118 protein-coding genes and 4 pseudogenes (2 of these 122 cut by a window edge) are annotated in these 109,054 nt (G+C 68.3%); 59 read left to right on the top strand and 63 right to left on the bottom strand.

The window, feature by feature from the left end; genetic code table 11:
- Positions 1–652 carry the 5' portion of an SIR2 family NAD-dependent protein deacylase gene (locus C2R22_RS17200; protein ID WP_103427727.1) on the bottom strand. It extends 41 nt beyond the left edge of the window, so the window shows 652 of its 693 coding nt (coding positions 1–652); the start codon lies at positions 650–652; its stop codon lies beyond the left edge, outside the window.
- Positions 653–805: 153 nt separating this feature from the next.
- Here C2R22_RS17200 and C2R22_RS17195 point away from each other — a divergent pair, with 153 nt between their 5' ends.
- The 3 genes from C2R22_RS17195 to C2R22_RS17185 all read left to right on the top strand — a co-directional run bounded on the left by C2R22_RS17195 (position 806) and on the right by C2R22_RS17185 (position 3,371).
- Positions 806–1,555, top strand: a complete 750-nt coding sequence (locus C2R22_RS17195; protein ID WP_103426856.1) for a hypothetical protein — start codon at positions 806–808, stop codon at positions 1,553–1,555.
- Between the two features lie 34 nt (positions 1,556–1,589).
- A complete protein-coding gene (locus tag C2R22_RS17190) occupies positions 1,590–2,627 on the top strand; it encodes a phosphoribosylaminoimidazolesuccinocarboxamide synthase (protein ID WP_103426855.1) in 1,038 nt (345 codons plus the stop codon).
- A gap of 495 nt (positions 2,628–3,122) precedes the next feature.
- Positions 3,123–3,371 carry a hypothetical protein gene (locus C2R22_RS17185; RefSeq protein WP_103426854.1) on the top strand — a complete coding sequence of 83 codons (249 nt, stop codon included), beginning with the start codon at positions 3,123–3,125 and terminating at the stop codon, positions 3,369–3,371.
- Here the strand turns inward: C2R22_RS17185 and C2R22_RS17180 are convergent.
- Positions 3,340–4,311 (bottom strand): 5,10-methylenetetrahydromethanopterin reductase, encoded by a 972-nt coding sequence (locus C2R22_RS17180; protein ID WP_103426853.1) that lies wholly within the window; start codon positions 4,309–4,311, stop codon positions 3,340–3,342. The genes C2R22_RS17185 and C2R22_RS17180 overlap by 32 nt on opposite strands.
- 261 nt (positions 4,312–4,572) lie before the next feature.
- Between C2R22_RS17180 and C2R22_RS17175 the strand changes: the two genes are divergently transcribed.
- Positions 4,573–5,268: a hypothetical protein gene (locus tag C2R22_RS17175; RefSeq protein WP_103426852.1), complete on the top strand. Its 696-nt coding sequence runs from the start codon at positions 4,573–4,575 to the stop codon at positions 5,266–5,268.
- Positions 5,269–5,374: 106 nt separating this feature from the next.
- Here C2R22_RS17175 and C2R22_RS17170 read toward each other — a convergent pair whose 3' ends face one another.
- Positions 5,375–6,130, bottom strand: a complete 756-nt coding sequence (locus C2R22_RS17170; protein WP_103426851.1) for a coenzyme F420-0:L-glutamate ligase — start codon at positions 6,128–6,130, stop codon at positions 5,375–5,377.
- 50 nt (positions 6,131–6,180) lie between these two features.
- Complete coding sequence (locus C2R22_RS17165; RefSeq protein ID WP_103426850.1) at positions 6,181–6,693, bottom strand: metallophosphoesterase family protein; 513 nt, start codon at positions 6,691–6,693, stop codon at positions 6,181–6,183.
- A gap of 244 nt (positions 6,694–6,937) precedes the next feature.
- Between C2R22_RS17165 and C2R22_RS17160 the strand changes: the two genes are divergently transcribed.
- From C2R22_RS17160 to ddh, 3 genes are read left to right on the top strand one after another with little or no spacing between them, the layout of a single operon-like run.
- Positions 6,938–7,825 (top strand): DUF3179 domain-containing (seleno)protein, encoded by an 888-nt coding sequence (locus C2R22_RS17160; protein ID WP_245902801.1) that lies wholly within the window; start codon positions 6,938–6,940, stop codon positions 7,823–7,825.
- Positions 7,826–7,883: 58 nt separating this feature from the next.
- Positions 7,884–8,723, top strand: a complete 840-nt coding sequence (locus C2R22_RS17155) for a bacteriorhodopsin (RefSeq protein ID WP_103426848.1) — start codon at positions 7,884–7,886, stop codon at positions 8,721–8,723.
- Positions 8,724–8,769: 46 nt separating this feature from the next.
- On the top strand, positions 8,770–9,693 hold the full coding sequence (ddh, locus tag C2R22_RS17150) for a D-2-hydroxyacid dehydrogenase (RefSeq protein WP_103426847.1): 924 nt from the start codon (positions 8,770–8,772) through the stop codon (positions 9,691–9,693).
- Positions 9,694–9,707: 14 nt separating this feature from the next.
- On the opposite strand, the gene engB is transcribed toward ddh, so the two are convergent.
- Complete coding sequence (gene engB / locus C2R22_RS17145; RefSeq protein WP_103426846.1) at positions 9,708–10,328, bottom strand: GTP-binding protein EngB; 621 nt, start codon at positions 10,326–10,328, stop codon at positions 9,708–9,710.
- A 134-nt stretch (positions 10,329–10,462) separates the two neighbouring features.
- Between engB and C2R22_RS17140 the strand changes: the two genes are divergently transcribed.
- Positions 10,463–11,248 (top strand): hypothetical protein, encoded by a 786-nt coding sequence (locus tag C2R22_RS17140; protein ID WP_103426845.1) that lies wholly within the window; start codon positions 10,463–10,465, stop codon positions 11,246–11,248.
- On the opposite strand, the gene C2R22_RS17135 is transcribed toward C2R22_RS17140, so the two are convergent.
- Complete coding sequence (locus C2R22_RS17135) at positions 11,231–11,707, bottom strand: Rieske (2Fe-2S) protein (RefSeq protein WP_103426844.1); 477 nt, start codon at positions 11,705–11,707, stop codon at positions 11,231–11,233. The genes C2R22_RS17140 and C2R22_RS17135 overlap by 18 nt on opposite strands.
- Positions 11,708–11,794: 87 nt before the next feature.
- Here C2R22_RS17135 and C2R22_RS17130 point away from each other — a divergent pair, with 87 nt between their 5' ends.
- The 4 genes and pseudogenes from C2R22_RS17130 (at position 11,795) to C2R22_RS17115 (ending at position 15,982) form a co-directional block, all read left to right on the top strand.
- Positions 11,795–12,685, top strand: coding sequence for a universal stress protein (locus C2R22_RS17130; RefSeq protein ID WP_103426843.1), 891 nt, complete (start codon positions 11,795–11,797; stop codon positions 12,683–12,685).
- Between the two features lie 82 nt (positions 12,686–12,767).
- Complete coding sequence (locus C2R22_RS17125; protein ID WP_103426842.1) at positions 12,768–13,478, top strand: 5-formyltetrahydrofolate cyclo-ligase; 711 nt, start codon at positions 12,768–12,770, stop codon at positions 13,476–13,478.
- Between the two features lie 324 nt (positions 13,479–13,802).
- Positions 13,803–15,220 (top strand): annotated as a pseudogene (locus tag C2R22_RS17120) (TIGR00341 family protein).
- A gap of 30 nt (positions 15,221–15,250) precedes the next feature.
- On the top strand, positions 15,251–15,982 hold the full coding sequence (locus C2R22_RS17115; RefSeq protein WP_103426841.1) for an SIMPL domain-containing protein: 732 nt from the start codon (positions 15,251–15,253) through the stop codon (positions 15,980–15,982).
- Positions 15,983–16,258: 276 nt separating this feature from the next.
- On the opposite strand, the gene C2R22_RS17110 is transcribed toward C2R22_RS17115, so the two are convergent.
- Complete coding sequence (locus C2R22_RS17110; RefSeq protein ID WP_103426840.1) at positions 16,259–17,299, bottom strand: NOG1 family protein; 1,041 nt, start codon at positions 17,297–17,299, stop codon at positions 16,259–16,261.
- 76 nt (positions 17,300–17,375) lie between these two features.
- Entirely contained in the window at positions 17,376–18,353 is a 978-nt protein-coding gene (locus C2R22_RS17105; RefSeq protein ID WP_103426839.1) for an NADPH:quinone reductase, read from the bottom strand.
- A 115-nt stretch (positions 18,354–18,468) separates the two neighbouring features.
- On the opposite strand from C2R22_RS17105, the gene C2R22_RS25265 reads away from it, so the two are divergent.
- A complete protein-coding gene (locus tag C2R22_RS25265; protein ID WP_162562551.1) occupies positions 18,469–18,744 on the top strand; it encodes a YgaP family membrane protein in 276 nt (91 codons plus the stop codon).
- Positions 18,745–18,793: 49 nt separating this feature from the next.
- Positions 18,794–19,801 carry a succinylglutamate desuccinylase/aspartoacylase family protein gene (locus C2R22_RS17095; RefSeq protein WP_103426837.1) on the top strand — a complete coding sequence of 336 codons (1,008 nt, stop codon included), beginning with the start codon at positions 18,794–18,796 and terminating at the stop codon, positions 19,799–19,801.
- 75 nt (positions 19,802–19,876) lie between these two features.
- On the opposite strand, the gene C2R22_RS17090 is transcribed toward C2R22_RS17095, so the two are convergent.
- From C2R22_RS17090 to C2R22_RS17075, 4 genes are all read right to left on the bottom strand, one after another.
- Complete coding sequence (locus tag C2R22_RS17090; RefSeq protein ID WP_103426836.1) at positions 19,877–20,806, bottom strand: DUF5995 family protein; 930 nt, start codon at positions 20,804–20,806, stop codon at positions 19,877–19,879.
- A 16-nt stretch (positions 20,807–20,822) separates the two neighbouring features.
- Positions 20,823–21,899, bottom strand: a complete 1,077-nt coding sequence (locus C2R22_RS17085) for an anthranilate phosphoribosyltransferase (RefSeq protein ID WP_103426835.1) — start codon at positions 21,897–21,899, stop codon at positions 20,823–20,825.
- Positions 21,900–22,004: 105 nt separating this feature from the next.
- Complete coding sequence (locus C2R22_RS17080; RefSeq protein ID WP_103426834.1) at positions 22,005–23,165, bottom strand: DUF4350 domain-containing protein; 1,161 nt, start codon at positions 23,163–23,165, stop codon at positions 22,005–22,007.
- Positions 23,162–24,199 carry a S49 family peptidase gene (locus C2R22_RS17075; protein ID WP_162562550.1) on the bottom strand — a complete coding sequence of 346 codons (1,038 nt, stop codon included), beginning with the start codon at positions 24,197–24,199 and terminating at the stop codon, positions 23,162–23,164. The genes C2R22_RS17080 and C2R22_RS17075 overlap by 4 nt, the downstream gene beginning before the upstream one ends.
- Positions 24,200–24,361: 162 nt before the next feature.
- Between C2R22_RS17075 and ahbB (C2R22_RS17070) the strand changes: the two genes are divergently transcribed.
- Positions 24,362–25,471, top strand: a complete 1,110-nt coding sequence (gene ahbB / locus C2R22_RS17070) for a siroheme decarboxylase subunit beta (protein ID WP_103426832.1) — start codon at positions 24,362–24,364, stop codon at positions 25,469–25,471.
- Positions 25,472–25,682: 211 nt separating this feature from the next.
- Here ahbB (C2R22_RS17070) and C2R22_RS17065 read toward each other — a convergent pair whose 3' ends face one another.
- Positions 25,683–26,456, bottom strand: a complete 774-nt coding sequence (locus tag C2R22_RS17065) for a CehA/McbA family metallohydrolase (RefSeq protein WP_103426831.1) — start codon at positions 26,454–26,456, stop codon at positions 25,683–25,685.
- Between the two features lie 110 nt (positions 26,457–26,566).
- Here C2R22_RS17065 and C2R22_RS17060 point away from each other — a divergent pair, with 110 nt between their 5' ends.
- Positions 26,567–28,309: a Rieske (2Fe-2S) protein gene (locus tag C2R22_RS17060; protein WP_103426830.1), complete on the top strand. Its 1,743-nt coding sequence runs from the start codon at positions 26,567–26,569 to the stop codon at positions 28,307–28,309.
- A gap of 27 nt (positions 28,310–28,336) precedes the next feature.
- Here C2R22_RS17060 and C2R22_RS17055 read toward each other — a convergent pair whose 3' ends face one another.
- The gene (locus C2R22_RS17055; RefSeq protein ID WP_103426829.1) at positions 28,337–29,377 is read right to left on the bottom strand and encodes an NAD(P)/FAD-dependent oxidoreductase; all 1,041 of its coding nucleotides are present in this window, start codon (positions 29,375–29,377) and stop codon (positions 28,337–28,339) included.
- A gap of 404 nt (positions 29,378–29,781) precedes the next feature.
- Between C2R22_RS17055 and C2R22_RS17050 the strand changes: the two genes are divergently transcribed.
- From C2R22_RS17050 to C2R22_RS17015, 7 genes are all read left to right on the top strand, one after another.
- The gene (locus tag C2R22_RS17050) at positions 29,782–30,477 is read left to right on the top strand and encodes an HAD family hydrolase (RefSeq protein ID WP_103426828.1); all 696 of its coding nucleotides are present in this window, start codon (positions 29,782–29,784) and stop codon (positions 30,475–30,477) included.
- Positions 30,474–31,268 (top strand): aldo/keto reductase, encoded by a 795-nt coding sequence (locus tag C2R22_RS17045; protein WP_281259246.1) that lies wholly within the window; start codon positions 30,474–30,476, stop codon positions 31,266–31,268. Before C2R22_RS17050 ends, C2R22_RS17045 begins: the two co-directional genes overlap by 4 nt.
- Positions 31,269–31,401: 133 nt before the next feature.
- Positions 31,402–32,106, top strand: coding sequence for an RAD55 family ATPase (locus tag C2R22_RS17040; RefSeq protein ID WP_103426827.1), 705 nt, complete (start codon positions 31,402–31,404; stop codon positions 32,104–32,106).
- Between the two features lie 5 nt (positions 32,107–32,111).
- Positions 32,112–32,528 carry a hypothetical protein gene (locus tag C2R22_RS17035; protein ID WP_103427725.1) on the top strand — a complete coding sequence of 139 codons (417 nt, stop codon included), beginning with the start codon at positions 32,112–32,114 and terminating at the stop codon, positions 32,526–32,528.
- Positions 32,529–33,080: 552 nt separating this feature from the next.
- Positions 33,081–33,497 (top strand): peptide-methionine (R)-S-oxide reductase MsrB, encoded by a 417-nt coding sequence (gene msrB, locus C2R22_RS17025; RefSeq protein ID WP_103426825.1) that lies wholly within the window; start codon positions 33,081–33,083, stop codon positions 33,495–33,497.
- A 160-nt stretch (positions 33,498–33,657) separates the two neighbouring features.
- Positions 33,658–33,918 (top strand): hypothetical protein, encoded by a 261-nt coding sequence (locus C2R22_RS17020; RefSeq protein ID WP_103426824.1) that lies wholly within the window; start codon positions 33,658–33,660, stop codon positions 33,916–33,918.
- A gap of 108 nt (positions 33,919–34,026) precedes the next feature.
- Positions 34,027–34,419 (top strand): pyridoxamine 5'-phosphate oxidase family protein, encoded by a 393-nt coding sequence (locus tag C2R22_RS17015; RefSeq protein WP_103426823.1) that lies wholly within the window; start codon positions 34,027–34,029, stop codon positions 34,417–34,419.
- A 19-nt stretch (positions 34,420–34,438) separates the two neighbouring features.
- Here C2R22_RS17015 and C2R22_RS17010 read toward each other — a convergent pair whose 3' ends face one another.
- Positions 34,439–35,353, bottom strand: a complete 915-nt coding sequence (locus C2R22_RS17010; protein WP_216824750.1) for a fructosamine kinase family protein — start codon at positions 35,351–35,353, stop codon at positions 34,439–34,441.
- A 318-nt stretch (positions 35,354–35,671) separates the two neighbouring features.
- Between C2R22_RS17010 and C2R22_RS17005 the strand changes: the two genes are divergently transcribed.
- Together C2R22_RS17005 and C2R22_RS17000 are read left to right on the top strand one after the other, a co-directional pair.
- The gene (locus C2R22_RS17005; RefSeq protein ID WP_103426821.1) at positions 35,672–36,112 is read left to right on the top strand and encodes an acyl-CoA thioesterase; all 441 of its coding nucleotides are present in this window, start codon (positions 35,672–35,674) and stop codon (positions 36,110–36,112) included.
- A gap of 97 nt (positions 36,113–36,209) precedes the next feature.
- The gene (locus C2R22_RS17000) at positions 36,210–37,127 is read left to right on the top strand and encodes a proline iminopeptidase-family hydrolase (RefSeq protein WP_103427724.1); all 918 of its coding nucleotides are present in this window, start codon (positions 36,210–36,212) and stop codon (positions 37,125–37,127) included.
- Positions 37,128–37,140: 13 nt separating this feature from the next.
- Here C2R22_RS17000 and C2R22_RS16995 read toward each other — a convergent pair whose 3' ends face one another.
- The 3 genes from C2R22_RS16995 to C2R22_RS16985 form a co-directional block, all read right to left on the bottom strand.
- Complete coding sequence (locus C2R22_RS16995) at positions 37,141–38,112, bottom strand: aldo/keto reductase (protein WP_103426820.1); 972 nt, start codon at positions 38,110–38,112, stop codon at positions 37,141–37,143.
- 38 nt (positions 38,113–38,150) lie between these two features.
- Positions 38,151–38,516 (bottom strand): hypothetical protein, encoded by a 366-nt coding sequence (locus C2R22_RS16990; RefSeq protein ID WP_103426819.1) that lies wholly within the window; start codon positions 38,514–38,516, stop codon positions 38,151–38,153.
- Positions 38,517–39,004: 488 nt separating this feature from the next.
- The gene (locus C2R22_RS16985) at positions 39,005–39,619 is read right to left on the bottom strand and encodes a translation initiation factor IF-2 subunit beta (protein ID WP_103426818.1); all 615 of its coding nucleotides are present in this window, start codon (positions 39,617–39,619) and stop codon (positions 39,005–39,007) included.
- A 155-nt stretch (positions 39,620–39,774) separates the two neighbouring features.
- Between C2R22_RS16985 and C2R22_RS16980 the strand changes: the two genes are divergently transcribed.
- Positions 39,775–40,008: a hypothetical protein gene (locus C2R22_RS16980; protein ID WP_103426817.1), complete on the top strand. Its 234-nt coding sequence runs from the start codon at positions 39,775–39,777 to the stop codon at positions 40,006–40,008.
- Between the two features lie 8 nt (positions 40,009–40,016).
- Here the strand turns inward: C2R22_RS16980 and C2R22_RS16975 are convergent, their stop codons facing one another.
- Positions 40,017–40,862, bottom strand: coding sequence for a potassium channel family protein (locus tag C2R22_RS16975; protein ID WP_103426816.1), 846 nt, complete (start codon positions 40,860–40,862; stop codon positions 40,017–40,019).
- A 113-nt stretch (positions 40,863–40,975) separates the two neighbouring features.
- On the opposite strand from C2R22_RS16975, the gene eif1A reads away from it, so the two are divergent.
- Complete coding sequence (eif1A, locus tag C2R22_RS16970; RefSeq protein ID WP_103426815.1) at positions 40,976–41,260, top strand: translation initiation factor eIF-1A; 285 nt, start codon at positions 40,976–40,978, stop codon at positions 41,258–41,260.
- A 133-nt stretch (positions 41,261–41,393) separates the two neighbouring features.
- Here eif1A and C2R22_RS26500 read toward each other — a convergent pair whose 3' ends face one another.
- Positions 41,394–42,026, bottom strand: a complete 633-nt coding sequence (locus C2R22_RS26500; protein WP_245902800.1) for a hypothetical protein — start codon at positions 42,024–42,026, stop codon at positions 41,394–41,396.
- 216 nt (positions 42,027–42,242) lie between these two features.
- Here C2R22_RS26500 and C2R22_RS16960 point away from each other — a divergent pair, with 216 nt between their 5' ends.
- On the top strand, positions 42,243–42,479 hold the full coding sequence (locus C2R22_RS16960) for a hypothetical protein (protein ID WP_103426814.1): 237 nt from the start codon (positions 42,243–42,245) through the stop codon (positions 42,477–42,479).
- 105 nt (positions 42,480–42,584) lie between these two features.
- Here C2R22_RS16960 and C2R22_RS27545 read toward each other — a convergent pair.
- The 7 genes and pseudogenes from C2R22_RS27545 to C2R22_RS16925 form a co-directional block, all read right to left on the bottom strand.
- Positions 42,585–43,363 (bottom strand): annotated as a pseudogene (locus C2R22_RS27545) (PHP-associated domain-containing protein).
- A gap of 97 nt (positions 43,364–43,460) precedes the next feature.
- The gene (locus tag C2R22_RS16950) at positions 43,461–43,943 is read right to left on the bottom strand and encodes a universal stress protein (protein WP_103426813.1); all 483 of its coding nucleotides are present in this window, start codon (positions 43,941–43,943) and stop codon (positions 43,461–43,463) included.
- Between the two features lie 163 nt (positions 43,944–44,106).
- Complete coding sequence (locus C2R22_RS16945; protein ID WP_103426812.1) at positions 44,107–45,336, bottom strand: Gfo/Idh/MocA family protein; 1,230 nt, start codon at positions 45,334–45,336, stop codon at positions 44,107–44,109.
- A 151-nt stretch (positions 45,337–45,487) separates the two neighbouring features.
- Positions 45,488–46,063, bottom strand: coding sequence for a hypothetical protein (locus tag C2R22_RS16940; RefSeq protein ID WP_103426811.1), 576 nt, complete (start codon positions 46,061–46,063; stop codon positions 45,488–45,490).
- Positions 46,063–46,569, bottom strand: coding sequence for a metal-dependent hydrolase (locus C2R22_RS16935; RefSeq protein WP_162562549.1), 507 nt, complete (start codon positions 46,567–46,569; stop codon positions 46,063–46,065). The genes C2R22_RS16940 and C2R22_RS16935 overlap by 1 nt, the downstream gene beginning before the upstream one ends.
- A 140-nt stretch (positions 46,570–46,709) precedes the next feature.
- Positions 46,710–47,198, bottom strand: a complete 489-nt coding sequence (locus tag C2R22_RS16930; RefSeq protein WP_103426809.1) for a YciE/YciF ferroxidase family protein — start codon at positions 47,196–47,198, stop codon at positions 46,710–46,712.
- Between the two features lie 198 nt (positions 47,199–47,396).
- The gene (locus C2R22_RS16925) at positions 47,397–47,708 is read right to left on the bottom strand and encodes a hypothetical protein (RefSeq protein ID WP_103426808.1); all 312 of its coding nucleotides are present in this window, start codon (positions 47,706–47,708) and stop codon (positions 47,397–47,399) included.
- A 234-nt stretch (positions 47,709–47,942) separates the two neighbouring features.
- On the opposite strand from C2R22_RS16925, the gene C2R22_RS16915 reads away from it, so the two are divergent.
- On the top strand, positions 47,943–49,898 hold the full coding sequence (locus C2R22_RS16915) for a glycoside hydrolase family 15 protein (RefSeq protein WP_103426806.1): 1,956 nt from the start codon (positions 47,943–47,945) through the stop codon (positions 49,896–49,898).
- 57 nt (positions 49,899–49,955) lie between these two features.
- On the opposite strand, the gene C2R22_RS16910 is transcribed toward C2R22_RS16915, so the two are convergent.
- From C2R22_RS16910 to C2R22_RS16900, 3 genes are read right to left on the bottom strand one after another with little or no spacing between them, the layout of a single operon-like run.
- On the bottom strand, positions 49,956–50,357 hold the full coding sequence (locus C2R22_RS16910; RefSeq protein ID WP_103426805.1) for an SPW repeat domain-containing protein: 402 nt from the start codon (positions 50,355–50,357) through the stop codon (positions 49,956–49,958).
- 2 nt (positions 50,358–50,359) lie between these two features.
- The gene (locus C2R22_RS16905) at positions 50,360–50,929 is read right to left on the bottom strand and encodes a vitamin K epoxide reductase family protein (RefSeq protein WP_103427722.1); all 570 of its coding nucleotides are present in this window, start codon (positions 50,927–50,929) and stop codon (positions 50,360–50,362) included.
- Positions 50,926–51,933: an SDR family oxidoreductase gene (locus C2R22_RS16900; RefSeq protein ID WP_103426804.1), complete on the bottom strand. Its 1,008-nt coding sequence runs from the start codon at positions 51,931–51,933 to the stop codon at positions 50,926–50,928. Before C2R22_RS16900 ends, C2R22_RS16905 begins: the two co-directional genes overlap by 4 nt.
- A gap of 387 nt (positions 51,934–52,320) precedes the next feature.
- Between C2R22_RS16900 and C2R22_RS16895 the strand changes: the two genes are divergently transcribed.
- Both C2R22_RS16895 and C2R22_RS16890 read left to right on the top strand, forming a co-directional pair.
- A complete protein-coding gene (locus C2R22_RS16895) occupies positions 52,321–53,322 on the top strand; it encodes a hypothetical protein (RefSeq protein WP_103426803.1) in 1,002 nt (333 codons plus the stop codon).
- Positions 53,323–53,746: 424 nt separating this feature from the next.
- Positions 53,747–54,475 carry a hypothetical protein gene (locus C2R22_RS16890; RefSeq protein ID WP_103426802.1) on the top strand — a complete coding sequence of 243 codons (729 nt, stop codon included), beginning with the start codon at positions 53,747–53,749 and terminating at the stop codon, positions 54,473–54,475.
- A 207-nt stretch (positions 54,476–54,682) separates the two neighbouring features.
- On the opposite strand, the gene C2R22_RS16885 is transcribed toward C2R22_RS16890, so the two are convergent.
- The 3 genes from C2R22_RS16885 to C2R22_RS16875 all read right to left on the bottom strand — a co-directional run bounded on the left by C2R22_RS16885 (position 54,683) and on the right by C2R22_RS16875 (position 56,293).
- Positions 54,683–54,898 carry a hypothetical protein gene (locus C2R22_RS16885; protein WP_103426801.1) on the bottom strand — a complete coding sequence of 72 codons (216 nt, stop codon included), beginning with the start codon at positions 54,896–54,898 and terminating at the stop codon, positions 54,683–54,685.
- A 63-nt stretch (positions 54,899–54,961) separates the two neighbouring features.
- Positions 54,962–55,714 carry a cupin domain-containing protein gene (locus C2R22_RS24690; RefSeq protein WP_109745701.1) on the bottom strand — a complete coding sequence of 251 codons (753 nt, stop codon included), beginning with the start codon at positions 55,712–55,714 and terminating at the stop codon, positions 54,962–54,964.
- A 135-nt stretch (positions 55,715–55,849) separates the two neighbouring features.
- Positions 55,850–56,293 (bottom strand): universal stress protein, encoded by a 444-nt coding sequence (locus C2R22_RS16875; RefSeq protein WP_103426800.1) that lies wholly within the window; start codon positions 56,291–56,293, stop codon positions 55,850–55,852.
- 124 nt (positions 56,294–56,417) lie between these two features.
- Between C2R22_RS16875 and C2R22_RS16870 the strand changes: the two genes are divergently transcribed.
- Positions 56,418–56,834: a hypothetical protein gene (locus C2R22_RS16870; protein ID WP_103426799.1), complete on the top strand. Its 417-nt coding sequence runs from the start codon at positions 56,418–56,420 to the stop codon at positions 56,832–56,834.
- An 84-nt stretch (positions 56,835–56,918) separates the two neighbouring features.
- Positions 56,919–57,869, top strand: a complete 951-nt coding sequence (locus tag C2R22_RS16865; RefSeq protein WP_103426798.1) for an ArsA family ATPase — start codon at positions 56,919–56,921, stop codon at positions 57,867–57,869.
- Here C2R22_RS16865 and C2R22_RS16860 read toward each other — a convergent pair whose 3' ends face one another.
- From C2R22_RS16860 to C2R22_RS16845, 5 genes are all read right to left on the bottom strand, one after another.
- The gene (locus C2R22_RS16860) at positions 57,870–58,949 is read right to left on the bottom strand and encodes a deoxyhypusine synthase (protein ID WP_103426797.1); all 1,080 of its coding nucleotides are present in this window, start codon (positions 58,947–58,949) and stop codon (positions 57,870–57,872) included.
- Positions 58,950–59,019: 70 nt separating this feature from the next.
- On the bottom strand, positions 59,020–59,784 hold the full coding sequence (locus C2R22_RS16855; RefSeq protein ID WP_103426796.1) for a Nif3-like dinuclear metal center hexameric protein: 765 nt from the start codon (positions 59,782–59,784) through the stop codon (positions 59,020–59,022).
- Between the two features lie 59 nt (positions 59,785–59,843).
- On the bottom strand, positions 59,844–59,969 hold the full coding sequence (locus C2R22_RS27035; RefSeq protein ID WP_281259245.1) for a hypothetical protein: 126 nt from the start codon (positions 59,967–59,969) through the stop codon (positions 59,844–59,846).
- A gap of 125 nt (positions 59,970–60,094) precedes the next feature.
- Positions 60,095–60,946 carry an agmatinase gene (gene speB / locus C2R22_RS16850; RefSeq protein ID WP_103426795.1) on the bottom strand — a complete coding sequence of 284 codons (852 nt, stop codon included), beginning with the start codon at positions 60,944–60,946 and terminating at the stop codon, positions 60,095–60,097.
- A gap of 12 nt (positions 60,947–60,958) precedes the next feature.
- Complete coding sequence (locus C2R22_RS16845) at positions 60,959–61,339, bottom strand: translation initiation factor IF-5A (protein WP_103426794.1); 381 nt, start codon at positions 61,337–61,339, stop codon at positions 60,959–60,961.
- Between the two features lie 311 nt (positions 61,340–61,650).
- On the opposite strand from C2R22_RS16845, the gene C2R22_RS16840 reads away from it, so the two are divergent.
- Together C2R22_RS16840 and C2R22_RS16835 are read left to right on the top strand one after the other, a co-directional pair.
- A complete protein-coding gene (locus C2R22_RS16840; protein WP_103426793.1) occupies positions 61,651–61,902 on the top strand; it encodes a hypothetical protein in 252 nt (83 codons plus the stop codon).
- A 2-nt stretch (positions 61,903–61,904) separates the two neighbouring features.
- The gene (locus C2R22_RS16835; RefSeq protein WP_103426792.1) at positions 61,905–62,768 is read left to right on the top strand and encodes a hypothetical protein; all 864 of its coding nucleotides are present in this window, start codon (positions 61,905–61,907) and stop codon (positions 62,766–62,768) included.
- Between the two features lie 271 nt (positions 62,769–63,039).
- On the opposite strand, the gene C2R22_RS16830 is transcribed toward C2R22_RS16835, so the two are convergent.
- The 5 genes from C2R22_RS16830 to C2R22_RS16810 form a co-directional block, all read right to left on the bottom strand.
- The gene (locus tag C2R22_RS16830) at positions 63,040–64,110 is read right to left on the bottom strand and encodes an aminotransferase class I/II-fold pyridoxal phosphate-dependent enzyme (protein ID WP_103426791.1); all 1,071 of its coding nucleotides are present in this window, start codon (positions 64,108–64,110) and stop codon (positions 63,040–63,042) included.
- 529 nt (positions 64,111–64,639) lie between these two features.
- Positions 64,640–65,047, bottom strand: a complete 408-nt coding sequence (locus C2R22_RS16825; RefSeq protein WP_103426790.1) for a DUF5518 domain-containing protein — start codon at positions 65,045–65,047, stop codon at positions 64,640–64,642.
- A 70-nt stretch (positions 65,048–65,117) separates the two neighbouring features.
- Positions 65,118–65,525: a methylated-DNA--[protein]-cysteine S-methyltransferase gene (locus C2R22_RS16820; RefSeq protein ID WP_103426789.1), complete on the bottom strand. Its 408-nt coding sequence runs from the start codon at positions 65,523–65,525 to the stop codon at positions 65,118–65,120.
- A gap of 52 nt (positions 65,526–65,577) precedes the next feature.
- Positions 65,578–67,248, bottom strand: coding sequence for an ABC1 kinase family protein (locus tag C2R22_RS16815; protein ID WP_103426788.1), 1,671 nt, complete (start codon positions 67,246–67,248; stop codon positions 65,578–65,580).
- Between the two features lie 9 nt (positions 67,249–67,257).
- Positions 67,258–67,620, bottom strand: coding sequence for an Hsp20/alpha crystallin family protein (locus C2R22_RS16810; protein WP_103426787.1), 363 nt, complete (start codon positions 67,618–67,620; stop codon positions 67,258–67,260).
- A gap of 133 nt (positions 67,621–67,753) precedes the next feature.
- Here C2R22_RS16810 and C2R22_RS16805 point away from each other — a divergent pair, with 133 nt between their 5' ends.
- The 4 genes from C2R22_RS16805 (at position 67,754) to C2R22_RS16790 (ending at position 72,557) form a co-directional block, all read left to right on the top strand.
- Positions 67,754–68,983 (top strand): molybdopterin molybdotransferase MoeA, encoded by a 1,230-nt coding sequence (locus C2R22_RS16805; RefSeq protein ID WP_103426786.1) that lies wholly within the window; start codon positions 67,754–67,756, stop codon positions 68,981–68,983.
- On the top strand, positions 68,980–70,881 hold the full coding sequence (locus C2R22_RS16800) for a molybdopterin biosynthesis protein (protein ID WP_103427721.1): 1,902 nt from the start codon (positions 68,980–68,982) through the stop codon (positions 70,879–70,881). Before C2R22_RS16805 ends, C2R22_RS16800 begins: the two co-directional genes overlap by 4 nt.
- A gap of 102 nt (positions 70,882–70,983) precedes the next feature.
- Entirely contained in the window at positions 70,984–71,646 is a 663-nt protein-coding gene (locus C2R22_RS16795) for a HalOD1 output domain-containing protein (protein WP_103426785.1), read from the top strand.
- Positions 71,647–71,828: 182 nt separating this feature from the next.
- Complete coding sequence (locus C2R22_RS16790) at positions 71,829–72,557, top strand: response regulator (protein WP_103426784.1); 729 nt, start codon at positions 71,829–71,831, stop codon at positions 72,555–72,557.
- Positions 72,558–72,582: 25 nt separating this feature from the next.
- Here C2R22_RS16790 and C2R22_RS16785 read toward each other — a convergent pair whose 3' ends face one another.
- The 7 genes from C2R22_RS16785 to C2R22_RS16755 all read right to left on the bottom strand — a co-directional run bounded on the left by C2R22_RS16785 (position 72,583) and on the right by C2R22_RS16755 (position 77,748).
- Positions 72,583–73,230 (bottom strand): HAD family hydrolase, encoded by a 648-nt coding sequence (locus C2R22_RS16785; protein ID WP_103426783.1) that lies wholly within the window; start codon positions 73,228–73,230, stop codon positions 72,583–72,585.
- A 63-nt stretch (positions 73,231–73,293) separates the two neighbouring features.
- Complete coding sequence (gene lwrS, locus C2R22_RS16780) at positions 73,294–73,719, bottom strand: LWR-salt protein (RefSeq protein ID WP_162562548.1); 426 nt, start codon at positions 73,717–73,719, stop codon at positions 73,294–73,296.
- Positions 73,720–73,735: 16 nt separating this feature from the next.
- Positions 73,736–74,011: a 4a-hydroxytetrahydrobiopterin dehydratase gene (locus C2R22_RS16775; protein WP_103426782.1), complete on the bottom strand. Its 276-nt coding sequence runs from the start codon at positions 74,009–74,011 to the stop codon at positions 73,736–73,738.
- A gap of 47 nt (positions 74,012–74,058) precedes the next feature.
- On the bottom strand, positions 74,059–75,402 hold the full coding sequence (gene hemA, locus C2R22_RS16770) for a glutamyl-tRNA reductase (protein WP_103426781.1): 1,344 nt from the start codon (positions 75,400–75,402) through the stop codon (positions 74,059–74,061).
- On the bottom strand, positions 75,399–76,124 hold the full coding sequence (locus tag C2R22_RS16765) for a precorrin-2 dehydrogenase/sirohydrochlorin ferrochelatase family protein (protein ID WP_103426780.1): 726 nt from the start codon (positions 76,122–76,124) through the stop codon (positions 75,399–75,401). The genes hemA and C2R22_RS16765 overlap by 4 nt, the downstream gene beginning before the upstream one ends.
- Before the next feature lie 32 nt (positions 76,125–76,156).
- Complete coding sequence (ahbB, locus tag C2R22_RS16760) at positions 76,157–77,266, bottom strand: siroheme decarboxylase subunit beta (RefSeq protein WP_103426779.1); 1,110 nt, start codon at positions 77,264–77,266, stop codon at positions 76,157–76,159.
- Between the two features lie 74 nt (positions 77,267–77,340).
- The gene (locus C2R22_RS16755; protein WP_103426778.1) at positions 77,341–77,748 is read right to left on the bottom strand and encodes a DUF5778 family protein; all 408 of its coding nucleotides are present in this window, start codon (positions 77,746–77,748) and stop codon (positions 77,341–77,343) included.
- Between the two features lie 105 nt (positions 77,749–77,853).
- Here C2R22_RS16755 and uppS point away from each other — a divergent pair, with 105 nt between their 5' ends.
- On the top strand, positions 77,854–78,789 hold the full coding sequence (gene uppS, locus C2R22_RS16750) for a polyprenyl diphosphate synthase (RefSeq protein ID WP_103426777.1): 936 nt from the start codon (positions 77,854–77,856) through the stop codon (positions 78,787–78,789).
- Between the two features lie 55 nt (positions 78,790–78,844).
- On the opposite strand, the gene C2R22_RS16745 is transcribed toward uppS, so the two are convergent.
- Both C2R22_RS16745 and C2R22_RS16740 read right to left on the bottom strand, forming a co-directional pair.
- On the bottom strand, positions 78,845–79,951 hold the full coding sequence (locus C2R22_RS16745; RefSeq protein WP_103426776.1) for a hypothetical protein: 1,107 nt from the start codon (positions 79,949–79,951) through the stop codon (positions 78,845–78,847).
- Positions 79,952–80,152: 201 nt separating this feature from the next.
- Positions 80,153–80,770: an undecaprenyl diphosphate synthase family protein gene (locus C2R22_RS16740; RefSeq protein ID WP_103426775.1), complete on the bottom strand. Its 618-nt coding sequence runs from the start codon at positions 80,768–80,770 to the stop codon at positions 80,153–80,155.
- Between the two features lie 266 nt (positions 80,771–81,036).
- Here C2R22_RS16740 and C2R22_RS16735 point away from each other — a divergent pair, with 266 nt between their 5' ends.
- Both C2R22_RS16735 and C2R22_RS16730 read left to right on the top strand, forming a co-directional pair.
- On the top strand, positions 81,037–82,383 hold the full coding sequence (locus C2R22_RS16735; RefSeq protein WP_103426774.1) for a DUF92 domain-containing protein: 1,347 nt from the start codon (positions 81,037–81,039) through the stop codon (positions 82,381–82,383).
- Entirely contained in the window at positions 82,355–82,930 is a 576-nt protein-coding gene (locus tag C2R22_RS16730; protein ID WP_245902797.1) for a GNAT family N-acetyltransferase, read from the top strand. Before C2R22_RS16735 ends, C2R22_RS16730 begins: the two co-directional genes overlap by 29 nt.
- Here C2R22_RS16730 and dnaG read toward each other — a convergent pair.
- Both dnaG and C2R22_RS16720 read right to left on the bottom strand, forming a co-directional pair.
- Positions 82,901–84,385, bottom strand: coding sequence for a DNA primase DnaG (gene dnaG / locus C2R22_RS16725; RefSeq protein WP_103426773.1), 1,485 nt, complete (start codon positions 84,383–84,385; stop codon positions 82,901–82,903). The genes C2R22_RS16730 and dnaG overlap by 30 nt on opposite strands.
- A 141-nt stretch (positions 84,386–84,526) precedes the next feature.
- Positions 84,527–85,228 (bottom strand): sugar phosphate isomerase/epimerase family protein, encoded by a 702-nt coding sequence (locus C2R22_RS16720; protein ID WP_103426772.1) that lies wholly within the window; start codon positions 85,226–85,228, stop codon positions 84,527–84,529.
- 203 nt (positions 85,229–85,431) lie between these two features.
- Here C2R22_RS16720 and C2R22_RS16715 point away from each other — a divergent pair, with 203 nt between their 5' ends.
- The 5 genes from C2R22_RS16715 (at position 85,432) to C2R22_RS16695 (ending at position 89,120) form a co-directional block, all read left to right on the top strand.
- On the top strand, positions 85,432–85,647 hold the full coding sequence (locus C2R22_RS16715) for a DUF3311 domain-containing protein (protein ID WP_103426771.1): 216 nt from the start codon (positions 85,432–85,434) through the stop codon (positions 85,645–85,647).
- Positions 85,640–87,136, top strand: a complete 1,497-nt coding sequence (locus tag C2R22_RS16710; RefSeq protein WP_103426770.1) for a sodium:solute symporter family protein — start codon at positions 85,640–85,642, stop codon at positions 87,134–87,136. The genes C2R22_RS16715 and C2R22_RS16710 overlap by 8 nt, the downstream gene beginning before the upstream one ends.
- A gap of 70 nt (positions 87,137–87,206) precedes the next feature.
- Complete coding sequence (locus C2R22_RS16705; protein WP_103426769.1) at positions 87,207–87,605, top strand: pyridoxamine 5'-phosphate oxidase family protein; 399 nt, start codon at positions 87,207–87,209, stop codon at positions 87,603–87,605.
- A 126-nt stretch (positions 87,606–87,731) separates the two neighbouring features.
- Positions 87,732–88,547, top strand: a complete 816-nt coding sequence (locus C2R22_RS16700; RefSeq protein WP_103426768.1) for a YqcI/YcgG family protein — start codon at positions 87,732–87,734, stop codon at positions 88,545–88,547.
- A 3-nt stretch (positions 88,548–88,550) separates the two neighbouring features.
- Positions 88,551–89,120 carry a cysteine hydrolase family protein gene (locus C2R22_RS16695; RefSeq protein WP_103426767.1) on the top strand — a complete coding sequence of 190 codons (570 nt, stop codon included), beginning with the start codon at positions 88,551–88,553 and terminating at the stop codon, positions 89,118–89,120.
- Between the two features lie 289 nt (positions 89,121–89,409).
- Here C2R22_RS16695 and C2R22_RS27540 read toward each other — a convergent pair.
- From C2R22_RS27540 to C2R22_RS16680, 3 genes and pseudogenes are all read right to left on the bottom strand, one after another.
- A pseudogene (locus tag C2R22_RS27540) lies at positions 89,410–91,469 on the bottom strand (amino acid permease).
- Between the two features lie 106 nt (positions 91,470–91,575).
- The gene (locus tag C2R22_RS16685; RefSeq protein ID WP_103426766.1) at positions 91,576–92,283 is read right to left on the bottom strand and encodes a universal stress protein; all 708 of its coding nucleotides are present in this window, start codon (positions 92,281–92,283) and stop codon (positions 91,576–91,578) included.
- A gap of 319 nt (positions 92,284–92,602) precedes the next feature.
- Positions 92,603–93,793 (bottom strand): trypsin-like serine peptidase, encoded by a 1,191-nt coding sequence (locus C2R22_RS16680; protein WP_103426765.1) that lies wholly within the window; start codon positions 93,791–93,793, stop codon positions 92,603–92,605.
- A 214-nt stretch (positions 93,794–94,007) separates the two neighbouring features.
- On the opposite strand from C2R22_RS16680, the gene C2R22_RS16675 reads away from it, so the two are divergent.
- Positions 94,008–94,958 carry an HFX_2341 family transcriptional regulator gene (locus C2R22_RS16675; RefSeq protein ID WP_103426764.1) on the top strand — a complete coding sequence of 317 codons (951 nt, stop codon included), beginning with the start codon at positions 94,008–94,010 and terminating at the stop codon, positions 94,956–94,958.
- 39 nt (positions 94,959–94,997) lie between these two features.
- Here C2R22_RS16675 and C2R22_RS16670 read toward each other — a convergent pair whose 3' ends face one another.
- Together C2R22_RS16670 and C2R22_RS16665 are read right to left on the bottom strand one after the other, a co-directional pair.
- On the bottom strand, positions 94,998–96,047 hold the full coding sequence (locus C2R22_RS16670) for a hypothetical protein (protein WP_103426763.1): 1,050 nt from the start codon (positions 96,045–96,047) through the stop codon (positions 94,998–95,000).
- Positions 96,048–96,160: 113 nt separating this feature from the next.
- Complete coding sequence (locus tag C2R22_RS16665; RefSeq protein WP_103426762.1) at positions 96,161–96,877, bottom strand: DUF1405 domain-containing protein; 717 nt, start codon at positions 96,875–96,877, stop codon at positions 96,161–96,163.
- 205 nt (positions 96,878–97,082) lie between these two features.
- On the opposite strand from C2R22_RS16665, the gene pdxS reads away from it, so the two are divergent.
- Positions 97,083–97,991, top strand: coding sequence for a pyridoxal 5'-phosphate synthase lyase subunit PdxS (pdxS, locus tag C2R22_RS16660; RefSeq protein WP_103426761.1), 909 nt, complete (start codon positions 97,083–97,085; stop codon positions 97,989–97,991).
- A gap of 39 nt (positions 97,992–98,030) precedes the next feature.
- Positions 98,031–98,519, top strand: a complete 489-nt coding sequence (locus C2R22_RS16655) for a hypothetical protein (RefSeq protein ID WP_162562547.1) — start codon at positions 98,031–98,033, stop codon at positions 98,517–98,519.
- Between the two features lie 355 nt (positions 98,520–98,874).
- On the opposite strand, the gene C2R22_RS25260 is transcribed toward C2R22_RS16655, so the two are convergent.
- Positions 98,875–99,051, bottom strand: a complete 177-nt coding sequence (locus tag C2R22_RS25260; RefSeq protein ID WP_162562546.1) for a hypothetical protein — start codon at positions 99,049–99,051, stop codon at positions 98,875–98,877.
- Positions 99,052–99,381: 330 nt separating this feature from the next.
- Positions 99,382–100,259, bottom strand: a pseudogene (locus C2R22_RS16650) (homoserine kinase).
- A 246-nt stretch (positions 100,260–100,505) separates the two neighbouring features.
- On the opposite strand from C2R22_RS16650, the gene C2R22_RS16645 reads away from it, so the two are divergent.
- On the top strand, positions 100,506–101,897 hold the full coding sequence (locus C2R22_RS16645; RefSeq protein WP_103426759.1) for an NAD(P)/FAD-dependent oxidoreductase: 1,392 nt from the start codon (positions 100,506–100,508) through the stop codon (positions 101,895–101,897).
- A 108-nt stretch (positions 101,898–102,005) separates the two neighbouring features.
- Complete coding sequence (locus C2R22_RS16640) at positions 102,006–102,482, top strand: hypothetical protein (RefSeq protein ID WP_103426758.1); 477 nt, start codon at positions 102,006–102,008, stop codon at positions 102,480–102,482.
- Positions 102,483–102,550: 68 nt separating this feature from the next.
- Here C2R22_RS16640 and C2R22_RS16635 read toward each other — a convergent pair whose 3' ends face one another.
- On the bottom strand, positions 102,551–103,168 hold the full coding sequence (locus C2R22_RS16635) for a DUF6149 family protein (protein ID WP_103426757.1): 618 nt from the start codon (positions 103,166–103,168) through the stop codon (positions 102,551–102,553).
- Positions 103,169–103,784: 616 nt separating this feature from the next.
- Between C2R22_RS16635 and C2R22_RS16630 the strand changes: the two genes are divergently transcribed.
- From C2R22_RS16630 to C2R22_RS16620, 3 genes are all read left to right on the top strand, one after another.
- Positions 103,785–105,020, top strand: coding sequence for an NAD(P)/FAD-dependent oxidoreductase (locus C2R22_RS16630; protein WP_103426756.1), 1,236 nt, complete (start codon positions 103,785–103,787; stop codon positions 105,018–105,020).
- Positions 105,021–105,174: 154 nt separating this feature from the next.
- Positions 105,175–105,393, top strand: coding sequence for a hypothetical protein (locus C2R22_RS16625; protein ID WP_103426755.1), 219 nt, complete (start codon positions 105,175–105,177; stop codon positions 105,391–105,393).
- 78 nt (positions 105,394–105,471) lie between these two features.
- Positions 105,472–105,864, top strand: coding sequence for a DUF7124 domain-containing protein (locus C2R22_RS16620; RefSeq protein WP_173862834.1), 393 nt, complete (start codon positions 105,472–105,474; stop codon positions 105,862–105,864).
- 37 nt (positions 105,865–105,901) lie between these two features.
- Here the strand turns inward: C2R22_RS16620 and C2R22_RS16615 are convergent, their stop codons facing one another.
- Positions 105,902–106,699 carry a hypothetical protein gene (locus C2R22_RS16615; RefSeq protein WP_103426753.1) on the bottom strand — a complete coding sequence of 266 codons (798 nt, stop codon included), beginning with the start codon at positions 106,697–106,699 and terminating at the stop codon, positions 105,902–105,904.
- 119 nt (positions 106,700–106,818) lie between these two features.
- Between C2R22_RS16615 and mptA the strand changes: the two genes are divergently transcribed.
- The 4 genes from mptA to C2R22_RS16600 form a co-directional block, all read left to right on the top strand.
- Entirely contained in the window at positions 106,819–107,745 is a 927-nt protein-coding gene (gene mptA, locus C2R22_RS16610) for a GTP cyclohydrolase MptA (protein WP_103426752.1), read from the top strand.
- Between the two features lie 100 nt (positions 107,746–107,845).
- A complete protein-coding gene (locus tag C2R22_RS25255; RefSeq protein ID WP_162562545.1) occupies positions 107,846–107,992 on the top strand; it encodes a hypothetical protein in 147 nt (48 codons plus the stop codon).
- A gap of 182 nt (positions 107,993–108,174) precedes the next feature.
- Entirely contained in the window at positions 108,175–108,561 is a 387-nt protein-coding gene (locus tag C2R22_RS16605) for a methylated-DNA--[protein]-cysteine S-methyltransferase (RefSeq protein ID WP_103427718.1), read from the top strand.
- Between the two features lie 24 nt (positions 108,562–108,585).
- Positions 108,586–109,054 carry the 5' portion of a helix-turn-helix domain-containing protein gene (locus tag C2R22_RS16600; RefSeq protein ID WP_103426751.1) on the top strand. The gene runs 248 nt beyond the window's last position, so 469 of the gene's 717 nt are visible here — the first part of the coding sequence; its start codon is at positions 108,586–108,588; the stop codon falls past the right edge of the window.

Genomic DNA, 109,054 nt, shown 5'->3' with positions numbered 1-109,054 from the left:
CGTCGGTGACGTCCGCGCGGAGGTCGTAGTCGGCGCGAGCGGAGTACTCGGTCTCGTCGAAGTTGACGACGACGAGGCGGTCGCTCAGGCCGGCGAGCGACGCCGCGGGGTTCACCTGCAGGGAGGTACCGACGGCGAGAATCGTCTCGGAACCCATCGCGAGGTCCTCCGCGCGGCCGAGCGTTTCGGGTGCGAGGTTCTCGCCGAAGAGGACGACGTCGGGCTTGTAGACGCCGCCACAGTCACACCGCGGCGGCGTGTCGCCGTCGCGGACGCGGTCGAAGACGGGGTTCGCCTCTCCCGTAGCTCCGCACGACTGGCACTCGACGCGCGCGGCGTTCCCGTGGAGTTCGGCGAGGGTCGGCTGACCCGCTGCGCGGTGGAGGCCGTCGGTGTTCTGCGTCGCGACGCCGTCGAGGACGCCTCGTTCTTCGAGGTCGACCAGCGCGTGGTGGGCGGCGTTCGGTTCGATTTCGCTCGGGAACATCGCTTCCTGTAAGCGGAGGCGCTCCTCCCAGAAGCCCGCGGGGTCGCGGAGGAAGCGCGAGTAGTGGAAGTCGTTCGGGTCGAACTCGGTCTCCCAGATGCCGTTCTCCCCTCGAAAGCTCGGGACGCCCGAGGCAGTCGAGACGCCCGCGCCGGTGAGCGCCATCGCGCCGCGCCCCTCGACGAGCGCGTCGGCGATGTCGGCGAGTACGGGGTCGTGGTCGGTGGACACGGTGTGGGAGAGACGCGCTGCCGACAAAAACCGTGCGTCGGTCGGGTCCACAGAAGACATATGCCGGACGGATTGTCACCGTGTGGCATGGCCCGTCGCCCTCTTCTCGCCCTCCTCCTCGTGTTCGTGGTCGCGGGGTGTCTCGGGGCCCCCAGTGGTACTCAGCCCGCTCCCACGACTGCGACCGGAACGCCCGAACAGCCGTCGACGCCGACGGCGACTCCCACGTCGACCACGACTGCGACGCCACCACCCACTCCACCCGCGACGACCACGCCGACGACGCCCGGTTCTCCGACCGCGAACAACACCGTCGACTACGCCGCGTTGTCGGCGACCCAACAGCGCGCGTTCGACCGGGCAGTCGACGGGGGCGTACAGTTCGTCGACGACTCGGCCCTCGACTCACCGTACGTCGGCGACGACTACTTCGCCCGGGACGCGGCGGACCCCTTCCAGAGCTACGACTACGTCCGGAAGAACGGCACGCACTACCGCGTCTCGTACGAGGAGAGCGGCGGACAGGGGTTGGCGACGTACGGCATCCGGGCGACCGAACGCGGGCCGCCGGACGACGCGAGCGTCGTGGTCCTCGACAACCTCTCGACGGAGGTCAGAGAGCCGGTCCGGTGGGCTATCGAGAACGGGTCGTACGGCGTCCCCGCCGGGAAGTGGTACTCGCTTCCCCAGGTGTTCGACCGATTCGAGTACGTGCGGGTCTCGGACGACACCTACCGGATTTCGGTCGTCTACGGCGACCTGATCGCCGACGCCCTCCACGTCGCGCGAACCGAGGGGACGACGACCCCCGCGAGCGACCGAGACACACGAAATTGAAAGATACTTCCCGGCGGCCCGCGCGCACACGGGTATGACCAGCGTCAAGGAGATTCACGCTGACCGCGACCCCCGGGAGGGGAAACTCGGTCGCGGGCGCTTTTACTTCACCGACGACTACTCGGTGTTCGACTGGGGCCGGATGCCCGACGAGATTCCCGAGAAGGGCGCGGCGCTCTGTACGATGGGCGCGGCCAACTTCGAGTTGCTCGACGTGAACCACGTCCCGACCCACTACCGGGGCGTCTACGAGGCGAACGACGACCCGACCGAGACGGACCCGAAGGAACTCGGCGAGTGCGAGACGCCGCCGCGGACGATGGCCATCGAACTCGCCCGGGTGCCCGACCTGCCCCGCGACGGCGAGGCGTACGACTACGAGGCGTACCATTCAGCGGCGGCGGACGGCTACGTCGTCCCGCTCGAAATCGTCTTCCGCAACACCGTCCCCGAGGGGTCGTCGCTGCGGCGGCGTCGTTCCCCGTCCGAGTTCGACCTCGACTTCGCGGAGTGGCCCGACGAGGTGGTCGACCTCCCCGAACCCATCGTCGAATTCTCGACGAAGTTCGAAGAGCAGGACCGCTATCTGTCGAGAGACGAGGCCGAGGCCATCGCGGGACGGGCGAGCCTCGACCGCCTCGAAGAACTCGCGCTGGGCGTCAACACCGTCGTGACGATGCGCGCCGAGCAGACCGGCTTCACCCACGAGGACGGTAAGATCGAGGTGGTGTACGACGACGGCACGCTGAAGGTCGCCGACGTGGTCGGCACGTTCGACGAGAACCGGTTCTCCTATCGGGGACAGGAACTCTCGAAGGAGGTCGTCCGGCAGTACTACAGGCGGACGGACCCCGACTGGGTCGAGGCGGTGAGCGCGGCCAAGTCGGAGGCGAAGGCGCAGGGCGTCGCGGACTGGCGGGGCCTGTGCGAGGAGTCGCCGGACCCGCTCCCAGTCGAGGTGGTCGAGACCGTCTCGGAGATGTACGCCGCGGGGACGAACGGTTACACCGATTTCGAGTGGTTCGACGCGCCCTCGCTGGACGAGGTAGTCGAGACTGTGCGAGGGCTCTGAGTTCTGGTTGTTCTGCTGTCCGGTCGAGTTCCTGTGACCGAGCCGTTCCCGTGTCCCTGTGTCGAGGGCGAACGGCGTTCCCGTGTCTTTGCGTAGACGGAGAGACGACAGTGCCGCGCGGCCGCCAGGGCGCTGAGGCCACAGTCCTCCCCAGCCGACTCGCACGATGCTGGCGCGACAGGGAGTCGCGCCAGCGCGCGCCACCGTCCAGCACTGTCGCGGTCGGCGCGTGGAACGAACGACGCGAGCGACCGGTTGGGGAGGGACGAGGCCTCACCGCGCCCGTGTGTCGTGCGGTCGTCCTGTTTACCGTCTCACTGCCCGCGACCGTCTCGCCGCTCGCCTCCCCTCACCGCCCGCGACCGTCTCATCGCCCGCCTCCCCTCACCGCTCGTGACGACCGCCTGCTCGACGTCACACTGCCCCCGATCACGACTCCACCCCACGGCGTGCGGTACCTGAACACCCAAGTACCCCCCGTGCCAACGCCCGAACATGGTCACACTCGTGGACTTCATCGCCCGACTCATCGGGAGCGTCTTCGAACTCGTCGTCATCTTCGTCACCCAGGTCGCGCTGTCGGACCCGCTGTCGTTCGTCTCCTTTCTCATCGGCGGGGCGCTGACGACGTTCGCAATCGTCGCCCTCGGCTACCTCGCGCTCGGGGCGCTCGTCGACGCCGTGGGCGGCGGACTCGGTGACGGCGACGGAGCTATCGGTCGTGCGCCGCCGCGGCAAGAGTAATCGCTTCTTCTACCTCCGGCCCGAGCGGCGACCCGACCACGAGACTGTCCGCGTGCTCTTCGACCCGAGCCATCCGTTCTCCCACCTCGTCGACCGTTCCGGCCATGCAGAACGCGTCGATCATCGCCGGCGTCACGCGCTCGAACGCCTCGGAGAAGTCGCCGGCGCTGATCTTCTCGCCGATGTCCTCCGCTCGCTCGTGGTCGATGCCGTGTCTGTCGAGTACGGGCGGTGCCGCACCGGCGGTGATGAACGCCACCGGGGGACGCGCGGCCTCCCGTGCGGCCTCGCGGTCCGCCGCGACCGAGACGCTGGCGTACGCCGCGAGGTCGAACTCCCCGTGTTCGTCGGGGCGGTCTTGCATCCCTTCTTCGACCCGTTCGCGCGCCCAGGCTAGGTCGTCGGGGTGGGAGCCGTTGAACAGCAGGCCGTCGGCGTGTTTCCCCGCCATCCGGCACATGTGTGGCCCCTCGCCGCCGACGTACACCGGAATCTCGCCCGACACGTCGAAGTTCAGCCCCGCGTCCTCGCACGTGAACGTCCCGTCGTGGGAGACGCGCTCGCCGCGCCAGAGCCGTCGAGCCACCGTGAACGCCTCCAGAACCGAGCGGAGCCCTCGCTCGCCTTCGAGACCGAGGTTCTTCAGCGTCGAGGGGTCGCCCGGCCCGATGCCGAAGACGGCCCGCCCCTCCGACGCCTCTGCGACCGTCGCCGTCTGGGAGGCGAGCGTCACCGGGTGTCGCTCGTAGGGGTTGACGACGCCCGGGCCCAGGCGCACGGATTCGGTCTCGCTCGCGAGGCGCGCCAGGACGGCGAACGGGTCGCGGTTGTTGTAGTGCGAGGAGACGAAGACGGTGTCGTAGCCCTCCGATTCGGCCAGCACCCCGAGGTCGACCACCTCGCCGACGGGGTGTTCCGGCGTGAGTTCGATGCCGAACATTACCGCTCGTCCCCGTCGGCGGTCGCTGGTCGCGTGTCTCGTTGCATACCCGACCTCGGGACTCGCCGGGTTTGAACGCTCGACATACCGGCAAGGGTGCCCGCTCTCGAAACCGCTCCCGTCGGTGCCGTCGAACCGCTCGGCACGTGGTCTGGTTCGGTGGAGATGCCGACGATCGGTCGCGTAGCCAGTCGGTACGACTCTCCAGAAGCGGGAATCACTGGCGTTCTATATCACGCTACACGGCGTCTCTCGACCGTGATGGAACGCACCACTTCGCGGCCAACAACGGTCAGTACGATCGGATTCTGGGCAGCGGTCTTCGCTACCCTGTTCAGCGTGACGTACATCGTCGCGCAAATCGGCGAATGGGCTGGCCTCCTGGGGTCGGCCGGTGGCCCGGAGAGTTCCAGCACTCCGTTCGGCCTCGTCGTACTGCTCACCCCCTCGTTGTTCCTTGGGACGGCGTTCGTTATCCTGATGGTCAGCGTCCACTACTACGCGCCCGAGGAGCGGAAGATTTGGAGCCACATCGGTCTGGTGTTCGCGACCATCTACGCCGTGTTGATCAGCATCAACTACTACGTCCAACTCACGTTCGTCGTGCCTCGCCTGCTTCAGGGGAACGTGGACAGCGTCTCGCTTCAGCCGTTCCTGTTCGTCCCCTTCGACTCCTTCCTGTACTCCGTGGACATCCTCGGCTACAGTTTCATGAGCCTCGCTACGCTCTTTGCAGCGTTTGCGTTCACCGGCAGCGGTGTCGAACGGACGGTTCGACGGTTCATGATCGCGAACGGCCTCATCCTCCCGTTTTTGGCCCTCCAGATCTACTACCACCCGTTGATATGGGTCGCCGCCCTGTGGGCTATCACGTTCCCCGGAGCGACGGTTTCTCTCGCCGTCTTGTTCCGACGGGACCCACCCGCGACGGCGGAACCGGCCGTCACCTCCGCGTAAGCGTGGTCACCTCGCAGTGCGCGATTTTTCGTGCTGTTGAACTCACTCTCTCCGACACGAGCAACCGTTCTGTAGCTGAAACCCCGACAGGTTCTCTCGGTCCCGTCTACCCCTCGTACCGCCACCCGCGGAGCGCCTGTCGTACGAAGTCGCTCTCCACATCTCGAAACAGTTCGTCGCTGCCGGCGTGGTCGCCGAAGTCGAAGTCGCGGACGACGGTCACGGGAGTCCCGCCCGCGCCCTCGCCGGCGACGAGATTCGACGCGGCGGCGAGTTCGTCGACGACGCTCTCGACCGTCGCGGTGAGTTCGCGGCCGTCGCGGTCGCGCTCGCCGCGCCAGTCGCGCGAGGCCGGGAGTCCGGCCCACCCGATGGCCACGCCGCGTTGCCCGTGCCGGAACGGCCGCCCGCAGGTGTCGGTGACGACGACGCGGTCGGCGTCGAGACCGCCACGGAGCCGTTCGGCCGATTCCGAGGGCCGTTTCGGCAGGAGCAGGAGGTCGCCGCCGGGGACGTTCGAGCGGTCGATGCCGGCGTTGACGCTCACGTGGCCGAACCGCGTCTCGGTGAGGAGGAAGGGTGCCTCCATGAGGAGTTCCGTCGACTCCTCCAGCACCGCCTGGGCGAACCGCGGGTCCTTCTCCTCGCCCGCGAGTGCTTCGAGTCGGGCGGCGATCTCTCTCGCCCGCGGCCCGGCCGGGAAGTCGTCGAGCGTTTTGACCCTGCCTTCGGCCTTCGAGACGACCGTCGAGGCGACGCAGACCACGTCGTCGGGTGCGAGGTCGACGCGCGCTCCGACGAGCGCGGCGAGGTCGTCGCCGGGCTTCACCTCGGGGAGGTCGGGGACGGCGAACAGTTCCATGCTCACTCGATTCGGGGCGGAGATAAAAAGCGGCGCGTGACGAGTCGAGGCTATTCGTCGTGGAGTTCGACGTCGAGGGCGTCGCCGTCGACCCCGACGGTGAGCATCGTCGTCCGACTCGCCGGCCGCGCACCCGTCGCGCTCCCGGGGTTGAGCAGTCGAATACCGTCGACGACGGTGTCGGTCGGCGTGTGGGTGTGGCCGGCGACGCCGACGACAGTGCCGCTCCCCCCACCGATGTCGACCGTCTCGCGGACCGCTTCGGCGACGCGTTCGGGCCAGGAGTCGTGCGGACCGGTGCCGTGGACGACGACGAACGTCACGTCCTCGAGCGTGACTGTGGCGACGTCGGGGAGGTCGACCGACGGCGGGTCGATGTTGCCTGCGACGGCCGTGAGGCCCTGCGCGAGGTCCTCGACGAACGCGAGCGTCTCCGGCGCGTCGAAGTCCCCGGCGTGGATGGTGTGGTCGGCGGCCTCGACTCGACGACGGACCCACGGGGGCATCTCGGTCTCCCGACCCGGGATGTGGGTGTCGCTGACGACGGCGAGGTCGACTGGCATGACGGATGAGTGGGTCGCCACGGGCAAAGTCGTTACCCGGTCTCGTCGCCGGAGCGTGCGAGTTTTGACGGCGGGCCCAGAAGGAGAGGACGGTGGCAGTGACGACAGTTACCCCCTCCGAGCCCCGTGTGACGAGGCCTTCTCCCGAGCCACCGTTCTGAGACGGCCGAGACCTCCCCGAGCCGTGTGTGTCGCGCTCGCACAGCCGCGCGTCGCTTACTCCGGACGCCGACGACTCCCGGGTGTGAGACGTTCGTCCGCGCGTTCGACTGCGACTGCGACCACCCGACGGCGGTTACTCGCGGCGTTCGGGACTGGCGTGGTCGGCGCACTCGCCGGCTGTTCGGCGAACCAGCCACTCTCGTCGGACGTGGAGTCCACCTCGACCCCGGGCTCGACCGAGACGCCGGTTCCCTCTCCCGACCGCGGTGCGTTCGCGACGAACGGCACGCCCGTCCCCGTCGAGGAGCGCGACCAACTCGGCGAGTGGGGTCTCCCCTCTACGATCTGCGAGGCGGAGATCATCGAAGACATCGGCATTCGCGCCATCGTCGACCCCGCGTACGCCGAGAGTTGGGCGGGCGTCGATATCGACCGGAAGTACCGAATGGGGTTCGAGGTCGGTGACGGTCTCACCGACGACAGCCACGTCATCGGCGTGACGAGCGCGGACGGGGCGCGAGCGCGGGCGTACCCCCTCTCGGTGGTGTGGTGGCACGAGGTCGTCAACGACCGCTTCGACGGCCCGTTGCTCGTCACCTACTGTCCCATCTGTCAGTCGGGGATGGTCGCCGAGCGCCGCGTCGCGGGCGTCGAGACGACGTTCGGCGTCTCGGGTCAGCTCTGGCAGCCTCCTCGTATCTACACCGAGACGGCGAAGGTCGACGGGCGCGTCTTCGGGGCGAGTGCGACCGAGGGCGAGGCTGAGGCGCGCAACTCGGGGAACCTCGTTCTCTACGACGAGGCGACGAGAAGCTACTGGAGTCAGCTTCTCGCCCGCGCCATCTGCGGCGAGCGGGAGGGGGACCGACTGGAAATCGTCCCCTCGACGGTGGCGACCTGGGGCGCGTGGTGCGAGGAGCATCCGGCGACGGACGTCCTCCTCCCGCCGCCGCACTCGAACGAACTGTGATTCTATAGGATTTTCTACGACCGAACAGGTTATCTATCCCCGGTCCTGAGCGGCTTCGATGACACTTACCAGTCAGCTGACGTCAGTACCGACCGTCCCGCTGCAGGCGACGCAGACGGAGGTGCTCCGGATGATACAGGAGAACGCCTCGCTCAACGCGTCGCTGTGGGTCAACATCGCGCTCGCGGGGGTCTCCGTGCTCCTGTTCGTCGCGATGGGTCGTGGGGTGGAGTCGGCACGGGCACGGCTCATCTGGGTGGCGACGCTGCTCGTCCCGCTCGTCTCCATTTCGAGCTACGCCGGCCTCGCCTCGGGTCTCACCGTCGGTCTGCTGGCGATGCCCGCCGGACACGCGCTCGCCGGCCAGGAGGTGCTCTCGCCGTGGGGTCGGTACCTCACGTGGACGTTCTCGACGCCGATGATCCTTCTCGCGCTCGGCCTCCTCGCCGGGACCGACCGGACGAAACTGTTCACGGCCATCACCATGGACATCGGGATGTGCGTGACCGGACTCGCGGCGGCGCTCATCACCTCGTCGTACCTGCTGCGGTGGGTGTTCTACCTCATCAGCTGTGCGTTCTTCGTCGCCGTGCTGTACGTCATTCTGGTCGAGTGGCCGCGCGACGCGGCGGCCGCCGGGACGAGCGACATCTTCGAGACGCTGAAACTGCTGACCGTGGTGCTGTGGCTCGGTTACCCCATCCTGTGGGCGCTCGGGAGCGAGGGGTTCGCCCTGCTGAGCGTCGCGATCACCTCGTGGGGGTACTCGCTGCTCGACATCGGCGCGAAGTACGTCTTCGCGTTCCTCCTGCTGCGGTGGGTCGCGGCGAACGAGCGCGTCGTCGACACCGTCACGACCGGGACGGGGGCCGGGAGCGTGGCGTCCGCCGACGACTGACGCCCGATACCCGTACGACCTTGTACGACGGGCGTGAGACCCGACCATGGAACTCGAACGCGTCGTCGTCCACGACTCCGTCGAGATCATCTTCGACCCGGGCGTCCTCGTCGAGGCGCTCTCCGACCTCCCGCTGCCCGTCGAATCCCCCGACGACCCCGACCTCGGTGCGGGTGACGCCGTCGTCGCCTTCGGTCCTCACCCGTCGTTCCTCGACGCCTCGTGGGTCCACTGCATCCGCGCCGGCTACGACGAGTTCCCCATCGACCGCTACGCCGACGCGGGCGTCGTCCTCACGAACAGCACGGGCATCCACGGCACGGCCATCGGCGAGAGCGTCCTCGGCTACATGCTCACGTTCGCGCGGGGCCTGCACACGTTCCGCGACCGCCAGCGCGCCCGGGAGTGGGAACGAGAGCCCTACGAGACGCTGTTCACGCTCGACGACGAGCGGGTCTGTGTCGTCGGACTGGGCACGCTCGGAAGCGGCGTCGCCGAGCGCGCGTCGGCCCTCGGGATGGACGTCGTCGGCGTCCGCCAGTCCGGTGCGGCACACGAACACGCCCGGCGCGTGCACACGCCCGACGCGCTCGGGGAGGCCGTCTCGGGCGCGCGGTTCGTCGTCCTCACGCTCCCGCTGACCGAGGAGACGGAGGGGCTCGTCTCCCGGGCGACGTTCGACGCCATGGACGACGAGAGTTACCTGATCAACGTCGCTCGGGGTGCTATTGTCGACACGGACGCTCTCGTCACGGCCCTCGACGACGGGGTCATCGCGGGCGCGGCGCTCGACGTGTTCGAGCGGGAGCCCCTCCCCGAGACGTCGCCGCTGTGGGAGGACGACGACGTGATCGTGACGCCACACACCAGCGGCGTCAGCCGTCGGTACCACGAGGACGTCGCGACGCTCGTCCGGACGAACGTCCGCCGGATCCGCGCCGGCGAGGACCTGACGAACCGAGTCGTCTGACGGCGCGTTCGCGTCTACGAGGTGACGAACTTCAGCAGGTCGTCGCGTTTCTGGTCGTGAAAGTGGGTGCGGAGCGCTTCGAGGAGCGGTTCGACGCTCCCGCGTTTGGCGCTGATCGGCGCGACCGTCTCGCGCCACTGCTGCCACGGCGGGTAGAGCCCGAGGCGGTCACAGAGGTCGTTCAGTCGCTCGTCGCGGTCGTCGACCTTGTCCATCTTGTTGACGGCCACGACGGTCGGAATCTCTAGCTCCTGGAGGAAGTGAAACATCTCGACGTCGTGTGGGACCTCCCCCTCCGCCGAGTGCCGGTCGATGATGTCGACGGCGGCCTTGCCGTCGACGACGACGACGCCGACGAGGATGCGGTCGGCGTTCTCCTCGACGTAGCGGACGACGTCGGTCTTGATCTGCTCGCGCCGCTCTTCGCTCACGCCGGACATGAAGCCGAAGCCGGGCAGGTCGGTGAACATGAACTTCTCGGAGGCCCAGTCGAAGTGATTGGGCTGGCGGGTGACGCCCGGCTTCTTCCCTGTCTTCACCTTGTGTCCGGTGAGTTCCCGCATCAGCGTCGACTTCCCCACGTTCGACCGTCCCACGAGGACGACTTCGTCGCGGTCGGGTCGGTTCTCGAACATACCGTCGGTAGACGGGGGAGCGAAATAACACCCACGAGTCGGTCGCTCGGTCCCCGTCGACGGCTCTCGACTCGGTCGAGCGGCGAGCGGGACGAGAGGCGTGGGCTTTTCAGGCCGCCCACTGAACGTCGGGTATGGAGCGTCCCGACGGTGGCTCGCGCTCGCTCGTCGACGCCCCGGACGCGACGGGTGAACCCGAGGCGCCCGCCCCTCCCGACGCCGACGTGGTCGGTCCGACGGTCGTCTGTCGTCTCGGCCGAAGAGAGTGCGACCACCGGCGGGCCGGCGATACGCCCCCCACGCTCACCCTCCAGTCGTGGACGCCCCGCGGCGCGGCCGCGACGTACGTCGCCTGGGAGGTCGACGGCTGCGGCGGCCACTTCGGCGTCTTCGACCGAGACCGAGAGCGACTGCTCCTCGGGGAGGGGACGCCCGCCGGGAGGCGGTGGCGACCGGTCGTCGAGACCGGCCCGGCGACCGAGTTCCTCCTCGACGCCACGCCCGACATCCGGCCGTCGGTGCCGCGGGCCGAGGCAACGGCGCTCGATACGCCCGCGCTCGACCCGAGGCCGGCCGACGCCACCGCGTGGGGCGAGACGCGCGCGTTCACCCTCTCGTCGTGGACCCGTCCCGCCACCGCGCACGTCCAGCCGTGGCGCCCCCTGAACGGCGGGGCGGTCTACGTGGCGTGTCGGATCGACGACCCCGGCGACCGCTTCTCGTACCACGGCTGGTTCGGCACGCTCGATTCGGGCGTGGTTCGGCTGGGCCGGCGGCCCGCGCCGGCGTTCGTCGCCGTCGAACTCGGGGACGGAGCGGGTCTCGCCGACGACGTCGCGGAACTCGTCCCCGACCGGTGCTCGACGCGCGTCGTGAGCGACGTGCTGAGCGTCGACGGGGACTCAGAAGGACAGGTGTGAGGTCGAACTCGGCCCGTCGTCGCCGTCGTCGATGCCGCCGTCGTGGCTGTATCTTACTCCCGGATCGGTGAGGTAGACGACGCCCTCGTCGACCGTGACCTCGACGTCGGAGAGGTACGAGTCGGCCGCCTTCCCGTTGTCACAGTAGCCCGAGCAGGTGTCGAACATCGAGCCGTGTTTCGGGCAGACGACCTCACCCTCGCGGACCGCGGCACCGAACCCCCGGTCGAGGCGCTGGTCGGTCTCGTGCTGGCAGAAGTTCCGCCACGCGCGGACCGTCTCCTCTCTGTCTCCGTTTTCGGCTCCGCCCTCGTCCTCGTTCTCGCCGTCGCCGTCAGCCCCGGGGTCGCACCGCACGAGGATGACCTCCTCCTCGGTGCCGTCGCGTTCTCGGACCGTGAACAGGAACGACCCGTTCTCGGGAACCTCGTCGACTGCGGTGAGTCGCGTTCGCGTCACAGGTGGGTGTCGGACGCCGGCGGGGTAAGCCTGCCGCGTACCCGACCCAACGGTTATCCGCCGAACCGTCGTACTGTCCGTTCAGTGATGACGTACGACGAGGTCCTGATTCCGACGGACGGGAGCGAGTCGGCCGAGCGGGCCGCCCGATACGGCCAGGTACTCGCGGAGGCGTACGGGGCGTCGGTTTACGTCCTGAGCGTCGTCGACGAGCGCGACTTCGACGGCGTCGTGGGCGGTGACGAGGCCGACGCCGGGAAGACTGCCGCCGAACGGACGGCCCAAGACGCGGTCGAGCGCGTCGCCGCCCTGTTCGAGGGAAACGTCACGACTCGCGTGACCGTCGGCATCCCGTCGGAGGAGATTCTCGCGTACGTCTCCGAGGCGGCTATCGACCTCGTCGCCATGGGGACGCACGGTCGAACCGGCGTCGAACGGTTTCTCATCGGCAGCGTCGCCGAGCGAGTGGTCAGACACGCCGAAATCCCCGTGCTGACAGTCCGCCTCTCCGACACTGCCTCGCCGTGGCCGCCACTCGAACGCATCCTGGTCCCGACCGACGGGAGCGACGCCTCCTTCCAGGCACTGCCGCACGCCTTCGACCTCGCAGACCGGTTCGACGCCCTCGTCGAAGGGCTCTCCATCGTCGACGAGCGCACGAAGGCGAGCGTCTACACCGTCGAGACGGCGCTGGAGGAGATGGTCGGTGGACTCGAAGCGATGGCCGAGACGGCGACCGAGCGTATCGAAGCGCGGGCGAAGGCGGCCGACGCCGAGGTGACGACCACCGTCGTCGACGGCATCCCCTCCCGGACTATCTGTGCGCACGCCGAGGAGTCCGGCGCCGACCTCGTCGTCATCGCGAGCCACGGCCGGACCGGCCTCTCTCACTACCTCCTCGGGAGCGTCGCCGAGCGGGTCGTGCGGAACTCGACGGTACCGGTGCTGACCGTGCCCGCGGACGTCGACGGCGAGTAGTCGACCGACCGCGGAGCCGAAGCCGAGACGGAGCGCATCGAGGGGTGTCGGGATACTAGTACGGCACCGAACTACTGAGACCATGGACAAACAGCAGCTCCGCGAGCGCGTCTGGGACGAGTTGGAGAAGAGCGGTGAGGCCCGGTTTCCGTTCCCGCCACACGGCCGGATTCCGAACTTCGCGGGCGCGAGCGAGGCCGCAGACCGGCTCGCTGCGACGGCGGCGTGGCGGAACGCCGAGGTAGTCAAGGCGAACCCCGACGCGCCACAGCTTCCGGTCCGACGGGCCGCCCTCCACGCGGGCAAGCGGGTGTACATGGCCGTGCCGCGCCTGCGAGACGAGAACCCCTTCCTCGAACTCGACCCCGACCGCATCGCCCCCGAAGAGCGCGACGCGGCCGCGACGCTCTCACACGTCGACGACTACGCCGAGCAGGTCGGCCCCGACGCCCTCCCCGACGTCGACCTCGTGGTGAGCGGGAGCGTCGCCGTCACCGAATCGGGGACTCGTATCGGGAAGGGTGAGGGCTACTCGGACCTGGAGTGGGCGGTTCTCTTCGAACTCGGCCGCGTGGACGAGTCGACGCCGGTCGTGACGACCGTCCACGAGCGGCAGGTAGTGGACGACGCGCCCGAACCGGACGCCCACGACGTGACGATGGACCTCGTCGTCACGCCCGAGCGGGTGGTCGAAACCGGAGCGGAGCGGAAACCGACCGGTATCGACTGGGCGCTCGCGTCGGAGCGAATCGAGGAGATTCCGGTGTTGGGACGGTTGGCTCCCGAGGAGTGAGTCGCTCTCGGCGGACGTGGTCAGCGCGTGAGTCCGTTTCGGTGGTCGCGCGGACACGAGAGGAAGTGTCGATCCACCGCGAAGCGAGTAGTGACGACTGCGGGAGACGAGACGTGGCACGTCACCGGAACGAGACAGTACCCGCGGCCGTGTGTCGTGCGGTCCTCCACCGCGCTCCGGACCTCTCGGTGACCTCTCACCCACCCGGCGACCGCTCACCCACCCGGCGACCGCTCACACACTCGGCGAGACACACCCACGGCGGTCGAACACGCTCGATCTGCCGGGTGAGGTTATAAGCCCCGGACGCCCGAGGGGGAAACCGTGCGACTCGTTCAGGTTACGGTCCCCGCGGGCAAGCGCGACACGGTGACGACGGCGCTCGACGACAACGGCGTCGACTACGTCCTCACCGACGAGACCAGCGGCCGGGAGTACACCGCCATCGTCTCGTTCCCGCTTCCGAAGTCGGCCGTCGAGCCCGTTCTCGACGACCTCCGCGAAGCGGGGCTCGAACGGGACGCGTTCACCGTCGTCGTCGACGCCGAGACGGTCATCTCCCGACGGTTCGACGAACTCAAAGAGAAGTACGAGGAGAGCGCCGACAACGGGAACCGTATCTCGCGGGACGAACTCACCGCGCGAGCGCGGGACATGACGCCGTCGACGTACGTCTACGCCGTGATGACGGCGATGAGCGCCATCGTCGGGACGGCGGGACTCCTCCTCGATTCGCCCGCGGTCGTCGTCGGGTCGATGGTGATCGCTCCCCTCATCGGCCCCCTGATGGCGGCCAACGTCGGCACCGTCGTCGACGACGACGAACTGTTCGAGCGGAGCGTCAAGCTCCAACTCTTCGGCGCCGTCCTCGCCATTGCTAGCTCGGCCGTGTTCGCCATCTCCCTCCGGTGGACCGGTGCCGTCCCGCTCACCGCGGCGGACGTGTTCGAAATCGGCGAGGTCCGCGAACGGCTGGCGCCGGACGTCCTCTCGCTCGCCGTGGCGCTCGGCGCGGGCGTCGCGGGGCGCTGTCCGTTTCGAGCGGCGTCTCGGCGGCGCTCGTCGGCGTCATGATCGCGGCGGCGCTCGTCCCCCCAATCGCCGTCGTTGGTATCGGAATTGCCTGGGGGGCGCCGGCCGAAATCGTCGGCTCGTTCGTCCTCGTGCTGGTGAACTTCATCGCCGTGAACTTCGCCGCGCTCGCCGTCCTCTGGCAGCAGGGCTACCGGCCGCAGCGGTGGTTCCGGTACGACGAGGCCCGGTCGGCGACGGTGAAACGGATCGCCGTCTTCGGCGTCGCACTGCTCGTTCTCTCGGCGTTCCTCGTCGGCGTCACCTACTCGACGTACCAGACCACGGCGTTCGAGTCCGACGCACGGCAGGCGATCACGGCCGAACTCGACCGAACCGACGAATCCCTGGAACTGCTCTCGATGGAGGTGGAGAACGAACTGTTCTCCTCGCGGGAGCCGACGCGGATCACCGTCACCATCGGCCACCCGCTGGAGATGGACCCGCCGCCGCTCGCGACCCGACTCCGCGACCGGGTTCTCCGGACCGCGAATCAGCCGCTGGTTTCGATCCCTCCGTTCCAGGCGAACTCGAACGTCACCGTCACCGTCCGGTACGTCGCGTCCGACGACTCGCCGCCGGGAGCAGAACCGGTAGACGAAGCGGAGAGCTTCCGCACGCCGGCCGGCGGAGCGGGCCATGAGTCAAACGCGCACTTGTCTCTAGCGTGAATTGAATAGCTGAGCCGACGACCTGTCGGTATGCGACGATCACGACTCACCCTCACCCTCGCGCTCGGCCTGCTCGTCGTGCTGGCCGGGTGTCTCGGCCCCCTCCAGACGACGCCGTCGGCGACCGACCGTTCGACGGACGGCACGACCCTCTCGACGACCGGCACCGGATCGGTCGACGCCGAGGCTGACCTCGCGGTCGTCTCGGTCGCCGTCGTCGCGACGGCCCAGTCGGCCGACGACGCCCGCGGCCAGGTCGCCAGCGACGTCGAACGGATGCGGACCGCCCTCCGGGAGGCTAACATCCCCGACGATGCGGTCACCACGTCGTCGTTCGCGGTGTACCCAGAGTACGACTACAGCGACGGGGAACGCACCGAGCGCGGCTACCGCGCCGTCCACTCGTTCCGCATCGAGACCGACCCCGCCCGCGCCGGCGAAGTGGTCGACGTCGCCGTCGGCAACGGCGCCAGCGAGGTGCAGGGCGTGAGCTTCACGCTCTCCGACGAGACCCGCGCCGAACTCCGCGCGCAGGCCATCGAGCGCGCCGTCACCGCCGCACGCGCCGATGCCGACGCGATGGCCGGCGCGGCCGGCCTCTCCATCACGAGCATCGAGACGATGTCGACCTCCGGCGGGTTCGCTCCCGTCGAACGGTTCGACGTCGCCGAATCCGCGGCCGGCGGCGACGCCCGCACGACGTTCGAGCCCGGTCCGGTCAGCGTCTCGGTGACCGTTCAGGTGACGTACCGCGCGGCCTGAACGTTCGGGAGCCGCTCTGCGAGCGATCTGACCGACCCACGACTCGCTCGAATCCGTTTCAGTCGACGGTTTCGAGATTCCGATTCTCCGATTTTCCGAGGTTCCGAAGTTTCGAGACGACGGGCGTGCGGACCGAGGACGCGAAGGCCGTGCGGTTGCCAGGGCGGTGACGCCACAGCCCTCCCCAGCCGATTCGCTCCCTCGCATCTCTGACCCCCCGCTCATCTCAGCACCATCCCCATCGATCCGGCGACGAATCCGGATACCCGCAGTGATTCACAGCCCGGAAGCCGACTCAGGAGTCGAGCCGCGACGGGGGATGTCCGGGTCGTAGTCGACGGCTCCGACCGCGAGGTCGAGCACTTCCTCGACCCCTTCCCCCTCGGTGACGCTCATGTACGCGTCCGCGTCGACGTCGCGCGACCGGTCGGTCTTGTTACAGACGGTGAGGACCGGGGTTCCGCGGGTGGCGAAGCGCCCTTCGACCGCGTCGCGCAGTTCCAACTGGGCGTCGAGGGGGTAGCCGCAGTCGCCGCTCGGGTCGACGAGGAAGACGACGGCGTCCGCGAGATGCTCCAGCGCCGAGATGGCCTGCTGTTCGATGTCGTTTCGTTCCGCCTCAGGGCGGTCCAAGAGCCCGGGCGTGTCGATGATCTGGTACCGGATGCGGTCGCGCTCGAAGTGGCCCATCTGGACGCCCTTCGTCGTGAACGGGTAGGAGGCGATCTCGTTCGACGCCCGCGTCACTCGGTTGACGAACGACGACTTCCCCACGTTGGGGTAGCCGGCGACGACGATGGCCGGTTCGTCCGGCCGGACGTCGGGGAGGTCCCGCAGGGCGTCGCGGGCCGCGCCGATCCGAAGCAAGTCGTCGGAGATTTCGTCGAGGATGTCCGCGATGCGGGCGAACGCCTGCTTGCGGTGTTTGCGTCCCGTCTCGGGGTTCGAGTTTCGGAGTTTGGTCTGGTACTCCGAGCGAATCTCTCGAATCTGTCGGGAGGCCCACGTCACCTCCGAGAGGCTGCCGCGGAGCGCGTCGATGCCGTCGGTGTCGCCCTCGGGCGTCTCTCGGGAGAACGTCGACTGTCTGAGGACCGCGTCGGCGAGTTCGCGGTAGAAGGGGTCGACGGTGTCGAAGTCTGGCCAGGCGGTCACGATGTTCTCGAGGTTGTCGGAGACGATGTTCGACGCCGTGACGAGCATCGACTCCTGGGCCTCGAACCCGGATTTCGACCGCCCTGACCGGGCCGCGCGCGAGAACGCCTTGTCGAGGAGTTCCTCCGCGCGCGGAGTGGTCGGGAGGCTCTCGAATATCATTTCACGACCCTTGACGGTCCGCGGCCAAAAGCCCGTCCGTTCGCGGTCGTCGGAGGGTCCGACGACGAACCGCCCGTCAGGGCTCGACGACGAGTTTCCCGACGAAGCGCTCCCCCTCGACCGCCCGATGTGCCGCCGCGGCCTCGTCGAGGTCGTACCGGTGCGCCACCCGCACCGACAGGTCTCCCGACGACATGAGCGCCGAGAGGTGGCGGAGCACGCGGTCGATGTGCGCGAGGTTGAACACGTCGAACGGCTGGATGGTGACGTCCTTGCCGATGGCGGCGGTGAGGTCCGGCATCCGTGGCTGATCGTGGTTGCCGCCGATGACGACGACGCTCCCGCCCGGCGCGACCACCTCGACGTCGAGACCGGCGTGGGCCCCGAACATGTGGTCGAACACCACCTCGGGGGGACTGTCGAGCGCGTCGACGACGGCGACGAGCGCGTCGTCGTCGGTGTAGTCGACGGCGTGGTCGGCCCCGAGTCTCAGAAGGTCGTCGAGGCGGTCCGGATGTGCGGTGGCGACGACCGTCGCACCCATCGCCGCCGCTAGCTGGACGGCGACGTGGCCCACCCCGCCCGTCCCACCGTGGACGAGACACGTTCCACCCGGACGGAGGCGGCCGAACTCGACGAGGCCCCGCCAGGCGGTACAGCCGACGAGACCGACCGCGGCCCCCTCCGCGAACGAGACGTCGTCGGCGAGGGGCGCGAGGCGGTCGGTCCGCACCACGACCTCCTCGGCGTAGGTTCCCTGGCGGTCGCCGCGACTCCCGCTCACGTTCAGCATCGGGACGGTCCCGAAGACACGGTCGCCGACGTCGTACTCGCTCTCGTCCCCGACGGCCGTGACCTCTCCGGCCAGGTCGGACCCGGGGATCAGCGGAAGCGGGTCGCCCCACAACCCCTCGCGGCGGAGCGCGTCACACGGGTTGACGCCGGCGGCGACGACCCGGACGCGGGCCTCGTCGGCGTCTGGGTCGAGGGTCGGGATGGATTCGACGGCGAGTACCTCGGGGCCGCCGAACTCGTGGTGTCTGATGGCACGCATGGTGTTCGCACGCCGGACGGCGCGAAAAGCGTTCGCGTCCCCGTTCTCACGGGCTGACAACCGAGACACCGAGTTATCCTCTCACGAATCGTCACGTTCGAACGAGGAGTCACGAATGCGCACGAACACGACCGACCGGGTGCGGAGACCCGACCGGGTGCAGAGACGGAACGTCGGCACGCTCGACCGGACCGTTCGGCTCTTCTTTGGGCCGGCGCTCCTCGTCGTGGCCGCCGCCGGCCTGCTGGGCGTCGTTCCGCTCGGGACCGTCACTGTCCTCTGTGCGCTCGTCCTTGGGGGCGGTCTGACCGTCACGGGACTCGGACGGACGTGCCCGCTGTACCGTCTCGTCGGGTTCGATACCCGCGTCGTCGTCGGTCGCCTCGGCTGATTCTCCCGTCATCCCGAACTCCCAAGACGCCCGCGGTCATCCCCTCGGTATGCACGCTGCCGAACGCGTCACGCTCGCGCGCCTCCCCTCGGGGATGGCCGTCGAGACGACGCTTCACACCTACGGCTCCGGTGACCCGACCGTCTACGTGCAGGCCGCCCAGCACGGCCGTGAGGTGAACGGCGTGGAGGTGCTCCGCCGCGTCCACGAGGAACTCCTCGCTGCCGAGGAGGAACTCGACGGGACCCTCGTGGCGGTTCCCGTCGCGGACCCGCTCACCTTCGACCACGTCTCGTACACGACGCCGCCGAAGATAGACGCCCAGAACGCGAACATGAATCGGGTGTGGCCGGGCGACTCCGAGGGAACCGTTCACCAGCGGATGGCCGCGCGGTTGTGGGACCGCATCGAAGACGCGGACGCGGTCGTCGACCTCCACACGGGCAGCCACGAGACGCTCACCCACACGGTCTACCGCCGCGGCGACCCGAGGTCGAAGGCGCTCGCGCTCGCGTTCGGGACGGACGTCTGTCTCGCCGAGGCGGCCGACGAGGACGCCGCCGACGAGTGGGCCGAGCGGGACTTCGACGGGAAGCTCCGCGTCGCGGCGTCCCGCGAGGGCATCCCCGCCATCACGCCCGAACTCGCGCACAACCGGGAACTCGTCGAACCCGCCATCGAGACCGGTGTCCGCGGCGTGCTCAACGTCCTCCGGCACCTCGGACTCCTCGCCGGCGAACCGGAGACGCCGGCCGACCAGCGTCTCGCCCGTAACCATCTCGGGCGGGTGCAGGCCTCGGCGTCGGGGCTGTTCCGTCCCGCCGACGAGGCGACGGTCGGTCGGCAAGTCGAGGAGGGGACTCCGCTCGGGTGGGTCACCCACCCGACCACGTACGAGACGCTCCAGCGAGTCGACGCCGGCGACGAGGGGCTGCTCTACTCGGTCACGCGCGAGGCGACGGTGACCGCCGGGTCGACGCTCGCCGGCGTCGCCCTCCCGCTCGACGGGGGCGGCGATGCGGACACTGCCGACGACACGGACGGCAGGGCTCGCTGATGCGGGCGTCAGGCGCCGTCCTCTCGCTTTCGAGACCGTCGTTTCGCTCTCACACGGCATTCCCGCGACGAACGCTCACGCGGGTGGCCGGGTGTCGTCGCGGTGGACCGCATCCGACAGCGCCGCGAGCACGGGTTCGCCGTGCTCGATGTCGGCGAGTTCCGCCATCACTTGTTGGTCGAGCCCCGGCGCCAAGAGGGCGTACGCCGCGCCCGTCGAGACGGTGCGGACGCGCCAGCGCACGAACGAAGAGAGACGCGGCCAGTCCGCGAGGGTGACGGCGTTCTCCCACGCGAACGCGCGCGCCGTCCGGAGGCCGACGAGCGTCGCCCGCTCGTCGAGCCGTCCCAGGAGTTCGTCCGCCTCCTCGAGCCCCGCCGCGTCGTACACCTCCGCGAGCGTCGTCTGGACCACGTCAGCGAGCGACTTCAGCACCCTGTTGACCGCGAGGTGGTCGGCGTGGCGCCGGTCGCGCTCTTCGCCCGTACCGACGCCGACGTCGTCGAGCGCGAGCGCCAGGTCGTTGACGATGTGGGCGTTGATGCCGAGGAGGGCGTCCTGGATGACGAGCGTCTCCCCACCAAGCGACGCCCCGAACGCGACGCGCCACGCGGGGGCGACCCGTTCGTCCCGCTCGAACGCGACGAGCGCCTTCCGGTAGTGTTCGGCGAACGCGACGAGGTACCGTCGCACCCACGCGGGGTCGTCGAACGTCTCCCCTTCGATGCCGGCCCGGACGCGAGCGGTCATCGCGACGTACACCGTGAGGAACACGGCTCGCCTGTCGCCACGTCCCCTGAGGTGGCTCTCCGCCGCCGACAGACGGTCGTGGACGTCGTCGACACTCGAAAAGGGGTCCGCGAGGAGCGCAATCACGTCGGGGTCCGGTCGGGCCGGCGGCCCCGCGAGGTCGACACGGAGCCGTCCCAGATACCGGTCGACGACGGCACGGAGTTCGTCGACGAGGCTCGGACCCGTCTCGCCTTCTCCCGTCGTCGTTCCCATCTGTTTGTACTCGCGTTCAGAACGCCTGCAGGTCTTCGAGGACGGCGACCGCGTCACCGCTCTCGATGACGTCGCGGGCGCGTTCGAGACCCGCGTCCAGCGAGTCGACGTCGTCGCGGGCGTAGATGCGGAACGCGGCGTTCAGCGCGACCGCGTCGGCGAAGTCGCCGTCGCGCTCCCCAGCGATGACCTCCCGGGTGATCGTCGCCGACTGCCCGGCGACGTCGTCGGGGTCAACGCCGAGGTCGTCGTACTCGAAGTCCATGCCGTACTCGGCGGTCTCTATCTCGTAGTCGGTGAACTCGCCCTCGGTCCACTCCGCGACCTTCGTGTAGCCGGGACGGATGTCGTCGTACCCCTCCATCCCCTGGAACATGATGACGCGCGAAATGTCGTGGTGCTCGGAGCGTTCGAACGTCTCGACGACCTTCTTCGCGAAGGCGAGGTGGTAGAAGGAGCCGAGGTGGACATCGGCCTCGGCGGGGTTCGCGAGGGTCTCGATGGTGTTCACGAACGTCCGCACGCCCATCTGGTCGCGGCGGTCACAGAGCTCGTGGATGGCGGGGTTGAACGCCGGCTGGTAGTAGAAGCCGAAGCCGGTCTCGTCGACCATGTCCGCCGACTCAGCCGGCGGGAGTTCGGTCCGAATCCCGAGCGCGTCGAGGACGTGCTTGTACGCGTCCTGCTTCTGCGTGGGGACGCGGTCACCGGAGTGGACCACGACGGGCGTGCCGGCCGCGGCAGCGACGAGCCCCGCACCGACGCCCAGTATCGCGGTCTCGCCCTTGCCGTCGTAGTTCGCGCCGCAGTCGACCGGGTCCGCCCGCGGCGCGGCGTACTCGACGCGCTCGCACATGACGTCCGTGTACGCCGCTAGCTCCTCCGCGTTGTTGTGTTTCCAGCGGTTCGCCAGCCAGAACGCGCCGAGCGTCGTCGGATCCGGCTCGCCCGCGACGATGCGCCGCATCGCCTCGGTCGCCTGCTCGCGGCTCATGTCCTCGGCGGATTTGACGCCCGTGCCGACGACCTCGGTCATCAGACGCTTGAGGGGCCACGCGCCGAACTCGCGTTCGTGTTCCGGAGCTTGTGCCATGTGCGCGCGTTCGGACGCGTGCGGCAAAAGGAGTTCGTCTCCGTCAAAGTCGTCTCCGCCGAAGCGTGTGCTTCCGGCCGGATCGAGACGGCCGCCGACCTCGCTTCAGCCGACGGTTCTCGCTCGCTCGCCGACGCGCGCGACGGTGAGTGACGGCTCCATCTCGACCGACTGCGTCGTCGTCCCGTCTGCGACGGGCGCCCGGAGCGACGCGGCCGGCGTCGCGGGTTCGGGGGTCGTCGTGTTGTTGACCGCCTCCGTCTCGTTGCCGGTTTCAGTCTCCTCCCCGTCGGTCTCGGTTTCGGTCTCCGTTTCCGTTTCCTCTTCTTCCTCCTCGTCAGCCGATCCGGGGTCGTGTTCCCCGCTGATGAGGAACTCGACGAGGTAGGCGACGAACTGCTCGTTGTCACCGACGTTGAACCGGTCCGAGCGGAGGAACGAGCTGTCGCCGAGGAGGATCACGTTGTCGTTCTCCTTGTGGACCGCGACCGCGTGCCGGTCCGTCCCGTCGATTCCGGACTCGTGGGTGTTCGGGGCCGCTCGCAGGAGGACCGTCCCGCCGCGCGAGTGGATCGACGCGGCGGTGTACATGGTGACGCTGTCGAGTTCGAGACCCGACTCGGGAGTCGGCGACGCGACGACGTGTTTGTAGTTCCCGCCGTTCGTTTCGAGGTTGTAGAGGTACGACGTGCCGAGGCTCATGTCGTAGCGTCCGGCGAGGCTGGTGAGCGCGCTCTCCTGGCTCGTGACCGACGTCCCGAAGAGGCTCGACGAGACGCGCTTTCGGTTCGGCTCGCCCACGAGGAGGAGATGCCCTCCCTCGTTCGTGTACGTCCGAATCGTGGTGATCTCGTTGGCTTCGTACTCCTCACCGGGGTCGATGACGAGATACGCGTTGGCGTTCGAGAGGGCCTGGTCGAGCGTCTGCTCTCCTTCGTAGAATCGGACCCCGTAGCCGATGGAGGCCAGTTCCCGGACGAGCGGCGCGAGGTCGGCCCGGTCGAAGCGGTTCGAGTGGGTGTCGTCGATGACGACGACCCCGTTTCGGTTCCCGAGGCTCCCGTCGGCTTCGATCTCACCCTCGGCGGGCACCGCCGTGGTCGCCAGTTCCGCCGGGTCGTACTCCGGCGTGTCGAGCGACTCTCGTTCTGCCGGCTGGTTCGTCGCGGCGGGAATCGCGAACGCCGCCGCCACGATGAGGACGACGACGACCGCCGCGACCGCCAGCCGCTTCGCCAGCGCGGTGCCGAGACTCTCCGACGTCATGGCCGACCTCCCGCTCTCGCGGTCGCAGCCTGCACCGGCGGCCCCCTCGCGGCTTCCCGGAGCGTGTCGGCCTCCGTGTCGACCGACTCGCTCGCCGTGGCGTTGGTGTCGACGGTGCCCGAGGTCGTGAGGTCCCACGACGAACCCACGTACGACCCGGGCATCATGAGGAACGTCGGTCCCGTCCCGGGTTCGCCGGCGAAGTACTCGAAGTCGACCATCTCCTTGTTCGGGGCGTCCGACGCGAGGTAGTTGCTCCGCGAGACGAAGCGGAACGTCTGGCCGTCGGGCCGGAGGGTGCGCACCTCGTACGAGTCGAGGTTCGCCTCCGCTGCCGCCCGGTCGATGGCGGCCTGTCGGTCACCGATCTCGTCGACGAGACCGTTCTGAACGGCCTGCGATCCGGAGTAGATCTGTGCCTGTGACAGCTCCGCGGGCGTCAACTGGAGTCGGTCGCCGCGGCTCTCGAAGACGGCACCGACGAACGCACGCCTGAGCGACTCCAGCACGGAGAAGAACTCGCGGCTGTCGCCGCCGGAGAGCTTGTTCGGTCCGGTCGTCCCGACGATGTCGTTCGGTTCGAGGTCCTGCGGGAGGGTCCCGAGGACGCCGACGCTCCCGACGACCGACGCGGGCTTCGCGTAGATGACATCGGACGGTGCGATGGTGTAGTACGCGCCGGACGCCGAGGTGGCGTCGACGCTAGCGACGACGGGCATCTGCTGTGCCGTCCGCTTCGTCTGGAGGTACATCCGCTCCGACGCGGCGGCCGAACCGCCGCCGCTGTTGGAGACCAGCACGACGGCCTTGATGTCGGGGTCCTGCCGTGCTTGCTGCATCATGTCGGTGTACGCGGTCGCGGTGTCGCCGGTGATACTGCCGTCGATCGGGACGATAGCGACGGTACCGCCGGACGCTGTCGCGGCGTCGTACGCCAGCGGGGCTACCGTGAGTCCGACCACGACGCCGATGACGACGAACAGGACGTAGGACGTCGCCACCCGACGGAGGACGGACCATATGGAGTCGAGCATCGATTCTCGTGTGTGACTGTGTTCCATGGTACTAAAGTCAATGGGTTGGTGGGGGGTGTCCGAGATACCCGTCCATTCCGGTGACGCGGCGGGGGCGAGCGAGGCGGTCCGACGAGGGCGAGGAGCGAAAGCGATAGGCTTCCCGCCTCCTAAGCCGGCCCAATGAGCGCACTGGACGACGACTGGCGGAGCGGCCTCGACGCGGTGGACGCGACGCTCATCGACGAGTATCAGAGCGGCTTCCCGGTCGAGGAACGGCCGTTCCGCGCCGTCGGCGACGTCCTCGGTGTGAGCGAAGACGAGGCTCTCGAACGCGTCCGGGCTCTCCGTGAGCGCGGCGTCTTCCGTCGGTTCGGAGCCGTCCTCAACCCGCCGGTCATCGGCTCGTCGACGCTCGCGGCCGTTCGGGCGCCCGAGGACCGATTCGACGAGGTCGCCGCCGTCATCAACGAGTACCGGCAGGTGAACCACAACTACCGGCGTGACCACCCCTGGAACATGTGGTTCGTCGTCACCGCCGGCTCACAAGAGAAGCGCGACGAGATCATCGCCGACATCGAGGCCCGGACGGGGTGTGAGGTGCTCGTCCTCCCGATGCTCACCGACTACTACATCGATCTGGAGTTCCCCGTGGTGAACGACGACCGGTTCGCACGGGAGACGCAACCAACGGACGCGTCTCCGGAGGAGCGAGCGGGGGAACCGCGAGCACGGGAGTCACTCGCCGAGACGACGGTCTCTGCGACCAGAATCTCCGAGGACGCGACCGGCGACCTCACCGCGCTGGAGGCGGCGCTACTGGTCGAGATACAGGACGGCTTTCCCCTCTCTTCGACGCCGTACCGCGACGTCGCCGACGCCATCGACGCCCCGGTCGACGAGGTCATCGCCGCCGTCGACCGCCTCCTCGCCGACGGCTGTATCAAGCGCATCGGCTGCGTCGTCAACCACGTCGTCACCGGATTCGACGCCAACTGCATGGTCGTCTGGGACGTCCCGGACGACGAACTCGACGACCGTGGGACCTCGGTTGGAAGCCTCCCGTACGTCACCCTCTGTTATCACCGGCCCCGTCGTCCCGAACAGGAGTGGCCGTACAACCTCTTCACGATGATCCACGGGCGCGACCCCGACGCCGTGGACGAGAAGATCGACGAACTCGCGGCCGAGTACCTCCCCTTCACGCACGAGCGGCTCTACTCGACGGAGACGCTGAAGCAGACCGGGGCGCGGTACGACGAACTGGTGGCGTCCGCGGAGACGGACGAGTAGACGAGAGCCTCCTGCCGACTGTCCGATAGCGAACTGACGACACTCCCGGCCGTGACGCGTCGTGTCGCGCTCCGCTGGTCGCGCCACGCAGTTCTCAGCGCACAGCCACGCTGGTCGCGTCTTCGTATATGAACGCTCGCCTCGCTGCGTCGCTACACGTTCGCTGTCCGGCCCGCACGCACGGACCCGTCCAACGAGGCCGTCCGTTCGTTCACCGCGACAGCGGTGAGAGCCGGTAGAGGAGTCTTCCGGCCGTCAGCGCACTGCGGGCGGCGGTCCGGCCACCGGCGACCGCGCCGCGCTTGGCGTAGTACCCGCTCTTGCGCCCGGCGGCGATAGTGTAGTGTTTGGTACTGACGCGGACGGGCGTCCGTCGTCCTTCGACTCGGGTCGACCCGTCTCTGATGGCGTCCAGGACGTGGTCGGCGGTGAGTTCCTCGCGCGTCAGGCCGTCGAGTCCGATTTCGGTGTACGCGCGCCCGACGAATCCGACGTGGTGTGCGTCGCTGCCGGCCACGCGCGGGTAGCCCTGCTTGTCGGCGAACCGCCGGGCACGACGGTTCTTGTATCCCGTGAACAGCCAGGAGTTGTACACTTCGACCGCGTCGGCGTCGGTGAAGTGTCGCTTGCGGACGCCGTGTCTGGAGCGCTGGAAGGGGTGGGGAACGATGGCGACACCGCCGTGTGCACGGACCCACTCGACAGTTTCGTCGAGCGGTCGGCGTCGGGGCGGAAGCTCTCGGACGCCGAGCGCGAGCAGGTGTCCGTGCTTCGTCGAGACTTCGACGCCCGGAATCCCCACGAGTCCGTACTCCGACGCGCGCTCGGCCGCGTCGAGCGACGCGTGGATGACGTCGTGATCGGTGATAACGACCGCGTCCAGCCCGATGTCCGCCGCGTGTTCGAGGATGAGTTCGACGGGGTCGTGCCCGTCGTACGAGGCCTCGGAGTGGACGTGCGGGTCGATGCGGACGGTGAGTGACACGCCTTACAGTTGTCGTCAACTGTGATAAGCCTCCTGTCTGCGTGTCTTTCACTCTCTCGGACCCCTTCGACACCAGAACGCTTTGGTCGTGTGGCGTGCTATCGAGTTCCATGAGTACGAGTCCCCCATCCACCGCACACGAGGTCGGTCCGCTCGACGAACTCCGCGAGGCGGGGCACGCCGTCGTCCGTGTCGACGGCCGGGCCATCCTCGTCGTCGCCCACGAGGGCGAGGTGTTCGCCGTCGACAACCGCTGCCCGCACATGGGCTTCCCGCTCGCCCGAGGGACCGTCGACGACGGCGTCCTCACCTGTCACTGGCACCACGCGCGCTTCGCGCTCTCCTGCGGCGACACGTTCGACCCGTGGGCGGACGACGTTCCTTCCTACCCGGTGACCGTTGACGACGGCGTCGTCTACGTCGACCCCCACTCCCGAGAAGAGCGTCCGCCGGCCGAGCGGTGGAGCGAGCGACTCGACGACGGCCTCGAACGGAACCTCCGTCTCGTCGTCGCCAAGTCGGTCATCGGCCTCCTCGATGCCGGAGTCGCGCCGACCGACCCGCTGCGAACGGGCGTCCGGTTCGGCACGCGCTACCGCGCCGACGGCTGGGGTCCCGGGCTTACGATTCTCACGGCCATGGCGAACGTCCTGCCCGACTTCTCGGCCGAGGATCGAAAACGAGCGCTGTATCAGGGGCTGGTCGAAGTCGCCGCCGACTGCGCGGGCGAACCGCCGCGGTTCGACCAGGACGCCTTCGACGACCGGGACCTCTCTCCAACTCGGCTCGCCCATTGGCTCCGCGACACCGTCGAAGTCCGCGACAACGACGGGACCGAGCGCTGTCTCCGGACGGCCGTCGAGGCCGGCTACGACGACGACGCGCTCGCCGGCCTGCTCCTCACCGCCGCCACCGACCACCGCTACCTCGACGGCGGACACACGATGGACTTCGTCAACAAGGCGTGCGAGGCGCTCGACCACGTCGGCTGGGAGCACGCCGACGAGGTGCTCCCCTCGCTGGTGACGAGCCTCACGGACGCGACACGCAGCGAGGAACTCTCCTCGTGGCGCCAGCCCGTCGACCTCGCGGCGCGACTGGACGAGGCGTTCGACCGACTCGACGACCTGGTCGCGGAAGGGGCCGGCCAGGAGTGGGTCGAACCCGACGACTTCGTCCAGACGCTCCTGGCCGACGACCACGAGCGGGTCGTCGGCGTGCTCGAAGACGCCATCGCGGCGGGCGCGTCCCCGGTCGACCTCGCCGACGCGGTGGCGATGGCCGCCGCGACGCGCGTCGCGCAGTTCTCGACGGCGAACGAGTTCTCCGACTGGAACACGGTTCACCACACCTATACCTACTCGAACGCGGTCCACGCGCTCGCCGAACGGGTCTCCGGTGCGGACCACGCCGCCTACAGGGCCGTCTTCGACGGCGCGGTCAACGTCTACCTCGACCGGTTCCTCAACAGTCCGCCGGCGGCGATTCCCGAACGCGGGGGCGAGAGAGACGTCGACGACCTCCTCGACGCGCTGGACGAGACGATGGACCGGGAGGGGCGCGTCGACGAGGCAGGCCGCCTCGCGGCGCACGTCTTCGATTCGGGCGGTGCCGACCGACTGAAACGCCGACTCGGGGCCGCGCTCGTCCGCGAGGACGCGGGCTTTCACACGTTCCAGGCGCTCGAAGCGGGGTTCGCACAGGCCGACAGGCGCGAGGGGACGGAGCGGCGGACCTGTCTCGTCGCCGTCGCGCGCTACCTCGCCGCGCACGCGCCCACCCGCCGCGAGCGCGAACAGACGTTCACCATCGCCGCCCGACTCCACCGCGGCGAGGCAATTCACGAGGAGTAATCCGGCGTTGAGGTCGGTCTCGTACAGTTACAGCCGTGACGCTGCGAGGTACTCGCCGACCCGTTCGCCCTGCTCGATGCCGTTCCACAGCGCCGCGTGGACCCGTGCCTCGCCGGCGACCCAGTCGCCCGCGAAGAAGAGTCCCTCCTCTTCGGCCTCGTGGACGATGTCGGAGACTCCCTCGTCGGGGAGGGCGTACCGCCAGCCCTGGTCGTCGTACCAGTCCGGCTCCGAGAACGCGGGGTCGTCGAGCAGCGTCGAGACCTTTTCGGCGACGACGTCCACCGACTCGTCCAGCGGGTCGTCGTAGTGGGCCGTCGACCACTCGGGCGACATCTGTACGACGAGCAGCGATTCGCCGTCGGGGACGCGCCCCTCCTTGCACTCCTCGCGGGAGAGCCAGCCGACGTCGTGTTCTTTGTCGACGTTGACGAGGCCGTACCAGGGCTGTTGCTGCTCGAACGGGTAGTGGAGCACGTACGTTCGGATGGTTCGGTAGTCGACCGCCCCGACCGCCTCCCGAAGCCGCGGGATGCGCTCGTCGTCCCACCGCGTGTCGGAGAGGAGCGCTGCCGTCTGCGGGGCCGGCGGCGTGAGCAACAGCGCGTCGAACGGGCCGTAGCCGTTCCCGTCGGTGTCGACGACGGACCAGCGCTCCCCCTCGCGGTCGATGGCGGCGACGCGCGTCTGGTTTTTCACCTCGGCGTCGGTCCGGGCGAAGAGCCGCTTCGCCAGTTGTGTCATCCCCTCCGTCCAGGTGAACTTGTGGTCGTCGCGGGAGTCGCCCTCGGTGATTCTCCCGGCCGCGTCGAACGTCCAGACCGGCTCTGTGACGTCGAGGAGGCCCTCCTCGCCCAGTCCCCGAACGAACTCGGTCGTCCGGTCGTCGGGGTCCTTGACGTAGTTGGCGCCGTGGTCGTACCGACAGCCGTTCTTTCGCCGCGTGGCCGCGCGCCCGCAGACGCCGCGGGACTTCTCGAGGACGGTCACGTCGATGTCGGTGTCGGAGAGCGCGTCGGCCGCGCCGGCCCCGGCGACGCCCGCGCCGACGATGCACAGAGAGGTCATGTACGGGCGTTAGGATGGGGTGGTGAAATGTGTCGTGGATACCGGTTCCGAGACCTCGTCAGTGGAGACTGTCAGTAGTTCCGCCCGACGCTCGTGGTGCGGGTAGTGCGTGGCGTCGCGCTACCCGTGAGCGCGGCCCGCGCGCGAGGTCTATCACGAACGCAGTACGCGACGGATTGAAGCGACGGAGTCGATTCAGTGGATGACTGAGCGACGTGAGCGGAGCGAACGAGCGAAGGAATCGGCTGGGGAGGGTGTGGCGTCAGCGCCCTGGCGACCGCGCGGTCTTTCGGTCCGCTGTGCCGCTCCCCTGCGACCCTCCGAGCCCATCCCACGACCCGGGGGTCCACCGCTCTCCTCCCCCCGCCGGCACGCTCTTTACCCGCGCGCTCCCCTCCTCACACGTGACCTCCGACACCTACGACGCGGTGGTGTTCGACAACGACGGCGTCCTGACGACGCTCGTCGACCGGTCCGTGCTCCGCGGCGCCGCCGAGGAGGCGTTCGCCGCCTTCGACGTCGACGCCTCCCCCGCGGACGTCGACCGGATGACCGTCGGCGTCTCGCCCGAGGACCTCGCGGCCGTCTGTGACCGCTACGACCTCTCCCCCGCCGAGTTCTGGCGAACCCGCGACGAACTGTCCTCGCGGGCACAGATCGACGCGGTCCATCGGGGCGAGAAGCGCCTCTACGACGACGTCGCCGCCGTCGAGGCCATCGACCTCCCCCGGGGCGTCGTGAGTTCGAACCAGCAGGCGACGCTCGACTTCCTCTTCGAACACTTCTCCGTCGACTCGTGGTTCCGGACGGTTCTCGGGCGAGAGCCGGTACCGGAGAGCATCGAGTTGAAGAAGCCCGCCACCCACTACGTCGAACGCGCGCTCGACGACCTGGCCGTCGACGCCGACCGAACGCTGTTCGTCGGCGACACCTGGGTCGACGTGGTCGCCGGCGACCGGGCCGGCTGCGACACGGCGTTCGTTCGCCGCCCTCATCGACGGGACCACACCGTCGAGACGCCGCCGACCTACGAGGTCGAGACGCTCGACGAACTCCTGGCGCTCGACCGGGTGCCAACGCGCTCGGAGGCGGCGCGGTGACGTTCTCCGACGTCGTCCCCCCGGTGGGGCTCGGGACGATGGGGCTCGCGGGCGGTTCGGGGCGCGAAACGGTCGCGACGGCGCTCGAACTCGGCTACCGCCACCTCGACACGGCCCAGATATACGAGAACGAGGCCGTCGTCGGCGACGGACTCCGGGACGCGCTCGACCGGGGCGTCGTCGACCGCGACGAGGTGCTGGTGGCGACGAAGGTGTGGGTCGACGAACTTCGCGCCGAACGGTTCAGAGAGTCTGTCGAGACCTCCCGCGAGAAGCTCGGCGTCGACACCATCGACCTCCTCTATCTCCACCGACCGCGCGGCCCGTACCGTCCCGAGACGACGCTGCCCCTCTTCGACGGGGTTCGCGACGACGGCCTCGTCGACCACGTCGGCGTGAGCAACTTCACGGTCGACCAACTGGAAGTCGCTCGACGGCACCTCGCCGCCCCTCTCGTCGCCCACCAGACGGAGTACCACCCGCTGTTCCGCCGGCCCGCGCTCCTCGACGACGCCCGCGAACACGACTACGCTGTCGTGGGGTACTCGCCGCTGGCCGGCGGCCGGGTGTTCGACCTCGACCCCGTCGTCGCAATCGCCGAAGCACGCGACGTCTCGCCCGCCGCCGTGAGCATCGCGTGGCTCCGCGCGAAGGGACTCGCCGTCGTCCCGAAAGCGTCCTCACGCGAGCACCTCCGCGCGAACCTCGCTGCGGCCGACCTCACACTCGACGAGCGGGAGGTGGCCCGCATCGACGCCATCGAGGTCGAAGAAGAACTGTATCCAGAGTGACCAATTCGGATATTCGACGGTACGGTCCGTTTCGTATTCGGCTGTAGTCTGTCGGTTTTACGCCTCTTCTTCTGTTATCGACGATGATATCTGGTGGACAACCGTTATGAACGACTGTCGTGTGAGTTCTCTTATGAGAATCCGGAGTGGCGTGAGCGGGTTCGACGACCTCATCGGAGGCGGCTTCCTCCCCGAACGACTGTACGTGTTGAGCGGACCGCCTGGCAGCGGCAAGACGACCTTTACTGCGCAGTTCGTGGCCGAGGGCCTTCGCAACGGCGAACAGTGCATGTACATCACGATGCACGAGACGCGCGAGGAGTTGGTGAACGACATGTCGAGCTACACGTTCGGCTTCGAGACGCTCACCGACTCGGACAACTTCCGCTTCCTCAACCTGGTGAGCCCGAAGGGGAAACACGTGCTCAACCAGTTCTCGCAGGGCGGCGGCTCCTCGAGCGTCAAGTCGCTCACCGACAAGATCGTCGCGTTCGTCAACTCCCGCAACGTCGACCGACTCATCATCGACTCGACGATGCTCCTTCGGCTCTTCTTCGCCAACGGCTCCGAGGAGATGACGCGCTTTCTCACCGCCCTGAAGCAGGGCGACGCGACGACACTTCTCATCTCGGAGATGACCGACCCGTCCTCCTACTCGGACGAGCACTACCTCGCCCACGGGGTGGTGTTCTTCCACAACTACCTGGAGGCCGGCGGCATGACGCGCGGCGTTCAGGTGATCAAGATGCGGGGGACCAACATCGACTGTGACATCCGCTCCGTCGAGTTCACCGAGGGTGGACTCGTGGTCGACCCCTCGACCACAGTCGAGACGTGACCGACATGTACGAGGAGGCGTTCGGCTTCGACTGGAAGCGACTCTCCGAGGAGGAGGCGCTCAAGCGGATGTACGCCCTCGGCGTCGCCGCGGTGCTCGGCGAGCGCCACCCCGACGAGTACACACGCATCATGCGGCAGGCGTCGACGGCCTACCGGCGCAGCGTCCTCGAACTCTCGTTCAAGGAGGGCCAACAGCGCGCGAAGAACAACCGCCGTGAGTTCGACGGCTCCCAGGAGGTCTGGGACGCGCTCGTCGACACCGAGGGGGCGACGCCCCCGCCGTCCCCACGCGACGACGTCGACGACCGCAAGCCGAAAGGGAGCGTTCCCGACGCCGTCACCCGCGCGGGCCTCCTCGAATACGACGTCGACGACCTCGAACGGGTCAGACTGCCCAAACTCCTCCGCCGCGACTCGTAGTCGGTTCTCTTCGCTCGTGGGCGGATGTCTCTCGCGTTGCTGTTGTCGGGACGTATTCGACAAGTGAGATACTGTTCTGTTGTCGAGACGTGTTCGACAGGAGCCGCAAACAACACGGCAACCGCACGGAGCACGGGCGCGGTGAGACCGGAGCCTCTGACCTCCCCAGCCGGGTGCTCGCGCACGGAGGCGCGAGCGTCCCCTCGCACGAGTCCGTCGCTCCCTCCGCTCGCTCCGTCCCGCGCGCCGACCGCCAACAGTACGAACGGTAGCGCGTGACGCCCGCGGCCTCCGTGGCCGTTCCCGTGAGTGAAACGGGAGCCAGTGAGACCAGCGGTCTCGCCAAGCGATGACGCGCACGCGAGGGCTGAACGAGGGAACGAGCGAATCGACTGGGGGAGGACGTGACCTCACCGCGGCCGGTGTCGTGCGGCCTTCGTCCTCACCGACTAACTGATGACGAACCTATCCACTACAATCGAAACGGGGGGATCCCTGCACCGCTCCTCTCCCACGCCAAACCCTCATGCGTCTCCGGCGCCTCCTTCCCGTATGGACTCGTCGACCACAGACCGCAGCGACCTGCCCGACTCCGACGCCGAGTGGCGAGAACGGCTCTCGCCCGAGGCGTACCGCATCCTCCGCGAGCACGGCACCGAGCCGAAGTTCAGCGGCGACTTCCTCGGGAAGTCCGACGACGGGACGTACGTCTGTGCCGGGTGCGGCACGCCACTGTTCGACTCCGACACGAAGTTCGACTCGAACAGCGGGTGGCCCAGCTTCTACGACGTCCTCTCGGGCAACGTCGAGACGCGCGTCGACACCAGTCACGGCATGCGCCGCATCGAAGTGCTGTGTGCGACCTGTGACGGCCACCTCGGACACGTCTTCGAGGACGGTCCGGACCCGACCGGGAAGCGCTACTGCATCAACTCCGTCGCCCTCGACTTCGAACCCGACTCGGACTGACACGAGCTTCGCTCCGAACGCGACGTTCGGACGCGTTGGCTGCTGCCACCGTTCGGCCGGCCGGACCGACGCTCGAACCGCCGTATCCGGCCCGACGTCTATTCTCAGAACGTATAATTCAAGAAAAGCTATATCATCGACGCACGCGTTGAGCGTACACATGAGCAGGCGGCTCGACCACGCCCGGTCCGCGAGCGACCCCATCCCGGCGCTCGCCCTGCTCCTCGTTGGCCTCACGGCGCTCTGTCTGGCGGTGCTCTACCCGCTGCAGCAACTCGCGGCGCAGGCGTCGGTCTCCGGGATGATCTCCGGAGGCGTCCTGGTCATCCCCGCGGAGACGTTCGTGGTCGTCGCCGGCCTCCTCGTCATCTCCGCCTCCGCGACGACGCTCGGGGTGTTGGTGCTGTTCCTCCGACTCTGAGTCGTTGGCGTTTTCGCCACCCCGCGACGCACTCGACGCGCTCGGTTCCCTCGATACCCTCTCCGCCCGCGACACGACCCTTTTCAGCTCCGCGTCCCTCCCCGCGGTATGTCCGTTCCTTCGGAGGTCGCACGCCTGCTCACGAGCGAACCGCTGATGGCCCACCTCGCGACCTGCCGCGACGGCCGCCCGCACGTCGCTCCCGTCTGGTACGTGTACGACGAGCGCACGGAAACCGTCGAACTCGTCACCACCGGCCGAAAGCTCGCGAACGTCCGCGAGAACCCCCGGGTCGCCCTCTCGATTCAGAAGGACGAGGGCGGCCACGCCCGGTGGGCGGTCGCCCTCCTCGGCACGGCGACGGTGGTCGACGACGAGGAGGCGACCCGCGAGGCGACCCGACGCATCAACGCCAAGTACGGCGCCAGCGAGGACGCGTGGGACGAGAACCGCCTCGTTCGGGTGCGTGTGGGAACAGCGTCGTCGCGGACGTACGACTGACCGACTTCCGACCCGGCACTCAGTATCCGAGCCGCGTCAGCGCGTCGTCGAGCAGTCCCCGATAGCGCCCGCCGAACAGGTGGACGTGTTCGAGCAGCGGGAGGAGTTCGTACACCCGTCGCCGCTCTTCGAAGCCGGGAGCGACCGGGCGTCGCTCGCGGTAGCGCTCGACGAACGCGTCGCCGAACGTCTCCGTCCACGCGACGTACGCGAGTTCGACCTCCGGGTGGCCGTAGTAACACGCCGGGTCGAGAAACGCCGTGACCGCCCCTCCCTCCGAGAGGACGTTCTCGGTCCAGACGTCGCCGTGGACGAGTGCGGGCCGAGCGGGTTCGTCGAGGAGCGCGCCGAGGTCCGAGACGACGCGGGCGAGGCGCTCACGCGTCCCGTCGCCGACGGTTCCCGCTTCGTGTGCGACGTCGGCGACGTGGCCGAGTCGGCGCTCGCCGAAGAACGCGACCCACGAGGTGCACCAGCGGTTCGGCTGTCGCAGCGGACCGGACAGCGTATCGAACGGGAAGCCGAACGCGCCCGCCGTGTGGCCGTGCAGCGCGGCGAGGTGGTCGGCCGCGTCGCGCTCGACGCTCGGGGAGTGTTCGGTGTCGCCCGGGACGTGCGCGAGGACGAGCACCTCGGCGTCGGCGTACTCGACGGCGGGAACCGGAAACGAGGTGTGTCGTGCCAGATACCGGAGCATCCGTGCCTCGACGTCGAGCGGGGTGTCGCCGGTCTTCGCGACCAGTGTCTCCCCCGACTCGAGGACGACGCGGTGGACGGTGCCGACCATGCCGCCGTCGAGTTCTTCGAGTCGCGCGACCCCCTCGCCGAGGACCTCCCCCACCCGTTCTCGAACCGGGGTCTCCTCACTGTTCACGCGGGTCCGTCTCGTGCCGCCCATCTGGTTCTGTCGGCTGCTCGGCGTGACCCGACTCACGAGTAGTGACCCACCGCGAACAGGTGTCGTTTCCCAGTCGGCTCTTCGTCGGGTGGCGATAGACGCCGATAGGCGACGATTCTTAGTGTGTGCTATGATTTCGCTTGATAAAGAATAATATACCTTGGGGTGTGACACGTCTAGTGGGAGTCACTCCCCCACAGAAGGACTCACTCCTCTCCCCTTCGGCTCCCACTTTCGATACGACGCGACGAGCGACGCGAGCAGACACACTCACCACGGGCGACTCTCGCTGGTCGACCCAACCTCGGGCGCCCCTTACCCCAGACGTAATATCCTCGCGCACGCTCACCGAGTATGCCGACGCCCTCGGACACGTACATCCAGAACCGCGAGCGCATCCAGCCGAACCAGACGAACAACTACGACACGGCCCACGGCGGCATCGTCATGCACCTGATGGACGAAATCGGCGCGATGAGCGCGATGCGCTTCGCCGGAGAGACCTGCGTCACGGCGCGCGTCGAGAGCCTCGACTTTCGAAGGCCCATTCCTCGCGGTGACATCGCCGTCGTCGAGGCGTGGGTGTACGAGGCCGGTCGGACGAGCGTGAAGGTCCGTCTCCGTGTCGACCGCGAGGACCCCCGAACGGGCGAGTCCGAGCGCACGAGCGACTCGACGTTCACGTTCGTCGCCGTCGACACCGAGGGAGTCCCGCTGGAGGTTCCCGACGTCGCTATCGAAACCGACCGTGACCGCGACCTCCGTGAGCAGGGACGGGCCGCCCCCGAGGAATAAGGCACATCTCCGCCCGATTCCTGTGATATATCAGACACTGCGGCAGTTCGTGCACAGTTATCTCCTGTCACACCGTTGATTAACTTCGGTGTTAGACATGACAACGACAGACGACTACTTCGGGCGGGACCACGACGAAGAGTACCTGGACGTCGGTGGATACGAACTGTTCTACCGACGGTTCGGGAGCGGTGACGAGACGCTCGTCGGCCTCCACGGTGGGCCGGGCGTCCCTCACGATTACCTCGCCCCGCTGGCCGCACACGGCACCGACAGGCGGTCGGTGTACCTCTACGACCAGTTCGGCGTCGGGCGCTCTGACGGTCCCGCAACGGGAGACTTCGACCGCTACACAGCGGAGCACTACCGCGACGAACTCGAAGCCTTTCGGGTCGCCCTCGGTGTGGACCGTCTCCACCTGTACGGACACTCGTGGGGCGGGATGCTCGCGCTGGAGTACGCGCTCGCGTATCCGGACCGCGTGGCGAGTCTCGTGTTGGCCAACGCGTTCGCGGACGCGAACGCCGCCCACGCGGGCATCCGTGCCACCGTGGAGACGCTCTCGGAGGAGTCGCGCGAGGCGATTGCGACGCACGAAGCGAGCCGAACGTTCGATGCGCCCGAGTTCCAGGCGGCGGTCATGGAACTCATCGGCGAACACGTCTGTCGGGCCGACCCGTTCCCGGACCCGGTTTCGCGGGCGTTCGAGGAGATGAACCACGATATCTACGGGCTGATGTGGGGGCCGACGGAGTTCGTCCTCGCCGAGACTGCCCGACTCCGCGGCCGCAGCGTCACCGACCGACTCGACGAGATCGACGTGCCGACGCTCGTCCTCACGGGAACGTACGACGAACTCACGCCGGAACTCGCCAGAGACCTCGCGTCGGCGCTTCCCGACGCCGAACTCGTCGAGTTCGAGGCGAGCAGTCACACGCCGTTCTGGGAACAGCCCGACGAGCATCGCGAGGCTGTCGAGGCGTTCCTCCACCGGGTCACTCCAGTCCGTCAGTGAGCCGTCGCGCCAGCTACTCGTGCCCCGACACCCGTACCGGCTCGTACGGCTCCTCCAACCACTCGATGTCGGACTCCGAAAGCGAGACGTCGAGCGCCTCGACGGCGTCTTCGAGGTGTTCGACGCTCGACGTCCCGAGGATGGGCGTGGTGACCCACTCCTTGTGGAACAGCCACGCCAGGGAGAGCTGTGCCATCTTCACGCCCTTCTCGTCCGCCAACTCCTGCACCCGCTCGTTCACCTCGACGCCGCCGCCCTCCTCGTACGGGCGGCCCAACTCGGCCTCGTGTTCGCCCCTGGTCGTGGCGTCGAACTCCTCGTGCGGGCGGGTGAGGTACCCCGCGGCGAGCGGCGACCACGGCATCACGGCGACGTCCTCGTTCGCACACAGCGGGAGCATCTCGCGCTCTTCTTCCCGGTAGGCGAGGTTGTAGAGGTTCTGCATGGAGACGAAGCGTTCGAGGCCCTCGCGCTCGGAGAGATACAGCGCCTCGGCGAACTGGTGGGCCCACATCGACGACGCCCCGACGTGTCGCACCTGCCCCCGTCGGACCGCGTCGTCGAGCGCGCGCAGCGTGGTCTCGATGGGCGTGTCGTAGTCCCAGCGGTGGATCTGGTAGAGGTCGACGGTGTCCATGCCGAGCCTCGACAGGGAGGCGTCCAGTTCCTGCTCCAGCGCCTTCCGCGAGAGCCCACCCGAGTTCGGGTCGTCCTCGCGCATCCGCGCGTATTCCTTGGTGGCGACGACGAACTCGTCGCGGTCGTACTCTCCCAAGACCTCGCCCAGAATCTCCTCGCTTTCGCCGTACGAGTAGACGTTCGCCGTGTCGAAGAAGGTGATACCCAACTCCAGGGCGCGTTCGATGACCTCCCGGCTCTCCTCGCGGTCGAGGGTCCACTCGTCCCAGTTCGTCCCGAAGCTCATACAGCCGAGACAGATGCGCGAGACGGTCATCCCCGTGGGGCCGAACGTGGTGTACTCCATGTCCCGGCTTCGTCGAACGGGCCGATAAAGCTACGCCGCTACCCGTCCTGGCGCAGTTCCCACCACTCGTACCGGTCGAGGCGTTCCTCGCGTCCGGTCAGGCGGTCGAGGACCGCTTCGACCACCCCTCGACTGACCGTCGAGCCGTCGGCCACCCGTTCGTAGAGCCCGACGAGCGACTCCACCGCGTCGAGGTCACGCGCTTCGAACGCCGCCCGACAGGCGTCGCGGAACTCCGCCGGCGTTCGGTGTGCGTCGAGGTCCGCTCGCGCCGTGAGTTCGTCTCGAACCGCGTGGTACGCGCGGTCGACGGCCCGCTCGACGTCACCCGCGTCGAGCGAGTTCCGTGCGGGGGCGACAGTCTCCGGCGGGACGGTGACCAGTCCCGCCGCACCCGGCGGCACGCTCGACGACCGGGTGTCGCTCGCGTCTTCGTCTCCCCCGACGCCGGGGGCTCCTCCCAGCCCGCTCTGGCCGGGTCGTCGAGGTAGCGGCCGCCCGTGGTGTCGTTCGACGGGAAGACGACGCTCTCGGGCGTCTCGACGGCACTGGTCTCGTCGTCCGGTGCCGACGCCGTCCCCGAGGTGAAGTGGGACGCGTACCGCCCGATGACGAGGACCGCCGCCCCGCCGAGCGCGACGAGGGCGATGACGAACACGTCGAACGCACTCATCGGCTCGACAGTCGGCCCGCTCGCCCGTCCCCCGGTGCCTCTCCCGCGACTCGCGCTCCCCGTACTCCCATACGGTTTCCTAGGCGTCGAACGGTTATGTCTGTTGCTGATGGTTCAGATGGTGGACATTGTAAATTTTCGAGCGTCGACGGCTGCGATGATGTCCACTCCGCTCGTCGGATGGGGGAACAACGGAAGCGTACATTCCCGCGGGGTCGCCTACACCTTCCGCGCGAACGCCAGGGAGCCGCTGATGTTCTCGATCTTCGCGGTGACGGTCTCGCCCTCGCGGGCGCCGGGGACGAAGATGGTGTACTTGCCGCGCTCGGCGACGCCGTCGCCCTTCCGACCGGTGCCGGTGATCTCGACCTCGTAGGTCTTGCCCTCTTCGAGGGCGTTGGGTGCGGTCTGTGTGCTGGTCTGTCGCTTCTGCTTCTGGACGGGACGGAACGCCCCACACGCCGTACAGCGGAGCATGTCGACGCCGTCCTCGGTGGTGAGCCGCGTGTCCGGCAGGCCGCACTCGCTACAGAGGACGAACTCCTCGATGTAGCTCTCGATGGCCGTGTCGAAGTCGGCGACGCTGAAGGAGCCGTTGTAGCGGGCGCGGTCGCCGTCGAACTGTCCCGCGGTCCCCAGTTCGCGCTGGATGGCCCGGTGGACGTGTTCGGGGTCGCGCGAGAGCGCGTCGGCGATGGCGCCGAGGTTCGTCAGCCGTGTGAACGCGCCGTCGGTCTCCCCGGCGGGGTCGGGAACGCGAAGACGGCTGTCCTCGCCCGTCGTTCGCTCCGGGAGCGAGTCGATCGCACGGTCGAGAGAAGATTCGTAGTCCATGGGGTGAGGAGACGCCGGAGACAAATAGGCGTTGGCAATCGGGGACTCACTCACACTCGCTCACACATCGCCTGTTGCGCTCGTTCCGGGTTCACGGCCGAACCCCCTTCGCCAACCACCGACAGGACGATGTGTCCCACGGGCGAGCGAGTGGTATGGCATCCTCGATTCCGATACCCGCCGGTCGCTCGCTCACCGAGACGCTCCGTCGCGTCGAGACCGCCGTCTGGTCGCTCTGTACGGTCGCGACCGCCGTCTTCCTCGTCGCCTGTGTCGTCGGCGCGTTCCTCGTCGCCTCCCGACCGGTCGGCCTCCCTGTCGCTACCTCCCTCGTGAGCGTCGTCGTCGGCACCCTCGTCTTCGTCGTCGCCGACGTCGTCTTCGAGTGACGGGCCGTTCACTCCCGGGAGTCGTGTCGCTGGTAGATGACGTGCCCGCAGGCCTTGCAGTGGGAGGCGTCGGCGTCGTGGTACTCCAGCCCGCACTCCGGACAGGTGACGTTCCGCATGTCGCGGTGGGCCCACTCGCGGACGATTTTCGACGCCTGCCACGGGATGAGGATGACGCCCGCGAGGATGGCCGCGATGGTCACGAGCCGACCGGCCCGCGTCGTCGGGGTGATGTCGCCGAAACCGACCGTCGTGAGCGTGACGACGGTGAAGTAGAACGCGTCGCCGAACGTGCTCACACGCTCGTTGACGCCGTATTCGAACTCGTAGAACAGCCCCGCGGCGACGAAGAAGATGGCGACCACGGTCATGAGGAGCTTCATCACCCGGAGCGTCTCGACCGAGACGCTCCCGAAGAAGAACTCCTCGTCGCGGGTGAACCGAAAGAACCGGAGGACGCGGACGACGCGGAGCAACCGGAGGACGCCCAGCCCGGCCGCCCCCGTCAGCAGCGTCGCCCCCGCGAGAACGGCGAACGTCGGGAGAATCGCGAGCAGGTCGACGACCGTGTACGGGTTCGTGACCTCGGCGAGTCGGCTCCGCGCACCGTACACGCGAAGCAGATACTCGACGAGAAACACGGTGGCGATGGCGACTTCCGCGGCCCAGAGGGCCGCCTGCTGCGCCGGAGCGAGCGGGTAGGTGTCGGCGACGAACAGCGCGATGAACAGGAGGTTCAACCCGAGCAGCGCGATGTCGAGCCCCTTCCCGACCGTCGTCCGATGGTCGATGAGGTAAAAACGGACCGTGTCGCGGTAGGTTCGGGTCGCGCCGTGGCCTCGCCCGCCGTCCATACCCTCCCTACCGGGTACGGCCGACTAAGCGTTCCGGACCGCGTCGTGGGGTCGTGTCACACGCTATCGCGCGTCTCCAATGACTTAACCGTCGGGGACTCTTATCGATAACAATGAGTGAAGAAGTCGAACGGAAGAACCTCCGAATGCCGAACGGCAGCGAGCTGTTCGCGGTCGTCACAGAACACAACGGCGGAAACCACGTCCGCGTCCGCTGCGAAGACGGCAAGAACCGCATGGGCCGCATTCCCGGCCGCATGAAGTACCGCACCTGGATCAACGAGGGCGACGTCGTCCTCGTCGAACCCTGGGACTGGCAGGACGAGAAGGCCAACATCGAGTGGCGCTACTCCGGCCAGGACGCCGACCAGCTCCGCCGCGAAGGCCACATCGACTGAACACCTGACGTTCGTTCGGTCCGCCCTGCGCCCCGCACGTTCTCTCGTTTCGTCCCGACCCGACAGCGCCCGCCGTCGAGCGACGCGGCCGTCGCTCGTGCGGTCGACCCGGATTCGCCCGTGACTCCGGCGCTCAGGCGCCGCGGACGACGATCTGGTGCCCCTCGCGGCTGGCGACCTGGTCGGGGCTGATCACGTAGTTGTCCGCGTCCTCGCTCCCCCAGCCGAGTTCGGCCTTGACCTCGTCCAGCACCCCGGGGTCGGGGTCGACGTAGAGCGTCCCGTCCTCGTCGACGGCCTCGACGATACCGATCTCGTTCCCGTCCCGGTCGAAGACCGGGTTGCCCTCGTCGCTCGCGTCGACCGCTGCGGCGTCGTCGCCTTCGGTCAGTTCGTCGCGTTCGGCCCGGTTGTCGGCGTCGGCGGCTGGACGTCCCCCCGGGTCGGTCGTCGCCGTGCCGTCCGTGTGCGGGTCGCCCGTGCCGGCGACGGCCGCGTTCGGGTCGATACGCCCGCGGTCGACGAACTCCGCCGACCCGGCACCGTCGTTGCCCTTGCGGTGGACGAGCGCCTCGTTGCGGTCGGCGAACCGGTCGGAGAACTCGTCCCACGCGTGGCGCTCTCTCGTCACCTCCCCCTCGGGGACCAGTTCGTAGCGGTCCTCCTTCTCGTAGTAGACAGGGATCACTCCCCGTTCCGCGCTCCACATCTTGATCGCGTTCGGGTCGACGAACACGTCGCGGTCCGTCTCTGATTTGTCGCTCATGACTACGGGAGGAGAGACGCAGGTAGCGCTCTTTGGCACGGTGCTTGTACACGCGCGCCCCCGGCTGGGACGCCGACGAGAGCGCTCGCGCCCGGGGAGATGGCTGGCTGGCGGGCGCCTCCCTCCACCCAGTACCCGGCGGTTCGTCCCGAGGAGGCGTCAGCCGGCACACGAAAGCAACGGGTTCAGTCCTGTCGGTTCCTACGGACGACACGGATGTTCTCCAACCAAGACCAGACGCCACAGTCTGCCGACGGAAGCGTCGAGACGAGCACTCCGGTCGACTCGGGGTCCGGAGACGTGGCTGCCCAACCCATCGTGCTAGCCGCCATCGGGTCGGTGCTGTACTCGTGGTACCACTTCTACGTCCAAGAGAACGAGGCGTACGGCCTGTTCACCGGCCTGTGGGCCCCGACGCTGCTCGCGTTCGCCAACTACCTTCAGAACGACTGAAGCGCCGCCGAACCGCTACCGCTTTTTTCGACCGCCGAGTCCGCTGCGTCGGCCGTCGTCACGGCCAGTCGCCCGACCGTCACGGCTCCGAACCGGAACCGCCCGTCAGAACGACCCGGACGACGTCGTGTCGGCGTGTCCCCCCCGCTCCCCGTCGGCCGGGAGCGACCCGCCACGGTTCTCCCGTTCGCCCGGCGGTTCGCCGACGCCGGGCGGTCGTTCCCCCTCGTCGTCGAGCCAGCCCTTCTGGCTGTGGAGGACGCGGTACATCGCCCGGAGCAACCGCTGTGACGGGCTGTGTTCGACGCGCGCTTCCACCCGCCCGTCGCGGATGGCGTCGACGATTCCCTCGGCCGTGGGTTCGGCGTCGTACACCTCGGTGTACGCGCGGCCGACCTCGATGGGGAGGTGTGCGTCGCTCCCCCCGACGAGCGGCAGGCCGCGCTCCTCGGCGAAGCGACGGACGCGGGAGGGCGACTCCGTCCCCTTGCCGTTGATTTCGACGGCGTCGAACGCGGCGTCCGTCTCCCGGACGGTGCTGTTCCGGAACGGGTGCGCGATGATCGCCGCACACCCGCGGGCGTGGGCGATGTCGACGACCTGCTCGGGGAGAGTTCCCCCTCCTCGGTCAGTTTCGGCGGCGACGGTCCGACGACCAGGACGTGACCGTGCGACGTCGACACCTCGTTCCCCGGGAGGAGCGATGTGCTGTCCGCCCCGCCGCTCAGGTCGCGGTAGTAGTCGTGGTTGGTCGTCGCGACGGCGTCCAGCCCGCGGCGCCGGGCGACCCGCGCCAGCATCCGCGCCCCGAGCGGGTCGTAGACGCGGGCGAGGGGGTCGAAGCCGTGGAAGAACCGTGTGTGTGCGTGCAGATCGACGGAGATGGACACGTTCGGTAACGGTCGTGAGGACGTTTGAACGTTCGGTGCGCCCCTGCGCGGTGGTCGGACGGGCGCTCGGTCACCCGAGAACCCCGTCGATTCAGCCGAACAACCGCTTGAGCCGCGACGGGACGCCGACGTTCCGTCGGCACATGATGGCGGTGTGGTCGATGCGGTCGGCGACCCCCTGGGGAATCACCCCGAAGACGAGCCGCTGGAGGACGCCCTCGCGCGACGCGCCGATGGTCGTCACGTCGTGGTCGGCCACCTCGGCGACCAGCGTCTCCTCGACGTCGTCGCCCTCGACCAGTCGGATCCGAACGTCGAGGTCGGTACCCTCGAACGCCGTGTCCTGTTCGGCCAGCATCGACTCGGCATCGGCGAGCGACACCCGTGCCGCCTCCCGGTCGTCGTTTTCGTCGACGACGCGGACCACATCGGTCCCCCCGCCCGTCGTTCGGGCGACCGCTGCAGCCGTCTCCGCAGCGAGTTCGGCGTGGGCGCTGTCGACCCACGGGAGGAGGATGGAACCGACGCGCCGTCGGCATCGCCGTCCGTGCCGCCGACCTTCATCGACGAACACGTCGGCGTCGACCTGATTCGTGACGTCGTCGACGGTGCTCCCGAGGACGACGTCGCGTCGGCGCGACCGGAGTCTGCGTTGTCCATCGATTGGTGTACTATTCGCCTAGTCGACACGCCGGTCGTTGTCGCCACTGCTTTCACCTGCGTGTTCGCGCACCCGGTCAGCCCGCTCCGGTCGCCCCGTCGGTTCCGTCTGCTCCGTCGAGCGCGAACCGTCCCGCAGCGATCATCGCTTCGAGCGGGTTCTCTTCGATGTCGAGCGGGAGTGTGACCGCCTTCCCCCGACGGGCCGACTCCCAGCACGCGAAGACGAGTTCCGTCGACGCGAGCGCGCTCGCTCCCGACAGCGGCGAGGGCTCTCCGTCGTCGACCGACGCGACGACGTCGGCGATGGCGCGCTCGACGAGCGTCCCCGGAAGCCACCGCGGCGTCGGCGTTCCCGGCTGCAGCACCCCGGTCCGACGGGCGACTTCGGTCACGAGCCCCCACCCGCTCACGGGACCGTTGACCGCGTCCGGACGCGTGTCGACGACGGTCCACTCCTCCTCGTCGCGCCGTCTGTGTCGCAGCGGCGGTCCGCCGTCGCGGCCGACCTCCAGCGTCCCCTCGCGGCCGACCAGCCGGAGCTGACAGTTCAGGAGCGATCCGTCTCCGGTCGACGCGAGGCCGACCACGCCGTTGCGGTACCGCCACTGCGCCAGCGCCCACGTCTCCTGCGGTGCCCCGTATCTCTGATTCTCCCGGGCGTAGTCGACGTTCGCGTGTACCCGCTCGACGGGCTCCCCGTCGGTGAACAGTCGACAGAGGTCGAACAGGTGGGTGCCGTAGTCGAAGAGGTTCCTGCCCCCCATCTCGACCCGGACGAGTCGGCCGATGGCTCCCTCGTCGAGCAGGTGCTTCGCCCGCTCTGTGACCACGGAGAACCGCCGCTGGTGGTTGAACGTCAACCGGACGCCCTCTGCCTCGCACACCTCGACCATCCGGACGCAGTCGCGCCACGTCGTCGCCATCGGCTTCTCGCAGTGGACGGCTCGGACCGAGGCTGCGCGCGCACACTGGACCACGAGGTCCGCGTGGGCCGCGGGCGGAACGCAGACGCTCACCACGTCCGGTTCGGTCCGAGCGAGCATCTCGGCCGTCGAGGTGAAGACGCCCGACGGGGGGATGCCGACGTTCGCGGCGAACCGGCGCGCGTGCGCCGGCACGAGGTCCGCGCACGCGACGAGGTCGACGCCCCGCAGTCGACGATAGCCCGCGGCGTGGTGATACCCCATCGCCCGTCCCGACACGGACGGGTCCCGGGGGCTCGGGCCGGTTCCGACGACGGCCGCCTCGACCCTCGGGCGGGTGCCGGGTCGTCGCCGGAGACGCCGCAAGCGGTGTGAACGCATGGTTCCCCCTCGTCGCCCGCCCGGAAAGGTAGGGTGTGGCTATCCGGGCTAACGGCTCGCTACTCGCTCGGGCGGCCCCTGCAGCACTCCCCTGCGTGGCGCGCGTTCCCAGTTCGGACTCCCCCGTGAGACCGACGTCAGTCCGAGCGCGTTACGACTGCTGTGACCACCACGCCTGTTTCTTCCCGCTCGGTCGGTGTTCGCTGTAGTGGACGCGGAACTGGTCGGTGGTCACCCGCTCCGGTACGAGGAACGTCATCGCGCCCTCGCGGACGGTTCCCGACGGCACCTTCCCGCCGATGTACTTCGCCTGCGGGCTCTTGTTCCGCCCGGGGTGGTAGACCGTCTCCCCGACGACCCCTTTGAAGTCGAGCGTGAGCGGGAGGCGGACCACCCGGTCGACCGTGTTCTCGGCGCGGAGGTCGACCTTGAGCCACTGTTTCCCCTCGCCCGCCTCCGCGACTTCCGTCCGCTGTGGTTCGTCCACGTGGTGCCACTGGTAGCGACTCATCGTCCGCGGGTTCGACATCGTGACGCTCACCCGCGGGAGGTCGAGCGTCTCGCCGTAGGCGAGCTGTTCGCCCGGCACGGGCTGGTCGGTGAGCGTCTTCGTCGGCTGCCCGCCCGGCTTGTTGTCGCCGCTGTCTCCCGACGGCGTCGAGGAGGAACAGCCGGCGAGGCCGGCCGTCGCCAGCGCCGCCGTCGTGAGGAACGTCCGTCGGTCCATCACTGGAGGTACCTCCTGATTCCGAGTCCCGCCTGCGTCACGAGCCCGAGCGCGAGCGGCCCGAGGTTCCACAGGTTCGCCTTGACGAAGGCCGCGTCGAGGACGAACCGCTGCTCGACGACTGGGTAGAGCGGTTTGATCGGCGGGGCGACGTCGGGACTCGTCAGCACGTCGCCGACCAGGTGGGCCAACATCCCCGTGAACAGCGCCACCGTCACGAACGCGTAGACGGAGAGGGCGGGATGGCCGTCGTCGCTGACGAGGAGATACCCGCCGGCCACGACGGCGCCCAAGACGAGCGCCGCCGGAACGAGAAACACGAGGCTGTGGAACAGCCCGTGGTGTTCGATGAAGACGTACCGCATCACGTACAGGTCGATGTCGGGGAACATCGCCGTGAGCGCAGCGAGGGCCGAGAAGGCCAGCCCCGCCTTGAACTGGCTGAACAGGAGCCAGGCGGGTGCTGCGAGCAGCAGCGCGACCCCGAGATGTCCTGGGGATTGCATGGGTTCTCTTCTCTCAGTGAGAGGGGTATCTCTACTGCTTGCCCTTGCAGAGCGGGCACGTCCGTACGCCGCCGACATGCGCGACTCCCTCGGTCGAACGAAAAAAAACGGTGATCGCGTGAGACGGTGAGAACGCGTCGTTACTCGGCGACGACTCGCTGGTCGAACTGCTCGCCGATCTGTGAGAGTTCGTCGAGCGCCTCCTCCTCCTCGCGAAGCGTCTCCTCGAGGAGTTCGGCGGCCTCGTCGTAGCCGAGCTTGCCGGCCAGGGACGTGACGTTGCCGTAGGCGGCGATTTCGTAGTGCTCGGTCTTCTGACCGATGGCGATGTGGTACCGGTCTCGGACGTCGTCGTCGTGGTCTGCCTCGGTGAAGTCCTCGTGCTCGTCGATCAGCGCGTCGACGACCCGCTCGGTCTTCGTCTGTGGCTCTTCACCGATGGCCTCGAACACCTGCTCCAGTCGCTCGACCTGCTGCTGTGTCTCGTCCCGGTGCTCGGAGAACGCCTCACGGGCCTTCTCGTCGGACGTCTGCTCGGCGAGCGTCTCGAGCGCGTCGACGAGCTGCTGTTCGGTGTAGTAGAGTTCCTGTACCCCTTCGACGAGGAGCTGCTTGGTTGCGTCGGTCATGGTGCGACCGCCTGGTGTTCGGAGCCCGAATCCCCTGTACGGCACGCCTGCGCGCGCAGAGACGAAGCGAGGGTCCTCCCTCGCTTTCCGCCCGTCACTCGACCCCAGTGCGCCCGTCTCGTGCGGTGTGTCGTGGCCGAGACTCCGCGTTGCCGTCGTCTCCCCCCGCCCTGCGTGCGCATACGAGTCCCGTCACACTCACATCTCGGCGTCGACGTGGTCCCGCTCGCGCAGCACGACCGGTCGGTCGCCCTCGACGCCGGAACCGTCCGTCGAGTAGACGCCGACGAGGTCCTTCTCGTCGAACTCGTCGAAGAACTCCTCCCACGAGAGCTGTTTGAGGTCCTCGTCGTCGTCGCGGAAGCCGATGCGGAGGAGCCCCCGGTCGCCCTCTCCCTCGGAGTGGGGAGCGTGAGCGGGATAGCCGCCGTGCTCTTCGATGACGCTCCGGAGCAGCGTGTGATCGGTCGTCCGTTCGACGCCGTCGGATTCGTTCGGACTGTCGGACATCGGCTAAACTGTCGGACGACAGTCACTTAACGGCGTCGTGAACGGTTCGGCGACGCCGTTCTCGCCGGCCGCTGCCGACCCCGCTCGAACTCGTCGCGTCGCGTCTCCGTCGTCGGAACTGAATCCGTCGGGGCTCGGGACGACTACGACGGCGCGGGGCGGGCCGACCCGGTCGGGGCCGCACAGCATGCAAGGATGGGTTACTTTCGATACCGGCGTCTTCGGTAGGAACGAATGGACGACGCGTTCACGCCCCTGCGGGAGTACGGCGTCATCGGGAACCTCGAAACGTGCGCGCTAGTGAACCGGGAGGGCTCCATCGACTGGTGCTGTCTCCCGTACGTCGACTCGCCGAGCGTCTTCGCGCGCATCCTCGACCCCGAGCGCGGGGGGCGGTTCGCCATCACGCCGACGGGCGCGTTCGAGACCGACCAGGCGTACCTCGACCGGACGAACGTCCTGGAGACGACGTTCGAGACCGAGTCGGGAACCGCGACGGTGACCGACTTCATGCCCGTCGTCGAGGCCGACCGCGTCGAGGAGCCACAGTTGCGCGGACTGTACCGCAAGGTCGCCTGCACCGAGGGCTCGGTCGAACTCGGCGTGGCGTTCGAACCCCGGTACGACTACGCGCGCTCGGAGACGGCCGTGGACGAGATCGAAGCGGGCGCCGTGGCCACGAACGACCGCAGACAGGCGACGCTCGTCTCGCCCGTCGAACTCGACGTGACCGCCGACGGCCAGCGCGAGGCCGACGGGTCGACCGCGACGAATCGGGGGGCAGAGACGGAGAGGGAGACGGAGACGGAGACGGAGGCCGAGGTCGGAAACGGAGCCACCGCGCACGCCGAGTTCGACCTCTCCGAAGGCGAGGAGCGCTGGTTCGTCCTGCGGTACAGCATGCGCGCGCCGTCGGAGCCCGACGACTGTCAGGACCTGCTGGAGACGACCGTCGACTACTGGCGCGACTGGGTGCACTCCTGTGAGGAGTCGGAGTGTCTCTTCGGCGGCCCGGCCCACGACCTGGTGGTTCGCTCCGAACTCCTCCTCAAACTGCTCACGTACCGCGAGACGGGCGGCATCGTCGCCGCCCCGACGACCTCGCTCCCCGAGGACGTCGGCGGCGTTCGGAACTGGGACTACCGGTTCACCTGGCTCCGCGACGGGGCGTGGGTCGTCCGCGCGCTGACCAACCTCGAACACGTCTCCGAGGCGGAAGATTACATCCACCGCTTCCTCGAACGCACCCTGGAGGGAGACACGGCGGCGGTCCAGCCGCTGTACGGCGTCGAGGGCGACACCGACCTCGAAGAGGAGGAACTCGACCACCTCCGCGGCTACCGCGACTCCCGGCCGGTCCGGGTCGGTAACGAGGCGGCCGAGCAGCAGCAACTCGACGTGTACGGCGAACTCGCCATCAGCATCTACCAGCGGCTCTGGTCGCTCGACGAACTGCCGGACGAGGACTGGGAGGCGATGTGGGGGGTCGCCGAGTACGTCTGCGACCACTGGGACGACCCGGGCGTCGGCATCTGGGAACTCCGCGGGGAGCCGAGACACCTCGTCCACTCGAAGCTGATGTGCTGGGCTGCGGTCGACCGCGCGATAAAGTTAGCCGAGCGTGAGGACTGCGAGGCACCGCTCGACGAATGGCGCGACTGTCGGACGGCGATCAAGGAGGCCGTCCTCGAACACGGGTTCGACGAGGAGTTGAACAGCTTCACGCGCGCGTTCGACGGGTCGACGATGGACGCGACGGCGCTGTTGATCCCCGTTATGGGGTTCCTCCCGGTGGACGACCCCCGTATCGAGGGGACGATAGACGCCGTGATGGAGCATCTCATGACCGACGACGGACTCGTCTACCGGTACGAGGACGACGACCTCCCCGGCGAGGAGGGCGCGTTCGTCCTCTGTTCGTTCTGGCTGGTCGACGCGCTCACGATCACGGGACGGACCGACGAGGCGTGGGACCTCTTCGAGAACCTGCTGGAGTACGCGAGTCCGCTCGGCCTGTTCGCCGAGGAGATAGACCCCGAGACGGGCGAGTTCCTGGGGAACTTCCCGCAGGGGTTCAGCCACCTCGGCCTGCTCAACAGCGCGCTCTACCTCTACGAGGCCGAGTACGACTGGGCGACGGTCGGGCCGCTGGGGACGCCGACGCTCGTCCAAGAAGAGCGGTCAGACTGACCCTTCGGGCGCTCGGCTCGCGGCCCCGACGGGTCGTCAGCGGTCACCGGCCGACGGTCATCGCGACCGGTCGAGCCACGCGTCCCTCCCACCGGCGATGTCCCCGGTCCAGAGCGACGACCAGCCGCCGCCGTACTCCTCGGTGACCGTGCCACGGACGAACGCGAGACCGGCGACGATGAGGCCGACGGACACGCTGTTGGCGGTCGCCACCGTCGGGAAGCCCAAGACGAACGGGACGACGACGAGCGCGCCGCCGAAGAGGACGTTCGTCCAGCGGAGCGGGCGCATGTGCCCCCAGATGGCCATGAGGCTGAACGCCGCCGCGATGGGGCCGAGAATGCGGTGAACGTCGGCCGCCGGCGGGCCGTACGCGAGGACCGCCGGTGCGGCCATCAGCCAGAATCCGAGGAACATGCTCAGCACCTGCGCCCACGCGTTTCGGAGGGTGTCGAGCATCCTCAGGCGCTCCCTCCGGTCGTGGACTCGCGGCGCGTCCCCTTCCAGAGCGCCGCCCAGAGCGAGCCGTCGTTCTCGTAGACGGCACGGAGATACTGGAGGCTCGCCAGCATCTCGTCCAGCGCCGGGCTGATCATCGCGAGCGAGACGAGCGCCGACAGCAGACACAGCGTACACCACGCGTCGTACATGACCGGCTGGAGGATGACGAGGAGGACGCTCACCCCACCGAGTGGACCGACGGCCATCCCGAAGATGATGACGACCCACGGGCGCGTCCGCCACCGCTCCGTGCCGCCGATGACGCCCGTGACGGCGTCGAGGAGGTAGCTCAGCGCACCGAGGGCGGCGTCGGGAATCGGCAGCACGTGGGAGGTCTTCGACGTCAGGATGGTCCGGCTCCCGTCGCCGAAGAACGGCTCCCAGACGCTGTTCGTGATTCCGAACTGGAACAGCGAGAGGTACACGGAGATGGCGACGCCGACGAGCGCGAGCGCGACGAGCGGGAGTCGCTCCGACCACGCCGAGGGGTTCTGATCCCACCCGGGCGGCGTGTGGTCCTCGTCCGTCATTCGCGGGCCACCCACGCGATAGCGGCCGCGACCAGCGCGAGGACGACCCCCGCACCGAGTTCGTCACGGCGTTTCGTGAGCTTCAACTGGAGGCTGTCGTCGGCCGCCCTGTCGTCGAACGGGCCGTGTGCACCGGGGTCGCCCGGAACCGGATCGAACAGGTTGTCGGGCCGGTCCGGATCGTACGGCAGGTCGGTGAACTGCGAGTCGAACCCGGTCTTCGCCAGGACGTGGTTGGCGAACGACGGGAGCAGTTTGTTCCCCCAGATGGTCTTCACCGCGGGGTAGCCGACGTACACCTCCCGGCGGTCGTTGTGGGCCGCCCAGTGGACGGCGTCGGCGGCGACCTCCGGCTGGTAGATGGGGGGAACCGGCTGGGGGTGCTTGTCGACGTGTGACCGGCTGTGCTCGAACTGCGGCGTGTTCACCGCCGGGAGCTGGACCATCGTGAGGTCGACGGCCGACTCGTCGTGGAGCAACTCCGTCCGGATGGACTCGGTGAACCCCTGGACGGCGTGTTTCGACCCGCAGTACGCCGACTGGAGCGGGATGCCGCGGTACGCGAGCGCCGACCCGACCTGGACGATGGAGCCGGCGTTCCGCGGTCGCATCCGGTCGAGGGCGACCCGCGTCCCGTAGACGGTGCCGTGGTAGTTGACGTCCGTCACCCGGCTGTACTCGTCGGGCTCGACGTCGCCGAACGGCGAGAAGACGGTCGTCATCGCGTTGTTCACCCACACGTTGATCGGGCCGAACTCGGCTTCGACCCGGTCGGCCGCCGCCTCGACCTGGTCGAAGTCGGTCACGTCGGTCTCGACGGCGAGCGCCTCCCCGCCGGCGGCTTCGACGTCCTCGACGGCGGCGTCGAGGCCGTCCCGTCCGCGAGCGAGCAGTCCGACCTTCGCGCCGTGGCCCGCGAACGTCTGGGCGACCGCCCGTCCGACACCCGACGTCGCGCCCGTGACCACGACGACCTCCGCGGAACTGTCGTCGAGCGCGCTCATCGGTCCCTCACTCCCGTCGTCTCGGGCGTCCGCGGGACAGTTGTCTCTGCGCTCCGTCGCCGTCCGGAGTCTCGGCCGATACGCGTACGTCGCACCGCTCGACAGCTGCTACTCATCTCTTGGGCAGTTCTCGCGGTCGTCGAATACGCGTAGTGCCTTCATCGGCAAGGTGCGGGGCGCGATGCGGAGCGTGGCGCACGCGCTGACGCGCTGAGCCGAACGCGATGGCCGTGTGAGCGGTGTGGCCCGCTCCCTGAACACGCCTCTGGCCACCTCACGCCCTCGGCGACTGCAGGGGGTACGTCTATGCGGCCACGTCTCGAGGGAACGATCACGTGTTTCGACCGACCGTCTCTTCAACGGTGAGCGGTTCCACTCAAGAGCGCTATGAGTGACGACGTGACGACCGCGAGTTCCGTCCAGAACATCGACGGTATCGGGGACCGAGCGGCGCACTGGTTCGTTCTCGTGGGGAACCGCATCGCCGTCGCGGCGATTCTCGTTGCGGCCGTCGTGGCCTTCTTCTTCACGCTGACCAGAGCCGGGGTGCTGGCTATCGGACCCGGGAGCGCCGCCGCGTCGGCCTTCGCGAGCGGGCTCATCTCCGGGACGGTGACGCTCGTGACCATCGCGCTGTCGATCAATCAGCTCATCCTCTCCCGCGTGTTCGGCTCCCCGAACGAGCTGTTCGACCAGCTGAGCGGCACGCGTGACCTCCGCCGTCGCATCCGCGAACACGCCGGAGAACCGGCCGTGCCGAACGACCCGGCGGAGTTTCTCAACCTCGTGGCGGAGACGCTCACCGAGCGCGCGACCCGCCTCGGTTCGGCGTTCGAAGACGCCGACCACGACCAGCCACGGGCGGTCGAAGAGTACGCGTCGGGAATCGCCGCCTACGGCGAGAGCATCGCCGAACAGATCGAGAGCCAGACGGCCATCGTGAACGTGCTTGAGGTCATTCTGGGGACCGAATACGCCCGGAACATGACCGCGACGGAACACCTCCGGAACGCGTACGGCGACCGTCTCTCGGACGCGGCCGAAGCGGAACTCGATGCCATCGAGGACCTCCTGGAGTCCATCGCCGTCACGCGCCAGTTCTTCAAGACGCTCTCGCTGCAGCAGGACTTCGCCCGACTCTCCCGCGTGGTCGCCTACAGCGGCCTCGTCTCCCTCGCCGCCAGCATCGCGATGGCGCTCATCTACCGTCCCGACTCCGTCACCATCCCGGTGGAGTGGCTCCCGCTCGTCTTCAGTCTCGGCGTCGGCGTCATCGTGGCGCCGCTCGCCGTGTTCATCGCCTACGTGTTCCGGGCGGCCACCATCGCCCGCCACACCGTCTCGGTCGGGCCGTTCGTCCCGCCCGAGGAACGGTCCGACAGCGGGTGAGTCTGGCGAGCGACGCTTGCAGGCCGCAGCGTTAAGACACCCCGCGAGGTAGCTGCGGGGGCCCGTGTCGAGCGAGAGTCGATGCGGGTCGCGGATGGAGGTGCCACTCGATGGGAAAACTCTCCAAGGCGATGCGGACGTGGCGACGGCTTCCGCGCCGCGTCCGACGACGTATCGTTCGCAAGGGACGCCGCCTCCTCCGACGGCGCTGACCCGTCGGACCCACCCGTTTCGCCGCTCACTCTTTGTGGCCGTTTCGCGTCGCACGGGGAGAGTCCGGTCTCTGCTGTCAACGGCACCTCGTTCTGTTGGTTCCCTCTCGTACCGATACCACCTGTTTGCGCTCTCGCGCCTCGTCCCCCGCGACGTGACCCACACCGAGTGGTGAAGCTCTTTATGCCCGACTGAGACGGCCCCAGTAGAGATGGCCCGCCGAAACGACCTCGACCGCTTCTACGACTTGCTCGACGACCTCGCGCATCGAGTCGGCGGTACACGGAAACTCAAGAACAGCACCGGGTACATGGACTGGCCCGACCGCGGCGTCTACTTCTTCCTCGAACCGGGCGAAACACGCGACTCGACGGGCCAGTTGCGTGTCACCCGCGTCGGGACACACGGCGTGTCCGAAGGGAGCAGCACGTCGCTCTGGGATAGACTGAAACAACACTACGGTACGGGCAGCGGAAGTTCCGACCACCCTCACGGGGGCAACCACCGCGGTTCCGTGTATCGCAAGCGCGTCGGCGAGGCGATTATCGAGAAACACGACCTGACCGACGACTATCCGGACTGGGACGAGCGCTGGTCGAGCATCGGGCGCGAGCGGTCCGTGGTCCGCGACGAGGAGTACATCCTCGAACGGCGTGTGAGTACCTACGTCCGGGAGCAGCCGTTCCTCTGGGTGAACCTCGACGACGAACCGAGTGCCGACAGCGACCGGGCGTACCTCGAACGGAACGCTATCGCCCTTCTCAGCAACTTCGAGAAGCGGTCGATCGACTCACGAGGGGACGGGTGGCTCGGTCGGTACAGCCGGAGTCGTGAGATTCGGGACGCTGGACTCTGGAACGTGAACCACGTCGGCGAGCGGTACGAGAGCGGGTTTCTGGACCTTCTGGAGACCGCTGTCGACGACACGACGCCGTCGTAGCGTCGGCAGTGAGTCTTTCAGCAGGTGTCGACCGCGGTCCTCGACCGGTTTTCACGTTCTCGCGAGTGTGACGGGGTGGCCTCGGCACTCATAGGGCTCGTCACGACCGGGTGCCACCCCGGTTCGGAGCGGACGTTCGTCATCGGCCGGTCGACTCTCGACCCGCCCGAAACAAACCACTTTCTGCTCCGTCCGCCCGCGTCCCTTTCACTGCCTTCCCTGCACCTGCTCGGGCACCGCATACGGCTGTCCGCAGCCGTGAACCTCTAGCTCACAATCGGGGCACGCGGTGTGTTTCTTCCGTCGGTGGGAGACGGACTGTCGCTGTCTGTCGGGGTCGGCTTCGAGTCGCTCGCGCACATCGTCCGGGAGGTCGACGAACGCGACGACGTCGCCTCCGCAGACGGGACACGTCCGGTCCATACTCTCACGTGTCGAGGCTATCCACAAAACGGGTTCGCTCTCGGGGCAGAGTCGAGGACGGGACTATCCCTCCGGCACCGCGGCCGGCACGGTCCGCGGCTCCGACCCCGTGAGCCACAGCAGGTAACGCTGGTCGGCGTCTCTGGGATTGACGTCGCGGTGGACCACCTCGGGAGAGAGGTGGAAGCACTCGCCCGCCCGGACGAGCGCCCGGTCGTCCGGGCCGGTCCCCCACTCCATGTACCCCTCACCCTCGACGACGTAGCCGAAGACGTGGTTGTCGCCGTGGTGGTGCCAGTTCGACTCGACGGCCCCCGCGGCGTGCCCGCGCACCTGCTGGACGGCCGCGTCGGGGAAGGGGGTCAGTCGGGTGAGGCCCTTCAGCATCCCCGTCGGAACGAGGTCGGCGTCGCCGGCGACTCTCGGATGCGCCGCCGGCGGTCCCTCCGGCGAATCGGCGTCGACGACGAGCGGTCCCGCGCCGGCGAAGCCGACGAGCGCGACCTGTGCCTCCTCGTCGCTCACTTCCCGGTGGACGACGGTGGCGGGAATCCGGAAGAAATCCCCCGGTCCCACCTCGAACCCGTCGGCGTCCCCTGGCCCGAACTCCAGTCGTGCCCGACCGTCGAGGACGACGCCGTAGACGGTGTGTTCCCCGTGGTGGTGCCATCCCGAGGACGCCCCCGGCGACAGGCGCGTTCGGCAGAGTTCGAAGCCGTCGACAGAACAGAGCGCCTCGGTCGTGGGCTGTCCGTCCGACTCGGCACCGCTCGGTACGCTCGCACCGACGACGCTCACCCCCGGATTCGTCGCCATTTCATCTCGAAAGGACGACAAGAGCACGGATAACGCTCTCGCCCGTGTGTGTCTCGGAGCCTATTCGCCCTCGTTCCGTTCCGTTCTGTCCCGCTTCCGGGGTCTCATCTCGTTCGGGCCGTCGTGCCCGAGCCGTCACCCCTCGTCGCTGCCGTCGCCGTTGACGTTGACCGTCAGCACGGGGACGGGGGCGTTGGCGACGACGCGAGCGGAGACGCTGCCGACCATGTTCTGCCGGTAGTTCGCGCCGTGGGTGCCCATCGTGACGACGTCGATGCCGGCCTCGTCGATGTACGCGAGTATCTCCTCGGCGGGGTCGCCGCGTCGGAGCACCGCCTTCGTCTCGACTTCGTCTTCCAGTTCCGCTCGCGCGGCGGCGGTCGCCTCGCTCCCCTCGCCTTCGAGTTCGTCGACCACGTCGTCGACGAGGTCGGGCGCGAGCGTCAGAAAGGCGCGGTCGTCGACCACGTAGAGCACGTGGACGGTCGCGTCGTGTCGCCGCGCGAGGTCGAGCGTGTGCCGGTAGACGTCGTCCATCGACTCCGTCCCGTCCGTCGGCAGCAGGATGTCGTCGTACATCAGTCTCGTTCGGGGAGAGGGGGTCGGACGGGAAGAACGCTGTCATCCGTTCTCGGCGACCGGGAACCACCTCTGTCGAGGTCGGCCGATAGGCTCTTTCCCGCCCGCGCCCCTCCCTCTCTCGATGGCGCTCCCGCCGCGGACCGAGGCGGACCTCAGACGCGAACTCACCGGGCTGGTCGTCGAGAGCCTCGCCGTCCGTCAGGACCTCTCTCACCGAAGCGTCCGCTGTGCGGTCTGTGCCGCCGCCGGCGACCCCGCCGACCGCACCGTCGGAGACGAGGTCTGTGTCGCCCTCCGCGAGTACGAGGGGTTCACCTGGGAGATTCAGGACCTCTACTGTCCCGACCACGGCGTCGACCGGGTCGCTGACGCGGTCGGCGTCGAGGCCGACGACCAGGCGGTCGTCTCCGCGCTCTTGGAGGCCGCCGGCTACCACTCGCCCGACGGGCAGTACCACCCCGAGGCGCTCACGCTCGGCGCCGTCGAAGTCGTCGACTACAGCCCGGCGGCAGAGGGCTACCGCGCGCCCGACGAGTAGCCGTGGCGCGACCTGACACGGCTTCTGCGACGAGACCCGACACCGACCCCCTGATTTGTAGTCCGTCGGTGTGAATGGACGGTGATGACTGACCCGGCAGCGACCGCGACTGCGAGCGACGTCGTGCTGTACGGCGGGAAAGGAGGGGTCGGAAAGACGACCTGTGCGGCCGCGCACGCCCTCGCGCTGGCCCGGGCGGACAGCACGCTCGTCGTCTCGACCGACCCGGCGCACTCGCTCGGCGACGTCTTCGAGCGTGACCTCGGCGGCGACCCCGTCGAAGTCTCTCCCGGCCTCTTCGCCGTCGAGGTCGACCCCGAGACCGGACAGGAGGCGTACCGCCGCGTCGTGGAGGCGCTCGCCGGCGAGTTCAGGGACGCGGGGCTCAGACTCTCCGACGAGGACCTCGAACGCCTGTTCGAGGCCGGCCTCGTCCCCGGCGGCGACGAAGTCGCGGCGCTGGAGTACGTCGCTCGCTACGCTCAGAGCGACTACGACCACGTCGTCCTCGATACGGCCCCGACCGGGCACACCCTTCGCCTTCTGGACTTGCCCGACGTCCTCGCGGAGACGCTCGGCGTCGCCGGCGACGTCCAGCGTCGGGTCAGACGAGCAGGACGGGCGGCCAAGAGCATGGTGATGGGTCCGGCGGCGTACTGGGGGTCGGGGGGAACGAGCGACGAGGTGGCGTCGCTCCAAGAGCGCGTCGCCGACGTGGGCACGCTCCTGCGCGACCCCTCCCGCACACGGTTCCGCGTCGTCCTCACGCCCGAGCGGATGGCCATCGCGGAGGCCGAGCGGCTGATCGCACGACTCTCGGAGGCCGACATCGCCGTCGACTCCCTGGTGGTGAACCGCGTCTTCGAGAATCCCGATGGCTGTTCCTGCGCCCGGTGTCGGCGCGACGCCGAACGGCACGCGGCACGCCTCGACGAGATAGACGACCGCTTCGACCACCCCGTCCGGCGGGTCCCCGAACTCGACGGCGAGTCGCAGGGGTTCGACGCGCTCGAACGCGTCGGCGACTCCCTCTGATCACTCGCCCGCTCGCTCGCGTGCGGCGGCCACCACCAGCGGGAGGGTGATGGTCGCGTCGGCGACGACGGTGACGTTCCGCGCGTCTTTCTCCAACTTCCCCCACGACCGCGCCTCGTCGAGCGTCGCGCCCGACAGCCCCCCGGTGTCGCTCGAATCCATCGTCAACTGCACCGCGTAGTCGTACGCGTCGGGGACGGTCAACATCGTCTGGAGGACGTAGTTCTTGGGAACGCCCCCGCCGACGACCATCGCGCCCGCGGAGTCGGCAGCGAACGCCAGGTCTGAGAGGTGCGACATGTCGCCGAGGGCGTCGAGCGCGAAGTCGGAGGTCTGGCCGTAGATCCACGCCTGGATACCCAGCACGGAGTCCTGGACGGCGGGCACGTAGATGGGAACGTCACAGTCGTACGCCGCCGCAGCGATGCCGGCGTCCTCGTCGACGTCGCGCTCGCGGTTCTGTTGAAGGTTCGCCCGACCCAGTTCCTCGGTGAACTCCTGAATCGTCACGGTCCGCTCGACGTTCGGAAAGACGTTCGCACGGAGGTGTTTCTCGAACAGCGTGAAGTGTTCCTGGGGGAGGTAGACGTTGTAGATGCGGTCGACGCCCTCGTCGCGGAGGCGCTCGTCGTGGTCGCGCTCGCTCGGCGCGTCAGTCCGCTCCTCCACGCGGTGGTCGTGCGGCCCGACGCTCCCGTGGTGGTGCTTGCCGCCCACGGCTTCGATGGCGTCGTGGGTGAGGTTCGCACCAGTCGTCACCAGCGCGTCGACGTGGCCGTCGCGGATGAGGTCGACCACGACCTGGCGCATCCCGGTCGGCACCATCGCGCCCGCGAGGCCGAAGAAGTTCGTCACGTCGTCGTCGAGCATCTCGGCGTAGATGTCGACCGCCCGCTCGACGCCCGCGGCGCCGATGCCCGCCTTCCCGTACTCGTCGACGAGTTCGCCGACCGTCATCCCCGCGCGGACCCGCGTGTGGCCGATGGGGTTCTCCTGGAACGTCTCTCTCTGTCCGACTCCGTCGCCCTCGTGTTCTCCTGTGCCCTCCTCGTCGGCTTCTGGGGCGTCGTGGTCGCTCATGAGTGGGGATGTGGCGGGCCGGCGTTTGAACGTCCCGGTCCTGTTCAGTCGACCACGACGCTTTCGGCGCTCACAGCCCGGTCGGGTGCTCGACGTACGTCGTCTCCAGCCCCCAGTCCGCGGCGAGCGACGCGAGCGCGCGCACCCCGAACGTCTCCGTCGCGTAGTGGCCCGCGAGGAGGACGTTCACTCCCGACTCCCGCGCCTGGTGGTACACCTGCTGTTTTCCCTCGCCCGTGACGAGCGTGTCGACGCCTGCCGCGACGGCGTCGTCGAGGAAGTCGGCGCCGCTCCCGGTCACGATTCCGACCTCCTCGACTTCCTCGGGGCCGAACGACAACAGCCGGGTCTCCTCGCCCCCCTGTGGGAGTTCGTCGAGTTCCTCCTTGAGCGACCGCGGCGACCGCGGCGTCGACAGTTGCCCCCGCTGGCCGATGGGCTCGCCGCCCAGCGTCGCGAACGGCGCTCGCTCCGTGAGACCGAGGAACTCCGCGACACCGGCGGCGTTTCCTAGCTGTTGGTGACCGTCGAGCGGGAGGTGTGAGACGTACAGCGCCGTCTCGGCGTCGACCAGACGGGCGATGCGGTCGTACGCCCGGCCGGTCACCCGTTCGATGCCGCCCCACGAGAGTCCGTGGTGGGTGACGAGGACGTCCGCGCCCGCCTCCGTCGCCTCGTCGATGGTCGCCGTCGCGGCGTCGACGGCGACGGCGACGTGCTCGACTTCTCTCCCTCCGGATCCGACCTGCAGGCCGTTCGCACTCGCGTCGATGTCGGCGTACGCGTCGGTCCTGAGCTTCTCGTCGTAGCGGTCGACCAGTTCGGCGAGTTCCATGCGTCGACCCTCGGGTTCAGGGCGTTTGTATCTGTACGTCTCGGCTGGTTTCGAACCCCTCAGACCCCGAGCCAGCGGGCGAGTCCGCCGGCGAGCAGGACGAGTCCGCCGCCGATGAACGTCCCGGGGAGCGGGAGGGCGAAGAGCAGTACGCCGAGCGCGAGGACTAGCGTGGATGTTCGCACGGGTGAAGACAGCGTCGCCATTGGGGTAGACCTTCTGCTTGCGGTTCGTGGCCGTTCGGCGCGGGAGTCACCTCACGAGCAATGCTCACCCGGCGACGCGTAGCGCGCGTGCCAACGATTCGCCATCAGTCACCCGGTCGGTCCGCGCGCCCGCCGTCGTCGGGGGCCGACCCGCTGCTCGCGGCGTGGGCGTAGACGAACTCGCGGAGGAGCTTTCCCCCGAGCGCGGCGGCCTGGCCGTCGTCGCGGTCGTTCACCTCGACCACGTCGAAGCCGACACAGGCGGGGGCCACCGCCCGGACGGCGTCGCGCATCTGGGTAGACGAGAGGCCGAACGGCTCCATCGTCCCCGTCCCGGGAGCGACGCTCGGGTCCGCGCCGTCGATGTCGACGCTGAGGTACACCGGCCCGTCGCTGTCGAACCCCGCCAGCCACTCGCGCACCGACTCGGGCGGCACGACGGTCACGTCCTCCTCCTCCGCTCGCTCCCACTCTTCGGGGGACCCCGTCCGCGCCCCGACGACGACGGCCTCGTCGACGACGTCGAGAACGCGCCGGGTGACGCAGGCGTGGCTCCACTCGTTGCCGTCGTACTCGGTTCGAAGGTCGAGGTGAGCGTCGAGACAGACGAACGTCTTCGGGTCGGTCGCCTCGACGCCGGCGTAGCTCACCGTGTGCTCCCCGCCGAGGAGAAGCGGGACCGCGTCGTCCCAGACGACGTCGCGGAGGGTCCCCGAGAGAAAGGTGAGGTACGCCTCGGCGTCGTCCCACGCGCGGACGTCGCCAGCGTCGGCGACGCCGAGTTCGGTGAAGAACTGGTCCGTTCGGTGGTCGTAGTCGTCGTACGGCTCGGCGAACTTCCGAATCTCGTCGGGTCCGAACCGCGTTCCCGGCTGGAACGTCGTCGAGACGTCGAGCGGCGCGCCCACGACGACGTAGTCGGCGGCGTCGCGCTCGGCGGTCGTCCCGGGGAACATGCGGCTCGACCGCTAGGACCGGACGATCTTACGCTGTCCCTCGTACTCGAGGAATTCGATCTCGTCGTCGGAACTCGCACTGATACCGTCGGGGATGCGCATGGTGAACGTCTCGTAGGAGTCGAGGTCCATGACCTGCATCTCGCCGTCCGAGACGGAGAGGACCTGTCCGCCTTTGCGCTCGATGATCGGCACCCAGACCTTCGCGTCGACGGGCTGAGAGAGCGAGCGCTTCTTGTTGTCGAAGACGCCCTTCCCTTCGATGCGCGCCTTGGCGCTTCCGTGCTTACCCGGCTTGGCGGTCGAGTACGCGTTGATCTTGCAGGGTGAGTCCTCCATCATGACGTAGCTACCCTCTTGGAGTTCCCGGACCTGCTTCTGCTCTTTCGCCATAGGTGTGCGTTCTTTCGAGGGCAGTATAAACCGTTTGGAACGTCGGTGGCGAGAGAAGGGTGCTCGCTGGCTCGGATAAGCTGGTGTTAACGTTCGCGCGACGCCCCTGACGTGCGGGTAGCCGACCCCGGTCACGGTGTCCGTCTCGTCGGGCTTCGGACGTCGCACCGACGCCGTCGTTGCTCGTTGTCGGCCCACTCGTGACCCCTCGCGTGCCGTTCGAACCCCCGGCGAGACGGCGGCTTAACGCTCGACTGACCGTCCGCTACCCACGCGATAACTAACGGCTCCCGTTGGCGTCACGACGGGGGATGCGTCTCGTGCCGTCGCGGCTCCTCGGTGTCTCTCTCGCCCTGGCGGTGGTGGGGTTGCTCGCGGTTCTCTCGGGGTCGCTCTTCGCCGCTCCGCTCCGGCACGCCCTCCTTCTCTCGTGCTTCGTGGACTTCTTGGTCGTCACGGGCGTCGTGTTTCTGGTCGACGCTCCCCCGCTCCGACGCCACGGTGCCGTGGAACGCCGGCCCGCCACGCCCGACGCGACGTCCCGTCTACAGGGCGTTCGATGACGATGAGCCCCGCCGTCAACTACGTCCGTCACCCCACGAGGGCGTCGTCGTTCAACCTCACCGTCGCCCGGTTCCTCCTGGGTGGCTATCTGGTCTGGACGCTCCTCTCGTTCCCCTGGGTCGTCGTCTCGGCGTGGCCGATACGGCATCGGTCCACGCACTGGACGGCGGTGGAACCGCTCCTCGTCGCACACCTCGGGCTGGTGCTGTTCTCGCTCTCACCCAACGGCGGGGTCAAATCGCTGTTCGTCGCGTCGGTCCTGCTGGTCGGCTTCGGCCTCTACGCCGGCGAACGGGCACGACCCGGTCCCGTCGACAGACGAGCGCGGTTCGGCCACGCAGCGGGGGACGACGATGGCTTGTCGTCTCTCGAACCGACGCCGGTCCCGATGCACGCGCTCCGGTTCGCCCTCGTCGTCGTCGCGATTCTCTACTTCGGTGCCGGTGTCGACAAGGCCGTTCACGGTCCGCTCCTCGCGTGGGTCGCACCGCGGAGCCTCGGGTCGTACCTCCTGCTCGCCGACGTCGCGTTCAGGCCCGCCCACCCGCTCACCGCACCGCTCCGCGCGCTGTTGCTCGGCGCGCCGCTCGTCCTCGCCGCGATTGCGGTCGCGACTATCGCCCTCGAACTGGGACTCCTCGTCGCCGACGTGGGACGCCTCCCCGTCTGGCCGTTCGTCTTCGGCCTGTTCGGGATGCACGTCGGCATCGTCGTCGTCATGGGTCCGTTCTTCCTCGACCAGCCCGTCTTCCTCTCGCTGTTCGTCGCGTGGGACGACGCGGCCGGATGGCTCCTCTCGGTGCTCCCGTCTCCCCTCGTGCGGCGGATCCAAGCGACGAGCGAACTTCTGGGCGACCTCGCGTGACGCGCTGGACGGCTCACACTTCTCGACGGTCGATACCCGCCCCGTCTGGGGTATAAGTTGTCTATAACTATGCCCGAGTGAGTCGTCGTGTCTAGTGCGCATGCGTGTCCCGCGCCGACGCGGTGTCGTATGGCATTCCCTTTCCGTACCCCCCACCGCGCTGTCGGCAGTGCTCCCGGGCACGATGCGCTTGTGCCTCCGACTGTCTGTCATGGGACCGGAGGATGCACGCCGCGTTCCTCCCGTCGTTCACCTTGTTTCCCCTTCCTCGCTATCGAGCGGCACCGAGAACCCGGTCGATACGGCGCAACCCCTCCTCTAGTTCCGTCGTGGGGAGGCCGAAGCCGATACGGAAGTAGTCGGGGAAGCCGAACGCGTTCCCCGGCGCGAGCACGACCGACTCGCGCTCCACGACGGCGCGGCAGAACGCCTCGCCGTCGTGGAACCCCGCGGGGACGGTGACGAAGCCGTTCACGCCGACGGGGTCGTGCCACGACAGCCCGTTGTCCTCGACCCAGTCGGCGACGAGCGCGTGGTGGTCACGGACGAGTTCGCGGTTCTCCTTCAGGATGGTCTGCTCGCGCCGCCCGAGCGCCTGCCGGGCGACGTGCTGTCCGAACTTCGACGGCGAGATGGTCGTGTAGTCCTTCCACCGCCAGGCGTGCTCGATGACTCCTCTCTCCCCGACGAGCCAGCCGAACCGCGCCCCGGCGAGTCCGTACGCCTTCGTGACCGACGTCGTCGACAGGCCGTGCGGTCCCATCGACGCGACCGGCGGGAGGCGCTCTTCGGCGAGTTGGCGGTACACCTCGTCACAGAGCAGGTACGCGTCGGCGTCCGCCGCGAGGTCGTACAGCGCCTGGACGGTCTCCTCGGCGTGGTACCGCCCGGTCGGGTTGTTCGGGTTGTTGAGGACGACGAGGCGGGTGTTCGGCTGGATGGCGTCGGCGACGGCGTCGACGTCGAGCGTCCACCGCGGCGGCGTCAGGTCGACGGTCGTGACCGACCCGAACGCCCGCGGTAACTCGTGGAGCGACTGGTACGTCGGGGTGACACAGACCGCGTGGGCGTCGGCGTCCATGAGCGAGACGAACGCGAGGAAGTTCGCCTCCTGTGCGCCGCAGGTACAGAGCACCTCGTCGGGCGCGCGGTCGTACCGCCCAGCGACGTTCGCCCGGAGGTCGGGGTCGCCGTTCGTCGGGACGACGTATCCCAGTTCCCCGGGGTCGGTGTCGAAGCGGTCGGCGGACAACGAGCGGATGCCCGACTCCGCGAGCATGATGTCGGCGTCGTGTTCGACCTCGGCGAACCAGCGTTCGAGCGCGAACGGGGCGATGTCCATGCTCGCGGAGTCGCGCGGGGGGTGGAAAACTGTTGGTTCCGTGTCAATGGCGGACCGGAAGAGCGCGAAAGACGCACAACACCCGAGCGCGGACCCGAGTTCGCCCCGTTCCGCGTCAGGTGTACCTGTCTTAACGCGGTCGGCGCGCGACGAGCGAGCGAACGGGCGTGAGCGAGTGAGCGCGCGAGGGCCGGCTCGCGCTCCGTGCGCGAGCCGCCGGCTGGGGAGGTGTGAGGGTGCGGTTCACCGTGTCCGCGTCCGTGTCCCACGCGTCGTCCTGTGCGTCCTGACCGTGCTGACATCGTCACCGCGGACACTCATCGCTACGTGTACTCCCCGTCCTGGGCACTCGACCCGTCCTGAGTGCTCGACCCGTCCCGAGCCTTCTTGTACGAAGCCGCGGCCCACCGCGGATGTGCACTGAGAATCGCCGCAGGGCGCCTCGCGGGTGTGTGGTGCCGCCGCCCTGTGTGAACGCTTCGTCCGCGCTCGAAGGCACCACCTGTCCGCCCTTTCTCGCGTTTCTCTCTCACGCCCAGTCCTCGGGCATCCACGCCGCGCGCCCGTGACTGATCCGGACGAGACTCCCGAGGGCACCGGTGAGAACGTTCGGGAGCGTCACCAGGAGTAAGACGGCCGTCGTCACGTCGCCGGGCGTCCGCGTGTACGGGAGCACGAACTCCAGGGGGAACGGCAGGCCACTGCTCCGTGTGAGCGTCACGAGCACGCCGACGGGGATCAACACGATGCCCCACGAGAGTGCGGTCAAGAGCCCGTGCCACGCGCCGTCGGTCACCTCCTCGCTGGCGACGTAGCCGGCGACGCCGCTCCCGACGAGTCCACCGATGAGCGACAGCCGACCGGAGATGACCCAGATGATCGCCTCCATCGTGAACGCGACGAGGAGGCCGGCGATGACCGCGTGCCAGCGAGCCATTAGCTCACGTACGCACCCGTGAGTACATAATACTCGCTGCCGAAGGTATCGGAACTGATATTCGAGCGCCTCAGCCGAGCGTCCGCTGAATCGGCTCGCCCCGTTCGTGGGCGAGAAGCGCGCGTTTCGCTTCGACGCCGCCGTGTGCGGAGAAGCCGCCGAGCGACGACGCGCCGACCACTCGGTGACACGGGACCACGAGCGGGAGCGGGTTGCGCCCACAGGCGCCGCCGACAGCGACCGCGCTCGTGTCGAGTTCCGCCGCGAGGTCGCCGTAGGTCCGCGTCTCCCCGTACGGGATCGCCGCCATCGCCCGCATCACCTCGCCGGTGAAGTCGTCCGGATACGCGACCGAGAGCGCGAGTTCGCGGCTGTCCCCGTGCTCGTACGCCGCGATTGCGTCGCGGAGTTCCTGGGGCGTGGCGTCGACGAGCGTCTCGTCGAGGTCGAACGCGTAGCCGAGGGCGGAGAGTCTCATCGAGAGAGAGTCGACGCCGGTGGGCAAAAGCGAATCGGCTCCTCTCCGACAATCAGTCGCCTCGCCGCTGTCGGAGGTTCTGTCGGGTGAACTGCGGGCGGGCTTTCAGCCCCTTCTTCCGCTTGAACGACCGGTAGAGCAAGAAGACGATGGGGAGCGTGACGGCGGCGGCGACGATTGCGGGTTCGAAGCCGTCGAAGGCGTAGAGGATCGCCGTCGAGAGCACGCCAACCGCCAGGAGGACGCCGTAGACGATGCGCCGGGCGAGCTTCGAGAGGACGTCGTTCCTGTCCTCGATGCGGACGTTCACGGTGAGATCGTCGCGCTCGACCTGGTCGAGGACGCGTTCGAGTTTCGGCGGCACCCGAAAGAGCGACCGCGTCGTCTCTTGGACCTGCTCTCCCGCCTCGGTTGCGAGGCGCTTGAGCGTCTCCTCTCGGTACCCCTGCTCCGTGAGGTAGTCGGTCGCGACGGCGATGAAGTCGAAATCGGGGTCGAGCGTGACGCAGACGCCCTCGACGACGGTCGCGACCCGAAGCACCAGGGCGAGGTTGCGCGGGAGGCGAAGCGGGAACTCGTAGATGGTCGACTCGACCTGCTCGATGATCTGCTGGACGCGGTACTGCTCGATGTCCTCGCCGCGGGCGTCGGCGATGGCGAGTTCCATCACGTCGCCCATCACCTGCCTATCCGCCTCGGGCGAGAGCGTCCCCATCTCGATGAGCGTATCCAGGATGCCGTCGATGTCCTGGTTCGCCACCGCGATGTAGAAGTCCACGATCTTCTCCTGGATGAACGGGTCGACCTGTCCGCTCATGCCGAAGTCGTAGAAGATGATGGCGCCGTCGTCGTCGACAGCGAGGTTTCCCGGGTGGGGGTCGGCGTGGAAGTCGCCGTCGTCGATGATCATCTGGAGATAGATGCGTTGGAGACGCTCGGCGAGTTTCGTGCGGTCGACCCCCCGCTCGTCGAGCGTGCTCAGGTCGTTTATTTTCACACCCGGCAGGTACTCCATGGTGAGCACGCGCGGCCCGGAGACCTCGTCGACGAGTTCGGGGATCTTGATGTCGTCGTCGCCGGCGAAGTTCTCACGAATGGTCGAGAGCACCCGTCCCTCGCGGGTGTAGTCCATCTCCTGACGGATCGTCTTCGCGAACTCGTCGGCGAGGTTCTCCAGCGAGAAGGCCCGTCCCTCGCCGATGAACCGCTGGACGAGCGGGAGCGACCAGCGGATTACCCGCAGGTCGGCTTCGACGAGTTCCTCGATACCCGGTCGACGGACCTTGACCGCGACCTCTTCGCCCTCGTAGGTGGCGGTGTACACCTGCCCGAGGGACGCGCCGCTGATGGGGTCGCGGTCGAAGTCGCCGTACACCTCGTCGACGGGACCGACCTCCGATTCGAGCACCGCCTCGGCCGATTCCCAGTCGGCGGGCGGGACGTCGTCTTGGAGGCGCGAGAGCACGTCGACGTACGCCGGCGGGAGGACGTCCGGCCGGGTCGACAACAGCTGTCCGAGCTTGATGAACGTCGGTCCGAGTTTGAGCAGCGAGTCGAGGAGGACGTTCGCCCGGCGGACCTGCGTGTCGGTGTCGACCTGCCGCGACCCGCCGAACAGCAGGAACCGCCGTTTGTCGCGGGCGTACGCGACGATGAGCGGGAAGAACTGGTAGAGGACGACGAAGAAGCGCCAGTAGGCGCGGAGATTGACCAGCGTGACCACCCCACCCGACTACGTGTCCTTGTCCGAGATCGGGATGCTTCGTTGGGGGGCCGAATCGCGCTTCGGCAGGCGGAGTTCGAGAACGCCGCGGTCGACGGTCGCCTCCGCGCCCGCACCGGTCGCGTCCGGCGGCAGCGGGAGTTCGGCGTCGAGAAAGAGCGAGCGGTTCTCGCGGACGTAACGGAACTCCGGCGGGAGGCTCTTCTCGCGGCGTGCCTCGACGACGAGTCGACCCTTCTCGACGGCGATGTCGACCGTGTCGGCGGTGACACCCGGGAGGTCGAGCACGAGGAGATACTGGTCCTCCGATTCGAGGAGGTCCGCGAACACTGCTTCGGGGAGTTCACGCAGCGCGTCGCGCAGTGCTGACATGGACGGCTATAAGGAGTCGGGGTGTAAGAAGCCCGCGGTACCGGTCGTGCCCGAAGTCGGCCCTCGGCCTCGTCCCGCCATCGTCGCCGACGCTCGCCGACGGTTTTTACCGCGTCGTCTCCGAGCTAACGGTATGCACGACCGGAAACGCTCGGGGTTCAAGACGCGAACCCGAGTCGACGACGCCCGGGAGCGCCTCCTCGGGGCGGCGGCTCCCCACGGGCGAACCGCCCGCGTCGACCTCGCACAGGCCGACGCGAGAACCCTCGCCGAGCGCGTCACGGCCCCGAACCCCGTCCCGGGGTACGACCGCGCCGCGATGGACGGCTGGGCGGTCCGCGCGGCGGACACGTTCGGAGCCTCCGCCCGCTCGCCCGCCGTCCTCCGAGTCGCCGGCGAGGCCGAGAACGACGACCCCGTGGGGCCGAGCGACGCCGTCCGGGTCCACACGGGGAGCGCCCTCCCCGAGGGCGCGGACGCCGTCGTCATGATCGAGGAGACCGAGCAGGTCGGTGACGAACTCGAAGTGTTCGACGCCGTCACCGAGCGGGAGAACGTCGGCGACGCCGACGAGGACGTCGCGGCCGGACAGACGCTGTTCGAGGCCGGTCACCGCCTCCGTCCGTCGGACCTCGGCCTCCTCAAGTCGGTGGGACTCGCTCGCGTCCCCGTGTTCGAACAGCCGACCGTCGGCGTGGTTCCGACGGGCGAGGAACTCGTCCAGTTCGACCCCCAGCCCGGGGAGGTGATCGAGACGAACGGACTCACCGTCTCGTCGCTCGTCTCCCGGTGGGGCGGCGTGGCGACCTACCGCGACGTCGTCACCGACGACTTCGAGGCGCTCCGGGCGGCCATCCAGCGCGACCTCACGAAGGACGTCGTCGTCACCACGGGTGGCTCGTCGGTCGGCGAGCGCGACCTCCTCCCCGAGGTCATCGACGAACTCGGCGAGGTTCTCGTACACGGGGTCGCGCTCAAGCCGGGCCATCCGGTCGCGCTCGGCGTCGTCGAGGAGACGCCCGTCGTCTCCCTCCCGGGATACCCCGTCGCCTGCATCGTCAACGCCGTCCAGTTCCTTCGACCGCTCCTCAAGCACGTCGGTGGAACGGACTGCCCGCCGCTCCCGACACAGGAGGCGCGCCTCGCCCGGAAGGTTTCGAGCGAACCCGGTACTCGGACGTTCGCCCGGGTCGAGGTCCAGGAAGAAGAAGGCGAGCGAATCGCCCTTCCCACGCGCACCTCGGGGTCGGGCATCCTCTCGTCGGTGGCGCTCGCGGACGGCTGGGTGGTCGTCCCCGAGTCCCGTGAGGGGATCCCCGAAGGTGAACAGGTCGCCGTCGAGGACTGGGAGTGGTCAGCGTGACCGAGCGCAAGGAGTTCCGCGACCTCGCACCCCCCGAGGAGGCCCACGAGGCCATCGCCTCTCTCTCGCTCACCCCGCCGCCGGAGTCGGTCCCGCTCGACGACGCGCGAGGGAGAGTCCTCGCCGAACGGGTCGACGCGACCATCGACGTCCCCGGCTTCGACCGCGCGAGCATGGACGGGTACGCCGTCCGAGCGCGGGACACCTTCGGCGCCGACGAGGCCGACCCCGAAGTCCTGACCCTCGTCGGCACGGTCCACGCCGGCGAAGACCCCGACGTCGAGGTCGAACCGGGCACCTGCGCGGAGATATCGACCGGGGCGGTGCTCCCGCCCGGTGCCGACGCCGTCGTCATGGTCGAACGGACCGACGACCTGGGTGGGGAGATCGCGATCCGCAAGGCGGTCGCACCCGGCGACAGCGTGATGCTCGCGGGGGCGGACATCGCCGCCGGGTCGCGTGCGCTCGGTCCCGGTACGCGGCTCACCCCCCGCGAAATCGGCCTCCTCTCGGCGCTCGGCGTCGACGAGGTCCCCGTCTGCGGCACCCCGACGGTGGGAATCGTCTCGACCGGCGACGAACTCGTCCGTCCCGGCGACGACCTCGACCCCTCGCGCGGCGAAATCTACGACGTCAACTCACAGACCATCGCCGCCGGCGTCGCCGAGGCCGGCGGCGAACCCGTGCTGTACCCCCACGCCGGCGACGACTACGAGGAGATGGAGCGCCTCCTCCGGGAGGCGGCCGACGAGTGCGACCTCGTCCTCTCTTCGGGGTCGACCTCCGCCTCCGCCGTGGACGTCATCTACCGCGTCATCGAGGAGCGCGGCGACCTCCTCTTACACGGCGTCGCGGTGAAGCCGGGCAAGCCGATGCTCGTCGGACGGCTCGATTCCAGCGCCGCGACGGGGACGGGGCAGTCGGCGTACGTCGGCCTCCCCGGCTACCCGGTGTCGGCGCTCACCATCTTCCGGACGTTCGTCGCGCCCGCTATCCGCCGTGCCGCGGGGCTGCCCGAACCACGCACGGCGACGCTCACGGGCGAGTTCGCGGTGCGGGAGCGGTACAGCGAGGGTCGGTTGCGGCTGATGCCGGTCGGCGTGCTCGAACGCGAGGACGCGGACCTCCCGCTGGTGTACCCCGTCGACAAGGGGAGCGGGGCGACCACGAGTCTCGTCGAGGCCGACGGCGTCGTCGAGGTCCATCCGGACACGGAGTACATCGCCGCCGGCGAGAGGGTCGAGGTCACGCTGTTCTCGCCCGACGTCCGCGTCCCTCGCCTGCTCGGCGTCGGCGAGGACGACCCGCTGCTCTCGCGGCTTCTCGACCGCGTCGACGCCCCGCGGTACCTCCCCGTGGGGAGCCGCGAGGGACTCCGCCGACTCCGCGACGGGGTTCCGGACGTGGCGGTCGTGTCGGGACCGACCGGCCGCGAGGTCGAGACCGAGCAACTCGGGGCGTGGACCCGCGAGTGGGGGCTCGTCGTCTCCGACCCGCTCGACGGTCTCGACTCCCTCGTCGACGACGACGTCCGGTTCGTGAACCGCGACCGCGCCGCCGGACTCCGTTCGACGTTCGACGCGGCGCTCGACGAACTCGCGACCGAACGCGGCGAGTCGCGTGCGGCGCTCGCCGACCGGATCGACGGCTACGACCTGACCGTGAAGGCCCACGAGAGTCCCGCACGCGCAGTCCTCGCGGGGAAGGCCGACGCCGGTCTCGGACTCCGGGCGACGGCGGAGTCGCTCGGTCTCGACTTCGTCTCGCTCGGCCACGAGCGGGTCGTCGTCCACGCGGCGCCCGACCGAAGCGACAAACCGGCCGTCTCCGAACTCGTCGACGCGCTCGCCGACAGCGCCGACGAACTGACGGCGCTCCCGGGATACGACGTGCCCTGACCGGCCCTCGAACGTGGCTGTCGCTCGCGAGAGCCTCCTCTAGAAATCATATTTGATACTTTGACCCACTCGTTTATGTAGGCGGTCCGCAATCACTCTGGTATGCCCGCAACCATCTCCGTCCTGCACGTCGACGACGAACCCGATGTCTTGGATCTCTCGACGAAACTGTTCGAGCGCCGAGACTCGCGCGTGTCGGTCGTCACGGCCGGGAGCGGTTCGGAAGGGATGGACGTGCTCGCGGCCCACGACGTCGACTGCGTCGTCTCCGACTCCGTCCGGATGCCCGACGGCCAGTCGTTCGTCGAGGCCGCGAGCCACGTGACCGACGCGCCCATCGTCCTCTTCACGGCGAAGGAGTGGCAGGAGGTCGCCCCCGACGCCGTCGCGGCTGACGTCGCCGAGTACGTTCGCAAGGCCGACGTCTCGGACTACAAGGCGGTCCTCAAGCACGTCCTCAGACTCACCGACAAGCCCGATGCACTGACGTCGTCGAACCGGCGTCTCATCGGCCGCCACGACTTCTCCTCGCCCACCGAACTCGGCGTCTCCATCGTCCACGCCGTCGAGGCGGCCGTCGACGAGGACCTCGACGCGTTCGATCCGCTGTACGACGTCGTCGACCCCGACGCGCTCGAGGCGGTCTTCGGTCCCGTCAGCGGCACCTCCCACGCGAACCAGATCGAGGTCCGCTTCACCTACCACGGACTCGACCTGGCCGTCACCGGCGACGGGAGCATCGCGCTCGTCTCGGCCGCGAACTGAGATATCGGCCGACTGCGCTGCAGGCGCTCGGTTGCACACCCGGGGAATGACAAAATGGTGTCAGTATGGTTTTATAACGTTGCGAATTGTACCCCCCACGAGCGCTGAGATCGATCTTTCACGTATCAAAGGAAAGTCAAGGAAATTGATGTTTTATCGAATCCGGCCTCGAACATAATGCCATGAACGAATCGACCGTAATCCTCCACGTCGACGACGACGAGAGCTGTCTCGAGTTGTCGCGCTCGTCGCTTCAGGGGGCACTCCCGAACGTGGACGTCGTGACGCGGACCGACGCGGACGAGGCGCTCGCGACGCTCGCCGTCGAATCCGTCGACGCCGTCGTCTCGGACTCGATCGAACTGACGGACGGCACGCCGTTCGTGGAGGCCGCTCGGAACACGTATCCGGACCTCCCGATCGTTCTCTACACCGGGCGCGAGTTCACCGACGCCGCCCCCGTCATCACGCGGGCAGGGGTCACGGAGTACGTCCAGAAGCGCGCGGACTCCGCGGTGCGTGACCTCGTCGGCCGCGTCGAACGGCTCGTCGACGGGGACGGGTCGCTCTCGTCTGCCGACCGCTTCCGGTACACGCCTCCGGGCCGCGACGCCGGTTCGGCCGACCCCGTCGACACGCCCGACGCGGCGGACGCCGAGGCCGAGTGGACCGAACTCGCCCGTTGTGACCCGACGTCGGTCGACGACCTGGTCGTGACGCTCGTCGACGTCCTCGGCGACCGGGCCGACGAGCGTCCGCTGGTCGAACTGTTCGACGCCGAAGCGCTCGCGCGGGTGTTCGACTCCCCCTCCGACGACGTCACCATCCAGGTCCGTCTCCGTCTCGACACACACGAGGTCGCCGTCACCGCCGACGGCGTCGTCGCCAGCCGTCCGCTCACTTCTGCGTAGCCCGTCGGTCCATCGGGACTTCGGCTCAGGTCCGCCCGAGTTCGTCGAACGAGGAGACACGGTAGTCCGCGAGCACGCAGTGTCCGCGCCGCTCGGGAGGGTGTCGCTCGACGTGAATCCCGTCGAGGCCGGCGTTCCACGCCGCCCCGATGTCGCTCGCGCCGTCTCCGGCGAGGACGCCGCGTGCACCCGCTTCGATGTCGAGTTGCGACAGCGTGTACTCGATCGGTGCCGGATCGGGCTTCCAGCCGACCTCCGACGTACAGCAGAGCACCGCGTCGAACCAGTCGCCGATGTCGAGGTGATCGAGAACGGGTTCCGCGAGGAACTGCTGACAGTGGGTCACGAGGCCGATTGGGTGGCCCGCCCGCTGGACGTCGCGGACGAGCGCGGCCGCGTCGTCGTGGAGGTAGGTCGCCTCTGCACGGGCGAGAGGGTCCTCCTCGTCGTGGAAGACGGGCCAGAACTCGACGGGGTCGATGCCCCAGGCGCGGAGTTGGGGGTCGCGCGCGCCGTTGAGGCCGTGCCAGATGATCTCGGCCTCCTGGTCGGAAAACTCTCTACCCAGTCGGGCGCCGACGCGCTCGAACACCTCGCGCGTGTACGCCCACTCGGCGTCGACGATCGTCCCGTCGAGATCGAACAACCAGACGTCGTACTCGCCGACGACCATTACCGGGAGAGAGGTGACGAAGTGGTAAGTCGTTTGCGTCCCGGCTCTCGCGCGTGAGAACGGCTAGCTCAGCACCCGAATCGACGACCCGAGGTGGTTGTGCCGCACCTCCCGCACCGAGTCGGCGTTGTACCGGTCGAGTTCGGCGGCGACGGCCTCCTCCCACGCTTCCCGGTACCGCTCGCTCATCACACACTCGCTGAACGTGACGTGGTCGACCGGGACGGAGAGCCACCCCTCCATCACCTCGCTGAACCGGCGTGCGTCCGTCAGTTCGCCGCGCCAGAGCCACTCCTCGAAGAAGCGCCACCGACCCTCCTCGTCGCCCGGTTCGGCGGCGGGGTGTCGGACGACCGTCTCGAACGTCTCCGGGTCGGTCTCGACCGCCGGCGCGTCTAGCCGAAACCGGACGCGGAACACGTAGTACGCCTCCGGGTCCGCTCGCCCTCGCGCTCGATTTCGACCGTGACCGCGACGTTCCTCGCTCACACTTCCTCCGCTCGGGCTACCGCTCGTCGTTGAACAGGTTCGCTAGCCGGATGTCCTTGTCCGTGATGCCGCCTTCCTCGTGGCTGGTGAGGCGGACCTCGACGGTCTGGTACCCGATGATGATCTCGGGATGGTGGAACTCCTCCTCCGCGACCTCGCCGACGTGTGTCGCGAACGTGACGCCGTTGAGGTAGTCGTCGAACTCGTACGTCCGGGCGATCTCGTCGCCGTCACGCTCCCAGCCGTCTGGAAGTCGCTCTTCGACCTCGTCTTCGGAGAGCAGGTCGGCCATACCCGTGGGTCGTCGTCGCATGGGTTAACTGTTCGGACTCCCCTCCCCTAGTCGTCCGTCAGGCGGTCGACGACGTGCTGTGGGACGTCGGCGTCTTCGGGGATCGAATCGGGTGTCTCGCTTCCGGGAAGCGCCGGCGGTTCGCCGCCGAAGTCGGGGTCGAACAGTTGCATCGCGGTCTGGATGGTGCTCCAGTCGTCCTCGGCGGCGGCCTCGCGGAGGCTCTTCGTCGGCGCGGCGAGCAACTGGTTGACGATGGTGTCCGCCAGCGCGCCCACCGTCTCGCGCTGTTCTTCGGTGAGTTCACCCTGTGACTCCAGTTTCCGAAGCGCCGTCTCGACCTCGGACTGTTTCATCCGCTCGGCGCTCTCGTACATCGCGCCGATGGCCTCGTCCGCACGGTTGCGCTTGAACCGCTCCATCAGGTGGGCGAACTCCGCGTCGATCATCTCCTCGACGCGTTCTGCGGCCGCCTGACGCTTCTCGTGTGTCTCATCGGTCACGGCCTCCAGCGCGTCGATGTCGTGGACGATCACTCCTTCGATAGTCGTCGTCACCGGGTCGATGTCGCGCGGCTGGGCGATGTCGATGAGGAGCGTCTCGGCCGCGTCGACGAGCGTCGCGTCGTCGATGACGTAGTCGGGACTGGCGGTGGCGCTCACGACGAGGTCTACCGCCGAAACCGCGGCAGGCAGGGCGTCGAGACCGACCGCGCTCGCCGAACACGTCACGTCCCGGGCGACGTGTTCGGCGTGCGGCACCGTCCGGTTCGCGACGAGGATGCGCGAGACGCCGGCGGCGTCCAGCGCGCGGGCGGTCAACAGCCCCATCTCGCCCGCGCCGACGACGAGCGCCGTCGCCTCGGTGAGGTCGAGGTGTCGCTCCGCGAGACGGACCGCCGCCGAGCCGAGCGAGACGACGCCCTCGTTGATGGCCGTCTCCGAGCGGGCCCGCTCGCCGACGCGCAGCGCCTTCGTCAGCGCCTCGTCGAGCGTCGGTCCGACGCCGCCGACCGAGCGTGCTTCCTCTAAGGCGGTCCGGAACTGGCCGATGATCTGGTCCTCGCCGACGACGAGCGACTCCAGTCCGGCGGCGACCCGCATCAGGTGGCGGATGGCCTCCTCGTGGTCGAGGTCGACGACTGCCCCGGCGCGGACGTCGGGGGCGAAATCATCCAGCGCACGCCGTCCGGTCGCCGCGTCGTCGGTGACGACGTACGCCTCGGCGCGGTTGCACGTCCGCAGCGCGAACGCCTCGTCGACGCCTTCGCGCGCGAGGAGGTCTCTCACCGTCTCGCGCACGGAGTCGCCGCCGACGCGCTCGATCTCGTCGACGCTCGCGTTGACGTGCGAGACGCTCACGCCGGCGATAACGTTCCGGTTCCCGCTCATTGGCTCTCGGGCTCCTGTTCTGCGAGGGTGGTAGAGTCGATTCCAATCACGTCCTCTGCTACTTTTCGGGCGTTCGTCGTGCCCGTACGTAAAGCCTTCCAAACGCGCGACGACCGGACCACACGACGCATCGCCTCCCGTCGCTCCGCGGGGGCGACGTCGCGCGCCTTCAGTTCCGCGCGTAGTTCGCGCGTCAGGTCCGCCATCGCGCCCGCGCCGTCCAGTTCCGCTTCGAGTCGTTCGCGCAGGTGCCTCGACAGCGCCGGACTGGCCCCGCCCGTCGTGATGGCGACCGAGACCGACCCGTCGTCGACCGTCGCGGGGACGACGACGCTTCCCACGTCGCGCTCGCCCGCCCGGTCGGTGCGGTTGACGAGGACGTTCCGTGCCCGCGCCGCTTCGGCCGCCGCCGCGTTCACTTCCTCTCGGTTCGTCGCGGCGACCACCAGCGCCGGGTCGACGCTGTCGATCCATTCGGGGACGGCCTCGGCCGTCGGCGCGTCGCGAACGAGTTCGATACCCGCTGCCGCGGACCGCGGCTGCCACGTCTCGGCCGTCGCCTCCCGGACCGTCCGCTCGCCGGCGAGCGCGTCGGTGAAGTCGGGGCTCACCACCACGACGCGTGCCTCCCTTGCGAACCGCCGCGCCTTCCGCTCGCCGACCCGGCCGCCCCCGAAGACGAGGACGGTCTGGTCGGTGAAGTCGTGAACGAGTGGGATCATGTCGTGTGCTCGGTCATGGGTGCGTTCGTGGCTCAGGCGGTGTCGGTCGCCGACTCGGTCTCTTCGGCTCCGGTGCCCGACTCGCTCGTGTTCGCGTCGGCGCGCTCGTCGAGGCGGATACCCGTCTTCTTCAGGATGCGCGTCGAAAAGAGCGTGTCCCAGTCCGCCTCTCCGACGTCCCAGTACTCCGCCATCCGCTCGCGCACCTGTTCGACCCGCTTCGCCGACTCCTCCTCCGACCGACCGTGCGTCATCGCGAAGAAGTTGTACGGCCAGACGCCCTCGTGGCGCGGTCGCTGGTAACAGTGGGTGACGAACTCCAGCGAGGCGACCGCCGGCCCCACCTCGTCGACTAACTCGTCCGGGACGTTCCAGACGGTCATGCCGTTCTCGGTGTACCCGAGCGCGTAGTGGTTCGGGACGACGCCGACCCGTCGGATCTTGCCTTCGAGGACGAACCGCTTCAGCGTGGCGAGCACCCAGTCGACCTCGACGCCGAGCGCCTCGGCGATGTCGCGATAGGGCGTCGCGGTGACGGGGAGGCCGCCCTGGACTTCGAGGACGAGGTCGCGCTCGGCCGGCGTGAGCGTCGCTCTGTGCTCCGGTTCGACCGCCGGTCCGAGGTGAGAGAGGTCGATATCACCTTCAGGGACCGGCCCGTCGACGAGGAACTTCGCCTCGACGCGGAACTCTCTCTCCTTGGGCAGGTTGTACGTCGGCTGACCCGTCTCCTCCTCGATGGCGGCGAGCACCTCCTCGACGTTCCCCTGCTCGGCGACGCTCACCACGAACCACATGTTCAGGTGCGGGTGCTCGCGCTCGTAGTTGTGCGCGACCTCTCGATGGCCGTTCACCTGTTCTGCCACCTCGTCGAAGCGCTCGGGCGGCGCGTGCATCGCGACGAGCGTCGCGGTGCCGCCGATGGCTTCGGCGTTGACGAGCGGGCCGAATCTAGACAAGACGCCCGTCTCGTCGAGGTGGCGGACGCGCTCGACCAGTCCGTCGGCGTCGACCTCGACGCCGCGCTCGCGGAGCGCCAGGGCGGCCGGTTCGAACGGCCGCTCGGCCACGGGGAACCCCCCCTGAAAAGCGTTCACGATCGCGCGGTCGAGCGGGGTCAACTCCGCGTCCACCGTCTTCATGTGCGACCTTCAGGGCGAGGGGCAGTTAAGCGTCTCGTCCCGATTCTCACCGATCGGAAACCGGTCCCTCTCGCTCACTCGTCGTCGCGGACGGTCGTCGCCCGGTCGACGTGTTCGAGCGTCTCGACCGCGTCGACGACCGCCGCCTGGTCGATGTCGGCCTCGTAGTAGAAGACGAGGTCGAACGTCCCCTCTCGAAGGAGTTGCTGACACTCCCAGACGAACGCGTCGTCCTCGAGCGTGAGGCCCTGGAACTGGTTCGACGCGAACTCCGTGGTGTCGTTGCCCGCGTAGATGTACGACTCGCCCTTGCCGGCGTGGTCGGCGATGATCTCGTTGAGTTCGACGGTGAGTTCGTGCATCTCGAGGTCTTCGTCTCCCCCCAGGGCCGTGTGGACGATGAGCCCGACGAGTTCGATGTCGCCGGGTTCGATGAGCGCCCTCGTCCGCCGATAGAGGTCCTCGTCGTAGACGTCTGCCATACGCTCGACTCGGTGAGACGGGCATTTACTGGTGACGATACCGCCCCGCGTCGTGTTCGTTCTGGAACACAAGACACATATCGACGGCGGAAAGAAGGGCGACCAATGTTGCGATGGGTCCGGAGGCAGATACAGCAGGCGTACGTCCGCCACCTCGACCGGGCCATCGAGGACGGACCCACCCACGTCGCCATCATTCAGGACGGGAACCGACGCTACGCGCGGCAACAGGGCGGCGACGCGCCCGACGGTCACCGCGCCGGCGCCGAGACCACGGAGCAGGTGCTCAACTGGTGTCAGGAACTCGGTATCGAGGAGCTCACCATCTACGCCTTCTCGACCGAGAACTTCTCGCGCCCGCCCGCGGAGCGCGAGCCCCTGTTCGATCTCATCGAGGCGAAACTGTACGAGTTGGCCGACGCCGACCGCGTCCACGACAACGGGATGCGAATCCGCGCCGTCGGCGAGATCGACCGGCTCCCCGACCGGCTCCGCGAGGCCGTCGACTACGCCGAGGCGCGCACGAAGGAGTACGACTCGTTCAACCTGAACGTCGCGCTCGCCTACGGCGGACGGGCCGAACTCCTCGGGGCCGCCCGCGACGTCCTCCGGTCGGTCGCCGACGGCGACCTCTCGGCGAGCGACGTGAACGTCGACGCCATCGACGCGCGCCTCGCGGGCCAGCCCGTGCGGGACGTCGACCTCATTATTCGAACCGGCGGCGACGAGCGCACCTCGAACTTCCTGCCGTGGCACGCCAACGGCAACGAGGCGGCGGTGTTCTTCTGCGCGCCGTACTGGCCGGAGTTCTCGAAACCCGACTTCCTCCGCGCGATTCGGACGTACGAGTCCCGCGAGGAGTCGTGGCGGCACACCCGGACGGAGCGTGCGGTGGCCCTCGTGCGGGCAGTCGCCGAGACGGAGTTGGTCGAAGCGCGGACCGTCTCCGCCCGACTGCGCGAACAGCTCTCTTCGACCGCGGCCCGCGAACTCAACGCCGAACTCGAACGCCAGCGCGACGAACCGGCCTCCGCGGACTGAGCGTTCGTTCGCCGCGCGCGTTCTCGTCTGTCTCTCCGAGTCCGAGACGAGCCCGCTACTCTATCGCGAACCGGAGGATTGCCCCGACAGCGCCCTCCTCTTCGAGACGCTGATGCGAGTCGACGTCCGTCGGCACGACGACGAACTCGCCACCTTGCTCGACCGTCCGTCGCTCCAACGCACGGAGCGTCTCCGCGGCCAGCGACTCGGAGGCGAGCAGGGTTTCGACGGCCTCGTACTCGAGCGCCTCGTCCGTCGCATCCCGCCCGACGACGGCTTCCTCGCCCGACTCGAGTTCGGAGAAGAGTCGGCCCAGTCGGCTCTCGAGTTCCTCTCGCTCGGCCGATTGGAGGTGGTCTCTGGCCTTCTCCGCGAGTTGTTCGAGGCCCCCGTCGGAGGGCTCGGCTATCGAGAAGGCGTCGGCCAGCACGCGGTTCTGCAGACGGTGGTCGAGGTATCCCTGTTCGAGGAACTCCGTCGCGGTGACGCTGGAGCCGCCGACGAACAGCCCCTCGACGGGATCGATGTCGGCTCGGCCCGGGTTGGCGTCCTCGCGGTAGTCCTCGTCGGGGTCCTCGTCCAGAAAGACGACGCCGGCCCGCTCGGCGACCTCCTCGAAGAAGTCCCGCTGCACCGCTTCTCGGTCGCCGAGTTCACCGCTCGTCGGGTTGTCCTCGACGGTGTCGCTCTGTACGGTGGTCACGGTCTCGGTCCCCTCGCCCGAGGTCCGACCGAGGACTGCCTCCCCGTGCTCGACGATCAGGAGGCCGTACGTCGCGGTGTCGCGAGGGACCTCGAGCGGTTCGGTCTCGAACTCGTTGTCGCGCTCGAACGTGAACGTCGACACGGGTTCGGAGAGGTCGTCGAACGTGTGTACGTCGCTGTCGCCGTCGACGACGCCCGCGTAGACCGCGAGCCCGTTCTCCGGTGTTTCGTCGTAGTCGTTGAGGACTCGTCTGGTCTCCTCGAGCGCCTCCCTGGTGTGTACGGTGGCCTCGTCGCGTTCGAGTTGCTCGGCGTCGGTGTGTACCTCCTCGATTCGTCCCAGTGCGTCTTCGAGCGGCGTTTCTGGCGGGACGGTCAGCGAGACGAGATGCTGTCCGTCGGCCTCCGCGTTCGATACCCTCTCGAGCCGATTGTGAAAGTTCTCTGATGGTGACATGGATGTCGTCGGAGTGGTCTTCGCCGGGCACTTCCGGCTTCGAGTGTGAGGAACCTCTGCTTGCAAATCCGCACTCGGGTCACTCGGCGCTCAGCGCCCGAACCTCCGTCGGGCACAGCCCGACGTGCTTCGGCCTACCGGCCAAACTTCCGGAAGACTCGCTCACGCTCGTCTTCCAACGTTCCCGCGCTTCGCTGGCGCTCAGCGCCCGAACCGCCTGTTTCGGTTCTGGTAGTCCAGCACGGCCCGGAGGTAGTCCCTCCTCCGGAAGTCGCGCCAGTTGACGTCGGTGAAGTACAGTTCGGCGTAGACGGACTGCCAGATCATGAAGTCCGAGAGCCGCTCAGCCCCCGTTTTGATGACGAGGTCGGGTTCGTCGCGGAACACCAGCCGGTCCTCGATGTCCGTCTCGTCTATCTCGTCGATCAGCGCCGGGTCGACGTCGTGGCTCTCGACCGCCTCCGCGAGCGCCCGGACCGCCTCGGCGAACTCGTGTTTCCCGCCGAGGCCGACGCTCACCTGGATGGGCTCGGTCGCCGGCTCGGTGTCGCCGGGCTGTCGCACCGCGAGCGGGCGCGGGGCGTCGACCTCCAGGAGTTCCCGTTCGAGCGTCGGCACCACGGCCTCGTCGAGGACGCTCACCGAGATGGTGACGCGCTCGGCGCCGTACTCGAACGCCCACGAGAGGAACTCCTCTAAGGTCGTGTACGCCCCCTGTTCGAGCAGGTCCCGCTCGGTGATGATGACCGCGACGTGTGCCGGCGGGTCCTCGGGGTGGAGGCGGTGGCGGACGGCGAGATACCGGTCGTACAGGCCCACGACTGGGTGTCTCTATCCGGGAACTAAATCCCGTCGGGTCCGTTCGCTTCGCTCGCTCCCCCGACGACGTCCCGTTCGCTGACTCACGGCTCCGTCGGCCGCCCGTCGCGGCGCTCACACGCCCCGGTCCGTTCGTGCAAATTCGGTCGGGCCGTTCCGTGGGGTCAACACGCGCTCGACTCGCACGGCTGCCGCTCTCTCGCTGCGGTTCAGTCCGTCGAATCCACGTCGGGACCGTTAAGTGTGCGTCCGGGGAAGCAAGCGGTGTGACATCGACGCTCCGGCGGGCAGGCGGCTTCGCCGCCGTGGGCACGCTCTCGCTCGCAGCACCCGCCCTCGGCGTGGCGGCGGCCGCCCCGTTCGCGGCCATCGCGCTCCTCGCCGCCTTCGTCATCACCGACGGGCCGCTGTTCGAGCTCTTCGCCCGGCCCGGCGACCGCGAGGACGGACGCCTCAACGGGCTCGCGAGCGTCTCTCTCGCCGTGACCGGCCTCGCGCTCCTCGCGACCGTCCCCCGCGAGCCGATGCCGCTCACCGTCTTCGTCGCGACCGTCGTGGGCGTCACCTACGGTAACCTCGGCGGCCAACTCGTCACCGCCCGACGGGAGGGTCCGTTCGTCACCGTCGCCGGCTTCGCCGCCCTCGGGTTCCCCGCGGCCGTCGCCGGACAGGCCGTCGTCGCCGTCGTGGCTGACGCGGCCGATCCCTCTGCACTCGCCGACGCCGCTCCCGACTTCGTCTTCGTCGCCGCCGTGGTCACGCTCGTCGCGGCGCTCGTCCGCTCGGCGCTGTACGAACGCGACGACCCAGTCGTGCTCCTGTCGACGGGCATCCTCGCGTGGGTCTTCGGCGCGCTCGTCCCGAGCGTGGGTGCCGTCGAAATCGCGCTCGCGCTCGCCGTCACCGTCGCGCTCGGCTACGCCTCCTACGCGCTCGGGACCGCCTCGGTGACCGGGATGCTCACGGGTGTCATCCTCGGGTTGCTCACCGTCGTTCTCGGCAGTTTCGGCTGGTTCGTCGTTCTCATCGCGTTCTTCTCGGTCGGCGGTCTCTCGACGAAGTTCCGCTACGAGGAGAAACTCGACCGCGGCGTCGCCGAGGACAACGACGGTGCCCGCGGCTCGTCGAACGTGCTCGGCAACGCCGCCGTCGCGTTCGCCGCCGTCGTCGGCTTCGCCGCCGCCTCGCGGTTCTCGCTCGGAACCGCCGTGAGCGCCGCGTTCGGCTTCGCCTTCGCCGGCTCGCTCGCGGCCGCGATGAGCGACACCCTCTCCTCGGAGATCGGCGGCCTCTACGACCGCCCGCGGCTCATCACGACCCTCGAACCGGTCGCGCCCGGGACCGACGGCGGCGTCACCTGGCAGGGGGAGGTCGCCGGCGTCGTCGGTGCGGCGCTCGTCGCCGGCCTCGCGCTCCTCCTCATGCCGCTTCCGGGCCCGGCGATGCTCGTCACCGCGACGGTCGTCGCCGGCGGGGTCGCGGGCATGACCGTCGACAGCCTCCTCGGCGCGACGCTCGAAGGCGACCGCATCGGCAACGAGGCCGTCAACCTCCTCGCGACGCTCGCCGGCGCGCTCGTCAGCGGTGGCGCCGCGCTCGCCCTGCTCGTCTGACCCTTCGATAACCGATGTCCGCCCCCCACCCTCATCTCCGGCGGTTCGACACGCCCTGCCCGACGACGAGTCCCGTCTCCACGACCTGCAGAGCCACCTCGACGAGGGCGCCCCGACGCTCCTCGACGCGGCGATTTCGGGGACCTTCGGGGAGTGTCTCGTCGCCGTCGACGACTCGGATTCGGACGCCGATTCGAACTCGACTTCGGATCGGGCGGTCGGATACCTGCTCGCCGCCGCCGGCGACGGCGGCGTCCCTCCCTCCGGCGTCGCCCCCGACGACACGCTCGACGGCGACGCCCCCACGGTTCACGTCTCCGAACTCGTCGTCGCGCCCGACGCCCGCCGGCAGGGTCACGCCTCGGCGCTCCTCGCGACGCTCCTCTCCCGGCACCCCGGGGCGACCGTGACGCTCACCGTCGCCCCGGACAACGACGCGGCGCGGGCGCTCTACGAGCGGTTCGGGTTCGAGGTGTCCAGAGAACTTCCGGACTTCTTCGACGACGGCCCCGGCCTCTTACTCGTTCGCCGGTCGCGGTCCGAGTAGCTGCTCGGCGGTCCGGATGCGGACACTCACCGGGCGCTTGACGAACTCGCCGAGCGAGCGCCCGATGACGTGCTCCGTCCCGCGCTGGGCGGCCACGTCGAGGAGGCGCTGTGTCACCTCGCCGTCGACGAAGACGGCGTAAGGCGGCTCCTCGGCGTCCTTCAGGAGGTCGAACGCCTCCGCCGCCGGCCCCGACGCGACATCCCGGAACGCGTCGTCGGTCAGGCAGACCCGGCCGCTCTCGGCCGCGATGACGTCGCGCGCGACGCCCCGGAGGGTACCGATGTCGCCGTCGTCGGCTCCCTCCGCGGCCGTCTCGTCGTCGCTCTCGGCGTCGTCTTCCGCGGTCGACGCCCGCTCGTCGTCCGTGGCGCTCGCCTCGTCGTCCGATCCGGGCTCGACCGGTTCGGGAGTGGCGGACGACGCTGTCGGCTCCTCCGGGTTCGACCTCATGACCGTCCCGGCCCCGTCGGTCTCGGCGACGGCCGTCGTCGACCCGTCGTCGGAGTCGGTGTCCGTCCCGGTTCGCGTTTCGGTGTCTTCCTCTCCCTCTCCGTCTCCGGACGGTTCCGTCCCCTGACCGTCCGTCTGCTCGGTCGTGGAGTCGTCCGCGGCGGTGTCGACGACCGCGTCGGCCACGTCGTCGCCTCCCGCCGCGAAAGTCTCGTAGGGGACCTTGTCGCGGAGCGCCGACATCACCGCCCCGCGGTCGAGGTCTTCGACCGACGTCGACTCCGGGGCGAACGCGACGTAGTCGACGTTGCCCACCTGCACGAGTTCGCGCAGGATGAGTTCGCCGCCGCGGTCCCCGTCGAGGAAGGCCGTCACGGTGCGGCGCTGGGTGAGGTCCGCAACGGCGTCGGGGACGTTCGTCCCCTCGACGGCGATGGCGTTCTTGATACCGTACTTGAGGAGGGTGATGACGTCCGACCGCCCCTCGACGACGACGATGGCGTCGGAGTCGACGACGTTGGGACCGGCGGGCAGCCCCTCGTACTCGGTGATGTCCTCGACGCGGACGCTCTCGCGTACCTCGTCGAGAATTTCCGTCGAGGTCATGATCGACTCGCTGAACGACTCCGCGAGGAGCTCTTTCGCCCGCTCGACGACCTCCCGCCGTTTGGCCTCGCGGACGTCCTCGATGTCGGTGACGCGGACCTCCGACCGACAGGGGCCCACCCTCGTGATGGTTTCGAGCGAGGCGGCGAGGATGGATGTCTCGACGCGGTCGAGGCTCGTCGCGATGGTGATGTGGCCGAACGACTGCCCGCCCTCGCTGTCGATTTCGACGTCGATCCGGCCGACCTTCGACGCCTGCTGGAGGTCTCTGAGGTCCAACTCGTCGCCGAGTAAGCCCTCCGTCTGTCCGAAGATGGCCCCGACGACGTCGCTCCGCTCGACGATACCGTCCGCCGTGATGGCCGCGTGAATGAGATATTTGGATGTGTCGTCCATGGATACTGTCGCGTGGTGAAGGTGCCCTCCGCGTGAGGGCGATGATGGTGATGAGGTCGCGGGCGTCTCCGCGACTGAGTTCCCACTAGCCGCTCGGCGTGGAAATACCTATCGTGGTCCCGACGACGCCCCGAGCGCGGGTTACGAGAGCCCGAGCCAGTCGCCCGCCGCACGCACCGTTCGGTCGGGGTCCCTCGGGTCGTCGTGCTCGAAGACGACCCACTCGACGTCAGCCTTCCGGGCGGCCGCGAGGACGCCCGCCAGGTCGACGTCGCCGGCGCCGAGGTCGACGGGAACGCCACCCCGCGGAGCCGAGTCGTCGACGCGGACGTCCTTCAGATGGACGACGGGCATCCGCTCGCCGAACCGGTCGACGAGCGAGACCGGGTCGGCTCCGGCGGCCGTCGCCCAGCCGACGTCCAGTTCGAATCCGAGTGTCGTGGTCGCGCCGACGCATCGCTCGAACGTCCCCGCCTCGAACTCGAACTCGTGGTTGTGATACAGCAGTCGACCGCCCGCGTCCGCGACCCGGGCGGCGAGCGCGTCGAGTCGCGCCGCGGTCTCGCCGACGCGTGCCGGTGCGAACGCTTCCTCCTCGACGATGGGGACGACGAGGGTGTCGGTCCCGACCCCACGGACCCGGTCGAGCACCGTACTCGCGTCCGCTTCGAGCGTCTCGACGTCCACGTGGGCCGCCGCGACGTCGAGACCGAGGTCGGCGAATCCGTCCGGGGGGTCCACGCCGACGAGTTCGACGCCGTCGAAGCCCGCGTCGACGACTGGCCGGCACCGATCCACCGGGGAGAGCGACCGGAGGGTGTACAGCTGTGTCGCGTACTGCATACGCGCCGGTCGTCCACGGGGGACAAAAAGCGTCGCCATCGGCCCGGTCTGCCGTCCCGCTCGACCGCCGGCGGACCGGCGTCGCTCACGATGAACTATTCACGCCACCCAAACGAGGACTATGAAGGAAATTTCTCTTCGATATGCGACTACGAATCACAAATAGCAACCTTTAGGTTCGACTGTCGGCTATCTTCCCCTGTATGAGCCGAACCAGAACGGATTACCTCTGGATACCCGTCTTCGCCCTGCTCGTCGTCGGGGCGATTCCGTGGTTCCTGTGGGGCGACGCGACAGTCGTCGCCGGACTCCCGCTGTGGCTGTGGTGGCACATCGGCTGGATGGTGCTCGCCGCGTGCGCCTTCGCGCTGTTCACCCGCGGTGCGTGGGACCGCGGGATGGGGGTGCGACATGGCTGACCTCGGTCTCTCGCTCGGCATCGTCGGGGCGTACCTCGTCCTCGCGCTGGCCGTCGGCCTGCTCGCGTACCGACTGACGGGCAACGAGGCCGAGGACTACTACCTCGCCTCGCGCTCGATGGGGACCGTCGTCCTCCTCTTTACGACGTTCGCGACGCTCCTCTCGGCCTTCACTTTCTTCGGCGGGCCGAACCTGGCGTACGGGGCCGGTCCCGAGTGGATTCTCGTGATGGGCCTCATGGACGGCGTCCTCTTCGCCATCCTGTGGTACGTCGTCGGCTACAAGCAGTGGCTCGTCGGCAAGGCGTTCGGCTACGTCACGCTCGGCGAGATGCTCGGCGACCGCTTCGGGTCCACGAGTCTCAGAGCGCTGGTCGCGGGCGTCTCGCTGTTCTGGCTCTTCCCGTACGTGATGCTCCAGCAGGTCGGTGGCGGGCAGGCGCTCGTCGGTCTCACCGACGGGGCGGTCCCCTACTGGGCCGGCGCGGCGCTCATCACGGCCTTCATGATCGTCTACGTCGTCGTCGCCGGCCTCCGGGGCGTGGCGTGGACCGACACGCTTCAGGGCGTGTTCATGCTCGGCATCGTCTGGGTCGCCGCGGCGTGGGTCGTCACGAGCGTCGGCGGCCTCTCGGCGGTCGGCGCGCAACTGGCGACCGAGAGACCCGAGTTCATCGCTCTGGGCGGTGGGCTGTACTCGGCGCAGTGGATGATTTCGAGCGCCGTCACCATCGCGTTCGGGGTCACGATGTTCCCGCAGATCAACCAGCGCTTCTTCGTCGCGAAGGACGACCGCGTGCTGAAGCGTTCGTTCGCGCTGTGGCCCGTTCTGGTGCTTCTCCTCTTCGTCCCCGCCTTCCTCCTGGGGTCGTGGGCCGCCGGCCTCGGCGTGACGGTACCGGAGGGAGGAAACGTCATCCCCGCGCTCCTGAACGAGTACACGCCCGCGTGGTTCGCGGCGCTCGTCATCGCCGGCGCGATGGCCGCGATGATGTCCTCTTCGGATTCGATGCTCCTCTCGGGGTCGTCGTACCTCACCAGGGACCTCTACCGCCCGCTGGTGAACCCCACGGCCTCGGAGACGAGGGAGGGCTGGGTCGCCCGCCTCGGCGTCGTCGCCTTCGCCCTCGTATCGTTCGTCGCGTCGCTCTTCGTCGCCGGCGGTGGTGGCGGCGGATTCGACCTCCTCGTCAGCATCGGAGACACCGCCTTCGGCGGCTACGCTCAACTCGCCCTGCCCGTCATGGTCGCGCTCTACTGGGCGCGGACCACCCGGTTGGGGATGATCGCCGGCGTCCTCGGCGGACAGGTGTTCTACCTCGCACACGTCTTCGTGTCGCTCCCGACCACCTACCTCGGGTGGGACTTCGCTCTCTACGGGATGGTCCTCTCCCTGCTCCTCACGGTGGGCGTCTCGCTCGTGACGACGGCCGCACCCGAGGAGAACGCGACGCGCTTCACCGACAGCGACGCGCTTCGGGCGGACTGACCGCTCTCCCCTCGCCGCTCCGCTCGTCCTCGGCCGGTAACTAAATGCCGTCACCGAGAGTGGTTTCCCCATGGAGTCGATTCCCGAGGACGTCCACGACCTGTTCGAGAAAGCCACCTTCGCGCACTTCGCGACGATGACGCCGACGGGCTATCCGCACGTCACGCCCGTCTGGGTCGACTACGACGACGAGACGGGCCACCTCATGGTCAACACCGAGCGCGAGCGGCGCAAGACGAAGAACGTCGAGGGTAACCCGAAGGTGGGCGCGAGCATGGTCGACCCCGACAATCCCTATCGGTTCCTCTCCGTCTTCGGCGACGTCGACGATATCACGACCGAGGGCGCCCGCGAGCACATCGACGTCCTCGCCCAGCGGTACATGGGCGAAGACGAGTATCCGAACCCCATCCAGTCCGAGCGGGTCATCCTCAGAATCGCCCCGAAGCGCGTCTTCAGCGGACCGTGACCGTACGGTCACCACCGGCCGTGGCGCTTCCAACTCCGTCGTTTTAGCGCTCAGAACACAACGTCTGTCGGTCGTTTCGGCGGTTCGGTTCGAAGTGCCTTTGTCGCTCGCGCCGAACTATCGAATATGAACGAATCGGGCTTCTCGGGCCTGCTCGACCAAGAGACGCTCGCGGCGCGCGTCGACGGCGGCGACGCGCCCGACTGGGTCGCCGCCCACTGGACCTCGTTCCGCGACGGCCTTCTGGGGGAGCGGAACGGGTCGCCGTTCCCCTGCTTCTTCGGCGTCGAGTCGGTCGAGAGGGGGTGGCCGCTCTACTCGACCGTGGAGTCGGTCACCGACAAGGACGCGCTTCTCACCTTCCGCGACACCCTCCTGGAGTACCTGTCCACGTACGACGACCACGCGCCCAGCGCGTCGTTCGTCGTCTTCTTCAAGCCCGACGGGGCCGAGTCGGAAGCGGAGTACCACGAGCGCCTCTGGCACGTCCTGCAGTTCCTCCACGTCCACGACCCCGAACCGTGGCCCGCCGACCTGCCGGTAGAACCCGAAGACCCCCACTGGGAGTTCTGTTTCGGCGGCGAGCCGATGTTCCCGACCTGCCGCGCGCCCTTCTACGAGCGACGAAAGAGCCGGTACTGTCCCGTCGGTCTCGAAATCACGTTCCAGCCCCGTCGACTGTTCGACGGCATCACCCACGACACCGACGCCGGTGCACGAGCGAGAGACGTCATTCAGGGCCGTCTCTCCGACTACGACGGCGTCTGCCCCCACGCCGACCTCGGCGACTGGGGCGTCGAGGGCGACCGCGAGTGGGTCCAGTACATGCTCTCCGAAGACGAGTCGCAGTTCCCCGACGAGTGCCCGCTGACGGTCTCCCGCGAGCACCCGAAGGCCGTCTCGACGCCGCTCGACTCGGGGCCGAAGACGGCGGCGGACTGAGCCATGTCGCCCGACCTTCCCTCCAATCCCGTCCTGCTCCTCGTCGACCTCCAGACGGGCTTCGACGAACCCGGGTGGGGCGAGCGGAACAACCCCCTGGCGGAAGAAAACGCCGCGCGACTCTTAGCGGCGTGGCGCTCGCAGGGCCTCCCCGTCGCGCACGTCCGCCACGACTCCACCGAACCCGACTCCCCCCTCAGAGGTGACGCCCCGGGCTTCGCGTGGATGCCCGAGTTCGAACCCCGCGAAGGCGAGCAGGCGTACGTCAAGAACGTCAACAGCGCCTTCATCGGAACCGGGCTGGAGGCGTGGCTCCGCGAGCACGAGTACGAGACGGTGGTCGTCGTCGGCCTCACCACCGACCACTGCGTGTCGACGACGACCCGGATGGCCGAGAACCTGGGTTTCTCTCCCCTCGTCGTCTCGGACGCGACGGCGACGCACGACCGCACACTCGGGGACGAGGTGTTCGACGCCGAGACGGTGCACAGGACGGCGCTGGCGCACCTGTCGGGGGAGTTCGCGGACGTGGTGACCACCGAGGAGGTGCTGGCGGCGCTCGGTGAGACGTGAGGACTCAGCGATAGCCGGAGCGGTTGGCGTGACGCTCGCGGCTCCGTCCGCGAGCACACGCGAGGTCTTCGCGAGTGAAACGAGCGAAGGCTCGAAGCGACGGAGTCGCTTCGGTGGATGAAGCGGCCGAACGAGCGAAGCGAGCGAGGGCGCGAATCGGCTGGGGAGGCTCGTGGCGTCAGCGCCCCGGCGACCGCGCGGCGCTGTGCTCCCCGCCCGGTCTGTCGGTCGTCTCCACCCGTCGGATCACGCGCGCCTCGGCTTCGAGCGAACAGACGAACAGACGTCGTCAGCGGTCGCTCCCCGCCACGAGTGCGACGTTCCCCGACACGTCCCTGAGCACCTCGACGAGCGCGCCGTCGTCCAGGGCGACGCAGACGGTCCCGTACCGCGCCAGCGTCTCCGGAAGCGCGTCGGCCGACACCGCCGTGACCTCGAAGTCGTCGGTGTCGACACCAGCAGCGGCCACGAGTTCGGTGACGGCCGCCGCGTCGACTCTCGCCTCCCCGCCGTCGGTCGACCTGACGGTCAGCAGCGTCGGCGTGGTCCCGTCGACCGCCGCGAACTCGGCGACGCGACGTGCGACCGCCACGGCCTGCGAGTCGGACCCGGCGAGTCCCACCGGCGTTCCGACGTCCTCCCTGAGTGCGACGAGGACGACGTCGCACGGCGCCGACTCGACCACGGACTCGATGGTCGGGCCGAGAACCGGTCCCGTGCCGTCGAACTCCCCGCTCCACCCCAGCACGACCTCTGCGGCCGCCTCCTCGTCGAGGGCATTCAGGAGGGCCGCTCCGGTGTCGGGCGCGACGACGGCGCGGGTCCGGAGTCGGACGCCCACCTCCTCGGCTATCTCCCGGGCCGCGGCGAGCAGGTCGCGCTGGTGGTCCAGTCGGTCGGCCTCGACGTTCTGCAGGGGAGAGGGGTGTTCGACGTGGACGACGTTGACCGCGACGAGTTCGGGTTCGCCGGCGTCGGCGTTCGCCCGTGCGCTGGCCGCGGCGAGTCGAATCAGCCCCCGCTGGGTCTCGGGGTTCGCGATGGGGACGACGACCCGGTAGGGGTTCGCGGGCTTCGGTCGAATCGCGTCGCGGAGCAGGCCCTCACCGACGACGCGGCTCCGGGCGTAGACGGCGTACCAGACGACCCCGACGAGGACGATGCCCGACCCGACGAGGACGATGACGGGCGCCATCTGCGAGACGACGACGAGCGACGAGACGACGCCCAGCACGGGGACCAGCGGGTACAGCGGGCGCGGGAGGGTGAAGGAGGGGTCGTACTCGTCGGGGTCGGCGCGGCGGAACACGACGAGCGAGACGTGGACGAGCGAGTAGGCGACGAGGAAGCTGAAGCTCGCCGCCTCGGCGAGCAACGAGATGATGGCGTCGACGCCGAGGCCGACCGAGACGAGGAGCGCGATCACCCCGCCGGTGACGAGAATCGCCCGGTGGGGGGTGAAAAAGCGCGGGTGGCTCGTGTTCAGCCACTCGCTCACGATACCGTCGCGTCCCATGGCGTAGACGACGCGCGAGGCGGCGAGCACGGAGGAGTTCGAGCTCGAAATAGCGGCGACGATGGCGGCGAACACGATGGCGACCGCACCGATCGGACCCAGGTACACCGTGATGACGTCGGCGACCGGAATCGGCGAGGCGGCCAGGACGTCGACCGCGAGCACGCCGGTGCTGACGAGCATGACGAGCACGTAGAGGAGCGTCACCAGCACCACCGAGAGGATCATCGACAGCGGGATGATGCGACTGGGGTTTTTGATCTCGCCGGCGACGGTCGCGATGATCTCGAAGCCGAGAAAGGAGATGAACACGATGCCGGTCGTCGCGACGACACCCCTCGCCCCCGTGGGGGCGAACGGCTCGAGGTTCGCCGGGTCGATGAAGAAGACGCCGACGGCGACGAAAACGAGGATGACCGCGGTCTCCGCCCCGATCATGACGTTCTGGAGCGAACTGGACTCCTCGGTCCCGTAGTAGTTGACCCCGACGAGCAGCGTGAGCCCCACCAGTCCCAGGCCGACGACGAAGGCGCGCCCGTCGAGGAACGGAATCGGCTCGACGATGTACTGCCCGAAGCCGATCATGTAGAAGGCGCTCGCGAACATCAGTCCCGTCCACATCCCCCAGCCGACGACGCTCCCGAAGAGGCTCCCCAGTGCGCGGTTGACGTAGTGGTAGCTCCCCCGGCGATGGGCATCCCGGTCGCCAGTTCCGACAGCGAGAGCGCCGCGAACAGCGCGACGAGCCCCGCGAGCGCGTAGGAAATAGCGCTCGCCGGCCCGGCGTTCTGCGCCGCGATGCCGGGGAGGATGAAGATTCCCGCCCCGATCATCGTTCCGCCTCCCAGGGTCATCGCCTCGAGGAATCCCAGCGTTCGCTCCAGTTCACCGCCGTCGACGCTCATCGGGTCGCCCCGCTGTCGGCGTGCGGAGTGAGACTCACGTGACGTCCCTCACGATGAGCGCCGGCCGGTCGACGTCGTCGACGATGCGAGAGAGCACGTCGCCGATGATGCGCTCGGCCAGCGACGGCTCCGTCTCGCCGAGAACGACGAGGTCGTACTCGCCCCCGAGTGCGACGATTTCGGTCGACGGGTCGCCCGTCTCACCCAGTCGCCAGTCCACCCGTTCCTCGTCGACACCGTAGTCGACGAGGCGGTCGACGGCGCCCTGGAGGAGGAACTCCCCCTGGCTCGGGTCCGCACCCTCGGCCACCGAGTGAAAGAGCGTCGCCGTCGCACCGCTCGCGTCGAGTAGGCCGGCGACGACCGAGACGATGCGTTCGAGGTTCACGTCGCCCCGGAGCGGGACGAGCACCCGCTCGATGGTGTCGACGCGTTCGGCCGAAAGCACCGCGTCGCAGTCGTACTGGTCGGCGACGCGGTCGATGGTCGCCTCGCGGTCGTGCGTGAAGACGAGCACCTCCGTCAGGTCCGGTCGTCCCTCCGCGATGTCTCGGAGCTTCGCCTCCGCGTCGGCCTCGTACTCGTCTCTGATGAGCGCCGGTTCGGCCTGCCGGGGAACCGGGAAGTACCCCAAGAGTACCACCCGACTCGGGCCGAGCAGGTCGATGATGCCCAGTGGTGGCGTCTCCGTGCCCGAGATGTCGACCGGTACGAGGACGGTTAGCTCGTCGATGGGTGGCATGGGGGTCGGTACGAGTACTCTGCCAACAGTTGTCAATGCTTCGTCGGGTGAGTGACTCGATAGCCGAAGCGGTGGTGCGCGCTGGTGCGACTTCTGTCGCGTCCCCGTGAGCCACGCGAGCGGGAAGCCGCGAGACCGCAGGTCTCGCCAGTTCGAACTCGTGCGAGGGACGAGCGGCCGAACGAGCGAAGCGAGTGAAGGCGCGAATCGGCCGGTGAGGTCTCCGTGAGCGAGCATGCGAGCGAACGAACGGCTCGAAGCGGCGGAGCCGCTTCGGTGGCGTGGCTTCAGCGCCCTGGCGACCGCCGCGTCGCCACGGTTACGGGAAGTCGTCCCGTGCTCTGACGACGAGGTCGACCATGTGGTCGCCGCCGCTCGCCCAGTTGTCGCTGGTCGTCTGTGCGCTCTGGACGCTCACGACCCGGGGCCAGTCCTCGCCGCTCCACCACGCGAAGAACGGTCCTCCGGACTGTCCCGGCCAGACGTCTCCACGGTGCAACGCCCGCATATGTGTCTCGCTGTCGCCGTCCAGCGCGATGTCGCGCTCGTACGACGGGCGCTCGCCCGACGCGAGGTCGCCCGGATAGCCGATGTGCCGCCAGTAGGGCTCGTCGTCCCACGACGTCGAGTACCGACGCGACCCCATCCACCCCGTCAGGTTCCCCATCCGCTGGTTGAGGACGACGACGACGTAGTCGTGTCTGCTCTCCGATGGGTGAGAGATTCCGTCGCTCCCGTCCACCTTCGTGCCCTCCCAGTACACCCAGGTCCCCCAGGCGACCCCGAACGGTTCGCTCCCGTCGAAGTACGAGGGCGTGAACTTCACCCATCCGGCGGTTCCGTCGGCGTTCCACTGGATCGCGTGGCTGACGGTCAGGACGTGTCGCGGCCCGATCATCACCCCACTCGCGTAGCCTCCCGGTGTGTCGATCCGCCCGACGGTACACCACGGGAAGGCAGTGTCGTTGAACGTGTACCGATCCTCGGGCGAGAACACGGTCGTCGGTTCCGCGACGTCCTCGTCGAGGTCGTCGAGCGGCACGTGAATCCGTGGCTTCGCTTCGAGTCTCTCCGGCAGTCGCTTCGGAACCAGACGGAGCGGCCGGTGGTCCGGCAGGAAGCCGGGATACCCGCGAACCGGTTCTTCGCGCTCGAAGTCCACCATCTCGAGTTTGGGGGACGGTCCGAATCGGTGCTCGCCCAACCCAGCGTGACGAAGTCCGACCTCGAACTCGTACCGACCCTTCTTGTCGGGTGAGAGGCGGCCGTCGTCCAGCCGTCGGGCTGTCACATCGCGGATTTCGACCTGTGGTGTGGCGATGCTGGACAACAGGTCACTCAGGTCCAGAGACACCGTATCGGGATCGACCAGCGGCTCTCGTGGCTCGACCGTGTCGAGGAGTTCCTTCTGGTCGAGCGGTGGTTCGGCTGTACGCGGTGGCGGCCGCCGGTATCGGTCGTCGTCTTTCTCCCCGTGGTCGTCGTGGTCGTGGTCGTGATCGTCGGTCATTATATGTCAAATGTTAACACGACTATCCCGGGTATAAGTGTTGTTCAGATAACATGATACGTTCACACCGGAGGTCGGTGTGCGGTCACGGCCTACGCCTGAACGTCCGATGAGGGTTCTCTGCCCCGACGAGCGCACGACTCTTCACCTCCTGTATCGAACCCGCCGAAACGACGCACGCCACTTAAGGACACCTCGGAACTACTCCTCTCACATGCAGACGCACATCGTCCCGGTGGGGTTCGACTACGACCGCCTCATCGCGCCGCTCATCCGGGACCAGTTCGACGTCGACCGCGTCGTCCTCCTCGAAGGGGCCGTCGGGAGCGAGGCGAACGTCGAGTACTCGCGTCACCTCTCGAAGAAACTGGAGAAGGATTTCAAGAACCTCCTCGGTGCTGAAACCAGCCGAGTGATCGTCGACGACGTCTACGACTACGACGCGGCGTTCGAGCAGGCGTACGACCTCATCAACGCCGAACTCGACACCGGCGCGGAGGTGTGGGTGAACGTCAGCGCCATGCCTCGTCCCGTCTCCTTCGCCTTCGCCACCGCCGCCCACTCCATCATGGTCGAACGGCAAGAGGACCGCGACAGAATCCACACCTACTACACGGCCCCCGAGAAGTACCTCGAAACCGAACTCGCCGAGGAACTCCGCGCGGGGCGGGACCTCCTCGCCGAACTGCTCGACGCGGCCGAGGAAGCCGACGCGTCGACCGCGAGCGACGCCGACGGGACCACGAGCGTCGACGTCAGCGCCGACCGCGAGCGACTCGAAGCCCGACTCGACGCCGCGTCGAACCTGTTAGAGGAGTTCGACGAGCGCGGCACGACCATCGGCGCGAAGCGCATCGGGGAGAACCACATCGTCGAACTCCCGGTCGCGTCCTTTTCGAACGTCAAGCCGTTCGAGGAGGTCATCCTGTTCAAACTCGGCGAGCGCGGCGTCTTCGAGTCCGTCTCCGAGTTGGCCGAAGCGCTGGCGAAGGAACTGAACGAGGAGTACACCGACTCCTTCCGGTCGAAAGTCATCTACAACGTCGACCGCCTCGGTCCCGGCGGGAAGGGCTACATCGAACAGGAAGAACACGGGAAGTCCTATCGAACCCGACTGTCGCGCATCGGCGAACTGTGGGTGCGCGCGCACACCGACCGGGCCTGATTCTCCGCTCGTCCCTCGCCTCTCTCTCCCGTCCGCTCCTCAGAAGCCCAGTCCGACCGGGTCGCCGGGTTCGAGCGGACTCGCCGGCAGGTCGTCCGGAATCTGAGGTTCGTTGTAGACGCCCGGGGCGACGTCGTTCGGTCCCCCCGGATAGCACAGCGACGCGAGCGTCTGGATGTGCGACCGACCGACGTCGAGTTCGAACTGCCCCCCGCCGTACAGCTGTATTCCGTGCTCCTCGGCGTACGCCAGCGTCTCGAACAGCGACTCGACGGTGCCGAACCGCGAGGGCTTGATGTTCAGCCAGTTCGGCGGGTACGGCAGCGCCTCCACGGAGTCGACGCCCGTGATGGGGTAGTCCCACGAGAGGCGGTCCCTGTGCAACTCGACGATGTCTTCGGTCTCTGAAACGAGCGCCGGGTCCTCGACGACGGCGTCGGGGAACCCCTCGAAGACGAGTCGGTAGAGGTCGGCGTCGGGTTCGGTGTCGACCTCTGTCCCCTCGTACTGGCCCTTGATGTCGAGGATTCGCACCGCGTCGGTCGCGGCCAGCGCGTCGACGAGTTCGGCCGTCCACTCGGAGGTGGGGTCGAGTTTGAACTCGGCGTCGGGGACGCGGTCGAGGACGGCGTCGACTCGGTCGGTCGTCGGCGGTTCGCCCAGGCGCGTGGAGGCGACGAACCGAACGGGGTCGTAGCTCCGGCCGAGGAGGGAGCCGAGGCTCTCGCCGGCCTGTCTGAGCGCGAGGTCGAGTCCCGCGGATTCCAGCCCCCACCGGCGGTAGTGGTGTGCCGTGTCGCGCTCGGGCTCTTTCGTCGGGAAGAGGTCGACGTCGTCCAGTCGGTCGGAGAACGACTCGAAGGTGTACTCGCCGGCGAGGTCGTATCCGCCCTCTTCCCACGACGCCGCGAGCGCGTCGTGGTCCTCCGTGTCGTACGTCACGTCCTCGCCGCGGCCCGTCTCGCCCTCGCCCGAGAGGTGGAACGTCGTCGACTTCCGGACGAACCCGCTGGAGGTGTCGCGCTCCTGCTGGCTGTAGTCGACCGACTCGACGGTGAGTGAGAGGTCGGCGACGCGTGAGAACTCCATGTCCCTCGTAGCCCGGGTGCGGGCTTAAAACGTCAGGTAACCGTCGGGTTACTGCGCGGAATCGAAGCGACGTGGGCTCTCCAGAGCGAGGCTCACTACGCGGATTCGGACGCTCACCGCACGGATTCGAGCAGTTTCACCCGCGTCGACAGCGCGAGGAACGTCGCCGCGAGCGTCAGCACCACGGCACCGGCGGCGGCGAGTTCGTGCGCCGGGGAGACGTGCTGGACGACCTGATTCGAGATGGGTTCGGCCGGGACGAGCGTGTGGTGGGGGGTCCCCACCAGGGGAACGAAGTAGTCGACGAGGTCGTTGAAGCCGTACCAGACGACGGCGACGAGGACTGCCTTGATCGGGAAGTCCGAGAACCGGTGGATGACGAACGCCTCGACGACCATGGCGAGGTGGCTCCAGAAGAGGAAGTTGTACATCGCCGGGTGGAGGTACGAGAAGTCCTCTGCGAACACGAGGAGGACGTACGGCGTCCACGCGCCGAGTTTGAGACAGCCGAAGAAGGCCAGCGCGTTGAGGTACTCGTTCGTCCGCCCGAGGTACCACGAGCCGAACGCGAGCGCGATGAAGAGCGTCGCCACGGGCGAGTCGGGGACGAACGGCCACATCACCGTCGGTTCGATGGAGAACTGGTAGCGGTAGTACCAGAAACCGAACGCCGTCCCGACGAGGTTGGTGAGGACGACGAGCGGAACGAGGTTGAGTCCGAGGTTCTCCACGCGCCGAGGGAGGGGAGCGAGCCATCGGGGGAGGTCCGCGGGGGCGGGGAGGCCGTCGCCGTCGAACAGTTCGGCGAGGCGACGTCGAGCCGTAGCCATGACCCACCGAAAGGAGGGGGGTGACAAAGCGGTGGCGGTCCCATACGGTCGTCGTGCCCTCCGTGACCCCGAGACGACGAGGGGGCGCGCCAGTCGGCGTCGAGTCCGGTCGCGATTCCCCCGCGTCGTTTCCCGCCGTCGGGCGTCTCACCCGACCGACAGCCCCGAAAGCACGGCTTAAGTGCGTCCGGTCCAAGCGTCCGGTATGGCTGATGAGACCGATCTGACGGAGCTTCGACGCGGGACCGATCTGGTCAAGCGCGGGTTCGCCCAGATGCAGAAAGGGGGCGTCATCATGGACGTGGTGAACGCCGAGCAGGCCCGCATCGCCGAGGAGGCCGGTGCCGTCGCGGTCATGGCGCTGGAGGCCGTCCCCGCCGACATCCGCAAGCGCGGCGGCGTCTCGCGCATGCCCGACCCGGAGAAGGTGTCGGAGATCATCGACGCCGTCTCCATCCCTGTGATGGGCAAGGCCCGAATCGGCCACTACACCGAGGCGCAGATCCTCGAAGCGCTCGGGGTCGACATGGTCGACGAGAGCGAGGTCCTGACGCCGGCGGACAACGAGTACCACATCGACAAGCGCGACTTCACCGCGCCGTTCGTCTGCGGTGCGCGCGACCTTCCCGAGGCGCTCCGCCGTATCGACGAGGGCGCGGCGATGATCCGCACGAAGGGCGAGGCCGGCACCGGCGACGTGAACCAGGCGGTCACCCACCAGCGGACCATCAAACACCAGATCCGCTCGCTCATCGGGATGCAGCACGACGAGCGCGAGAAGTGGGCCCGCGAGCACGAGGCGCCCGCGGACCTCGTGCACGAGACGTCCGAGATGGGACGGCTCCCGGTCGTGAACTTCGCCGCCGGCGGCATTGCGACGCCCGCCGACGCCGCGCTCATGATGTACCACGAGTGCGACGGCATCTTCGTCGGTTCGGGCATCTTCGGCGCGGAGAACCCCGAGGCGATGGGCCGAGCGGTCGTCGAGGCCGTCAACAACTGGGACGACCCCGAGGCGCTCGCGGAGATATCCGCGAACATCGGCAAGGGGATGAAGGGCGAATCGAACGTCGACATGCCCGACGAGGAGAAACTACAGGGCCGCGGCGTCTAGTCGCGTCTCGTTTTGTCCGAGGACGACGCCGACTGCGACGTGTCCGTTCTGCTCCGCGAGGCTGTCGCCTCCACGACTCCTGCCGAGGGGGCCGCCCACGCCGAGCGCCTGCTCGGACACACGCTCTCCGACGCCGACGTGGACCCGGTGGCTCGGTATCTCGCGTGCGCCGAGGCGATCACGACTGCCCCGGACCGCGACCCGGCCTGGCTCCCGTGGCTCGTCGGCGACGCGCTCGCCCGCACCGTCCGAACCGTCGACTCCCCCTTCGGCGACCGCGACGCACAGGTCGCCGTCGTCGCCCGGGTCACGGCGCTCGCGGTTCACCACCGTCGACGCGAACTGGACGCGCTCGACGTGGCCGGCGACGACCTGTTCGAGCGCATCGTTACCGGCGTCCGGACGGTCGAACACGACGACAGACCGTTCTTCGAACGGGTCGTCCGCGAGACGGCCACGCTGCTCGACGAGGAGGACGTCGGTGGTTCGGCCGTCCTCGACTGGCAGGACGCGTTCGACGACGTGTGATGCCGCTCTCCGCTCTCTTCGTCTCTCTCCGCTCTCCGCTCTCTTCGTCTCTCTATTCCCCCGCACGGCCGAGGTCCGTCACGTCGACGACGGGCGGTCCCTCTCCGCGCGGTGACAAGACACATAATCCGGGCCGGCGAATCCCGGCTATGGGACTCTCGTTCGCGAACTACTGGGACGAACTCGAACCGGCCGCGCTCATCATCGTCGGTTTCGTCCTCTTCGTCATCCCGAACCGGCGACCTCTACCCTCGGAATCGGCCTCATGCTCCTCGGCATCGCCTGGTGGTTCTACGAGTGGGGCCGGCCGTAACGGGAAAAAACGTCGGAGAGGCGGACCGGCGCAGTTGACGGACTATGCGCCTGGGGCGGAGACGACCGGGGTCGGGTCGTCACCGCCGTTGAGGATGCGGTCGACGATCTCGCCGAAGTCCGGCTTCTCCTCGTCCTCTGTGGGTTCGTCCGACGGGTAGTGCGGTGCGATGGGCATCGTGAGCCACTCCGCACCCTCGGGGTTGTGGTTTGTCGGCAATAATGGTTGGGACTCGGTACGCGACGTGCGCTTCTCGGTGGCTGGCTGGGAGTTCGCCGTTAGAGACGACGGAACACGCAGGTGGTCACCTGCCGACCGCAACACAGCGGGGCGGTGGCGCGTGGCGTCGCGCCGGTTCGTCGGCGCGACCCGCGCGCGAGGGGCGAGCGAACGGCGTGAGCGAGTCGTCTGGGGAGGACGTGGCCTCATCGCGCCCGTGCACCGCGCGGTCTTGGTGCCGCTCGAAGCTCCTGTCGAACACACACCGGTGGCTCCGACACGAGACCCACAGCCACGCACGGCACACGTCGCTCCCACCCGGTCCCACACCTACTCCAGCACCTCGGCACCGCGACCGATGCGCGTCTGGTACGCGCGGGCGTCGATGCCCACCTCGGAGAAGGCGTCGACCATCGCCCCCGCCACGGCCCGGCGGTCCCCGTCGTGACAGGCGGCGATGACCGAGGGGCCGGCACCCGAGACGGTCACGCCGGTCGCACCGGCGTCGAACGCGGCGGTCCGGACCTGGGTGTACCCCGAGATGAGTCCCGCCCGGGCGGGCGTGACGATTTCGTCGGTCATCCCCTCGCCGACCAGGTCGGGGTCCGACCGGCACATCCCCACGGTGAGCGTGGCGGCGTGGCCGACGGTGTCGACGAGGTCGGTCATGTCGGCCGTCGAGGGGACGACCGCCGCGCGTCGCGCGTCGAGACGGCGATTTCCGGCAGACAGGCCACCAGCGGGATGTCGGCGTCGACGGACGTGATGCCGCCGCCCGAGGCGATGGTGAACCCGCCCAGAAGCGAGGGCGCGACGTTGTCGGCGTGCGGTTCGCCCGAGACCACCGCCTCGCCCTTGGCCGCGACGGGGACCAGTTCCTCCCGCGTGAGTCCCCTGTCGTACAGTTCGTTCAGCGCGAGGGCGGCCGCCGCCGCCGAGGCCGCCGACGACCCCAGCCCCGACGAGGGACGGACGCCCTTGTTGATGTGAATGTGCGCCGGGGCGTCGAGCGCCTCGGCGACGGCACCGACGGTGTTGCCGTCGGGGTCGGTCGGGATGTACGTCGCGCCGACGCCGGTCACCTCGATGGCCGTCTCGTCGGCCTTCTCGACGCGGACGACGTCGGCGGGACGGTCGAGGGCGACGCCGAACACGTCGAAGCCACTCCCGAGGTTCGCGCTCGTCGCGGGGGCCCTGACCGACAGCATGCCCCGACTTTTACGAACAGCGAGTAAAAAGGTAGCGAAGCGAGGGTCCGACCGAGAGGCGCGTGGGCGGTCGATTCGAGCCGTCTCACGGACGCTCGGCCGGGCAGAGCGCGCTTGGCTCGAACCGCGGTACGGTCCGTTGTGCCCGTGTCCCGGTCGTCGCCGGGGGCGGCGACAGTCGGTACCGACGCACAACAGGCCGTAGGAACCACAAAGTCCTAACACCTCTACCTCGAAGCCCGGGCAATGAAACACGTCGTCGGCGGGGGCATCGCCGGTCTCGCCGCCGCCTATCGCCTGCAACGACAGGGTCACGACGTCCACGTCTTCGAGGCCTCCCACGATCTGGGGGGCCTCGCCGCGACGTACGAAACCGCTGGTGACCGAATCGAACAGTTCTACCACCACCTCTCCAAGTCCGAGGAGACTATCGTCGACCTCGCCGCGGAACTCGGCGTCGACGACCGCCTCGAGTGGCTCGTGGGGAAGAACGCCTACTACGTCGACGGCGTCGTCCACCCGCTCGACACTCCCTGGGAAATCCTCGCGTACCCTCACCTGTCGCTGTACGACAAATTCAGGCTCGGAATGCTCACGCTCGGAGCCGACTTCCGGGAGCTTCCCCCCAGATTCGACTCCTACGAGTCGCTCGAAGCGTACGAGGACGTCCCCATCCGCGAGTTCGTCGTCGACCACACGACTGAGGGGGTGTACGAGAACTTCTTCGAGCCGCTGCTCGACGCGAAGTTCGGCTCGCGGAAGGAAGAGGTGAGCGCGGCCTGGCTCCTAGGGCGGATCAAGTTCCGCGGCGAGCGCGACCTGCTCCGCGGCGAAATCCTGGGCTACTTCGACGGCGGGTTCGCGCCGTTCATCGACGCCCTCGTCGACGCGGTCGGCCGGGAGAACATCACGACGGGCGCGCGCGTCACCGACCTCGCGCTCGACGACGGGGCCGTCTCCACGCTGACCGCCGAGCGCGGCGGCGCGAGCGAAACGCACGACACCGAGGGCGTCGTCGTCGCGGCGATGCCGAACGTCCTCGAAGCGCTCTGCGGCTACGAGTGCGACATCGACTTTCAGGGGGCGGTGTGTGCGGTCGTCACGATGGACGCTCCCCTGACGGACACCTACTGGCTGAACATCGCTCACGACGCGCCGTTCGGCGCGCTCATCGAGCACACCAACTTCGTGTCTCCCGACAGATACGGCGGCCAGCACCTCCTCTACGTCGCGAGCTACATCCAGTCGTCCGACGAACCGCTGTGGCAGGCCTCCGACGAGGAAATCGAAGAGCAGTGGCTCTCCCACCTCGAAGAGATGTTCCCCGACTTCTCTCGCGACTCGGTGACCCGGTTCCGCCTCGCGCGCAACCCCCGCGCCGCGCCCGTCTACGAGCGCGGCTACCTCGAAAAGGTCGTCCCGTACGACCTGAGCGAGGTGGCCGAGGGGCTGTACTACGCGGGGATGGCCTCGCGCGCGCAGTACCCCGAGCGTTCGTTGAACGGCGGCATCGTCGCCGGCTTCGAGTGCGCCGACCGCATCGACACGAAGGGGAACGCGGACCGGTCCGGCCGCGCAGTCGACGAGGTGGCTGGGGAGGGCGAGGGCGACCGGGTCGTGACCGGCGGGGAGACGTAGCCACCGGGACGCCGGGGCGACCACCTCGCGGTGACGGTCACGCGGCGTTGACAGTCCGGTTGTGGTGTCACAGAATACACAAGCCCCGGGCTGTTAGCCGGGGGCTGCATGAGCGATCACGAACACGACCGGACGGAGTCGAACGGCCAGGACGACACCGACCTCGAAGTCGACCGGGAGACCGGAGCGGCGACCATCGTCTACGACCACCCCGAGGAGGGGACGGTCGAGGAGACGGTCGCGAACGAACAGATCGTCTACGTCCAGGACCACTGGGCGTTCACCTCGGGGACGGACGACGACGGAAACGACCTGGTACGACGAGTGCCGCACACGCGCGTCCACTACGTCGAGCGGAGCGTCGAGGAGTTCGAAGAGGAGATCAAGAGCATCCGTCGTCGCGTGGAGTCCATCGCGGACGAGGTCCGTCAGAAGCTCCCGGTCAGCCTCGGACAGGGAGAGGGACGCGGACGGACGAGAGGCGGCGGTTCGGACGAGGTCCACCGAACGTCGCCGCAGTCGATCGCCGTCGAGGACGCCCCGGACGACGACGAAACGGACGGGGACACGAGCACCGACCGATAAGGGTCGGGCGTCTCGCCGGTCGGAGTCGTGAGTCGAGGGGCGGCCGTCTCGACAATCGAAAAACCGGCTCAGTCCGCTTTCGCGTCGTCGGCGTCCTCGGACTCCACGTCCTGCATTCCCGGCGCGGCGGTGACGTCCACCTCGTCGTCGTCGGGGGTGACGGCGTCGCCGACGTGGAGGTTCCCCTCCTCGTCCTCGACGTAGACGTCGTCGGCGAAGCCGCCCTCGGCGTGGGGGTGTTCGGGCGCGTCGAGCTTTTCGGGGGTCGAGGGCGCGCTCGGGATGGTCCGCGTCCGGAAGTCGCCGAGGGGGTCGTCGATGGTAATCGAGTACGCGCCGAAGAAGTCCTCGTAGCGCTCGTAGTGCGCTTCGAGTTCGTCGGCGGGGAACTCCATCATCTCGGTCCAGCCGTGGTTGTAGAAGTCGAAGTTGGCTTGGACGTGGGTCACCTCGCGCGCTTCGGCCTCGGTGAACCCGGCGTCGAGCGCGGCGACGTAGGTGTCGAACGTGCAGTGGAAGAACGCGGCCATGTGCGCCTCGCGCTCCTCGCGACGGCCCTCGTCGGCCTTCCGACCGAAGACGTCGACGTGGAGGTCGACGAGTTTGTCGCGGGCGATGTCGCCGACGACGGGCGTGGTGAGTGCCTTCTTCGCCGCCCAGTGACGGAGGTTCTGGCGGATCTTCATCTCGTCCGGAGGTTGGAGCGAACTCGGGTAAGGGTTGCGGCCCGGATTCGCCTCGTCCGCTCGTCGGAACGGCGAGCGAACGCAGGGGAGCGTCGGGCCGGAGGCTCCGCCACACGACGCCGGGTCGCAACAGCGCCGTCGGCGGTTCCTCCAGGAAGAGGGCGCGCCCCGGTGCGACCCGCAGCACCGGGTCGGTGTGTGCCTGCCGGGTCAGGCGCTCGAAGTAGCGGTTGAACAGGTCGGTTCCGGGGGTTTCGCTCCGGTCGTCTCCTCGCCGCGTTCGTCGCGGAACGTCACCCCAATCACTCGTTCTGTCCCCGCCCCCGTCGAGAAAAGGCGCTCACCGAACCCCGAAGAAGTTCTCGAAGTCGCGCGCGACCGGTTCGTCAAGCAACGGGTCCCGGTTTGGGGCGTACCGGTCGATAGCTACCAGTGTCGTGACCTGTAGTCACACTAGCCGTAACACGTTGTATCACTGAACTTACTGAACGAGGTTCACCGCTCGCCGCTCGCGTCGACGCGCCACGAGGACGGCTCGTCCGTTCGGTTGAACTGATTCTCGCGGATGATGCGCGGATAGCAATCCACATTAACCCCGAACTACAACGTCCCGAATATGACCCAGTCGTATGTGATCATCGGCGACGGCATCGCGGGCTCGTCCGCGGCCGAGACGCTCCGTGAGGAGGCGCCAGACGCCGATGTCACCGTCATCACAGACGAGGGCGAGGCCCTGTACAACCGGATCCTCATCAAGGAGTTCGCGAAGGGCAAACTCCCCGAGGCCCCCATCTCCATCCACTCGGACTCGTGGTACGAGGACCGCGACATCGACCTGCGTCTGAACACGGTCGTCACGAACGTCGACCCCGACGCGCACACCCTCTCGACCCACGAAGGGGAGGAGATCGAGTACGACAAACTCCTCGTCGCCACCGGCGGCACGCCGACCCAGTTACCGGTCGAGAACTCCGACGCCGAGGGCATCCACCACTTCTGGACGTTTCAGGACGCCCGCGCGATCCGCGAACACGCCGAGAACTCCGATACCGGCGTCGTCGTCGGTGCCGGTCTCCTCGGCATCGACCTCGCCGCCATCTGCGCCGCCCAGGGGATCGACGCGCACTACCTGATGCGCGGCGAGTGCTGGTGGCGCTACGCGCTGTCGCCCGACGGTGCCGAGATCATCCACGACGCCCTCGACGAGCGCGGCGTCACCCCCGTCTTCGGCTCCGGCGTCGACCGCTTCGAGACCGACGACGAGGGACACGTCGTCTCGACGGTCGACCCCAACGGCGACACCTACGACTCGGACTTCGTCGGCATCGCCATCGGCCTCGACTTCAACGCCGAACTCCTCCAGAACACCGAGGTGGAGTGCGATGACGGCATCGTCGTCGACGAGTTCATGCAGACGAACGACCCGGACATCTTCGCCGCCGGCGACATCACGCAGTTCCACGACGTCATCCTCGGCGAGCGAACCCAGAACGGCGCGTGGGGCTCCGCCAAAGAGCAGGGCACCATCGCCGCGAAGAACATGGTCGACTCCGGCTCCGAGGAGTTCCGCTGGGTCTCTTCGTACTCCATCACGCACTTCGACTTCCCGTTCCTCTCGTTCGGCCACCCGACACTCGGCGACGACGAGGCCGAGATGAAGTACGAGGACAACACCTGGCGCCGCATCACGTTCAAGGACGGCAAGATCATCGGCGGCGTCCTCGTCGGTGACCTCTCCCCGCAGTCGGCGTACAAGAAGCTGATGCGCGAAGAGCGCGTCGTCTCGGACCAGAAAGACGTTCTCCTCGAGAAGCGCGTCGACCTCGAGAAGGTCGCGCCGGCACAGCAGTAAGTCCGAACCGCCGACACCGTTCGCCGCCTCCCGCCGCCTCGTTCCGTCGTCACCGTTTCCGTTCTCGACGACCCGTCAGCCTCCGACCCGTCCGTGTCGTCCGACAGTCACTGCCGGGATAATACTTATCACACACCGTGTTTTGTGATAACATATGTCACGCTCTGCTGGGCCGACGCTCGACGGGCAAGTCACGCTCGTCCCAACCTCGCAAGTAACCGCAAGCGACGACGTCCGCCACTTCGACCAGTTGACGGCGCGGGCGAAGCGGGCCGTCATCGCCGCCGCTGACGACCGGCCGAGCGCCGTCTCCGCCCCGTCGCTCGCGGCGGTCGACGTCGTCGTCTTCACCGACTACTACCGCGTCGAGTAGCTCCCTGTCCGGAAGCGAAGCCGTTTTTCGCCGGGGGGCGTTTCAGTGAGTATGGATGGCGGTGATTCGGGCGGGACGATGACGCTCGCCTTCGAGTTGGACGCGCTCAAAGCGCTCTCAGACCCGACGGCGGCGTTCTCCGACGCCCGCCAGTGGACCAAGTACGTCGGCGTCGTGAGCGAACAGCCGACGTACGTCGTGACGAACTACACCCGGAAACACCGCATCAGGCAGGACTTCTTCTCGGGTCCGCGCGGGGTCGTCGAGAGCCTCGAGAACGTCAAACGACAGTTCGACACCGACCGGCACGTCTACGTCGGCACCGGGGAGGAAGACCGTGCGGCCGCCGAGGAGACGGGGTGGGAGTACCTCCCGGTCGAGCAGGCCGCCGCGGCCGCCGACTGGCCGCTCGGCGACGAGGAACCGGAAGAAGACCCGTTCGAGGACGACGGCCGAGACGACTGGCCGTAGGCGCGTCGCGCGCGTGGCGGTCGGAGGCGGTCTGAACTCACGCCCCGAGCGCGTCGGTCGTCGGCCGCGTGTTCGCAGGCCCCGACTCGGTTCCGTCGCGTAACTGAACGAACGCGTCGGAGAGCACGGCCAACAGGTAGATGGTCGAGACGACGTTCACCATCCCGACGGCGAGGCTCACGAGTCCGCTCACGCCCGTGCCGAGGACGGCTCCGAGCGCGAATCCGAGCGTGAAGTTCACGGCGAACGTCGCGACGAACACCACCGCGAGGAGGACGAGCACGAGGAGGAACACCCGAATCCGGTTCCCCCTCGTGAGCCGCCAGCTCCGGCGCATCGCCGTGAGGAAGTTCACGTTCTCGACGGCGATGTACTGCACCATGAACAGGAAGCCGATGTACGCCAAGATCCCCGGGACGACGAGCAGGAGCGTCCCGAGGAGGACGGCGAGCCCGAAGACGACGCCGCCGACGGCGACGTTCGCCACCGCGAAGCCCATCCGGTCGGTCAGGAACCGCCGGGGGACCCGGTCGTGGACGCCGGCGACGAACGTCCGGACGGCGACCACGGTGACGACGGCCGCCGCGAGCAGCGTGACGACGACCAGCGCGCCCGCGACGGCGCCCGGGATGGGGAGCGTCACGAGCCCCGTCGTGGCGGTCGCGGGGTCGGCACCCGGCGGAACCAGTCCGGCGAAGAGCGGCTGAATCAGGGTGTTGAAGCTCAGTTGGTAGACGAGCATCACCGCCGCGTACGCGACGAGGACGACGAGGCCGGCACGACTCAGGACGTGACCGGCCCCGCGTTTCAGGGCAGTTCCGAGTTGGAGGGACATACACGCTGAATTTCACGACGGCCTGATAAAATATTGTCGGTCCAGTGATGTGTTGTGGCGGAACGGTGAGGATTCGGCTCATCGAAAGCCATAATCGAACCCGGTCCTTGGCTCCGGTAATGAGTCACCAGCTGCCCGACGTGCAGGCGACGCGGCCCGACGTCACCGTGGGGTTGAGTCAGGTCGGTGTGACCGGCGTCGAGAAACTCGTGAAGATCGCCCGCAACGGGAAGCGGCCGCTCGTCCTGATGGCGGAGTTCGAGGTGTTCGTCGACCTCCCGAGCGGGCGGAAGGGCATCGACATGAGCCGGAACATGCAGGTCATCGACGAAGTCCTCGAAGAGGCCGTCTCCGAGCCCGCCTACCGGGTCGAGGACGTCTGCGGCGACGCCGCCGAACGCCTCCTCGCGAAGCACGACTACACCTCCACCGCGGAGGTCCACATGGAGGCCGAACTCATCCTCAAGGAGGACACGCCCGAGAGCGGCCTCGCGACGCAGTCGAGCGTCGACATCATCGCCTCGGCCACCGCGACCGAGGAGGGGACCCGCGAGGAGATCGGTGCCCGGGTCGTGGGGATGACGGTCTGTCCCTGCTCACAGGGGATGTCCGCCTCCCGCGCCCGCGACACTCTGCTCGACCTCGGCGTCGACGAGGAGACGACCGAGGAGTTCCTCGACGCGGTCCCTCAGCCCGGTCACTCACAGCGCGGGCACGCCACGCTCACCGTGACGAGCGACGGGTCGCCCGACGTCGACCTCATCGACATCGTCGACATCGCGCGGGACTCGATGAGCGCGCGCATCTACAACCTCGCGAAGCGTCCCGACGAGGACCACATGACCTACCACGCCCACGCGAACGCGAAGTTCGTCGAGGACTGCGTCCGGTCGCTGGCCGAGCAGACGGTCGAGATGTTCGACCACCTCCCGGACGACGCGGTGGTCCACATGAAGCAGTCGAACGACGAGTCCATCCACCAGCACAACGCCCACGCCGAGCGCGAGTTGACGATGGCGCAACTGCGTGAGGAACTCGACGCGTAACCCGAGTCCGGTTCGGTTCTATCCGGTCGGGTCTGTGGGACTTCTCGGCCGGTTATAGCAGGGTGTTACGTTACGACTCCGTCCCCCATCGAGTCAGTCGATGTCGGGAGGATCAAACCGCGGCTACCGGATCGGTGGTGAGGTCGAGTGTGTCCACGACGACCTCTCGTACCTCGGTCAGATGGGACGGACCTCGATGTACGTCTGCGGACGATGTGGCGGGGTTCTCACCCGCCGTACAGCGTGACCGGTGCCACTCGGAACGAACCAAACGGTGTCGCCGGCGCTGCGCTCCGGACCGATAACTCGGTCCGACGGTTCCGACCCGTCGGACGGACGGCCGGACGTTTCACCCTCGTCCGCGGAGAGCCTGATATAGACGGCTCTGGATACACTATCCACGGGAGAGACGAACAAGACGAACACACGATGACGTACCACATCTTCGGCTACGAAGTCGAACTGGCGGAGACGCGGATCGCCGAGTCGCAGTCGACCGTTCGGGAGCAACTCGCAGCGTACGAGCGTGGGGACCGACGTCGGTTCGATCTGGAGATCACACTCCCCGACGGTTTCACCGGGGAGGTACACACGGCTCTCCAGGCGATTCCGTACGGCGAGACTCGCACCTACGGGCAGGTCGCCGAGCGGGTGGGAACGGCTCCGATCGCCGTCGGACAGGCGTGTGCGCGGAACCCGCTCCCTCTCGTCGTCCCCTGTCACCGGGTTGTCGGCTCGGACTCCCTGCGCGGGTATATGTATCCCGGTCTCCAAGAACGGCTGTTGGAGCTCGAACGAGCACACGTCGTCGAATGAGTCGTCACTGACCACCGCCACAACATGTCGAATCAGGAGCCACTCCAGGGTCTCGACCGGGCGCTTCGCCTCTCGCTACGGGTGTGGCATCCGGACTGCTGGGTCATCGAACTGACGGGCCGACTCGATTTCGGACTGATCGGGTACGGCACGCGCACCCGACCGGACGGTCGGACGACGACGCTCTATACGATCTACGCGAACACCGAGCAACAGCTCTCGGCCGCAGTCGCGGCGATCCGCGACCATCCACAGGTGTACATCGTCTCGGAGGTGAACCAGACACCCCGTCGAGAGTCGGGAGCGGTCCCTGGAAACGCGACGAGAGGTCTCCTCGTCGACCACGACGGGACGACGCAAATCAGCGACGAGTTCACCTCCCGAGGCTTCGTGCACGCCGAACCCGTCGACGGGAACAACGGGTTCGAGTACTGGACCCTCCTCACCAATCACGGCCGGTCGGAGGTCCAGCCGCTTCTCGACGAGATCTGTG

Origin of the sequence: Salinigranum rubrum, from assembly GCF_002906575.1 — an archaeon.
Classification (GTDB): Archaea; Halobacteriota; Halobacteria; order Halobacteriales; family Haloferacaceae; genus Salinigranum; species Salinigranum rubrum.
The sequence above is the reverse complement of the archived record's forward strand: the minus strand, read 5'-3'. Positions and strand labels throughout refer to the sequence as shown.

Coding starts and splice junctions, on each gene's coding strand:
- C2R22_RS17195 (WP_103426856.1), top strand. CDS start 806: ATGGCCCGTCGCCCTCTTCTCGCCCTCCTCCTCGTGTTCGTGGTCGCG.
- C2R22_RS17190 (WP_103426855.1), top strand. CDS start 1,590: ATGACCAGCGTCAAGGAGATTCACGCTGACCGCGACCCCCGGGAGGGG.
- C2R22_RS17185 (WP_103426854.1), top strand. CDS start 3,123: ATGGTCACACTCGTGGACTTCATCGCCCGACTCATCGGGAGCGTCTTC.
- C2R22_RS17180 (WP_103426853.1), bottom strand. CDS start 4,311: ATGTTCGGCATCGAACTCACGCCGGAACACCCCGTCGGCGAGGTGGTC.
- C2R22_RS17175 (WP_103426852.1), top strand. CDS start 4,573: ATGGAACGCACCACTTCGCGGCCAACAACGGTCAGTACGATCGGATTC.
- C2R22_RS17170 (WP_103426851.1), bottom strand. CDS start 6,130: ATGGAACTGTTCGCCGTCCCCGACCTCCCCGAGGTGAAGCCCGGCGAC.
- C2R22_RS17165 (WP_103426850.1), bottom strand. CDS start 6,693: ATGCCAGTCGACCTCGCCGTCGTCAGCGACACCCACATCCCGGGTCGG.
- C2R22_RS17155 (WP_103426848.1), top strand. CDS start 7,884: ATGACACTTACCAGTCAGCTGACGTCAGTACCGACCGTCCCGCTGCAG.
- ddh (WP_103426847.1), top strand. CDS start 8,770: ATGGAACTCGAACGCGTCGTCGTCCACGACTCCGTCGAGATCATCTTC.
- engB (WP_103426846.1), bottom strand. CDS start 10,328: ATGTTCGAGAACCGACCCGACCGCGACGAAGTCGTCCTCGTGGGACGG.
- C2R22_RS17140 (WP_103426845.1), top strand. CDS start 10,463: ATGGAGCGTCCCGACGGTGGCTCGCGCTCGCTCGTCGACGCCCCGGAC.
- C2R22_RS17130 (WP_103426843.1), top strand. CDS start 11,795: ATGACGTACGACGAGGTCCTGATTCCGACGGACGGGAGCGAGTCGGCC.
- C2R22_RS17125 (WP_103426842.1), top strand. CDS start 12,768: ATGGACAAACAGCAGCTCCGCGAGCGCGTCTGGGACGAGTTGGAGAAG.
- C2R22_RS17115 (WP_103426841.1), top strand. CDS start 15,251: ATGCGACGATCACGACTCACCCTCACCCTCGCGCTCGGCCTGCTCGTC.
- C2R22_RS17110 (WP_103426840.1), bottom strand. CDS start 17,299: ATGATATTCGAGAGCCTCCCGACCACTCCGCGCGCGGAGGAACTCCTC.
- C2R22_RS17105 (WP_103426839.1), bottom strand. CDS start 18,353: ATGCGTGCCATCAGACACCACGAGTTCGGCGGCCCCGAGGTACTCGCC.
- C2R22_RS25265 (WP_162562551.1), top strand. CDS start 18,469: ATGCGCACGAACACGACCGACCGGGTGCGGAGACCCGACCGGGTGCAG.
- C2R22_RS17095 (WP_103426837.1), top strand. CDS start 18,794: ATGCACGCTGCCGAACGCGTCACGCTCGCGCGCCTCCCCTCGGGGATG.
- C2R22_RS17090 (WP_103426836.1), bottom strand. CDS start 20,806: ATGGGAACGACGACGGGAGAAGGCGAGACGGGTCCGAGCCTCGTCGAC.
- C2R22_RS17085 (WP_103426835.1), bottom strand. CDS start 21,899: ATGGCACAAGCTCCGGAACACGAACGCGAGTTCGGCGCGTGGCCCCTC.
- C2R22_RS17080 (WP_103426834.1), bottom strand. CDS start 23,165: ATGACGTCGGAGAGTCTCGGCACCGCGCTGGCGAAGCGGCTGGCGGTC.
- C2R22_RS17075 (WP_162562550.1), bottom strand. CDS start 24,199: ATGCTCGACTCCATATGGTCCGTCCTCCGTCGGGTGGCGACGTCCTAC.
- ahbB (WP_103426832.1), top strand. CDS start 24,362: ATGAGCGCACTGGACGACGACTGGCGGAGCGGCCTCGACGCGGTGGAC.
- C2R22_RS17060 (WP_103426830.1), top strand. CDS start 26,567: ATGAGTACGAGTCCCCCATCCACCGCACACGAGGTCGGTCCGCTCGAC.
- C2R22_RS17055 (WP_103426829.1), bottom strand. CDS start 29,377: ATGACCTCTCTGTGCATCGTCGGCGCGGGCGTCGCCGGGGCCGGCGCG.
- C2R22_RS17040 (WP_103426827.1), top strand. CDS start 31,402: ATGAGAATCCGGAGTGGCGTGAGCGGGTTCGACGACCTCATCGGAGGC.
- C2R22_RS17035 (WP_103427725.1), top strand. CDS start 32,112: ATGTACGAGGAGGCGTTCGGCTTCGACTGGAAGCGACTCTCCGAGGAG.
- msrB (WP_103426825.1), top strand. CDS start 33,081: ATGGACTCGTCGACCACAGACCGCAGCGACCTGCCCGACTCCGACGCC.
- C2R22_RS17020 (WP_103426824.1), top strand. CDS start 33,658: ATGAGCAGGCGGCTCGACCACGCCCGGTCCGCGAGCGACCCCATCCCG.
- C2R22_RS17015 (WP_103426823.1), top strand. CDS start 34,027: ATGTCCGTTCCTTCGGAGGTCGCACGCCTGCTCACGAGCGAACCGCTG.
- C2R22_RS17005 (WP_103426821.1), top strand. CDS start 35,672: ATGCCGACGCCCTCGGACACGTACATCCAGAACCGCGAGCGCATCCAG.
- C2R22_RS17000 (WP_103427724.1), top strand. CDS start 36,210: ATGACAACGACAGACGACTACTTCGGGCGGGACCACGACGAAGAGTAC.
- C2R22_RS16995 (WP_103426820.1), bottom strand. CDS start 38,112: ATGGAGTACACCACGTTCGGCCCCACGGGGATGACCGTCTCGCGCATC.
- C2R22_RS16985 (WP_103426818.1), bottom strand. CDS start 39,619: ATGGACTACGAATCTTCTCTCGACCGTGCGATCGACTCGCTCCCGGAG.
- C2R22_RS16980 (WP_103426817.1), top strand. CDS start 39,775: ATGGCATCCTCGATTCCGATACCCGCCGGTCGCTCGCTCACCGAGACG.
- C2R22_RS16975 (WP_103426816.1), bottom strand. CDS start 40,862: ATGGACGGCGGGCGAGGCCACGGCGCGACCCGAACCTACCGCGACACG.
- eif1A (WP_103426815.1), top strand. CDS start 40,976: ATGAGTGAAGAAGTCGAACGGAAGAACCTCCGAATGCCGAACGGCAGC.
- C2R22_RS26500 (WP_245902800.1), bottom strand. CDS start 42,026: ATGAGCGACAAATCAGAGACGGACCGCGACGTGTTCGTCGACCCGAAC.
- C2R22_RS16960 (WP_103426814.1), top strand. CDS start 42,243: ATGTTCTCCAACCAAGACCAGACGCCACAGTCTGCCGACGGAAGCGTC.
- C2R22_RS16945 (WP_103426812.1), bottom strand. CDS start 45,336: ATGCGTTCACACCGCTTGCGGCGTCTCCGGCGACGACCCGGCACCCGC.
- C2R22_RS16940 (WP_103426811.1), bottom strand. CDS start 46,063: ATGGACCGACGGACGTTCCTCACGACGGCGGCGCTGGCGACGGCCGGC.
- C2R22_RS16935 (WP_162562549.1), bottom strand. CDS start 46,569: ATGCAATCCCCAGGACATCTCGGGGTCGCGCTGCTGCTCGCAGCACCC.
- C2R22_RS16930 (WP_103426809.1), bottom strand. CDS start 47,198: ATGACCGACGCAACCAAGCAGCTCCTCGTCGAAGGGGTACAGGAACTC.
- C2R22_RS16925 (WP_103426808.1), bottom strand. CDS start 47,708: ATGTCCGACAGTCCGAACGAATCCGACGGCGTCGAACGGACGACCGAT.
- C2R22_RS16915 (WP_103426806.1), top strand. CDS start 47,943: ATGGACGACGCGTTCACGCCCCTGCGGGAGTACGGCGTCATCGGGAAC.
- C2R22_RS16910 (WP_103426805.1), bottom strand. CDS start 50,357: ATGCTCGACACCCTCCGAAACGCGTGGGCGCAGGTGCTGAGCATGTTC.
- C2R22_RS16905 (WP_103427722.1), bottom strand. CDS start 50,929: ATGACGGACGAGGACCACACGCCGCCCGGGTGGGATCAGAACCCCTCG.
- C2R22_RS16900 (WP_103426804.1), bottom strand. CDS start 51,933: ATGAGCGCGCTCGACGACAGTTCCGCGGAGGTCGTCGTGGTCACGGGC.
- C2R22_RS16895 (WP_103426803.1), top strand. CDS start 52,321: ATGAGTGACGACGTGACGACCGCGAGTTCCGTCCAGAACATCGACGGT.
- C2R22_RS16890 (WP_103426802.1), top strand. CDS start 53,747: ATGGCCCGCCGAAACGACCTCGACCGCTTCTACGACTTGCTCGACGAC.
- C2R22_RS16885 (WP_103426801.1), bottom strand. CDS start 54,898: ATGGACCGGACGTGTCCCGTCTGCGGAGGCGACGTCGTCGCGTTCGTC.
- C2R22_RS24690 (WP_109745701.1), bottom strand. CDS start 55,714: ATGGCGACGAATCCGGGGGTGAGCGTCGTCGGTGCGAGCGTACCGAGC.
- C2R22_RS16875 (WP_103426800.1), bottom strand. CDS start 56,293: ATGTACGACGACATCCTGCTGCCGACGGACGGGACGGAGTCGATGGAC.
- C2R22_RS16870 (WP_103426799.1), top strand. CDS start 56,418: ATGGCGCTCCCGCCGCGGACCGAGGCGGACCTCAGACGCGAACTCACC.
- C2R22_RS16865 (WP_103426798.1), top strand. CDS start 56,919: ATGACTGACCCGGCAGCGACCGCGACTGCGAGCGACGTCGTGCTGTAC.
- C2R22_RS16860 (WP_103426797.1), bottom strand. CDS start 58,949: ATGAGCGACCACGACGCCCCAGAAGCCGACGAGGAGGGCACAGGAGAA.
- C2R22_RS16855 (WP_103426796.1), bottom strand. CDS start 59,784: ATGGAACTCGCCGAACTGGTCGACCGCTACGACGAGAAGCTCAGGACC.
- speB (WP_103426795.1), bottom strand. CDS start 60,946: ATGTTCCCCGGGACGACCGCCGAGCGCGACGCCGCCGACTACGTCGTC.
- C2R22_RS16845 (WP_103426794.1), bottom strand. CDS start 61,339: ATGGCGAAAGAGCAGAAGCAGGTCCGGGAACTCCAAGAGGGTAGCTAC.
- C2R22_RS16840 (WP_103426793.1), top strand. CDS start 61,651: ATGCGTCTCGTGCCGTCGCGGCTCCTCGGTGTCTCTCTCGCCCTGGCG.
- C2R22_RS16835 (WP_103426792.1), top strand. CDS start 61,905: ATGAGCCCCGCCGTCAACTACGTCCGTCACCCCACGAGGGCGTCGTCG.
- C2R22_RS16830 (WP_103426791.1), bottom strand. CDS start 64,110: ATGGACATCGCCCCGTTCGCGCTCGAACGCTGGTTCGCCGAGGTCGAA.
- C2R22_RS16825 (WP_103426790.1), bottom strand. CDS start 65,047: ATGGCTCGCTGGCACGCGGTCATCGCCGGCCTCCTCGTCGCGTTCACG.
- C2R22_RS16820 (WP_103426789.1), bottom strand. CDS start 65,525: ATGAGACTCTCCGCCCTCGGCTACGCGTTCGACCTCGACGAGACGCTC.
- C2R22_RS16810 (WP_103426787.1), bottom strand. CDS start 67,620: ATGTCAGCACTGCGCGACGCGCTGCGTGAACTCCCCGAAGCAGTGTTC.
- C2R22_RS16805 (WP_103426786.1), top strand. CDS start 67,754: ATGCACGACCGGAAACGCTCGGGGTTCAAGACGCGAACCCGAGTCGAC.
- C2R22_RS16795 (WP_103426785.1), top strand. CDS start 70,984: ATGCCCGCAACCATCTCCGTCCTGCACGTCGACGACGAACCCGATGTC.
- C2R22_RS16790 (WP_103426784.1), top strand. CDS start 71,829: ATGAACGAATCGACCGTAATCCTCCACGTCGACGACGACGAGAGCTGT.
- C2R22_RS16785 (WP_103426783.1), bottom strand. CDS start 73,230: ATGGTCGTCGGCGAGTACGACGTCTGGTTGTTCGATCTCGACGGGACG.
- C2R22_RS16775 (WP_103426782.1), bottom strand. CDS start 74,011: ATGGCCGACCTGCTCTCCGAAGACGAGGTCGAAGAGCGACTTCCAGAC.
- hemA (WP_103426781.1), bottom strand. CDS start 75,402: ATGAGCGGGAACCGGAACGTTATCGCCGGCGTGAGCGTCTCGCACGTC.
- C2R22_RS16765 (WP_103426780.1), bottom strand. CDS start 76,124: ATGATCCCACTCGTTCACGACTTCACCGACCAGACCGTCCTCGTCTTC.
- ahbB (WP_103426779.1), bottom strand. CDS start 77,266: ATGAAGACGGTGGACGCGGAGTTGACCCCGCTCGACCGCGCGATCGTG.
- C2R22_RS16755 (WP_103426778.1), bottom strand. CDS start 77,748: ATGGCAGACGTCTACGACGAGGACCTCTATCGGCGGACGAGGGCGCTC.
- uppS (WP_103426777.1), top strand. CDS start 77,854: ATGTTGCGATGGGTCCGGAGGCAGATACAGCAGGCGTACGTCCGCCAC.
- C2R22_RS16745 (WP_103426776.1), bottom strand. CDS start 79,951: ATGTCACCATCAGAGAACTTTCACAATCGGCTCGAGAGGGTATCGAAC.
- dnaG (WP_103426773.1), bottom strand. CDS start 84,385: ATGGACGACACATCCAAATATCTCATTCACGCGGCCATCACGGCGGAC.
- C2R22_RS16720 (WP_103426772.1), bottom strand. CDS start 85,228: ATGCAGTACGCGACACAGCTGTACACCCTCCGGTCGCTCTCCCCGGTG.
- C2R22_RS16715 (WP_103426771.1), top strand. CDS start 85,432: ATGAGCCGAACCAGAACGGATTACCTCTGGATACCCGTCTTCGCCCTG.
- C2R22_RS16710 (WP_103426770.1), top strand. CDS start 85,640: ATGGCTGACCTCGGTCTCTCGCTCGGCATCGTCGGGGCGTACCTCGTC.
- C2R22_RS16705 (WP_103426769.1), top strand. CDS start 87,207: ATGGAGTCGATTCCCGAGGACGTCCACGACCTGTTCGAGAAAGCCACC.
- C2R22_RS16700 (WP_103426768.1), top strand. CDS start 87,732: ATGAACGAATCGGGCTTCTCGGGCCTGCTCGACCAAGAGACGCTCGCG.
- C2R22_RS16695 (WP_103426767.1), top strand. CDS start 88,551: ATGTCGCCCGACCTTCCCTCCAATCCCGTCCTGCTCCTCGTCGACCTC.
- C2R22_RS16685 (WP_103426766.1), bottom strand. CDS start 92,283: ATGCCACCCATCGACGAGCTAACCGTCCTCGTACCGGTCGACATCTCG.
- C2R22_RS16680 (WP_103426765.1), bottom strand. CDS start 93,793: ATGACCGACGATCACGACCACGACCACGACGACCACGGGGAGAAAGAC.
- C2R22_RS16675 (WP_103426764.1), top strand. CDS start 94,008: ATGCAGACGCACATCGTCCCGGTGGGGTTCGACTACGACCGCCTCATC.
- C2R22_RS16670 (WP_103426763.1), bottom strand. CDS start 96,047: ATGGAGTTCTCACGCGTCGCCGACCTCTCACTCACCGTCGAGTCGGTC.
- C2R22_RS16665 (WP_103426762.1), bottom strand. CDS start 96,877: ATGGCTACGGCTCGACGTCGCCTCGCCGAACTGTTCGACGGCGACGGC.
- pdxS (WP_103426761.1), top strand. CDS start 97,083: ATGGCTGATGAGACCGATCTGACGGAGCTTCGACGCGGGACCGATCTG.
- C2R22_RS16645 (WP_103426759.1), top strand. CDS start 100,506: ATGAAACACGTCGTCGGCGGGGGCATCGCCGGTCTCGCCGCCGCCTAT.
- C2R22_RS16640 (WP_103426758.1), top strand. CDS start 102,006: ATGAGCGATCACGAACACGACCGGACGGAGTCGAACGGCCAGGACGAC.
- C2R22_RS16635 (WP_103426757.1), bottom strand. CDS start 103,168: ATGAAGATCCGCCAGAACCTCCGTCACTGGGCGGCGAAGAAGGCACTC.
- C2R22_RS16630 (WP_103426756.1), top strand. CDS start 103,785: ATGACCCAGTCGTATGTGATCATCGGCGACGGCATCGCGGGCTCGTCC.
- C2R22_RS16625 (WP_103426755.1), top strand. CDS start 105,175: ATGTCACGCTCTGCTGGGCCGACGCTCGACGGGCAAGTCACGCTCGTC.
- C2R22_RS16620 (WP_173862834.1), top strand. CDS start 105,472: ATGACGCTCGCCTTCGAGTTGGACGCGCTCAAAGCGCTCTCAGACCCG.
- C2R22_RS16615 (WP_103426753.1), bottom strand. CDS start 106,699: ATGTCCCTCCAACTCGGAACTGCCCTGAAACGCGGGGCCGGTCACGTC.
- mptA (WP_103426752.1), top strand. CDS start 106,819: ATGAGTCACCAGCTGCCCGACGTGCAGGCGACGCGGCCCGACGTCACC.
- C2R22_RS25255 (WP_162562545.1), top strand. CDS start 107,846: ATGTCGGGAGGATCAAACCGCGGCTACCGGATCGGTGGTGAGGTCGAG.
- C2R22_RS16605 (WP_103427718.1), top strand. CDS start 108,175: ATGACGTACCACATCTTCGGCTACGAAGTCGAACTGGCGGAGACGCGG.